Annotated in this window: 110 protein-coding genes (2 of these 110 cut by a window edge); 81 read left to right on the top strand and 29 right to left on the bottom strand. The window is 59.9% G+C overall.

Annotated elements, in window-relative coordinates; translation table 11 throughout:
- Window positions 1-85, top strand: the 3' portion of a protein-coding gene (locus ONZ54_RS03110; protein ID WP_017412598.1) for a hypothetical protein. 230 nt of this gene lie to the left of the window's left edge; the window shows 85 of its 315 coding nt (coding positions 231-315); its start codon lies off the left edge, out of view; its stop codon occupies window positions 83-85.
- A gap of 178 nt (window positions 86-263) precedes the next feature.
- Window positions 264-1559, top strand: coding sequence for a ferredoxin reductase family protein (locus ONZ54_RS03115; RefSeq protein WP_271787448.1), 1296 nt, complete (start codon window positions 264-266; stop codon window positions 1557-1559).
- Here the strand turns inward: ONZ54_RS03115 and ONZ54_RS03120 are convergent.
- Entirely contained in the window at window positions 1542-4691 is a 3150-nt protein-coding gene (locus ONZ54_RS03120; protein ID WP_271787449.1) for a S41 family peptidase, read from the bottom strand. The two genes, ONZ54_RS03115 and ONZ54_RS03120, sit on opposite strands and share 18 nt — an antisense overlap.
- 265 nt (window positions 4692-4956) lie before the next feature.
- On the opposite strand from ONZ54_RS03120, the gene ONZ54_RS03125 reads away from it, so the two are divergent.
- From ONZ54_RS03125 to ONZ54_RS03150, 6 genes are all read left to right on the top strand, one after another.
- Window positions 4957-5433, top strand: coding sequence for a L,D-transpeptidase family protein (locus tag ONZ54_RS03125; protein WP_034284004.1), 477 nt, complete (start codon window positions 4957-4959; stop codon window positions 5431-5433).
- A gap of 136 nt (window positions 5434-5569) precedes the next feature.
- Entirely contained in the window at window positions 5570-6289 is a 720-nt protein-coding gene (locus tag ONZ54_RS03130) for an AzlC family ABC transporter permease (RefSeq protein ID WP_271787450.1), read from the top strand.
- A gap of 2 nt (window positions 6290-6291) precedes the next feature.
- Window positions 6292-6633 (top strand): AzlD domain-containing protein, encoded by a 342-nt coding sequence (locus ONZ54_RS03135; RefSeq protein WP_271787451.1) that lies wholly within the window; start codon window positions 6292-6294, stop codon window positions 6631-6633.
- Window positions 6634-6749: 116 nt separating this feature from the next.
- Entirely contained in the window at window positions 6750-8276 is a 1527-nt protein-coding gene (locus tag ONZ54_RS03140) for a YjjI family glycine radical enzyme (RefSeq protein WP_271787452.1), read from the top strand.
- Complete coding sequence (locus ONZ54_RS03145; RefSeq protein WP_271787453.1) at window positions 8266-9171, top strand: YjjW family glycine radical enzyme activase; 906 nt, start codon at window positions 8266-8268, stop codon at window positions 9169-9171. Before ONZ54_RS03140 ends, ONZ54_RS03145 begins: the two co-directional genes overlap by 11 nt.
- A 199-nt stretch (window positions 9172-9370) precedes the next feature.
- Window positions 9371-9694, top strand: a complete 324-nt coding sequence (locus ONZ54_RS03150) for a DUF1820 family protein (RefSeq protein ID WP_005313662.1) — start codon at window positions 9371-9373, stop codon at window positions 9692-9694.
- A gap of 111 nt (window positions 9695-9805) precedes the next feature.
- Here the strand turns inward: ONZ54_RS03150 and ONZ54_RS03155 are convergent, their stop codons facing one another.
- The 3 genes from ONZ54_RS03155 to ONZ54_RS03165 all read right to left on the bottom strand — a co-directional run bounded on the left by ONZ54_RS03155 (window position 9806) and on the right by ONZ54_RS03165 (window position 12544).
- A complete protein-coding gene (locus ONZ54_RS03155) occupies window positions 9806-10729 on the bottom strand; it encodes a LysR family transcriptional regulator (RefSeq protein ID WP_271787454.1) in 924 nt (307 codons plus the stop codon).
- 153 nt (window positions 10730-10882) lie between these two features.
- Window positions 10883-12079, bottom strand: coding sequence for an amino acid aminotransferase (locus ONZ54_RS03160; RefSeq protein WP_059168745.1), 1197 nt, complete (start codon window positions 12077-12079; stop codon window positions 10883-10885).
- 189 nt (window positions 12080-12268) lie between these two features.
- The gene (locus tag ONZ54_RS03165; protein WP_021138847.1) at window positions 12269-12544 is read right to left on the bottom strand and encodes a metal/formaldehyde-sensitive transcriptional repressor; all 276 of its coding nucleotides are present in this window, start codon (window positions 12542-12544) and stop codon (window positions 12269-12271) included.
- A gap of 71 nt (window positions 12545-12615) precedes the next feature.
- On the opposite strand from ONZ54_RS03165, the gene dmeF reads away from it, so the two are divergent.
- On the top strand, window positions 12616-13590 hold the full coding sequence (dmeF, locus tag ONZ54_RS03170; protein WP_021138846.1) for a CDF family Co(II)/Ni(II) efflux transporter DmeF: 975 nt from the start codon (window positions 12616-12618) through the stop codon (window positions 13588-13590).
- Window positions 13591-13659: 69 nt separating this feature from the next.
- Here dmeF and ONZ54_RS03175 read toward each other — a convergent pair whose 3' ends face one another.
- Complete coding sequence (locus ONZ54_RS03175; RefSeq protein ID WP_059111759.1) at window positions 13660-14070, bottom strand: hypothetical protein; 411 nt, start codon at window positions 14068-14070, stop codon at window positions 13660-13662.
- 267 nt (window positions 14071-14337) lie between these two features.
- Here ONZ54_RS03175 and pulA point away from each other — a divergent pair, with 267 nt between their 5' ends.
- The gene (pulA, locus tag ONZ54_RS03180) at window positions 14338-18372 is read left to right on the top strand and encodes a pullulanase-type alpha-1,6-glucosidase (protein ID WP_271787455.1); all 4035 of its coding nucleotides are present in this window, start codon (window positions 14338-14340) and stop codon (window positions 18370-18372) included.
- Between the two features lie 207 nt (window positions 18373-18579).
- On the opposite strand, the gene ONZ54_RS03185 is transcribed toward pulA, so the two are convergent.
- Window positions 18580-21003, bottom strand: coding sequence for a zinc/cadmium/mercury/lead-transporting ATPase (locus ONZ54_RS03185; protein ID WP_271787456.1), 2424 nt, complete (start codon window positions 21001-21003; stop codon window positions 18580-18582).
- 238 nt (window positions 21004-21241) lie between these two features.
- Between ONZ54_RS03185 and tpx the strand changes: the two genes are divergently transcribed.
- A complete protein-coding gene (gene tpx / locus ONZ54_RS03190; RefSeq protein WP_005313625.1) occupies window positions 21242-21742 on the top strand; it encodes a thiol peroxidase in 501 nt (166 codons plus the stop codon).
- 69 nt (window positions 21743-21811) lie between these two features.
- Here tpx and ONZ54_RS03195 read toward each other — a convergent pair whose 3' ends face one another.
- Window positions 21812-22624: a type 2 periplasmic-binding domain-containing protein gene (locus ONZ54_RS03195; RefSeq protein ID WP_271787457.1), complete on the bottom strand. Its 813-nt coding sequence runs from the start codon at window positions 22622-22624 to the stop codon at window positions 21812-21814.
- A gap of 149 nt (window positions 22625-22773) precedes the next feature.
- Here ONZ54_RS03195 and ONZ54_RS03200 point away from each other — a divergent pair, with 149 nt between their 5' ends.
- Both ONZ54_RS03200 and ONZ54_RS03205 read left to right on the top strand, forming a co-directional pair.
- Complete coding sequence (locus ONZ54_RS03200) at window positions 22774-23994, top strand: DEAD/DEAH box helicase (RefSeq protein WP_271787458.1); 1221 nt, start codon at window positions 22774-22776, stop codon at window positions 23992-23994.
- A gap of 90 nt (window positions 23995-24084) precedes the next feature.
- On the top strand, window positions 24085-25569 hold the full coding sequence (locus ONZ54_RS03205; protein ID WP_271787459.1) for an alkaline phosphatase D family protein: 1485 nt from the start codon (window positions 24085-24087) through the stop codon (window positions 25567-25569).
- A gap of 75 nt (window positions 25570-25644) precedes the next feature.
- Here the strand turns inward: ONZ54_RS03205 and ONZ54_RS03210 are convergent, their stop codons facing one another.
- From ONZ54_RS03210 to ONZ54_RS03235, 6 genes are all read right to left on the bottom strand, one after another.
- Window positions 25645-26436 (bottom strand): hypothetical protein, encoded by a 792-nt coding sequence (locus ONZ54_RS03210; RefSeq protein WP_271787460.1) that lies wholly within the window; start codon window positions 26434-26436, stop codon window positions 25645-25647.
- Entirely contained in the window at window positions 26433-27749 is a 1317-nt protein-coding gene (locus ONZ54_RS03215) for a sphingomyelin phosphodiesterase (protein WP_271788241.1), read from the bottom strand. Before ONZ54_RS03215 ends, ONZ54_RS03210 begins: the two co-directional genes overlap by 4 nt.
- A 224-nt stretch (window positions 27750-27973) precedes the next feature.
- Complete coding sequence (locus ONZ54_RS03220) at window positions 27974-29533, bottom strand: methyl-accepting chemotaxis protein (RefSeq protein WP_271787461.1); 1560 nt, start codon at window positions 29531-29533, stop codon at window positions 27974-27976.
- A gap of 241 nt (window positions 29534-29774) precedes the next feature.
- The gene (locus tag ONZ54_RS03225; protein ID WP_271787462.1) at window positions 29775-30605 is read right to left on the bottom strand and encodes a CPBP family intramembrane glutamic endopeptidase; all 831 of its coding nucleotides are present in this window, start codon (window positions 30603-30605) and stop codon (window positions 29775-29777) included.
- Between the two features lie 176 nt (window positions 30606-30781).
- Window positions 30782-31081, bottom strand: a complete 300-nt coding sequence (locus ONZ54_RS03230; protein ID WP_005313598.1) for a hypothetical protein — start codon at window positions 31079-31081, stop codon at window positions 30782-30784.
- 50 nt (window positions 31082-31131) lie between these two features.
- Window positions 31132-31506 carry a YacL family protein gene (locus ONZ54_RS03235; protein ID WP_005313595.1) on the bottom strand — a complete coding sequence of 125 codons (375 nt, stop codon included), beginning with the start codon at window positions 31504-31506 and terminating at the stop codon, window positions 31132-31134.
- Window positions 31507-31714: 208 nt separating this feature from the next.
- On the opposite strand from ONZ54_RS03235, the gene ONZ54_RS03240 reads away from it, so the two are divergent.
- The 7 genes from ONZ54_RS03240 to ONZ54_RS03270 all read left to right on the top strand — a co-directional run bounded on the left by ONZ54_RS03240 (window position 31715) and on the right by ONZ54_RS03270 (window position 39129).
- Window positions 31715-32830 carry a sugar diacid recognition domain-containing protein gene (locus tag ONZ54_RS03240; RefSeq protein ID WP_265455240.1) on the top strand — a complete coding sequence of 372 codons (1116 nt, stop codon included), beginning with the start codon at window positions 31715-31717 and terminating at the stop codon, window positions 32828-32830.
- A 119-nt stretch (window positions 32831-32949) separates the two neighbouring features.
- Window positions 32950-34212: a GntP family permease gene (locus ONZ54_RS03245; RefSeq protein ID WP_058394921.1), complete on the top strand. Its 1263-nt coding sequence runs from the start codon at window positions 32950-32952 to the stop codon at window positions 34210-34212.
- A gap of 9 nt (window positions 34213-34221) precedes the next feature.
- The gene (locus ONZ54_RS03250; protein WP_005313582.1) at window positions 34222-35355 is read left to right on the top strand and encodes a glycerate kinase; all 1134 of its coding nucleotides are present in this window, start codon (window positions 34222-34224) and stop codon (window positions 35353-35355) included.
- 212 nt (window positions 35356-35567) lie between these two features.
- Window positions 35568-36131 (top strand): NnrU family protein, encoded by a 564-nt coding sequence (locus tag ONZ54_RS03255; RefSeq protein WP_271787463.1) that lies wholly within the window; start codon window positions 35568-35570, stop codon window positions 36129-36131.
- 67 nt (window positions 36132-36198) lie between these two features.
- Complete coding sequence (locus ONZ54_RS03260) at window positions 36199-36732, top strand: glutathione peroxidase (RefSeq protein WP_058394924.1); 534 nt, start codon at window positions 36199-36201, stop codon at window positions 36730-36732.
- Window positions 36733-36814: 82 nt separating this feature from the next.
- Window positions 36815-37750 (top strand): LysR family transcriptional regulator, encoded by a 936-nt coding sequence (locus ONZ54_RS03265; protein WP_271788242.1) that lies wholly within the window; start codon window positions 36815-36817, stop codon window positions 37748-37750.
- A gap of 182 nt (window positions 37751-37932) precedes the next feature.
- Window positions 37933-39129 (top strand): NupC/NupG family nucleoside CNT transporter, encoded by a 1197-nt coding sequence (locus ONZ54_RS03270; RefSeq protein WP_059111745.1) that lies wholly within the window; start codon window positions 37933-37935, stop codon window positions 39127-39129.
- Window positions 39130-39449: 320 nt separating this feature from the next.
- On the opposite strand, the gene ONZ54_RS03275 is transcribed toward ONZ54_RS03270, so the two are convergent.
- Both ONZ54_RS03275 and arfB read right to left on the bottom strand, forming a co-directional pair.
- Window positions 39450-39944 carry a methylated-DNA--[protein]-cysteine S-methyltransferase gene (locus ONZ54_RS03275; protein ID WP_059168758.1) on the bottom strand — a complete coding sequence of 165 codons (495 nt, stop codon included), beginning with the start codon at window positions 39942-39944 and terminating at the stop codon, window positions 39450-39452.
- 43 nt (window positions 39945-39987) lie between these two features.
- Window positions 39988-40404, bottom strand: a complete 417-nt coding sequence (gene arfB, locus ONZ54_RS03280) for an alternative ribosome rescue aminoacyl-tRNA hydrolase ArfB (RefSeq protein WP_005313563.1) — start codon at window positions 40402-40404, stop codon at window positions 39988-39990.
- Window positions 40405-40605: 201 nt separating this feature from the next.
- Here arfB and glnK point away from each other — a divergent pair, with 201 nt between their 5' ends.
- From glnK to ONZ54_RS03305, 5 genes are all read left to right on the top strand, one after another.
- Entirely contained in the window at window positions 40606-40944 is a 339-nt protein-coding gene (gene glnK / locus ONZ54_RS03285; protein WP_005313561.1) for a P-II family nitrogen regulator, read from the top strand.
- A 251-nt stretch (window positions 40945-41195) separates the two neighbouring features.
- On the top strand, window positions 41196-42203 hold the full coding sequence (locus tag ONZ54_RS03290) for a Fe(3+) ABC transporter substrate-binding protein (RefSeq protein WP_005313559.1): 1008 nt from the start codon (window positions 41196-41198) through the stop codon (window positions 42201-42203).
- Window positions 42204-42242: 39 nt separating this feature from the next.
- Window positions 42243-43868, top strand: coding sequence for an ABC transporter permease (locus tag ONZ54_RS03295; RefSeq protein ID WP_271787464.1), 1626 nt, complete (start codon window positions 42243-42245; stop codon window positions 43866-43868).
- Between the two features lie 73 nt (window positions 43869-43941).
- Entirely contained in the window at window positions 43942-44976 is a 1035-nt protein-coding gene (locus tag ONZ54_RS03300) for an ABC transporter ATP-binding protein (RefSeq protein WP_270686761.1), read from the top strand.
- Between the two features lie 88 nt (window positions 44977-45064).
- On the top strand, window positions 45065-45970 hold the full coding sequence (locus tag ONZ54_RS03305) for a Dyp-type peroxidase (RefSeq protein WP_265467211.1): 906 nt from the start codon (window positions 45065-45067) through the stop codon (window positions 45968-45970).
- Between the two features lie 82 nt (window positions 45971-46052).
- On the opposite strand, the gene argR is transcribed toward ONZ54_RS03305, so the two are convergent.
- Complete coding sequence (gene argR / locus ONZ54_RS03310) at window positions 46053-46523, bottom strand: transcriptional regulator ArgR (protein ID WP_005308670.1); 471 nt, start codon at window positions 46521-46523, stop codon at window positions 46053-46055.
- Window positions 46524-46724: 201 nt separating this feature from the next.
- On the opposite strand from argR, the gene ONZ54_RS03315 reads away from it, so the two are divergent.
- The 6 genes from ONZ54_RS03315 (at window position 46725) to ONZ54_RS03340 (ending at window position 51764) form a co-directional block, all read left to right on the top strand.
- The gene (locus ONZ54_RS03315) at window positions 46725-47465 is read left to right on the top strand and encodes an ATP-binding cassette domain-containing protein (RefSeq protein ID WP_271787465.1); all 741 of its coding nucleotides are present in this window, start codon (window positions 46725-46727) and stop codon (window positions 47463-47465) included.
- 25 nt (window positions 47466-47490) lie between these two features.
- The gene (locus ONZ54_RS03320; protein ID WP_005313547.1) at window positions 47491-48228 is read left to right on the top strand and encodes a transporter substrate-binding domain-containing protein; all 738 of its coding nucleotides are present in this window, start codon (window positions 47491-47493) and stop codon (window positions 48226-48228) included.
- A 3-nt stretch (window positions 48229-48231) separates the two neighbouring features.
- Window positions 48232-48882 (top strand): arginine ABC transporter permease ArtQ, encoded by a 651-nt coding sequence (artQ, locus tag ONZ54_RS03325; protein ID WP_017411605.1) that lies wholly within the window; start codon window positions 48232-48234, stop codon window positions 48880-48882.
- Window positions 48883-48884: 2 nt separating this feature from the next.
- On the top strand, window positions 48885-49547 hold the full coding sequence (gene artM / locus ONZ54_RS03330; RefSeq protein ID WP_005313537.1) for an arginine ABC transporter permease ArtM: 663 nt from the start codon (window positions 48885-48887) through the stop codon (window positions 49545-49547).
- 221 nt (window positions 49548-49768) lie between these two features.
- Window positions 49769-50704, top strand: a complete 936-nt coding sequence (gene mdh / locus ONZ54_RS03335) for a malate dehydrogenase (protein WP_017411604.1) — start codon at window positions 49769-49771, stop codon at window positions 50702-50704.
- Window positions 50705-51173: 469 nt separating this feature from the next.
- On the top strand, window positions 51174-51764 hold the full coding sequence (locus tag ONZ54_RS03340) for a tetratricopeptide repeat protein (protein WP_005313532.1): 591 nt from the start codon (window positions 51174-51176) through the stop codon (window positions 51762-51764).
- Window positions 51765-51860: 96 nt separating this feature from the next.
- Here the strand turns inward: ONZ54_RS03340 and hmpA are convergent, their stop codons facing one another.
- Window positions 51861-53054: an NO-inducible flavohemoprotein gene (gene hmpA, locus ONZ54_RS03345; RefSeq protein WP_271787466.1), complete on the bottom strand. Its 1194-nt coding sequence runs from the start codon at window positions 53052-53054 to the stop codon at window positions 51861-51863.
- Window positions 53055-53165: 111 nt separating this feature from the next.
- On the opposite strand from hmpA, the gene ONZ54_RS03350 reads away from it, so the two are divergent.
- A complete protein-coding gene (locus tag ONZ54_RS03350) occupies window positions 53166-53639 on the top strand; it encodes an Rrf2 family transcriptional regulator (protein WP_034523613.1) in 474 nt (157 codons plus the stop codon).
- 31 nt (window positions 53640-53670) lie between these two features.
- Here the strand turns inward: ONZ54_RS03350 and ONZ54_RS03355 are convergent, their stop codons facing one another.
- Both ONZ54_RS03355 and ONZ54_RS03360 read right to left on the bottom strand, forming a co-directional pair.
- Entirely contained in the window at window positions 53671-54951 is a 1281-nt protein-coding gene (locus tag ONZ54_RS03355; protein WP_017411603.1) for an HlyC/CorC family transporter, read from the bottom strand.
- 45 nt (window positions 54952-54996) lie between these two features.
- Entirely contained in the window at window positions 54997-55788 is a 792-nt protein-coding gene (locus ONZ54_RS03360; protein ID WP_011898346.1) for a cytochrome C assembly family protein, read from the bottom strand.
- A gap of 298 nt (window positions 55789-56086) precedes the next feature.
- Between ONZ54_RS03360 and ffh the strand changes: the two genes are divergently transcribed.
- The 5 genes from ffh (at window position 56087) to rplS (ending at window position 59604) form a co-directional block, all read left to right on the top strand.
- On the top strand, window positions 56087-57466 hold the full coding sequence (gene ffh, locus ONZ54_RS03365) for a signal recognition particle protein (protein WP_271787467.1): 1380 nt from the start codon (window positions 56087-56089) through the stop codon (window positions 57464-57466).
- Window positions 57467-57645: 179 nt separating this feature from the next.
- Window positions 57646-57894: a 30S ribosomal protein S16 gene (rpsP, locus tag ONZ54_RS03370; RefSeq protein ID WP_021141082.1), complete on the top strand. Its 249-nt coding sequence runs from the start codon at window positions 57646-57648 to the stop codon at window positions 57892-57894.
- 24 nt (window positions 57895-57918) lie between these two features.
- On the top strand, window positions 57919-58440 hold the full coding sequence (gene rimM / locus ONZ54_RS03375; protein ID WP_005313510.1) for a ribosome maturation factor RimM: 522 nt from the start codon (window positions 57919-57921) through the stop codon (window positions 58438-58440).
- A 34-nt stretch (window positions 58441-58474) separates the two neighbouring features.
- A complete protein-coding gene (gene trmD / locus ONZ54_RS03380) occupies window positions 58475-59224 on the top strand; it encodes a tRNA (guanosine(37)-N1)-methyltransferase TrmD (protein ID WP_271787468.1) in 750 nt (249 codons plus the stop codon).
- A 32-nt stretch (window positions 59225-59256) separates the two neighbouring features.
- Entirely contained in the window at window positions 59257-59604 is a 348-nt protein-coding gene (rplS, locus tag ONZ54_RS03385; protein ID WP_005313505.1) for a 50S ribosomal protein L19, read from the top strand.
- A gap of 128 nt (window positions 59605-59732) precedes the next feature.
- Here rplS and ONZ54_RS03390 read toward each other — a convergent pair whose 3' ends face one another.
- Window positions 59733-60056: an isoamylase early set domain-containing protein gene (locus ONZ54_RS03390; protein WP_005313501.1), complete on the bottom strand. Its 324-nt coding sequence runs from the start codon at window positions 60054-60056 to the stop codon at window positions 59733-59735.
- 83 nt (window positions 60057-60139) lie between these two features.
- On the bottom strand, window positions 60140-60814 hold the full coding sequence (gene mutH, locus ONZ54_RS03395) for a DNA mismatch repair endonuclease MutH (RefSeq protein WP_087756505.1): 675 nt from the start codon (window positions 60812-60814) through the stop codon (window positions 60140-60142).
- 733 nt (window positions 60815-61547) lie between these two features.
- On the opposite strand from mutH, the gene rppH reads away from it, so the two are divergent.
- From rppH to ONZ54_RS03435, 8 genes are all read left to right on the top strand, one after another.
- Entirely contained in the window at window positions 61548-62075 is a 528-nt protein-coding gene (gene rppH / locus ONZ54_RS03400) for an RNA pyrophosphohydrolase (protein WP_005313497.1), read from the top strand.
- 12 nt (window positions 62076-62087) lie between these two features.
- Window positions 62088-64367 carry a phosphoenolpyruvate--protein phosphotransferase gene (gene ptsP / locus ONZ54_RS03405; protein ID WP_059168768.1) on the top strand — a complete coding sequence of 760 codons (2280 nt, stop codon included), beginning with the start codon at window positions 62088-62090 and terminating at the stop codon, window positions 64365-64367.
- A gap of 67 nt (window positions 64368-64434) precedes the next feature.
- Window positions 64435-65262, top strand: coding sequence for a prolipoprotein diacylglyceryl transferase (lgt, locus tag ONZ54_RS03410; RefSeq protein ID WP_058394936.1), 828 nt, complete (start codon window positions 64435-64437; stop codon window positions 65260-65262).
- A complete protein-coding gene (gene thyA / locus ONZ54_RS03415) occupies window positions 65259-66053 on the top strand; it encodes a thymidylate synthase (RefSeq protein ID WP_131731666.1) in 795 nt (264 codons plus the stop codon). Before lgt ends, thyA begins: the two co-directional genes overlap by 4 nt.
- Before the next feature lie 224 nt (window positions 66054-66277).
- A complete protein-coding gene (nhaA, locus tag ONZ54_RS03420) occupies window positions 66278-67468 on the top strand; it encodes a Na+/H+ antiporter NhaA (protein ID WP_011898349.1) in 1191 nt (396 codons plus the stop codon).
- The gene (locus ONZ54_RS03425; protein WP_011898350.1) at window positions 67465-67869 is read left to right on the top strand and encodes a hypothetical protein; all 405 of its coding nucleotides are present in this window, start codon (window positions 67465-67467) and stop codon (window positions 67867-67869) included. Before nhaA ends, ONZ54_RS03425 begins: the two co-directional genes overlap by 4 nt.
- On the top strand, window positions 67856-68788 hold the full coding sequence (nhaR, locus tag ONZ54_RS03430; protein WP_058394939.1) for a transcriptional activator NhaR: 933 nt from the start codon (window positions 67856-67858) through the stop codon (window positions 68786-68788). Before ONZ54_RS03425 ends, nhaR begins: the two co-directional genes overlap by 14 nt.
- A gap of 49 nt (window positions 68789-68837) precedes the next feature.
- Window positions 68838-69140, top strand: a complete 303-nt coding sequence (locus ONZ54_RS03435; protein ID WP_005313481.1) for an ArsR/SmtB family transcription factor — start codon at window positions 68838-68840, stop codon at window positions 69138-69140.
- Window positions 69141-69189: 49 nt separating this feature from the next.
- Here ONZ54_RS03435 and rpsT read toward each other — a convergent pair whose 3' ends face one another.
- Window positions 69190-69453, bottom strand: coding sequence for a 30S ribosomal protein S20 (gene rpsT, locus ONZ54_RS03440; protein ID WP_005892298.1), 264 nt, complete (start codon window positions 69451-69453; stop codon window positions 69190-69192).
- Between the two features lie 191 nt (window positions 69454-69644).
- Here rpsT and murJ point away from each other — a divergent pair, with 191 nt between their 5' ends.
- From murJ to tppA, 12 genes are all read left to right on the top strand, one after another.
- Entirely contained in the window at window positions 69645-71213 is a 1569-nt protein-coding gene (gene murJ / locus ONZ54_RS03445) for a murein biosynthesis integral membrane protein MurJ (RefSeq protein ID WP_271787469.1), read from the top strand.
- 139 nt (window positions 71214-71352) lie between these two features.
- The gene (gene ribF / locus ONZ54_RS03450; RefSeq protein ID WP_059111817.1) at window positions 71353-72327 is read left to right on the top strand and encodes a bifunctional riboflavin kinase/FAD synthetase; all 975 of its coding nucleotides are present in this window, start codon (window positions 71353-71355) and stop codon (window positions 72325-72327) included.
- Window positions 72327-75188 carry an isoleucine--tRNA ligase gene (gene ileS, locus ONZ54_RS03455; protein WP_271787470.1) on the top strand — a complete coding sequence of 954 codons (2862 nt, stop codon included), beginning with the start codon at window positions 72327-72329 and terminating at the stop codon, window positions 75186-75188. Before ribF ends, ileS begins: the two co-directional genes overlap by 1 nt.
- Window positions 75188-75688 (top strand): signal peptidase II, encoded by a 501-nt coding sequence (gene lspA, locus ONZ54_RS03460; RefSeq protein WP_271787471.1) that lies wholly within the window; start codon window positions 75188-75190, stop codon window positions 75686-75688. The genes ileS and lspA overlap by 1 nt, the downstream gene beginning before the upstream one ends.
- Window positions 75685-76137: an FKBP-type peptidyl-prolyl cis-trans isomerase gene (fkpB, locus tag ONZ54_RS03465; RefSeq protein WP_096119709.1), complete on the top strand. Its 453-nt coding sequence runs from the start codon at window positions 75685-75687 to the stop codon at window positions 76135-76137. The genes lspA and fkpB overlap by 4 nt, the downstream gene beginning before the upstream one ends.
- A gap of 79 nt (window positions 76138-76216) precedes the next feature.
- Complete coding sequence (ispH, locus tag ONZ54_RS03470; RefSeq protein ID WP_059111730.1) at window positions 76217-77152, top strand: 4-hydroxy-3-methylbut-2-enyl diphosphate reductase; 936 nt, start codon at window positions 76217-76219, stop codon at window positions 77150-77152.
- Between the two features lie 259 nt (window positions 77153-77411).
- Window positions 77412-77915, top strand: a complete 504-nt coding sequence (tppE, locus tag ONZ54_RS03475) for a type IVa pilus pseudopilin TppE (protein ID WP_021138583.1) — start codon at window positions 77412-77414, stop codon at window positions 77913-77915.
- Window positions 77912-78325, top strand: a complete 414-nt coding sequence (gene pilV / locus ONZ54_RS03480) for a type IV pilus modification protein PilV (protein ID WP_271787472.1) — start codon at window positions 77912-77914, stop codon at window positions 78323-78325. The genes tppE and pilV overlap by 4 nt, the downstream gene beginning before the upstream one ends.
- Window positions 78322-79416 (top strand): PilW family protein, encoded by a 1095-nt coding sequence (locus ONZ54_RS03485; RefSeq protein ID WP_021138585.1) that lies wholly within the window; start codon window positions 78322-78324, stop codon window positions 79414-79416. Before pilV ends, ONZ54_RS03485 begins: the two co-directional genes overlap by 4 nt.
- Before the next feature lie 11 nt (window positions 79417-79427).
- Entirely contained in the window at window positions 79428-79904 is a 477-nt protein-coding gene (locus tag ONZ54_RS03490; protein WP_111588082.1) for a pilus assembly PilX family protein, read from the top strand.
- A gap of 11 nt (window positions 79905-79915) precedes the next feature.
- Window positions 79916-83269, top strand: a complete 3354-nt coding sequence (locus ONZ54_RS03495; protein WP_271787473.1) for a pilus assembly protein — start codon at window positions 79916-79918, stop codon at window positions 83267-83269.
- A gap of 8 nt (window positions 83270-83277) precedes the next feature.
- Window positions 83278-83679, top strand: coding sequence for a type IVa pilus pseudopilin TppA (tppA, locus tag ONZ54_RS03500; protein ID WP_271787474.1), 402 nt, complete (start codon window positions 83278-83280; stop codon window positions 83677-83679).
- Window positions 83680-83700: 21 nt separating this feature from the next.
- On the opposite strand, the gene ONZ54_RS03505 is transcribed toward tppA, so the two are convergent.
- Complete coding sequence (locus ONZ54_RS03505) at window positions 83701-84087, bottom strand: type IV pilin protein (protein ID WP_043135448.1); 387 nt, start codon at window positions 84085-84087, stop codon at window positions 83701-83703.
- A 93-nt stretch (window positions 84088-84180) separates the two neighbouring features.
- On the opposite strand from ONZ54_RS03505, the gene ONZ54_RS03510 reads away from it, so the two are divergent.
- From ONZ54_RS03510 to luxS, 8 genes are all read left to right on the top strand, one after another.
- A complete protein-coding gene (locus tag ONZ54_RS03510; protein ID WP_271787475.1) occupies window positions 84181-84717 on the top strand; it encodes a GspH/FimT family pseudopilin in 537 nt (178 codons plus the stop codon).
- A complete protein-coding gene (locus tag ONZ54_RS03515) occupies window positions 84708-85331 on the top strand; it encodes a PilW family protein (protein ID WP_271787476.1) in 624 nt (207 codons plus the stop codon). The genes ONZ54_RS03510 and ONZ54_RS03515 overlap by 10 nt, the downstream gene beginning before the upstream one ends.
- A 1-nt stretch (window position 85332) precedes the next feature.
- Complete coding sequence (locus ONZ54_RS03520) at window positions 85333-86430, top strand: PilX N-terminal domain-containing pilus assembly protein (protein ID WP_059111726.1); 1098 nt, start codon at window positions 85333-85335, stop codon at window positions 86428-86430.
- 12 nt (window positions 86431-86442) lie between these two features.
- On the top strand, window positions 86443-88542 hold the full coding sequence (locus tag ONZ54_RS03525; protein ID WP_271787477.1) for a type IV pilus modification PilV family protein: 2100 nt from the start codon (window positions 86443-86445) through the stop codon (window positions 88540-88542).
- A 73-nt stretch (window positions 88543-88615) separates the two neighbouring features.
- Window positions 88616-90238 carry an NAD+ synthase gene (locus ONZ54_RS03530; protein ID WP_271787478.1) on the top strand — a complete coding sequence of 541 codons (1623 nt, stop codon included), beginning with the start codon at window positions 88616-88618 and terminating at the stop codon, window positions 90236-90238.
- Window positions 90239-90247: 9 nt separating this feature from the next.
- On the top strand, window positions 90248-90586 hold the full coding sequence (gene glnB, locus ONZ54_RS03535; RefSeq protein ID WP_005313429.1) for a nitrogen regulatory protein P-II: 339 nt from the start codon (window positions 90248-90250) through the stop codon (window positions 90584-90586).
- Between the two features lie 61 nt (window positions 90587-90647).
- The gene (locus tag ONZ54_RS03540) at window positions 90648-91241 is read left to right on the top strand and encodes a transglycosylase SLT domain-containing protein (protein WP_005313426.1); all 594 of its coding nucleotides are present in this window, start codon (window positions 90648-90650) and stop codon (window positions 91239-91241) included.
- 18 nt (window positions 91242-91259) lie between these two features.
- Window positions 91260-91769 carry an S-ribosylhomocysteine lyase gene (gene luxS / locus ONZ54_RS03545; RefSeq protein ID WP_005313423.1) on the top strand — a complete coding sequence of 170 codons (510 nt, stop codon included), beginning with the start codon at window positions 91260-91262 and terminating at the stop codon, window positions 91767-91769.
- A gap of 62 nt (window positions 91770-91831) precedes the next feature.
- Here the strand turns inward: luxS and ONZ54_RS03550 are convergent, their stop codons facing one another.
- Window positions 91832-92854 (bottom strand): GGDEF domain-containing protein, encoded by a 1023-nt coding sequence (locus ONZ54_RS03550; protein ID WP_005313421.1) that lies wholly within the window; start codon window positions 92852-92854, stop codon window positions 91832-91834.
- 134 nt (window positions 92855-92988) lie between these two features.
- Between ONZ54_RS03550 and rnr the strand changes: the two genes are divergently transcribed.
- The 6 genes from rnr (at window position 92989) to ONZ54_RS03580 (ending at window position 99257) form a co-directional block, all read left to right on the top strand.
- Window positions 92989-95382: a ribonuclease R gene (gene rnr, locus ONZ54_RS03555; RefSeq protein WP_021138596.1), complete on the top strand. Its 2394-nt coding sequence runs from the start codon at window positions 92989-92991 to the stop codon at window positions 95380-95382.
- Window positions 95379-96128: a 23S rRNA (guanosine(2251)-2'-O)-methyltransferase RlmB gene (gene rlmB / locus ONZ54_RS03560; protein WP_005313416.1), complete on the top strand. Its 750-nt coding sequence runs from the start codon at window positions 95379-95381 to the stop codon at window positions 96126-96128. Before rnr ends, rlmB begins: the two co-directional genes overlap by 4 nt.
- A 9-nt stretch (window positions 96129-96137) precedes the next feature.
- On the top strand, window positions 96138-96704 hold the full coding sequence (locus tag ONZ54_RS03565; RefSeq protein WP_271787479.1) for a Crp/Fnr family transcriptional regulator: 567 nt from the start codon (window positions 96138-96140) through the stop codon (window positions 96702-96704).
- Between the two features lie 55 nt (window positions 96705-96759).
- A complete protein-coding gene (locus ONZ54_RS03570; protein ID WP_087756473.1) occupies window positions 96760-97209 on the top strand; it encodes a GNAT family N-acetyltransferase in 450 nt (149 codons plus the stop codon).
- A 217-nt stretch (window positions 97210-97426) separates the two neighbouring features.
- Window positions 97427-98287, top strand: coding sequence for a DMT family transporter (locus ONZ54_RS03575; RefSeq protein ID WP_017411977.1), 861 nt, complete (start codon window positions 97427-97429; stop codon window positions 98285-98287).
- A 133-nt stretch (window positions 98288-98420) separates the two neighbouring features.
- On the top strand, window positions 98421-99257 hold the full coding sequence (locus tag ONZ54_RS03580) for a DMT family transporter (RefSeq protein WP_087756472.1): 837 nt from the start codon (window positions 98421-98423) through the stop codon (window positions 99255-99257).
- Between the two features lie 45 nt (window positions 99258-99302).
- On the opposite strand, the gene ONZ54_RS03585 is transcribed toward ONZ54_RS03580, so the two are convergent.
- Window positions 99303-100151: an alanyl-tRNA editing protein gene (locus ONZ54_RS03585; RefSeq protein ID WP_087756471.1), complete on the bottom strand. Its 849-nt coding sequence runs from the start codon at window positions 100149-100151 to the stop codon at window positions 99303-99305.
- Window positions 100152-100258: 107 nt separating this feature from the next.
- A complete protein-coding gene (locus ONZ54_RS03590) occupies window positions 100259-101482 on the bottom strand; it encodes an Nramp family divalent metal transporter (RefSeq protein WP_271787480.1) in 1224 nt (407 codons plus the stop codon).
- A gap of 237 nt (window positions 101483-101719) precedes the next feature.
- Between ONZ54_RS03590 and rpsF the strand changes: the two genes are divergently transcribed.
- The 4 genes from rpsF (at window position 101720) to ONZ54_RS03610 (ending at window position 103722) form a co-directional block, all read left to right on the top strand.
- Window positions 101720-102109 (top strand): 30S ribosomal protein S6, encoded by a 390-nt coding sequence (rpsF, locus tag ONZ54_RS03595; protein WP_005313395.1) that lies wholly within the window; start codon window positions 101720-101722, stop codon window positions 102107-102109.
- A gap of 30 nt (window positions 102110-102139) precedes the next feature.
- Entirely contained in the window at window positions 102140-102370 is a 231-nt protein-coding gene (gene rpsR / locus ONZ54_RS03600) for a 30S ribosomal protein S18 (protein ID WP_005313392.1), read from the top strand.
- Between the two features lie 49 nt (window positions 102371-102419).
- Window positions 102420-102866: a 50S ribosomal protein L9 gene (gene rplI / locus ONZ54_RS03605; RefSeq protein ID WP_005313386.1), complete on the top strand. Its 447-nt coding sequence runs from the start codon at window positions 102420-102422 to the stop codon at window positions 102864-102866.
- Window positions 102867-102978: 112 nt separating this feature from the next.
- Window positions 102979-103722 carry a ferredoxin--NADP reductase gene (locus ONZ54_RS03610; protein WP_271787481.1) on the top strand — a complete coding sequence of 248 codons (744 nt, stop codon included), beginning with the start codon at window positions 102979-102981 and terminating at the stop codon, window positions 103720-103722.
- Window positions 103723-103773: 51 nt separating this feature from the next.
- Here the strand turns inward: ONZ54_RS03610 and ONZ54_RS03615 are convergent, their stop codons facing one another.
- A complete protein-coding gene (locus ONZ54_RS03615; RefSeq protein WP_271787482.1) occupies window positions 103774-104130 on the bottom strand; it encodes a hypothetical protein in 357 nt (118 codons plus the stop codon).
- 19 nt (window positions 104131-104149) lie between these two features.
- Window positions 104150-104443: a hypothetical protein gene (locus ONZ54_RS03620; RefSeq protein WP_174218916.1), complete on the bottom strand. Its 294-nt coding sequence runs from the start codon at window positions 104441-104443 to the stop codon at window positions 104150-104152.
- A 258-nt stretch (window positions 104444-104701) separates the two neighbouring features.
- On the opposite strand from ONZ54_RS03620, the gene ONZ54_RS03625 reads away from it, so the two are divergent.
- Window positions 104702-105700: a Preprotein translocase subunit SecY gene (locus tag ONZ54_RS03625; RefSeq protein WP_271787483.1), complete on the top strand. Its 999-nt coding sequence runs from the start codon at window positions 104702-104704 to the stop codon at window positions 105698-105700.
- 52 nt (window positions 105701-105752) lie between these two features.
- On the opposite strand, the gene ONZ54_RS03630 is transcribed toward ONZ54_RS03625, so the two are convergent.
- Window positions 105753-105920, bottom strand: coding sequence for a hypothetical protein (locus ONZ54_RS03630; protein ID WP_162265158.1), 168 nt, complete (start codon window positions 105918-105920; stop codon window positions 105753-105755).
- A 44-nt stretch (window positions 105921-105964) separates the two neighbouring features.
- Between ONZ54_RS03630 and ONZ54_RS03635 the strand changes: the two genes are divergently transcribed.
- From ONZ54_RS03635 to ONZ54_RS03655, 5 genes are all read left to right on the top strand, one after another.
- On the top strand, window positions 105965-106960 hold the full coding sequence (locus ONZ54_RS03635; protein ID WP_271787484.1) for an NADP-dependent oxidoreductase: 996 nt from the start codon (window positions 105965-105967) through the stop codon (window positions 106958-106960).
- A 68-nt stretch (window positions 106961-107028) separates the two neighbouring features.
- Window positions 107029-107466, top strand: a complete 438-nt coding sequence (locus tag ONZ54_RS03640) for a YqaA family protein (RefSeq protein ID WP_021138609.1) — start codon at window positions 107029-107031, stop codon at window positions 107464-107466.
- A 26-nt stretch (window positions 107467-107492) separates the two neighbouring features.
- Complete coding sequence (locus tag ONZ54_RS03645) at window positions 107493-110306, top strand: M16 family metallopeptidase (protein WP_271787485.1); 2814 nt, start codon at window positions 107493-107495, stop codon at window positions 110304-110306.
- A gap of 59 nt (window positions 110307-110365) precedes the next feature.
- Window positions 110366-111964, top strand: a complete 1599-nt coding sequence (gshA, locus tag ONZ54_RS03650; protein WP_271787486.1) for a glutamate--cysteine ligase — start codon at window positions 110366-110368, stop codon at window positions 111962-111964.
- A 281-nt stretch (window positions 111965-112245) separates the two neighbouring features.
- On the top strand, window positions 112246-112865 hold the 5' portion of the coding sequence (locus ONZ54_RS03655) for an aldose 1-epimerase family protein (protein WP_021138612.1). The gene runs 595 nt beyond the window's last position; 620 of the gene's 1215 nt are visible here — the first part of the coding sequence; its start codon is at window positions 112246-112248; its stop codon lies off the right edge, out of view.

Here is a 112865-nt window from a genome sequence, read left to right on the forward strand (position 1 = left end):
CTTCCTGCTGATCCACTCCTGGGCCAAATACAATCAGCTGCTTTACCGCCTGATGCGCAAGCGGGCACTGCGCAAAGCCGGTTAACCATGGGGCCGTCAGGCCCCATTTTTGTATCTTCCCTCTTGTCACACTCTGTCACCAAGTCGCCGGTGGCTGGCAAAGTCTTGTCATGGCACAGGCGTGTAATGGGATCAGGATACCGGCGTGGCCATTGGGCGAGCCGGGTGAGCAATGCATGACATGACGGGACAAGGAGCAACAAATGGTGACCAAGCGGGCGTTATGGCTGCTGCCGGTGCTGGCGGCACTGATCTGGTGGGCGGGATATGCAGGGGATGCCAACGGCGTCTGGCCCTGGCGCCATGAGATGCTGTTGCTGACCGGCCTGCTGGGGCTGGGCTACATGGCGCTGACCCTGTTGCTGGCGCTGCGTTTGCCGCGGCTGGAAGTCTGGTGTGGCGGGCTGGATCGCATGTTGCGGCTCCATCGTCACAGCGCCATGGCCGCGACCCTGGCCCTGACCAGTCACTGGCTGCTGGTGGAAGCACCCAAGTGGGCGGTGACGGCCGGCTGGTTGACCCGGCCTGCCCGCCGGGGTGCTGGCGGCGGGGCGGGAGCAGGGGCTGGCAATGGCCTCTCCCTGCATGCCCTTGGCAATACGCTGGGGGAGTGGAGCTTCTATCTGCTGATAGCCCTGGTGGTGGTGAGCCTGTTGTCGCTGGTGAGCTATGGCCGCTTTCGGGTGATCCACCGTCTGGCGCCGCTCATCTATCTGGCAGGGTGGGTACACGGTCTCTGCCTGTTGCCTCAGGTTGGCCTGCTGACACCGGTGGGGCTCGGGATCTCGCTGCTGGGCGGTGCAGGGGCTGTGGCTGCGGTTTACTCCCTGCTGGGCTTGACCGGTCAGCGGGATCGCCATCAGGGCCGCATAGTGGCGCTGCGCACCCTTGCGGACAGTACCCGTGAATTCACCTTGCAGCTGGCGACGCCGCTGTTGCACTACAGGCCAGGCCAGTTTGCCTTCTTCGAGTTTGATGCCAAGGAGGGGCCGCACCCCTTCACCCTGGTGCGGGTGTCGCCCGACAAGCGTCAGCTGGTGATTGCGGTGCGGGTGCTGGGGGATCATACCCGCCAGCTGGTCGAGGCGGCCCGGGTCGATGGCCCAGTGACAGTGACGGGACCTTATGGCGCCTTTGTCTGTCCCCCCCGGCAGGGGCAGTCGCTCTGGCTCGGCGCCGGGATCGGCATTACCCCTTTTGTCGCCTGGCTGGAGGGGCTGGTGGCCCGTGGTGAACGGGGGGAGGGGATCACCTTGATCCAGTGTGCGCCGGACTTGGCCGGCGCCGTCTATCACCAGCGATTGGCCGAGTTGTGTCAGCGTACTGGGGTTTGTTATCGGCTGCATCTGGACAAGGAAGCGGGGCGGCTGGACCTGGCCGGTCTTGCACAGGACAAGCCCGGTGACGTCTGGTTCTGCGGGCCGGAAGGAATGGCAGACGCCCTGACCCGGCTGTTGCCGGGCGGGCGCCTGCATCGGGAGCTATTTCGCTTTCGTTGACAGCTGGGTGAGGGCAGCCTCGACGGCTGCCTCCAGCTGGGGGTCTCGTCCGCTGATTATGTCGGCTGGTGTGAGCGCTACCTGCAGATCCGGGATCAGCTCCTGATTTTCGTAGAAGCTGCCATCCGGGTTGCGCAGCCCCAGGGTCGGGATGCCGTAGGCGAGTCCGGGGATCAGTCTGGAGTCATGGGCATAGACCATGGTGCCCGTGCCCGGGACTGGCTCACCTATGATGGTGCCGACCTTGAGGGTGCGGTAGTACTGGGGGAAGGCCGAGCCTTCCGAGTAGCTGCCTGCATTGGCCAGCACCACAGAGGGCTTGGTCCACTGGCGGGTGGCGGCGTCTGTCTCCCCCTTGCCGTGGCGTGGCCAGCTGCGCGCCATTCCCTTGTCACTGCCGCTGCCGGTCAGGAACTCCACCAGGGTATTGGCCAGATAGCCCCCCTTGTTGAAGCGCACGTCCACGATCAGCGCCTCGCGGTTGCGCTGGCGGCCGAGGGCATCGGCGACCATCTCCTCATACACGGCGCTGTTCATCTCCGGCAGATAGACATATCCCACCCGACCCTGACTCAACTGCGCCACCCGGGCGCGGCGCTTGGCGACCCAGCCATCCAGTTGCAACTTGTACTCCTGCTGCAAATCCATGGCGGTGACGTCGAGCTGCACCTGTGCCTTGCTCCCCTTGGGCTGCAGTGTGAGGGCCAGCCGCTGATCGGCCTGGTGGTTGAGCTGGGCATCCAGCGCGTTCAGGTCAGGAACTTCGGTGCCATTGATGGCCAGCAGACGGGCTCCCGGTGTCAGGTCTGTCTCCTGTTCCAGCGGGCCGCCGGCCAGCAGGGCGACCAGTTCAACCCCCGTCTTGCCATCTTGCCAGTAGCCGCCGAGGCTGGCGGTGTTGTCGGGCATTCGCGGGGATGACGCCGGACCCACTCCCCAGGTGTGGGAAACGTTCAGTTCACCGGCCAGCTCCGCCAGCAGATGACCGAAGTCCCTGCCATTGTTGATACCGGCCAGTTGGCGGCGATAGGCGGCCACATAGCCATCCCAATCCACGCCGTTCATGTCGGCACGATAAAACTCGTCGCGGGTGAGCCGGGTTATCTGGTCATAGGCGGCGGTCATGAGCGCCAGCGAGCTTCCGGTCTGCAGCAGGTCGAAAGGGTGTGACCTTGCCTCGCCTGAACCTGTGTCAATCAGGGTCACTTCTCCTTCCCGCACCAGGGTGGCCAGGCTGGCGTCCTGATTGAGGCTGACCTGCGCCGGGCCGGGCTGGCCGTCAAACAGCACCCGGGTCTCGCCCTTGCGCAGATCCTGGGCGTAGCCCTTGATCTCGCTCTCGCCGTTGGTGTCACTCTCTTCCACCAGTGAGATGAGGTGATCATCGACGATGCGGCTGGCGAGGATGAGGCCTGGGGGCTGCAGTTGCAGCGCCTCTCTGTGTGCCAACCGGCCGGATTCGAAGCCGTAACCCGCTTTGGGGGGCGTCTGCTCGGCGATGAAGTCGCTCTTGGCGGCGCGGCTGCTGTAGAGGCCGAGCAGGCTGCCGCCAAGCGGCTCCCCATCGGCACCCAGAACCCCGTATTTGGTGGATTGCCAGTAGAGGATGCCGCCATCCTGGCTCCAGGCAGGACTCATATCCCGATAGCCGTTGAGGCTGACATTGATCGGCTCGGCTTTGTGGTCCGCTATGTCGATGACGGCGATCTCCTGCTGGGCCGAGTCAGGCTGTATGGTCAGCGCCAGATGACGGGAATCGGGGGCGAAGGCGAGCTCTACTGTGTGGCGGGAGGGGTTGAACTCGGCGGCGACCAGCGGTCGCTGTTTGCCGCTGGCGAGATCCAGCAGGTGGACGGCCTGACCATCCACCACGAAGGCGAGCTGCTTGCCATCGGGAGAGAGGGCCGGCTTGCTGATGGCGGCATCCGGCATGGCCAGCAGCTTCTGTTCCGTGAGGGTGCCGGGATCGCTGAACAAGCCATCCGGCTGCGCTTTGTTCAGGCGATAGAGGGCGGCCGGGCCATCCTGCTCCGAGAGATAAATGAGCCCCTTCTCTTTGTCCACATACAGGGGGGATGACTGCTCGCTGGGATGACGGGTGAGCTGGCGCACTCGCTCGCGGCGGGTATCGATGGCATACAAGTCCCCCTGGCTCACCAGTATCACCTCGTCACCATCCTGGCGGGCGAGGGCCTCGTCGATGGGGCCTGGCATCCAGCTCCTCTCGGCGGGCGCGTTGGCAAAGAGCGGCTGTATGGCCAGCTTGCGCGGTGTCTTGCTGCCCGCATCGAGACGGTACAGTTCCCCTTGCCAGGACCAGACCAGATCCCCTTGGCGGGAGGCGGAGAGGCCGCGCACAGGGTGACCCTGATAGTGGGTGAGTTGACGATCCTGACCGCTGGCCAGGTCCCGCCGCCAGACGTTGAAATCGCCGCTGCGCTCGCTCAGGTAATAGAGTGCTTCACCCTTGTCATCCCAGACGGGATCGCTGGCGGCGACCCTGTCTTCGGTCAGCTGGTGATGGGCTTTGCCATCGAACAGCCAGAGGCGGGAGACGGCAAACGAGTGCTGATGTTTGCGAAACGGCTGATCCATGCCCGGCATCTGATAGGCCAGCTGCTTGCCATGGGGGCGAGCCAGGGTGGCGGGCAGAGGTTGTGCCGGCGTCAGGGCGCCGCCACCGACCGGGGTCCAGTAGAGGGCGCTGGCTTGGAATCCTTCCGCCACGAAGTGATCCGATTCGGGCGTGGTCAGTCGCTGGCTGCTCAGCAGCAACTGCTTGCCATCGGCGCTGAATGCCTGGGGCAGATCGGGGCGGGAGTCACGGGTCAGTCTCACCATCTCGCCCCCTGCGCTCGGTACCACGAACACATCTTCGTTGCCATATAAGTTGGCGGCGAAGGCGATCTGTTTGCCATCCGGTGACCAGAGCGGGCGCTGGCTCAGGTAGTCGCTGTCGGTGAGCGGCATGGCGAGTCCGCCATCCCCCGCGCTCAGGTAGACTCGGCCCTGCCAGGTGAACGCAAGTTGTTTGCCATCGGGGGAGAGCGCAGGCTCGCGCAGCCAGAGCGGTTCGGCCGCCCGCAAGGGGGAGCAGATCAGCAGGATCAGCAGGGAGAGTCGGCATCGCATGATGGAAGTTTCCAAGTAGGTGAAAAAGCGCCTTATCTTCCCCCCAATCGCCCGGGGGACACTATCCCGATATAGGGGGGATATCCCCTTGTTTTGGCTGTTAATTGTAACAATTTATAAAAGATGGCACGGGATATGTTTCTCTGGATATATTGAGTATTGATGGCGATCCAATATGATGGCGCTCGCCCGCCCCACGGGGTGGTGCCATTCAGATGATTTGGTAACAAGAAAAGCCCTAACCAGAGGCTTGTCGAGGGATGGAATGAGAGCCGTATTACTGTGTTTGCTGGGGCTGTGGCCCGCATTGAGTTTTGCCACCTTGTCTGCCGACATGATAGTGGTGAAGAAGTCTTCCTACAGCCTGACCCTGATGAAGGATGGCAAGGAGGTCAAACGCTACTGGATTGCCCTGGGGCCAGCCCCAAAGGGACACAAGCAGCGTGAAGGGGATCAGCGTACGCCGGAAGGGCGTTACATCCTCGACTACAAGAAAACCAATTCCAACTATTACAAAGCCATCCACATCAATTACCCGAATCTGGACGACATCAAGACGGCCAACGAAATGGGCGTGAATCCGGGTGGCATGATCATGATCCATGGTCAGCGCAACAGCATAGGCAACACACGTTTGCAGCCGTCCAACTGGACCAATGGCTGCATCGCCATGCTCAACCATGATCTGGACGAAGTGTGGAACGCCATCGAGCCCGGCACCCCCATCATCATCCAGCCCTGATTGCCTCTCTGCGCGCCCCCTTCATGGGGGCGCACTGCATTTCTGAACCCTTGCAGTATCCGTTTTAGTCCTTGGTCTGCGGCCTTGTGTCGTGCTAGTTTTTCCCGCTCGCCGTGGATGCAACAAGGATGACCCCATGCCGTCAGCAACGAGTGCCCTTCCCGCCGGTGCCGAGAGCGCCCGCGCGCTCTGGTGGCGCGCCACCCTCGATATTTTGCCGCTCTCCATCTCCGTCATCCCCTGGGGGATACTGTGCGGCGCCCTGGCATTGCAGGTGGGGCTGAGCCCGCTACAGGCCCAATGCATGTCCCTGCTGGTCTATGCCGGTGCTGCCCAGCTTTCGGCTACCACACTGTTCGGGGCGGGTACGCCCCTGCTGCCCATCATGGGATCCACCTTCGTCATCACCTCCCAGCATCTGCTCTATGGCTTTACCTTCCGTCGCGATGTCTTGCCGCTCTCCCTGCGCTGGCGTGCCAGCCTGGCGTTCTTCCTGACCGACGAGATGTTCGCGGTGGCGCTCAAGGACAGGGAGCGCAGCGGCAGCTTCAACCCTGCCTACGCGCTGATCGCGGGCTTCGTCTTCTATCTGTTCTGGAATCTGGCGACCCTGCTCGGCATCGCCGCCGGCCAGTATATAGACGGGCTGGACAAGATGGGGCTGGACTTTGCCATCGCCGCCACCTTCATCGCCATGACCATACCCGCCATGAAGAACCTGCCCATGGTGGCGGCGACCCTGGTGAGCGGCGGCACTGCGCTGCTCACCAAGCCGCTGCTGGCAGAGGTCCATATCATCATATCGGCACTGGCTGGCATGGTGGTGGGCTATGTGCTGCACCGGATGAGGAGATGACAATGAGCTGGCTGATGATAGGCCTGCTGGCCCTGATCACCTTTTTCAATCGCTTTGCCTTCTTCTCGCGGCTGACCCGCTATCAACCGGGCGCCGAGATGGGGGCCTTCCTCAGCTTCTCGGCCCAGTCGGTGTTGACCGCCATCTGGCTGCCCATCGTCTTCAGCTATGAGCCGGGCAAAGGACTGACGTGGGATCCGGACTACCTGGCCGCTACCCTGCTGGTGACGACGCTGACTCTGTTGCGGCTGCCGACCCTGCTGGTGGTTGTGGTGGGCATGGGGGGCTTCTTCCTGCTGCGCTGGCAGGGGGGCATGGCCGCGTTCTTGCCCTGGCTGGGGTAGGTCCGTGATCTGGCATGGTGGATGTCCTTAATGGATATCCGCCATGTTGTGAATGTCACTTCAAAAAACACCTCTCAAGTGTGAGGATTTAGGGACTATCCGCCAAGGAGCTCCCCATGTCTTTCACCGAAACCTGTCAGCGCATAGTGCGCGATCCCCTGCTCTCGCCCGCTCAGAAGAACCATGCCCTGGCGCTGGCCGCCGAAAATGCGCTGCCTTACCCAGAGTTGCCACCGGCGGTCGCCGAGGCGCTGACGCAGGGTTTTCTCTGTGACATGTTCGAGGGACATGCTCCCTACAAGCCGCGCTACGTGCTGCCGGATTATGCAAAGTTCCTGAGTCAGGGATCCGCATGGCTGGAGCTGGCGCCCCCCAAGGATTTTGACGAGGCGCTCGATGCCCTGCGCATCCTCTACCACCATGTGCCCTCCGTCACCGGCATGCCGGTCTGGCTGGGGCGCCTCGATCATCTGCTGCTGCCCTTTGTGGGCGAGCTGGATGACGAAACCCTCCATCGCAAGCTGAAAGGGTTCTGGATCTACCTGGATCGGGTCCTGCCGGACGCCTTCATGCACGTCAACATAGGCCCCGATGACAACCGTCTCTGCCGCCTGATCTTGCGCATCGACGGCGAGCTCAAGCAGGTGGCGCCGAACCTGACCCTGTTTCACGATCCGGCGCAGACCCCGGACAACCTGCTGATGCTGGCGGTGCAGAACATAGCCAGCTGCAGCAAGCCGCACATCGCCAACTATCCGCTCCATAGCAACACCTTCGACCAGCGCGGCTTTGGCATCGTCAGCTGCTACAACGCTCTGCCCCAGGCCGGTGGCGCCAATACTCTGGTGCGCCTCTCCCTCAAGCGGGTGGCCGAGCAGGCCCATGGCATAGACGACTTCATGGGCTGTCTGCTACCCCACTACTGCCGTCTCGCCTCCCAGCTGATCGGGGCACGCGCCGCTTTCCTCCATCAGGAGTCCGGCTTCTTCGACAGCTTTTTGGTGCAGGAGGGCTTGATCGACGAAGACCGCTTCGTGCCCATGTTCGGCATCTATGGCATGGCGGAGGCGGTCAATTTGCTGATGGACAAGGAGAATCTGCCCGAGCGCTACGGACATGACGAGGAGGCCAACCAGCTTGGCTATCGCATCTCGGCCCAGCTCTCCCGCCATGTGACCGAGACGCCACAGGTACACGCCTGGGGTGGTCGCGCCCTGCTCCACTCTCAGGGCGGGCTCAGCGTGGATCGCGGTGTGACTCCCGGGGTGCGCATCCCTTATGGTCAGGAGCCGGATCCCGCCAGCCATGTGCTGGCCCTGGCGCCGCACCACGGTTTCTATCACTCCGGGATCAGCGAGATCCTGACCCTGGATCCCACCATACGCCAGAACCCGCAGGCGCTGCTGCAGCTCTGCAAGGGGGCCCTCGCCATCGGCATGCGCGAGTTTACCGCCAACGTGGCGGACAGCGATCTGGTACGGGTGACCGGCTACATGATCCGCAAGAGCGACGTGGCCCGTTTCGCGACCGAAGGGTCGCGGCTGCAGACCACTTGTCTCGGTGCCGAGGCGAGTGAACTGACGGCCATTCGTCAGCGAGCGCCGAGAGTGGTTGGCCGTGAGGCGACCCTGTGTGACTACTGAATGCGGCAAGGAAAGGAGGGAGCCAACGGAGCGCACCGCAACGGTCAGCCGCTGGCTGCCCTTCTCCTGCGTGGACGGCCCGGGCAATCGGCTGGTGCTCTTCCTGCAGGGGTGCAACTTTCGCTGCCCCGGCTGTCATAACCCTCACACCATGGGGTTGTGCGATCACTGCGGTGACTGCGTGGCAACTTGTCCGAGCGGTGCCCTGACGCTCATCGAGGGCAGGGTGCGTTGGCAGGCGGCGCTCTGCACCGATTGCGATCGCTGCATCGACGGCTGCCCGCGCCATGCCAGCCCCAAGACCAGCCAGATGTCGGTTGCCGAGGTGCTGGCCCTGCTGCGCCGCTACGGCCCTCTGCTCACCGGCATTACCGTCTCCGGCGGCGAGGCCACGACTCAGCTGCCGTTCGTGATCGCCCTGTTCACGGCCATCAGGCAGGCACAGGATCTCTCGCACCTGACTTGTCTGCTCGACAGCAACGGATCCCTTGGCGAAATGGGCTGGCAGCGGCTGCTGCCGGTACTTGACGGCGCCATGATAGATCTCAAGGGGTGGCGCGACTCGGTGCACCACTCACTCACAGGTGTTGGCCTCGAGCGGGTGCTGGCCTCGCTGCAACTGCTGGCGAGGCATGGCAAGCTGGCCGAGCTGCGGCTGCTCCATGTGCCGGGACGCAGCGATTTTCTGGATGCCGACGGCAAGCTGGAGGCAGCGCTTGTCCTCTTCTTGCAGAGTCTGGGGCCAGTGCCCATCCGCCTCAACGGCTTTCGTCAGCATGGTGTGCGCGGAGTGGCGACGAGCTGGCCCGAGGCGGGCAGGGATGAGCTGACCCGTCTCGCCAGGGCGGTGAGCGACAGGGGACTTGGACCCGTTTCCCTGCCGGCCATTATCTGACCTTGTGTTTGCAGGCTAATTAACTGATTGCAAAGAAATTTGATGGGATGCTTTTGCCAGCATCCTGCTCTGATGTTGAGTCTGGAGGCGGCTTTTTTGCAGTCTGAGTCTGAAGATGACGTAACTGTGATTGCTGTCTATTTGAGCTCTGAGAGGGGGCGGCTAGAATGGGGTATTCGCCCACAATCAACAGACGAACATGAGTGAATCCAACGCCTTATACCGAGTGCAGTTCATTTGCCACAGCGAGCGTTATGAAGTCTATGTCAGAGAAGTGAGTCAGGGTCAGCTGTTCGGCTTTATCGAGATCGCTCACTTCGTGTGGGATAACCACACGGCATTGATCGTCGATCCCAGCCACGAGAAATTGAAGAGTGAATTTGCCGACGTCGACCGCACCATGATCCCCATGCACCATGTATTGCGGGTCGATCAGGTGCGCAAACAGGGTGCCGCCCGCATCACTGAGCTGGGCAACAACATCGCGCCCTTCCCCAACCCCATCTATACCAGGAAGCCCTGAGGCTTTCTCCTCTCTGCGAGCCTTGCCATGGGAGTTCCCCTGGTGGGGCCATCTCCTCTTCGGGTCGGTAATGGCGCCCACAGGATCTGCAATGCGTGCAGCCCGGGTGCGTTAACCCAGCTCCCTGGCCAGTGTCAGGATCCGCTGTCTGAACCAGCACAGCGCCGGCTCTTCGCCCGCCGGCCCATACCACACCAGGCTGTGGGTGACTGCGCCATAGTCGAACGGGACTGGACGGATCGCTAACCCCAAAGCCGCGCTCTGTAACGCCCAACCCTCGATGGCGGTCAGGATGAGATCGCTCTGGCGCAGCAGGGCTGACGCGCTGCCAAAATCCGGCAGCGTGGCACCAATCTGGCGGCGTACCTGCAGCTGGGCCAGGCTCTGCTCGAAGAAGGGGTTGGCCAGTTCCTGATCGCGAATGGCGATATGGCGCCAGCTCAGGTAGGCATCCAGATTCCAGGGCTTGTCCAGCGCCGGATGGTCCGCCCGCAGCAGACAGACCAGCCTGTCTTCCCGCAGGGTTTCCCATACCAGACCCGGCTGGCGGGGCAGGGGCTGGCTCTGGTCGTGGGGCAGGATAACAAAGTCGAGCTTGCCCGCGGCCAGTGCCGTCAGACCTTGCTCATCCTTGTTCCAGACGTTGGGTACCAGGCCCGGTACCTCCTGCATCAGCTGGCCCAGAATGGGCCCCATCGGCCAGACCATGCTGCTTTCCCGCAGCGCAAACCTCAGTTGTCCCTGCCAGATTTCGGGGTCAAAACCGCCCTGGCTGGTGAGATTGTTCAGCTCGCTCAGCAGTCGGTGCAGGGTAGGGCCGAGTCGCTCGGCAAAGGGGGTCAGCAACAGCTGGTTGCCCTGGCGGTAGAGCAGCTGATCGCCGAGCAGATCCCGTAACTGGTTGAGGGTCTTGCTGACGGTGGAGGGGGTGGTGCAGAGCCGCTCGGCCGTGCGGGTGACGCTCTGGCTGTCGAGCAGCAGATGCAGGGTGACCAGATGACGGCCTCCCAGCCTGGACAGTGCAATCAGATCCACTGTGCCTCCTGCAGCGAGACAAGCGCGGGCAGGGGAGGTCGATTGACCAGATGGCGGCCCCTCACCGTCAAACATGACAGTGCAATCAGATCCATGACAGCTCCACAACATAGGGACAAACAAAAAGCCCCGCTTGAGCGGGGCTTGCACGGGTTAGCCCTTGAGCACGGCGGCCATGGCGTCGGCCACATAGTCGACGTTGCGGCTGTTGAGGCCCGCCACGCACATGCGACCGGAGCGCACCAGATAGACGGCGAACTCTTCGCGCAGGCGGTCAACCTGCTCCGGCGTGAAGCCGGTGTAGCTGAACATGCCGCGCTGGCTGATGAAGTAGCCAAAATCACGGCCAGGCACCTTGGCGCTCAGCACCTCGAACAGCTTCTGGCGCATGGCCTTGATGCGGATGCGCATCTCGCTCACCTCATCAACCCAGAGGGCGTGCAGGCTGGCATCGTTCATCACGACCGCTGTGATCTGGCCGCCGTGGGTGGGGGGGCTGGAGTAGTTGCGACGCACTGTCGCCTTCATCTGGCCCAGCACCCGACCCGCTTCTTCGGCATCTTTGCAGATGACCGACAGGCCGCCGCAGCGTTCGCCGTAGAAGGAGAGGTTCTTGGAAAACGAGTTGCTGACGAAGAAGCTGACGCCGGCGGCCACCATGGCTCGGATGGCGTAGGCATCCTCTTCCAGACCATCGCCGAAGCCCTGATAGGCGATGTCCATAAAGGGAATTAGCCCCTTATCCACCACGAGCGCGATCACCTTGTCCCACTGGGCAGAGGAGAGATCCACGCCGGTCGGGTTGTGACAGCAGGGATGCAGCAGCACTATGCTCTTGGCCGGCAGGGCGCTCAGGCAGTCGATCATGGCATCAAACTGGACGCCGCCGGTGGCTGCGTCGTAGTAGGGGTAGTCGTGCACCTGGATGCCGGCCCCCTCGAACATGGCCTTGTGGTTGTCCCAGGTCGGATTGCTGACCCACACCTCTGAGGTCGGGAAGTAGCGCTTGAGCAGGTCGGCCCCGATCTTGAGCGCGCCGGAGCCGCCTATGGTCTGGATGGTGGCGATGCGGCCGGCCTTGACCGCTTCATGGTCGGCGCCAAACAGCAGGTGCTGCACCGCTGTGCGGTAGTTGGCGGCCCCTTCCATCGGTTGATAGGGGCGCGGAGCTGGTGCGGCGGCGCGTTGGGCTTCGGCCTGCTGCACCGAGGCCAGCAGCGGAATGCGGCCCTGCTCGTCGTAATAGAGGCCGATCCCCAGATTCACCTTTTGCTCACGGGTGTCTTTGTGGAAGGTCTCGACCAGGGTCAGTATGGGGTCGCCAGCGTAGGCATCGACGTGTTCAAACATGGGGGGTCCTTGCGAAGTGGAATCCAGGGTAAGGAATCAATGATCGGCGGTCATGATGGCGTAAAGCGGGCGAGGGCTCAAGTCTGAAACGGGCCTGCCGTGCACAGCTATGGCCCCCTTTGCTGTAAAGGGGTCGGGTCCGGACTTGCTCCCATGGTTGACGCCAGTGGCGAGCAGGCCGGGGAGCCTTTACTTCAGGTAGGATCTCAGCACCCGCACCACCTGATCCAGATCCTCCAGCCGCTCGGCCGGGGTGGCCTCTTCGGCGCCGAGATGCTCGCGCATATGACCCTCCAGCACCTCCAGCATCAAGCCGTTGACGGCACCGCGGATGGCGGCGATCTGCTGCAAAATGGCGGCGCAGTCACCCTCCTGCTCCAGTGCGGTTTCCAGCGCCCCAGTCTGACCCTTGATGCGGCGCACCCGCGCCAGCAGCTTCTTCTTGCCGTGAATGGTGTGTGACATGGAGGATCCTCTCGATCAATAAAACTATACTGGGGTATAGTATATTGCATCATCGCCCTCAGGAGAAATCCATGTCATCCCTCGTCTCATCCCACTGCCATCAACCCGTCGTGCACCAGGGTAATCCGCTGGCGGAACAGAAAACCCGCTGGGCCGTGCTGCTCACCGTCATCATGATGGTGGCGGAGATCAGCGGTGGCTGGTTCTACAACTCAATGGCGCTGCTGGCGGATGGCTGGCACATGAGCTCCCACGCGCTGGCGCTCGGCCTCTCCGTGCTGGCCTATCGTGCCGCCCGCCATTTTGCCCGCGACCACAGATTCAGCTTCGGCACCTGGAAGATAGAGGTGCTGGGGGGCTTCACCAGCGCCTTGCTGCTGGTGGGGGTGGCCGGGTTGATGCTGTTCGAGTCGGTGTTCCGGCTGCTGGATCCCAGTCCGATCCACTATCAGCAGGCGATCGCCATCGCGCTGGTGGGCCTCTTGGTGAACCTTGCCTGTGCCTGGCTGCTCAAGGATGATCAGGGTCATCATCACGGTCACAGCCATGGTCATCATGATCACAACCATGACAGTCACCAGGGTCACGACCACTCTCATCATGACCATGCTGATCATCACGGCCATCAGGATCTGAACCTGCGTGCCGCCTACATCCATGTGCTGGCGGATGCGGCCACCTCTGTACTGGCCATCCTGGCGCTGGTGGGTGGCATGCTGTGGGGAGCCGACTGGCTGGATCCCCTGATGGGCATAGCGGGGGCCGTGCTGGTGGCGGTGTGGGCCTGGGGGCTGCTGCGCGACTCGGGCCGGGTGCTGCTGGATGCCGAGATGGATACCCCGCTGGTGGCGGAGATCCGCGAGGTGATAGCAGACTTGCCGGACGCCGAGATCCGTGATCTGCACGTCTGGCGGGTGGGGCAGGAGCAGTATGCCTGCGTACTCTCTCTATTGATGGCGACGCCCATCCCGGCTGGCCAGATCCGTGAGCGGCTTGCCATCCACGAGGAGCTGGTCCACGTCACCATAGAGATTGCCCAGCCATAAGCAGACACGTCGAGTGGATGCTCAAGACAGGATGTGAAGGAGGGGCCAAGGCCCCTTCTGTGGTGCGTGTCAGTGATGCTGGCTGTGGTCATCGTCCGGCTTGTGCTGCCAGATGGCCCCCAGCAGCAGCTTGAGCAGCAGCCCTGGCGGGTTGTCCAGCAAGTGTCCCGACTCCAGCAACAGGTGACCATCCGCCCGAAAACCCAGGCTGGCATGCACTGTGCCATCTTCGCCGCGCACCTGGATGAGGCCGCTCAAGGTGCCGCGTTCTCCCGGCAGGCAGCGCAGCCGCAGCTCACGGGGTTCTCCCAGCAGGGTGAAGGCCCGACTCAGGGGTGGCGTGTCTTCAAAGTCGGGCCAGTTGAAGAAGTGATACTGCTCTGCGAGCCCGCCCGCCTGCTGGCAAAACTGGTCAAACAGCTGCGCAATCCCCTGATACTCCAGATCCAGCCGTTTGGCCTGCTCTTCAATCCTTTTCATCTGCTGCTCCTGCTCACGCTATCTGGCTGATTGAAAACTGGTTTTTTTCAAGGTGCCAGCGGGTTAGACCAGATATGGCGCCAAATGGTGGCCGGGTCTGTGAGCCGGATCCAACTTTCGTTATGAAAACGTTATCTTGTTGAAAATGGTTGGTTTTTTTGCCCTGCTGCTCACATTTGAAACGATTGCCGCTGATTAATATGGCATCGCTCGGCAATGACCGGGTACTCGGATATCGAGACTAACTACAGCGGGAATTATAAAAAAATGGATATGAAAAAGACCAAAGTGGCGCTGGTAACAGCCTCACTGCTCGCGCTTTTGTCCGGCTGCAATGACAACAGCTCTTCACCCTCCACCCCTGACCCCACGGATGGGCCTGTCGCCCGTCTGCCCGATGTGCAACCCCCTGCCGAGCAACTGGTTGCCGGCCCCGATCAGGCGGTGATCGCCCTGGTGGATACCCAGACTAGCGCCGCGCGCGGGATAGAAGGGCCCTTTGCCAACCACAGCCTGCACCTGTGGAACAACGACGCCTGTAACGCCACCGCCGAGAGCGGTCTGAACGCGGGCTGGGATGACAAGGCCAATACCCCGACGGCGGTCGACAGTTTCGGCCCCAGCTGGGTGGTTCCCCTGGCCAAGCTGGAAGGCTGTATCAACTTTATTGCCCGCAACGGCGATCTCGCCAACCTGACCGGCGCCGACATGAAGGTGGTTTTCAGCGATCACCCTGATCGCACCGTGGCCATAGTCGCGGGCAAGAGCGAAGTCTTCGACAGTCGTGCTGATGCCTTTACCGCCGCCTTTGGCGTGGCCGGGGCCAGCGCCCATCTGATCGATGGCAACACCCTGATCTGGCAAGGGGGCAAGGACAAGCCCCATGTGCGCCTCTATTACACGGAGTCGGGCACCATCAAGGCCAATGCCGAGGGTGTGTTCGACTTCCCCTATCTCAGCCTGACCGCGACCAGCCTGACCGCCGAGCAGCAGGCCAAGTACCCGCACCTCAAGGATGCAGCGGCCTTCGCCCTGCCATCCGGCAAAGATCTCAAGCCCCTGCTCAAGGGCGAGCTGGTGGCCATAGGCACGGATGCCGACGGCATTTTGCAGGGGGCGACCCTGGTGCAGAGCGCCGGCGCCCTCGATGCCCTCTACGCAGAGGAAGCCACCAAGCTGGCCTATGGCGCCATCGTTGAGGGGGGCAATGTCACCTTCCGGCTGTGGGCGCCAACCGCCAAGTCGGTCAAGCTGGCGTTGTTCGACGAGCAGCACAAGGCCCTCGGCGAGCGCACCATGACACAAGACGACGCCAGCGGCAGCTGGAGCGTGCAAGGGGGTCAGGAGCTGGTCGGAAAATTCTACCGCTATGATATCCAGGTCTATCACCCGCTCAGTCGCAAGCTGGAATCCTATCAGGTAACAGACCCCTACTCCCTGAGCCTGGCGATGAACTCCGAGTTCAGCCAGGTGGTGGATCTCGATGATCCGGCACTCAAGCCGGAAGGGTGGGACAGCCTGAAGGCGCCCCACAGCCAGCAGAACCCTGCCGACATCACCATCTATGAGGCCCATGTCCGGGATCTGACCGGCAACGATGAGTCCACCAAGCCGGAACACAGAGGCAAGTTCCTCGGCCTGACCGACAGCGACAGCGTACCGGTCAAGCATCTGCAATCCCTTGCCCAAAGCGGCGTCAGCCATCTGCACCTGTTGCCTGTGTTCGACATCGCCACCGTCAACGAGGATCCGGCCAAGGTAGCCAACCTCCAGGATGACTTCAGCAAGCTGTGTCAGGTCAATGCCGAGGTGAAGGATTCCAAGTTTGGTGGTTACTGCGGCGGTGGCCAGACCATAGAAGCCGTGCTGGCCGATCTGCAAGGGGCCGACAGCAAGGAGAGCCCGCAAGTGCAGGAGCTCTCCGGCTATCTGCGTGGCGTTGACTCCTTCAACTGGGGCTATGACCCTTATCACTACACGGCGCCGGAAGGCTCCTACGCCACCGATGCCGAAGGCAGTCAGCGGATCCTGGAGTTCCGCGAGATGGTCAAGGCCATCAAGCAGAACATCGGTATGAACGTGGTGATGGATGTGGTCTACAACCACACCAACGAAGCCGGCCTCGGTCCCAAGTCGGTGCTCGACAAGATAGTGCCCTGGTACTACCAGCGCCTCAATCCGGAGACCGGCTCGGTCGAGAACTCCACCTGCTGCTCCAACACGGCACCGGAACACGCCATGTTCGCCAAGCTGATGGATGACTCTCTGGTGACCTGGGCCCGTGACTACAAGATCGACGCCTTCCGCTTCGACCTGATGGGTCACCACCCGAAAGATCAGATGGTGCAGGCGCTGGCCGCCGTGAAGCAGGTCAACCCCGAGATGTACTTCTACGGCGAGGGCTGGAACTTCGGCGAGGTGCAGGATGACAAGCGCTTCGTGCAGGCGACCCAGAAGCACCTGGCCGGCACCGGCATCGGCTCCTTCTCCGATCGCTTGCGTGATGCGGTGCGCGGTGGCAGCCCGTTTGACGGTGGCGATACCATTCGCAAGACCCAGGGCTTTGGCAACGGCGCCCTGGTGGATGCCAACGAGATGGACGGCGTCGAGCTGGCCACCGCGCTGCACCAATCCGACCTGGTGCGCCTCGGCATGGCCGGCAACCTCAAGGAGTTCGTGCTGACCGACAAGGACGGCATGCCTAAGAAGGGCTCCGACATCGACTACAACGGTCAACCTGCGGGTTATGCCCAGGATCCGACCGAGATCCAGAACTATGTCGACAAGCACGACAACCAGACCCTGTTCGACAACCTGATCTACAAGGCGCCGGAAGGAGCCGATCTGGTGCGGATGCAGGGGGTATCGCTGGCCACCGCCATGCTGGGGCAGGGCATTCCCTTTACCCACGCAGGTGTCGAGCTGCTGCGTTCCAAGTCCATGGAGCGGGACAGCTATGACTCGGGTGACTGGTACAACAGGGTCGACTACACCCTTGCCGACAACAACTTCGACAAGGGGTTGCCGCGCAAGGACAAGGATGGGGACAACTACCCGTTGATCGAGCAGGTACTTGGCAAGCACGTCAAGCCGAGCGGGGCCGACATGGCGACCATGGTAGGCTTCTATCAGGAGTTGGCCGAGCTGCGTCAATCCTCCCGTCTGCTGCGCCTTGGCAGCGGCGCCGAGGTGATCAAGCGGGTTGATTTCCGCAATACCGGGCCTGACCAGGTGCCGGGGCTTATCGTGATGACGGTGGATGATGGCGTCAACGCCGGTGCGGATCTGGATCCCGCCATCGAGGGCCTGGTGGTGATGATCAACGCCACCAACCAGCCCCAGAGCATCGGCGACTTCCGTGATGGCAAGGATCAGCCCATCGATCTGAGCACGTTGCAGCTGAGCCCGGCCCACCATGCAGGTAGTAGCATAGCCCGCGATGCCGCCGTCAATGGCGGTACCCTGACTCTGGGGGCCTGGTCTGCCGCCGTGTTCGTCAAACCGCAGGCCGGAGCCCAGGGCGCGGGTCTGCCGGTGAGCAAGAAGATAGACCTGAGCACGGTTCCGCCCTTTGGTGACACCGATGTCTTCGTGCGTGGTTTCCTGAACGAGTGGGATCCGGTCAACAAAATGATCTTTGGTGGCAACTTTACCTACGAGTTCACCACCGAAGTGACGACCGATCAGCTTGGCACCACTCAGGTGAAGATTGCCGGTAGTGAGTGGGACGGCCCGATCAACTACGGCAAGTGCAGTGACACCGACCAGCTGGCGACAGGTCAGGTCAGCGTGCTCTGCGCCAATGGCGGGGATCTGCCGTTCAATGCTGACAAGGCGGGCAGCTACAAGTTTGTGTTCACGGCAATGAACAAGGACAAACCGACCCTGAGCGTTAGCTTCACCGAGCCTGTGCAGAGCTGCAAGGTGCTGGATACGGTGGCGGGCAATCCGCTCGGCTACAACCTGTTCGTCAAGGGTGAGCTGTCCGGCTGGGCTGCCCAGCCCCAGTATCAGCTGAGCTACAAGGGGATGGACGGCGACCTCGCCATCTATCAGGCCGCGTTCAACTACATGGGCACCAGCGAGTTCAAGGTCGCCAATGAAGACTGGAGCAAGGAGTACCTGCTCAACGGCGGTGGTGCTGTCACTGCCGAGACGGGCTACTCTCTCGGCTTCTCACAGGCTGGCAGTGCCAACAACAGCATCACATTGCCGCAAGGATTGTGGAGCGTGCTGGTGAAGGTTGACCCGGCTGGTACCAAGGCCGGTACCGCCGTCATTCAGGAGTGCAGTGCCAAGTAAGCACACCCATAGAGTCCGGGACTGGCTCGGCAGCCCCGGGTTGAATTCCACCTTGCCAAGGGTGGGATAACTCCGAGAGAGTAAGCAAAGCGCGACTGCCAACCGGCAGCCGCGCTTTTTCTTTGCAGGTGTGAGGTGGGGGGAAAGAGAAAAGCCGTCCCTGTCGGGGGACGGCTTGGCATATGGCGATCTCGTTTGCGGGCTGGATCAGCGCTTGCGCAGCAGACGCAGGGCGTTGGCCGTCACCAGAGCGGTGGCACCGGTATCCGCCAGCACGGCAATCCACAGGCCCGTGATGCCGAGCAGACTGGTGACCAGGAAGATGGCCTTGAGTCCCAACGCCAGCGCTATGTTCTGGTGGATGTTGGCCAGTGCCGCCCGCGACAGGCGGATCATGGCGGCGATGCCACCGAGCTGGTTGTGGGTCAGGGCGGCATCGGCCGTCTCCAGCGCCACGTCTGTGCCGCCACCCATGGCGATGCCAATGTTGGCTCGCTTCATGGCGGGGGCGTCGTTGATGCCATCCCCTATCATGGCGACCTTCTGGCTGGCGGCCAGCTTGGCGATCTCTTCCACCTTGTCTTCCGGCAGCAGGCTGGCGCGCCAGCCCATGCCGAGCTCGTTGGCAATCGCCTCGGCGGCGCGGGGGTTGTCACCGGTCAGCATAATGCTGCGCAGTCCCAGCCCCTTGAGCTCCGCCAGGGCCGCTGCCGCTTCGGGCCGGATCTGGTCCCGCAGGGCCAACAGGGCCGCCGGTGCTGCGCCCGGCTGGCCGAGCACGACCACCGTCTTGCCCTGCTGCTCAAGGGTGGCTATTTGTGCGTTGAGGGCATTGCTCAGCGAGTCAATCCGGCTCGGTGCCAGCAGTTGCCAGAGGGTGCCGTCGATGCGTCCCTCCACCCCCATGCCTGGCAGGGCGCGCAGATCCCGGGCCGCGGCCAGAGTCAGCCCCTGCTCACGGGCGGCGGCCACTACGGCGCGAGCCAGCGGGTGGTGGGAGCCTTGCTCTATGGCGGCGGCCAGTGCCAGCAGTTCGGCCTCCGGCTGGTCATTGAGGCTGACCAGCTCGGTCAGTTGCGGCTTGCCCAGGGTCAGGGTGCCTGTCTTGTCAAACGCGACTGTGTCTATATGGGCCAGCCGTTCCAGCGCGGCGCCACCCTTGATCAGGGCTCCCTGCCGGGTCGCCGCCGCCAGGGCGGAGGTCACAGCCGCCGGGGTGGAGATCACCAGGGCGCAGGGGCAGCCGATGAGCAGCAGCGCCAGTCCGCGATAGACCCACTCGTCCCAGCTCTGGCCGAAGGCCAGCGGTGGCACTATCACCACCAGCAGGGCAACCAGCATCATGGCAGGGGTATACCAGCGGCTGAAGCGGTCGATGAAGCGCTCTATGGGGGCGCGCTGGGTCTCGGCCTCCTCGATCAGGTGCAGTATGCGGTCGATGGCGTTGTTGCCAGGCTCGGACACCACCTCGAGGCGCAACACCCGATCCGCCGCCAGACTGCCGGCGGGCACCTTGTCGCCCTGGCGACGCTCCACCGGAATGGACTCGCCGGTCAGGGCACTCTCGTCAAACGCCCCAAGGGCGTCGAGCAAGCGGGCATCCGCCGGCAGGCGGGCACCCGGGGCGATTTCTATGATGTCGCCCGGGCGCAGCTGGTCGGCCGCCACCTCTTCCCGTATGTCACCGTCAACCCTGGTGCGGATCCGCAGTGCCTTGTCGGGCACCAGCGCCATCAGGGCGGTGACGCCGGCGCGAGCACGGCCGGCGGCGTAGGCCTCCAGATGTTCCCCCAGCATGAACAGCAGCAGCACCATGGCCGCCTCGGCGGTTTCACCGAGGAAGAGGGCGCCCAGCGCTGCCACCGTCATCAGGGTCTCGATGGCGAAGGGGGAGCCGCTCCTGGTCAGGGCCCAGGCCTTGCGGGAGATGGGCCACAGGCCCCAGAGTGTGGCCAGGGTAAACAGCGGCTGGCCGAACTCTTTCGGCAGCAGGGCCGCCACCAGCATCAGGCCGGCCAGCGACAGGGGCTGCCAATACTTGGCGAGCAGGGCCATCTGCGGGCTGCGGCGCCTGGCGTTGTCGTCCCCGGGCTGAGTTGCGCCTTTGAGCCGGAAACCCGCGGCCAGCACGGCGGCGGTGACGGGGTCGGGGGAGAGGCCGGGGGCGAGATCCACCACCAGCTTCTCGGTGGCAAACAGCACCCGGGCCTGCTGCACGCCCGCCACCCGGCTGACGGCGGTCTCTATCTTGCGGGCGCAGCTGGGGCAATCCATCCCCAGTACCTGCCAGCTGTGGCGGCGGCTGTCCTGCTCCGGCGCGACTAACGGCTCGGCGGTATCGGTTGTTTGCTCATGGTGATCATGCTCATGATGGTCATGGTCATGGTCATGGTCATGAGGCGGCTGCGGGCTGCAGCAGCCCTGGCTTTGACAACTTCCTCTGGGGGGCTCTTCATCCCCCGGCGATTCACTCACCCCCTGATCCTGATGATCATGGGGTGCCTTGCTGGCGCAGCAACTGACCTGTTCGACATTGTCACAGCAGTGGCTGTCGTGTTGATGTTCGACTTGGCTGGTGACGGCCTTGCCGGTGGCCGCTGTGTGTTGATGGCTGCAGCAGGATTTGCTCATGATGAGTCCCTCTTGGATGGATCCCGCCGGTGCGGAACCTTGGATAACTGAGCCGAGTGTAAACCTTGGTGTTAAGTCCAAGGTCAAGTCTCTTTATCTCCCTCTCTCGTTTGAGAGGGGCTGCCAGTTCGGTCCAGGAGCAAGTGCCGCTATATCCTTGTGATTGGCGGGTGTTTGTCCTCGCCCGGCGCGCCTATACTGGGGGGCCCTATCCTCCCTCGATAATCAAGGACATAACATGAGCAATTCCGTTACTCTGCAAGGCAACCCCGTTTCCGTAGCCGGTCACTTCCCCGTTGCCGGTGAGCAGGCCAAGCCTTTCTCCCTGGTTGCCAAGGATCTGTCTGACGTGACCCTGGCGAGCTTCGCCGGTCAGCGCAAGATCCTGAACATATTCCCGAGCGTCGATACCCCGACTTGTGCCACCTCGGTGCGCAAATTCAACGAACAGGCCAGCGCGCTGGAGAACACAGTCGTGCTCTGCATCTCCGCCGATCTGCCGTTCGCCCAGTCCCGCTTCTGCGGCGCCGAAGGTCTGGACAAGGTGGTGACCCTCTCTACCCTGCGTGGTGCTGCCTTCATGCAGGATTACGGTGTGGCCTTCTCCTCCGGTCCGCTGGTGGGCCTGACTGCCCGCGCCATCGTAGTGCTGGATGCAGACAACAAGGTGCTGCACAGCGAGATGGTAGCCGAAGTAGCCGATGAGCCGAACTACGCGGCCGCCCTGGCTGCCCTGTAAGCTTCTGAGCGCAAAAATCCCGCCACGGCATGCCCGTGGCGGGATTTTTTTATGGATGGAACCCGGTTATCAGGGGGTCTTTACAGGCTGGGGGGCGGGTAATGGCTCAGGGTGTGGCTGCCAGTGTTCGTAGGGTCTGTGGATCTTGCCGTATATCTCCTCCAGCTTGCCTGATGCCGCCAACCTTTCTATGGCTTGCGCCAAAAACGCATCCATCTCATTGCCGGCTGCGCCCTTCTGAATAATAAAAACATCTTCAAAGTCGCCAAAAAATTCTCGCTGGATATTGGTCAGCCCCAGCTGGCGCAGCATCAGGTCCGCTTCCTCCTGTGCCCAGATAAAGGCATCGATACGGCCACGGGAGAGCTTGCGAAGGGATTGCTCGATACTCATGGAACGTTGTACTTGAAAGGGGAGCTCACCGGGTACGGCCTCGATTAACAAATCCCGTTGCGTCGCTTCGATGCCATAGGCCATGTCGGTGGAGACAGGATTCGCTGTGTTGCTGTAGATGACATGGGCTACCTTGCCAAAGCTGCGGGTGCTGAAGCGATAGGGCAGCATGTCTGCATCGTGCAGATTGCGAATGGCGGGCAGGCTGAAATCGGCCTTGCCATTGATCACGCCCGCCATGGCGCGCGCAATGGGGTAGATGGTGATCTCGATAGTCATATCGGGGTAGAGCGCATCAATCCCATGGACCAGATCGACGAAGGGGCCTGTCTTGTCGGCGTTGATAAGGCCTGGCAATTCACCAAGGTGGGCCTTGATGACGCGGACCGGCTGGGCAGGGGGGCTGGAGGTGGTCGACGAGGTCTGGGAGAGACCTATGGTCGCGATACCGAGCAGGCCGAGCAGTAGCATGGGGATATGTCTGAGCATGGTCTGTCTGCCTTCAAGGTGAATAATACCATTGTAGACAGCCATGACCCGGGCACAGTGCTCTTCCTTTTGCCGCTTGCGGATAGGGTTTTACTTCTTCTGCCCCGCTAACTAGACTTCGCCTCCCACTTCTTTATCCGCGTACCCCCATGACCTTTAGCGAACTCGACCTCCATCCCGCCTTGCTGGCTGCCCTGCCTCCCACCCTGCACACGCCGACTCGCATCCAGCAGCTTGCAATACCCGTGGTATTGGCGGGGCAGGATCTGCTGGCGCTGGCCCAGACCGGCAGCGGCAAGACACTGGCGTTCGGGTTGCCGTTGCTGCAACGGATGGATCCCGCCTCCAGCCTGGTGCAGGGACTGGTCGTAGTGCCGACCCGCGAGCTGGCGATGCAGGTGAGCGCTGCGCTGCAAGGGATGGCTGACGCTCTGGGATTGCGGATCCTCACCCTGTGCGGTGGCGTGGCACAGGAGCGACAACAGGCAGAGCTGGCGCTGGGGCCACAACTGCTGGTGGCGACGCCGGGGCGACTGCGGGATCTGCTCACTCAGCAAGTGCTGGGGCTGGATGGCCTGCAACAGCTGGTGCTGGATGAGGCGGATCGCCTGCTGGAGATGGGTTTCTGGCCCGATATCCAGTGGCTGATGAATGAGATGCCCGCCGAGCGTCAGACCCTGCTCTTCTCCGCTACCCTGCCTGCCGAGCTGGATGCCCTTGCCCATAGCCTGCTGACAGAACCGACCCGCATCGAGGCCAATCCCCTCAACAGCCTGGTGAACGAGATCGAGGAGCGACTCTATCTGGTCAACAAGAGCAGCAAGGTGCCTGCGCTGATCAGCTTGCTCAAGGAGCAGGCCTGGCCGCAGGTGCTGGTGTTCATCAGCGCGCGGGACGATGCCGACGGCGTGGCCAGGAAGCTGGCCAGGGCGGGGCTTCCGGTTGCCGCCCTGCATGGCGAGAAGGAACAGGCGGTTAGAGAGCAGGCGCTCGACGATTTCAAGGCTGGCAAGGTGCGGGTGCTGGTGGCCACCGACCTGATGGCGCGGGGCATACATGTGGAGGCATTGCCTGTGGTGATCAATCTGGACCTGCCCGCCAGCGCCCCCGTTTATGTTCACCGTATCGGCCGCACCGCCCGCGCCGGGCGCGAGGGGCTGGCCATTTCGCTGGTGTGCCACGGCGAGAGCGATACCCTGGCCGCGATCCGCACTCTGACCGGCCGTGAGCTGCCGCTGGGGGAACTCCCCGGTTTCCCGGTGACCGACCTGCCCGCCAGCGGGGAGGGCAAGCGGCCACCTCGCGACAAGCAGGCGAACCGTCGCACCGCCAACAAGCGCAGCGTCAAGCAGTTCAAGGGCAAGGTCTAGTTCAAGGCTGAGTTGGGCTGCCCGATTGGGCAGTACCAAAGGACGCCGGTTTCACTATGCTCCATGGGTTCAACCATGGAGGGATAGAAGATGGCAAGCCTGTTAATGGGGCCCCTGCTGGGGCTCGAAGCTGAGACGCAATACAGCGTCTGTTTTCTGGCGGGGCCTAGCTGCAAGGGTGCCAGCATCAGGATCAACGGCGCCTTGCTGCCTGCCAGCAAGCAGGCGGATACCCCCAGAGGGGGTTTGTGGCGGGCCAGCTGGACGGCAAGCCCGGCCGCCGAGGGTGCTGCTGTGGAGTACCGGATCCTGCTGGATGGGGAACCCACCCGGGATCTGGCCGGGGACGACCACTGGCAGTTTCATCTGCCGGGGCTGGCGGAGCCGGTGCGCATCGGTTACGCCTCTTGCAACGGTTTTTCCGACTTCAAGCTGCTCACCTCCACGCCTCAGCCCTATGTGATGTGGGAGCGGCTTGCCGCCGAACACGCCGCGCATCCCTTCTCGCTGTTGCTGATGGGGGGGGATCAGGTCTATGCCGACTCTCTCTGGACCACGGTTCCCAGCCTCAAGGCCTGGAACGAGCTGGACAGGACGGAGAAGGTCAAACGCAAGGCGACCCGCACCATGGAGGAGCAGCTCGATCGCTTCTATTGCGATCTTTACTGCAAGCAGTGGAGCCGGCCCGAGGTGGCCCGCCTGCTGGCCCGGGTGCCAAGCGCCATGATGTGGGATGACCACGACATCTTCGATGGCTGGGGCAGCTATCCCGAGGATCTGCAGGGCTGTGATGTCTATCGGGCCATCTATGCTGCCGCGTCCCGTTATTTCCGGCTGTTCCAGCTGCGCAGCAGCGCCAATGCCTCCCTGCTGGACCCGGTCAATTTGAATCACCACTCCTGGCTGCTGACGTTTCGGGGTTACCGGATCCTGGCGCTGGACAACAGAGCAACCCGCACCCAGGCCCAGGTGATGAGCCGGTCCCAGTGGGAGCAGGTCAACGGTGCGCTGGCCGCCTGCGACGCGGGCCACCTGCTGGTCATGGCGGGGGTGCCCGTGGTTTATCGGGACTTCTCCTTCACAGAGGCGGCGCTGGATGCCACCCCCTGGGAAGAGGAGCTGACCGACGATCTCAAGGATCACTGGCGGGCCAAGGCCCATCAGGGGGAGCGGGCCCGTCTCATCATGCGGCTGCTGGACAACGCCCGACTGCGGCGCCAGCAGGATCAGGGCAGCAAGACACTGATCCTCTCCGGCGACGTGCACGTGGGCTGCCTGGGCGTCATCCAGGACAAGCGGGAAGGGGTCACCAATGTGCACCAGCTGGTCTCCTCCGGCATAGTCCATCCCTGTCCCACCCAGTTTCAGTGGATGGGGATCCTCGCCATGACCAACGACAATCCCGAATACCTCGACGAGAACCGCTTGATACGCGCCGAGCTCATCAAGCCGTTCGGCGCCCCCGTCTACCTGCGCACCCGCAACTTCGCCACCCTGCTGATGGGCAGCGACCACAAGCTGTGGGTCAACTGGCATTGCGAGAACGGGCTGGCCGCCAGCTATCCGCTGGCCTGATGGTCGGACAAACACAAAGGGCCCCGGCGGGCCCTTTTTTCTTTTCCACGTCATGCTCCCCGGGCCGTTTCATGCTCAGGGCTTGCCTTGTTCCTGGGCGAAGAAGTCGCGCCGAAACTGGCCGAGCACCTCCTCCCTGTGCTGCTGCCAGCGCTCGGGATCCATGTTCCCCTGACTGGCCGCCAGTTGCTGCTCCAGCTCGGCCAGCTGCTGCTGGTAGCGGCCGCGCTGATCCAGCTGCTGCTGGCGCGCACCGGCAAACGCCACGCTGGTCTCGGCCCGGTCGGCAGGCAGGAAGTGGCGGGCCAATGTCTCCAGCTCCTCATCCCCCCACAACTGGCGTGCTTGCAAGAGGCGGGCATCCGGGTTGAACAGATCCGCCGCCAGATCCGGGTGATCCGCCGCCCACTCATCCTGCAGCCGGGTCAGGGCGGCCAGCCGTTCGGCCAGCGCCAGCTGTTCGCTGTCGGCGGCCAACTGATCCAGGGCCTGGGCGTAGCGCCCCTGCAACCGTGTCAGGCTCTCCCCCTCACTCATCCACTGGGATTCCAGCGCGATCAGATTGACCAGCCGCTCGTTCAGCGGCTGGTCGGTGTCGCTGATCTCGCTGGCGAGCCGCTGGCTCAGCTCCTGTGGCATCTCCCGCCAGCTGGGGGGCTGTTGGGTGGGCTTGCCCCCGCTGACAGCCGGGGTGAGCCGGGGCATGAGGGCTGTCATAGGGGTGGCTGGCACCTGCTGGGCCTGACGTGCTCCGCGCAGGCTGGAATGTGCCTCGGCCGGCGTCTGCGGTGGCTCATTCTGCCAGCCGAGGTTGAGCAGCAAGAGCGAGAGGACTGCCAGGGCCAGGATCCCGTAGCGGCGCTTCATCGGCTGATCTCGCCCTTGACCGGGAAGTGATCGGATAGGTTGCTGGCGGGCCAGAGGCTGCCATCGCTGCTGCGGGGGATCCAGACGCTGTTGAGGTTATGACTGGCGGCACCGTATTCCCGGCTCACCACCAGATAGTCCAGATACTCGACGTTGGCGCCACCGGAGAGGGGGCCGCCTGCGTAGGGGTTGATCCTGGGATCGAAGGTGGCTTCGGTATAGCCGCCATAGCCGGGTTCATAGGCGTCAAGGTTGGCCAGCATGCTGGCGTAGTCGTCGGCGAACTTGCGCTTGTTGACGTTGAAGTCGCCGCCATAGATGACGGTGTCACTGGCCGGGATCTTGAGGCTGGCGGCCAGGGTACGAATTTGGCCGAACTGGATCTGGCGCAGCCGTCTCGCCTCGTCGGTGTCGAAGCTGGCGGTGTGGGTGGCGAACAGATGCCAGGCCTTGCCCCCCTTGATCACCTCGGCGTACATGACCCCTTTGTCGGCGAAACAGTCGGTGCCAGTGCACTGGGGATAGACCAGCTGGGCCTCCCGCACGATTGGGTAGCGGCTGACGATCACCACGCCACCGTCGTGGATATTGACCCCCGGCTTGTCGAGCACCTTGGTCTGATAGGGGTACTCTTTGGCCAGCGCCTGCAGGAAGCCCTCGCGGCGGCCATCGAACACCTCTTGCAGCAGCAGGGCGTCATAGCCCTTGAGGTAATCGGGCAGCAAGGTTAAGCGTTCGCCAATGCTGGAGGCGATCACCGGCAGCGCCCAGACGTTGTAGCTGGCCACCTTGAGCTTGCTCTCCGAAGGCTCCGGTTGTTCCCGTGGTTGTGGCGGGGTCAGCATGTAGTGCAGATCGTCGTAACGGCCGGTGAATTTGGCGGCAAAGGCCAGCTCCTGCGGCCCCTGGGTACGATGCAAGGCGCGGTCGCTCTTCCACCCAGAGCTGACGGTCGGGGTGTCGCCACCGTGCTGCAGGGTGGTGTTCCACCAGGAGCCCTCCATCAACTGGTTGAGGCGATAGGTGTCGCCGCTGGCCGTGGTGACACGGGTTTCGAACAGATAGCTTTTGCCCGCCTTCACCCCCTCGTAGCGATTGAAGCTGAGCACCATGGCGCTCTCCCAGGGGCCCAGCTCCGTTCTGTGCTGAGTCCACTGGCTGCCCGCCTGCAGCTGGCCGCTGCCGCTCTGGCTGATTGCCAGCTGCAGGGGTTCCGGGCCGTTGTTGGTGAGGTAGACATCGGTATCGGCCAGCGCCTGCAATGGAAACTGGCTGACCAGCAGCAGGGCGGCATAACTGAGGGGCTTGTGCATCATTAAGTCCTTTTGGTTGAGGCACGATGGAAAGTGACTGTTATGGCGGGCAGAGAGGTCATTTCATTTACATTTTTGTTACAAATAAATGAAAGGCCCCATATGGGGAGAGGGGGGGCATTGAGGGGAAGGCTGCGGGTCAGTGGCCGTTCAAGCGGAGGATCTAGATCAGGCTTGGCAATCAAGGGGGCGCGTACCGGTCGGCACGCACCCCAGGTGACGGGTCAGTGGCGGAACTGGTTGATCAGGCGGGAGAGGGCATGCAGCCGCTCCACCAACAGCGTGATGCCGTCCAGGGCCTGCCTGCTGTTGTCGGCTGTGTGGCTGGCCAGCTGGTGGATCTGGTGGATGCCGTGATCCAGGGTACTGGTGACATCCGCCTGCTGGCTGACGGCCTGGGCAATTTCGTCGCTGGTGTGGGTGACCTGGGTCAGCATGCGGCTGATCTGGTTGAGCACCTCGGCTGTGGTGCTCACGTGCTGCTGGCAACGCTCCGAGGTCTGGGCCCCCTGGGTCATGCCATCGGCCAGCTGGCGGGTGGTCTGCTGCAGCGCCTGGATCATCTCGTTGATTTCGCCGGTGGAGCTGCGGGTCTTCTGGGCCAGTGCCCGTATCTCGTCGGCCACCACTGCAAAACCACGCCCCTGCTCACCGGCCCGCGCCGCCTCTATGGCCGCATTGAGGGAGAGCAGATTGGTCTGATCGGCGATCTGGCTGATCACCGCCAGGATCCCGCTGATCTTCTGGCTGTCACCGGTCAGTTGCGCCAGCACCTGGTGGTTGGCATCAAGTTCTTCATGCAACTGATTGACCGATGATTGTGTGGTCGCCAGCGCTTGCAATCCCTCGGCCGATACCTGTTGTACCTCGCCCACCAGGGCGTTGGCTTGATGGGCGCTGTTGGCCACGTCACGGATCGACTGGCTCATTTGCGTGATGGCGGCGGCCAGCTGCTCGCTCTGGGCCCGCTGCTGTTGCAGGTGGGTGTCTATGGTCTGGATATTACCCCTGTCATCCTCGGCGGCCTGCAGTATCTGCTGGTTGATGTCGGCGCTGCGCCCCACCACCGCCTTGAGCTCGGCCCGCTTCATGCGCAGGGCCAGCTCGAGAGCCGCCAGTGTGTCCCGCCGTTTGGTGTAGAGCACCTGACAGAGCGGGGTGCCCATCTCCTCGCCTGCCGTGGTGGCCAGGCGGTTGAGCCGCTGTTGCAGCCGCCAGCCGTGGATCATCTGAGCCAGCAGGGTGGTTGTGCCAATAACCCCCCACAAGGGATGGCCAGTAACGAGGGCCGTCAGCAGGGCGAGCAGGGCCGTGCCGGAGAGGAGCAGGGTGAGCTGGCCCGGCTCCAGGGTGAGCCGGCTGAGCCAGGGCAGCGCCTTGCCCGCCCGGATGCGGGCGTAGAGCTGCTCAGCCCAGGCGATGTCCTGTTCACTCGGGCGGGTACGCACCGACTGGTACTCTATGATCTGCCGCTGGTCGTTGAGGATCGGTGTGACGTAGGCGTTGACCCAGTAGAAGCTGCCGCTCTTGGCGCGATTCTTTACCAGTCCCATCCAGCTCTTGCCCTGGCGCAGTCGCTGCCACATGTCGGCAAAAGCGGCCTTGGGCATGTCGGGATGACGTACCAGATTGTGGGGTACCCCTTCCATCTCGGCGGCGTTGTAACCGGCTACCTCGCAGAAGTGCTGGTTGGCATAGGTGATGTGGCTGGCGGGATCCGTGGTCGATATCAGGGATAGGTGGTCGGGGAAGCGTATCTCCCCCTCCCGTTGGCTTGTGGTCATGTGAGCATCCTGAGTGAGTCAAGTAACTGATAGTTTTGTTTTTATTTTTGTGATGGTTACCGGCTCATTCTATGGGGCGGAGATGACACTATCTTGGCTTGGGTCAATTAATCGACACTCTAGCCTGGTGAAATAGTGCAAATAGAAAGCCCGCAGGGTTCAGGTTGCTGTCATGGGAACAAGGGGCGCCGGGTAGCAGACAAGGGGGAAGGTAATGGCGCCCCGACCGGGGCGCCAGGGATCAGCGACTGGCCAATGGGTAGGTAAAAAGGGCCAGGTGGGCGAAGTTGAACAGGAAGTGGATGACGATGGCGACGCTCAGACGACCGCTGAAGTGGAACGCCAGGCCATAGCAGGCCCCCGCCAGGGCGGCAAACAGCATCAGCAGCGGGCCACCGGCGAGGTGAGCTGCGCCGAACAGCAGGCTGGCGACCAGGATGCCGAGCCAGAGTCGGCTGCGGGCGGCCACCCCTTGCTGGATGAAGCCGCGAAACAGCGCCTCTTCCGCCACGCAGGTGAACAGCAGGTTATTGAGGGCAAACAGCCACCACCAGTGGGGCAGACCCGCTTCGGGCTTGAGCGCACCCAGTTGCCAGGCGGTGATCAGCAGGGCCGCCAGCGGCAACAGCAAGAGGGCCAGCGCTCGCCAGCGGATCGCACCGCCCTGGCCGAGCAAGGCGGGCCAGGCCAGCAGCAGGCCGAAGAAGACCAGCGGCTTGTCCAGATTGAGGTACATGTTGAAGGGCACGCTGGCGGGGCCGGCCTGTACCTGGTCCAGTACCTTCAGATTGTTGAAGCCGGGGATGAGGTGCAGCATCAGCGCTATGGCCCACAGCAGCACCAGCGTCAGGGCGGCGCCACGCCAGGGCTGGGGCAGGCTGGGGGTGCGCCAGGCCAGCAGCAGGCCCGCCAGCGTGATCAGCAGGGCGGAAGGGCTGAGGCGACCGAGGTAAAGGGCGGCCAGCAGGGCGACCCCCAGCAGGATCAGGCCGGGCAGGCGTTGACGGATCAGACAGAGCAAGACGGCCAGCGCCAGTGCTCCCCAGATGAGCGAATCAGGTAGAGGTAACATTGAGTCTCCAAGGCCGATAAAAGTCCCGCACCTTAACAAGTCGTCACATCATGACACAAGCCTTAATAGGCTGGTCGGATCCCTGCAAGGGCGAGTCCGCTAAGGGGCGCAGCCATGAAAAAGCCGGAGCTGAGGCTCCGGCTTTTCTGAGACTGCATTGCCAGTACAGGTGCCTTTTAGCGACCAGACTCTGCGATGACACGGGCTATGATGTCGGCGCGCTTGGTGGCTTCCAGCTCGCCCAGGGCGATGAGGCCGGCCTTGAAGATGACGTTCTTCGGCAGGCTGACATCGTCCAGGGTGGTGATGGCTTCGACGTGCAGACCGTTCAGACGGCTGGCATCGCGGGGGCTCAGGTTGACCTGAGTGTTCATCACCTGCTTGCCTTTCTTCTTGGCAGGCACGGCTTGTTTGGTCTGGTCCTGCTCGTCTTCCGGCTGTTCTGGTTGTTCGCCGTCAAAATCGTAAATAGACATAGTCAATCCTGTTGGGTTGCAAGGGGCATGCTCGCCCTAAATGTGGGTATTCAGCCCATATCCTCATTGCGGATAAAGGCGCGCCAGGAGCCTAGCACCTGGGCAAAGTCTTCCAGCCCGCACATGGCCAGCTGCTCATCATCGTAGTAGGCGAGATCGTCGAGATCCTCATCCTGTTCGATATTGAGGACGTTGGCTTTCACCTCGGCTTCCTCATGGGTGAGCAGCAGTGAATAGTCACCGCCGTGCAGCTGGTACTCTGTGCGGGTGCGATTGGACAGCTGGTCGATGATGGAGAAGAGCTCATCGAGCTTCTCCTCATCCTTGCCAACTTCATCGATCAACCACTGACCGATGGCCTCATGACCCATGGAGAACCGGGCGCGATAGCCACCGAACGGGTCGCGGCGAAATTCATAGTCCATAGCGGAGTCCATATCGGAAGGATGAGGCCACCACAAAGCGGACTGGCATAGCGTCAGATCCATGATCCATGGTGGGTCACACATAGCGTAAAGTGGCCTATTCTAGCGATCCCTCCCGCGCTTGTCTTGATGATGTGGGATCTTTGCACGTCGGCCCGTGTGATTGTGGGCCACCAGGCGTCATGCCAGCTTGTTGTCCGGAGATGTTATGCAGCTAAACGATACCCTGGCCCGTCAGATAGTGAGCAGGGCGATGAAGATACTGTCGTTCTCGGTCAACGTGATGGATGAACACGGTTTGATCATTGCCTCCGGCAACCCCGAGCGCCTCCATCAGCGCCACGAGGGTGCCGTGCTGGCGCTGACCGAGAACCGGGTGGTGGAGATAAGCGAGGCGACCGCCCAGCAGCTCAAGGGGGTGCGCCCTGGCATCAACCTGCCCATCGCCTATCAGGGGGAATTGCTCGGGGTCATCGGTATCTCGGGCGATCCGGACATAGTGCGTGCTTACGCCGAGCTGGTGCGTATGACGGCCGAGCTCATTCTGGAGCAGGCGGCGCTCACCGAGCAGTTGCAGTGGGACAAGCGCCACAAGGAGGAGCTGGTACTGCAGCTCATTCGCGGCGAGGGGCGGGTCGATCAACTGCAACAGGCGGCCCGTTTCCTCGAGCTGGATCTGGCCCAGCCTCGGGTGGTGGCGGTACTGGCGCTGGAGGAGGCGGATCCCGCCCGCCTGCGGGAGCTGGTGCATCTGCTGGAAAATCCGGAGCGGGACAATCTGGTGGCCATCAACGGCCTCGACGAGATAGTGGTGCTCAAACCGGCCCAGCTGAGCGGCGGCGTCTGGCAATCGGAGCAGGAGCGCAGCCGCATCAAGCAGTTGCTGGCCCGCATTCCCCACTTCAAGGTACGGATCGGGGTGGGTGATTACTTCGGCGGCATAGATGGTCTGGCGCGCTCCTACCAGACAGCGCGGGATACTCTGCGCCGGGGCATGCGGCAGGCTCCGCGCAAGCAGGTCTACTTCTTCGAGGATTACCGGTTGCCGGTACTGCTCGGCAGTCTGGCGGACTCCTGGCAGGCGGATCAGCTGCGGGCGCCCCTGCTCAGGCTGGCGCAGGAGGACACAAAGGGAACGCTGCAAAAGACGCTGCGCCAATATTTCTTGCAGGATTGTGATCTGCATCCCTGTGCCGAGGCGCTCTTCATCCACCCTAATACACTGCGCTATCGGCTGACCCGGATCGAGCAGATAACCGGTTTGAATTTCAACAAGTTAGACGACAAGTTCCTGCTCTACCTAGGGCTCAATCTCGACAGCTAATTTGTTGTAATGAACAAAAAAGCTCTCTTTAAAGAGACCTTATTTGGCTTTTCAGCCAACGCATTCCGATCCCGGATCACCATAATGGCCACCACTCACTCCCATTCAAGGTGCCCGTCATGATCCCTGTATCCGCGCTCGGCGCTCTCGCCGCGCTCTCCATCGCCATCTTCCTCATTCTGAAGAAGGTGCCGCCCGCCTACGGCATGATAGTCGGCGCCCTGGCCGGTGGCCTGATCGGCGGGGCCGATCTGACCCAGACCGTCGCCCTGATGATAGGTGGCGCCCAGGGGATCACCACGGCCGTGATGCGGATCCTGGCGGCCGGTGTGCTGGCGGGCGTGCTGATCGAATCGGGCGCCGCCACCACCATCGCCGAGACCATAGTCAAGAAGCTCGGCGAGACCCGCGCCCTGCTGGCGCTGGCGCTGGCCACCCTGATCCTGACTGCGGTCGGCGTCTTTGTGGACGTGGCCGTCATCACGGTTGCCCCCATAGCGCTGGCCATAGCGCGCCGTGCCGACCTCTCCAAGGCGGCCATTCTGCTGGCCATGATAGGCGGCGGCAAGGCGGGCAACGTCATGTCCCCCAACCCGAACGCCATCGCTGCGTCCGATGCCTTCCATCTCCCCCTCACCTCCGTCATGGCGGCCGGCATCATACCTGGCCTGTTCGGGCTGGTGATGGCCTACTGGCTGGCCAAGCGTCTGAACAACAAGGGCAGCAAGGTCGCCGCCGACGAGGTGGTGAGCTTCAGTGGCAGCAAGCTGCCCGGCTTTGGCGCCGCCATCAGTGCGCCCCTGGTTGCCATACTGCTGCTGGCCCTGCGCCCACTGGCCGGTATAGTGGTGGATCCGCTCATCGCTCTGCCCCTCGGCGGCCTGGTCGGCGCCCTTATGATGGGTAAGTTCAGCAAGGTGAACCAGTTTGCGGTCTCGGGCCTGGCCCGTATGGCGCCGGTGGCCATCATGCTGCTGGGTACCGGTACTCTGGCGGGCATCATCGCCAACTCGGGTCTGAAGGATGTGCTGATCAGCGGCCTGACCGCCTCCGGTCTGCCCTCCTACCTGCTGGCCCCCATCTCGGGCGCTTTGATGTCGCTGGCGACCGCCTCGACCACGGCCGGGACTGTGGTGGCTTCCAACGTGTTCAGCTCCACCCTGATTGAGCTCGGCATCAGCAGTCTGGCAGGGGCCGCCATGATCCATGCCGGTGCTACCGTGTTTGACCACATGCCCCACGGCTCCTTCTTCCATGCCACCGGTGGCAGCGTCCACATGGGCGTGGGGGAGCGCCTCAAGCTTATCCCTTATGAAACAGCCGTCGGTCTGACCATAGCAGCCGTCTCTACCTTGATGTTTGGCGTGTTTGGTCTCGCCTGAGGAACTGATATGAAAATTGTTATCGCACCGGATTCATTCAAGGAGAGCCTGAGCGCCATGGCGGTGGCCGATGCCATCGAGGCGGGTTTCAAGCAGGTGTTGCCAGAGGCCACCTACATCAAGCTGCCCATGGCCGATGGCGGCGAGGGCACAGTACAATCCCTGGTGGATGCCACCGGGGGTCGCATACTGCCGTTTTATGTGACAGCGCCGCTCGGCAACCAAGTGCAGGGCTTCGTCGGCCTGCTGGGGGATGGCGAGCGCGCCGTCATCGAGATGGCGGCGGCCTCCGGCCTGCATCTTGTCCCCCCCGAGCTGCGCAATCCGCTGCACACCTCCAGCTTCGGTACCGGTGAGCTGATCCTGGCGGCCCTCGACATGGGGGTGAAGCACCTGATCCTCGGCATAGGCGGCAGTGCCACCAACGATGGCGGTGCCGGCATGATACAGGCGCTCGGCGGCAAGCTGCTCAAACGCGATGGCACCCCCATAGCGCCGGGCGGCGCCGGGCTGGCGGATCTGGCCACCATAGATCTGAGCGATCTGGATTCCCGTCTGAGCAGAATCACCATAGAGGTGGCCTGTGACGTGGACAATCCGCTGTGCGGCCCGACAGGTGCCTCCGCCGTGTTTGGCCCGCAAAAAGGGGCCAACGCCGACATGGTGGCCCAACTCGATGCCAACCTCTCCCGCTACGCTGACTGCATCGAGCAGGCCCTTGGCAAACAGGTGAGGGAAATCCCGGGGGCGGGCGCCGCCGGTGGCATGGGGGCGGCCTTGGTGGGCCTGCTCGGTGCCGAGCTCAAGCCCGGCATCGAGATCGTCATAGCGGCGTTGAAACTGGCCGAGGCTGTGGCCGATGCGGATCTCGTCATCACGGGGGAGGGGCGTATCGACAGCCAGACAATTTACGGCAAAACGCCAATCGGTGTCGCACGCTGTGCCAAGCAGTTTGGCAAGCCGGTGATAGGTATTTCAGGGTGTCTCACCGACGACTACGGTGTGGTGCATGAGCACGGGCTGGATGCGGTGTTCGCCGTGGTCAACCGCGCCATGTCCCTGCCGGAGGCATTGGCGACAGCCACCACCAACCTGCAGCTCACGGCCCGCAACGTGGCCGCGCTCTATATGCTGCGACGCTGATCCTCTTTTGGCCGGTGCCGGGCACCGGCTTTACCCTGCCCCGTGTCGCGGTGATGACCTGTCTTTGTTGCAGATCTGACCGCAATACCTTGCCGATCTCCCGATCGGCTTTTTTCATTATCTTGCTGTATCTCCATCGCTTTTCTACGGTTTCTATATTTTGGCTGACCACTTTGCGGCATAGTGATCCCCCATAGTACAAGGAGCCACCCATGATCTTGCTGACCCTGGGGGTACTGCTGTTTACCCTTATCCATCTCTATCCCTGCTTCGCTGCGGCCCATCGAACCCGCCTGCGCGACCGGTTGGGGGAGAACCGTTACAAGGGACTCTTCTCGCTGCTGGTGTTCGTCGCTTTCGGCTTGATTCTGGCTGGCTGGCGTTCGTCCAGCCCCATGCCACTCTATTTTCCGCCCGCCTGGGGCCCGGCTCTGGTGATAGGCGTGATGCCAGTCGCGCTCATTCTGTTCTTCTCGGGCCAGGGGCCCAACCACTTGCGGCGCTGGCTAGTTCATCCCCAGCTGCTTGGTACCCTGCTCTGGGCTGGCGCCCATCTTGCGGTCAACAGCGAGGCCCGCTCCCTGGTGTTGTTCGGCGGTATCGGTCTGTGGGCCCTGGTCAGCATCATCTGGATTTCGGTGCGGGACTGGCAGCGTCATCCCCGTCCTGCAGCGAACTGGGTTGGGACTGGTATCAGCGTGGGAGCTGGACTTGCGGTCACGGCTGTCTTGATCTTCTGGGGTCATGGCTGGCTGACCGGCATACCCTTGCGCTAAATGATGGGGATGAACCGGCTGCGCCACCTGTGCGTATGACGCTCATCTGTTCAAAAGGAGTTGCCCGATGAAATGGTTCACTTTGTTATTGCTGCTTGGTGTCGGGACGGCCTCTGCCGCCTGCCCTGATTATTTCAATGTGGAGCAACGGGAGCTCAACAGCACCCAGCGCCACAACCTCTGCCAGCTGACCGAAGGCAAGGTGGTGCTGGTGGTAAACACGGCGTCTTATTGCGGTTATCGCGGCCAGTTTGGGGATCTGGAGACGCTTTATCAGACCTACAAGGACAAGGGGCTGATAGTGCTGGGTTTTCCGTCCAACGACTTCTGGCAGGAGTCGGGGGATGAGGACAAAACTGCCGCTGTTTGCCGCCGTGACTACGGAGTGACCTTCCCCATGTTCAACCGGCTGGCGGTACGCGGTGACGATGCGAGCCCGCTCTACAAGGGGTTGGCCGCGGCCGCGGGCGAGGCGCCGGGCTGGAACTTTCACAAGTACCTGATAGGGCGCGATGGCAAGCTGATAGCAAGCTATGGTGCGAACCAGAATCCGGCCGACGATCCCCTGCAAAAAGAGGTCAAACGGGCGCTTGGGCTTTAGGTCTACCCCGCTGCGGGCTGCTCTGGAATAATGGAGGCCCGCTTTCCTGTCTGGTAACTCTGTGCTGCAACGTCTGCCCCAAATGGTGATCTTCGATGCCCTTGTCCGTGAACAGGGCATCTCGGCGGCCGCACGGCGGCTCGGCGTCTCCAAATCCCACATCAGCAAACAGCTGGCCCAGCTTGAGGCCGAACTCGGTGCCCAGCTGGTGCAGCGCACCACTCGCCGCTTCTCCCTGACCGAACTCGGCCTGGAGTATGCCCGTCACTGCCGCGCTTTGGTGGCGGTGGCGCTGGAGGCGGACTCCATGGTGGCGGAGCGCCGTGGCAAGGTGAGTGGCGTGCTTCATCTTGGGGTGGGCCAGTCGTTTGGCCGGCTGCACGTGATCCCGCGTCTCAAGGCCTTTCAGGATCGCTACCCCGAGCTGGAGCTGGAAGTCTCCCTGTTCGATCACAGAACCAACCTGGTAGATGAGGGGCTGGATCTCTGGATCACCACCTATGAAGATAAGCCCGAAGCGCTGGTGGGGCAGCGGCTGGCGGATATCCACTTCGTGCTGGTGGCCTCGCCTGACTATCTGCTGAGCCACGGCACACCCTTGCACCCAAAAGATCTGGCCCAGCACAACTGCATCACCTACCAGAGCCGGGAGCGGCGCTACCACGAGTGGTCGTTTCGCCAGGGCAAGGAGCGCCAGACGGTGCAGGTGGCCGGCAACTACCGGGTGGATCTGGCGGAGGCGGTGCGCGATGCCGCCCTGGCCGGGCTCGGCATCGCCTATGTCGTCAACTACTTGCTGGACAAGGAGTTGCAGTCCGGTCAGCTGATCCCCCTGCTGCCCCAGTGGCGGCCGAACCAGAAGATGGCGGTGCACGCCGTCTACGCCAGGCGCGAACATCTGGATCCCAAGATCCGTCTGTTCATCGATTTCCTCAAGGAGAGCTTCGGCCCCAATCCCTATTGGGAGCAGCGACTTGCCCCCTGGCTCGGCGGCAAATTGTCCGGTACAGAGGAATAATCGTTTCCATATAAGAACACTGGCTTTCGCATGATACCAAAATTGAACCAAATCAGCGGGTTGGCGCAACCGATATCGTGCAAACGTTTTTGCTAACAGGGCTGTAACCAGGCGGGCTTGCAGTAGTGGGGCGGGGGGAGCAGAATCCGCGCCCATCTTTTGCCTCACCTGATGGAGTCCCTATGATTGCCCTGCTCGGCATACTGAGTATCCTGGCCCTGGCCGTACTCTGCTCTGATAATCGTCGTCGTATCCCGTTGAGAACAGTGGGTCTCGCGCTCTGCCTGCAAGTCCTCTTTGCCGGTCTGGTGCTCTGGCTGCCTGCCGGTCAGCACGTGCTGAATGGGGTCAGCGAGAGCGTCAGCAGCGTGATCGGTTACGGCCAGGAGGGGATCGCCTTCCTGTTCGGGGATCTGGCCAAGTTCAAGCTGGGCTTCATCTTTGCGTTCAACGTGCTGCCGGTCATCATCTTCTTCTCTGCGGTGATCGCCATCCTCTATCACATAGGCCTGATGCCGCGGGTCATCGCCCTGCTGGGCGGCGGTCTGCAGAAGCTGCTGGGTACCGGCCGTGCCGAGAGCCTCTCCGCCACCGCCAACATCTTCGTCGGCATGGTGGAAGCGCCGCTGGTGGTCAAGCCCTACCTCTCCAAGATGTCCGACTCCCAGTTCTTCGCCGTGATGAGCTGCGGTCTCGCCTCCGTGGCTGGCGGCACCCTGGTGGGCTACGCCAGTATCGGGGTTGAGCTCAAGTACCTGATAGCGGCTGCCTTCATGTCGGCGCCTGCCGGGCTGGCCATGGCAAAGATCCTGGTGCCGCCTGCGGCCGAAGACGTTGACCACTGTCAGGATGTGGAGATCCCCCGTGCGACCAATGTGATCGAAGCGGCGGCCGATGGCGCCATGGCTGGCCTCAACATAGCGGTCGCGGTCGGCGCGACTCTGCTGGCCTTCGTCGGGGTGATCGCCATGCTCAACGGCCTGCTGGGCTGGGCCGGTGATCTGGTGGGACTGGAGCTGAGCTTCCAGATCATACTGGGCTGGCTGTTCGCCCCCGTCTCCTGGCTGATCGGCGTGCCCTGGGATCAGGCCCAGGCGGCTGGCGCCCTGATCGGGACCAAGATAGTCATCAACGAATTCGTCGCTTTCATCGCCCTAGTGCAGGATCAGACCCTGAACGAATCGAGCAAGGCCATCGTCACCTTCGCCCTGTGCGGTTTCGCCAACATCTCCTCCATGGCGATCCTCATCGGTGGCCTGGGCGCCATGGTGCCGGAGCGCAAATCCTTCATCGCCCGTTACGGCATGCGCGCCATACTGGCGGGTGTGCTGGCGAACCTGATGAGCGCCTCGCTGGCGGGGCTGTTCCTCGCCCTCTGATTGACCTTGAAGCTGGCACCTTCCGGTCAGAGCCCGCTTCGGCGGGCTTTTTTGTGGCTGTTTTTCAGACAAAAAAAGCGCCTCAGAGGAGGCGCGGGGAAAAAGACAGATTGGAAGCGTCACATGGGTGCCACTTGAATGAGGGATGAGCCATGCCATCCAAGTGTGAAGCCATGATGCCTGACCCTGTCTGAAGCCCTTCTGAGGCGATTCTTCATACTATGTTCATTTTTATAAACGCAAAACGGCTCCACTCGAACAAGCCGGATCTCTGTTGTGCCAATGGCTGAAGTGAGTGTTTTACAGGGATGGCGCCACTATCAAGGGGTCAACTCGAACGAACTGGCGTTCTGTTGTTCCAGCGCCAGCAACCAGCGCTTGATGGGGATGCCGCCGGCATAACCAGTCAGCTCGCCGCTGCGCCCTATCACCCTGTGACAGGGCACTATGATGCTGAGAGGATTGCGGCCATTGGCGGCCCCCACGGCTCGCACCGCCTTGTGGTTGCCGATGGACTGGGCTATTTCGAGATAGCTGACGGTCTTGCCATAGGGAATGTCGCACAGAGCGCGCCACACCGACTGCTGGAAGGGGGTTCCCTTGGCGGCGAGCGGCAGATCGAAGCGTTGCAGACGGCCGGCGAAATAGGCGGCGAACTGCTCGACGTAAGGGGCCAGAGCCAGATCATCCTGACGCCACTGCTGGGTTGGCATTATGGGGCGCTCGCCCTGCATGAACTCCACGTGGCGCAGGCCATCCCGATCGATGGCGATGAGCAGGGGGCCGTGGGCGCTGTCGCAAAAACTGTATCTCATCTTCTCTCATCCTTGGCGTGGGCAAGTCGTAAGGCTGGCAGTATCACTCCAGCACGGGTTTGCCGCGGGCCGACTTGATGTCGCCCTTGCGCTTCTTGGCGTCGATCCGCTTGCGCTGGGAGCTGCGGGTCGGCTTGGTGGCATGACGGGCCTTGGGGCGCCAGGCGGCTTTCTTGAGCAGCTCCACCAGACGGCTCATGGCCTCTTTTCGGTTCATGTCCTGGCTGCGATGGGTCTCGACGCGGATCTGGATAAAACCATCGTGTACCCGGCTGTCGCTCAACTTGTCGAGCCCCTCTTTGTAGAGCGGGGGTAGACTGGGAGAGCTGCGGTAATCAAAGCGCAACCAGACGGCGGAGTCAGTCTTGTTGACGTGCTGGCCGCCGGCCCCCTGGGCCCGCATGGCCTGAAACTGCAGCTCATGCCAGGGGAGGGTGACGCTGTTGGAGATGACTAGCATACTGCTGTGCTCTTGTTTGGTGCATAGGGAGAGGCTGGTTCAGCTTGGTGCCTCATTATGGGGCGAGATGGGCTCCCTTGGTGATGCCGGGGGGGATTCATCCAGGGCATAAATGCTATCTTTTTGAAATTAAACAATAAAAAGACTTGGCACAAGAATTGATACCCAATTCACCACATACCATGGATTGGGAGCAACCAGATGAAGCTGATTACTGCGATTATCAAACCCTTCAAGTTGGACGATGTGCGTGAAGCCGTCGCCAGCCTGGGAGTCGAAGGACTGACAGTGTCCGAGGTCAAGGGGTTTGGCCGCCAGAAAGGGCACACCGAATTATACCGGGGAGCCGAGTACCAGGTCGACTTCTTACCCAAAGTGAAGCTGGAAATTGCGACGGCCGATGACAACGTCGAAGGGGTCATAGAGGCGATCTGCAAGGCGGCGTACACCGGCAAGATCGGCGATGGCAAGATTTTTGTCTACGATTTGTTGCAGGCGGTGCGCATTCGTACCGGTGAAAGCGATGACGAGGCGCTCTGATCGCTCGGGTGCCCTGGCGGCTTGAGCATGGGTAACCCTGTTTCGGATTGCCAGACCGGACGGGTTGCCGATAGGTAGTCGTTGATTGACTCCATGGTGGGGCTGGATAGGATTCTATCCGGCCCTTTTGTTTGAACGGTGTTTAAATATGTGATCCCGCACTCGATGTTTTCTTGATCCGGTTGGCGAGGCCAATGCAAAATACAAACAGCAATGGTTATCACTCGATATAGCAACTCAAGGAATGGATGATGAAAATGAAGATGCTGGCACTGGCTTTTTCTACCCTGGCTGCTCAGGGTGCGTTGGCGGCAGGAGAGGTGAATGTCTACTCCAACCGTCAGGATGAACTGATCAAGCCCATCATCCAGCAGTTCGAGAAGGAATCGGGCATCAAGGTCAACGTGGTGTTCGCCAAAGAGGGGCTGAACGAGCGTCTGGAGCGGGAAGGCAAGCTCTCTCCGGCCGACCTGATGCTGACCGTGGACATCAGCCGTCTGACCGATCTGGTGGACAAGGGGCTGGTGCAGCCGGTGGACAGCAAGATACTGCAGGAGAATATCCCTTCCATCTATCGTGATCCGGAGAATCGCTGGTTTGCCCTGACCACCCGCGTGCGTGCCATCTATTCGAGCAAGGAACGCCTCGGCAAACTCGACACCATCCGCTACGAAGATCTGGTCAAGCCTGAATTCAAAGGGAAAATTTGTACCCGTAGCGGCAAGCATGAGTACAATGTGGCGCTGGTTTCCTCCATGATCGCCCATCACGGCATGGCGGATGCAAAAACCTGGCTGGAAGGGGTCAAGGCCAACCTGGCGCGCAAGCCGCAAGGCAACGACAGGGATCAGGTCAAGGCGATCAAGGATGGCATCTGCGATCTGTCCCTCGGCAACAGCTACTACCTGGGCGCCATGTTGAAAGATCCGGCTCAGAAGTCCTGGGCTGATGCGGTCTACATCAACTTCCCGAACCAGGCTGACCGTGGCGCCCACGTCAACGTGAGCGGCGTGGCCATGACCAAGCATGCCAAGAACAAGGAAGCCGCCCAGAAGCTGATGGAGTTCCTGGCTGGCGATACTGCCCAGCACATGTATGCGGACGTGAATGCCGAGTACCCGGTCAAGGTCGGGGTCGAGCCTTCCGCCATGGTCAAGTCCTGGGGCAGTTTCAAGTCTGATCCCATGCCGGTCAGCGAGTACGCCAAGCACCGCAAGGATGCCTTGCAGTTGCTGGATGAAGTAAAATTCGACTTGTAATCAGATGGGGCCAAGGGCCCCATCCACTTCTGTGGTCTCATGAAAAATTGTGGATGGATTGTCAGCAGCTGGGCCACCGCCCTGCTGCTGGGTTTGCCGGTACTCGCCCTGATCTTCTCAGCCTTCTCGGCAGACGGAGACCTGTTTCGCCACCTCGCCGATACTGTGCTGTTCGATTATCTGGCCAATACGCTGGGACTGGTGGCGGGCGTAGTGCTGCTCAGCCTGTTGTTCGGCGTACCTACCGCCTGGCTGGTAGCCATGTGTCAGGTACCGGGGCGCCGTGCCCTGCAGTGGGCGCTGATGCTGCCCATGGCCATGCCCTCCTACATCGTTGCCTACGTCTACACCGACCTTCTTGACTACTCGGGGCCGCTGCAGGCGGGGCTGCGCACCCTGTTTGAGTGGAGCAGACCGGCGGATTACTGGTTCCCGGCCATTCGATCCCTGGGGGGCGCCGCCTGGGTATTGGCGCTGGTGCTCTTTCCCTACGTCTATCTGCTGGCCCGCGCCTCGTTCTTGGAGCAGTCGGTCAGCCTCATTCACTCCAGCCGTCTGCTCGGTTGCAACCCTTGGCAGAGCTTTCGCCGCCTCAGTCTGCCGTTGGCACGCCCCGCCATCATGGTGGCGGTTTCCCTGGTGGCGATGGAGACCCTGGCCGACTTTGCCACTGTCCACTTCTTCGCCATCAACACCCTGACCACGGCGGTTTATGATACCTGGCTCGGCTACGGCAGTCTGGCCACCGCTGCCAAGCTCTCCTGCATGATGCTGCTGGCCGTGGTACTGCTCATCGCGCTGGAGCGCCGCTCCCGTCAGCGTCAGCAGGTGTTTCAGAAATCCATGGGTCATGAGCAGCCGCTGCGTTATCCACTCAAGGGAGTCAGCCGTTGGCTGGCCGGACTCTGGTGCTGGGGACTGGTGCTGGCGGGTTTCGGCCTGCCATTTGTCATCCTGCTCGATTACGGCGTGCGCTATTTCGAACTCTCCTGGACGCCGGAGTTTCTCCGCTTCGCCGGCAACAGTCTGCTCATCTCGGCGCTGACAGCCCTGTTGGCCATGGCCATCGCCCTGCTGCTCGGTTTCTTCCGCCGCCTTGATGGTGGCGTCAAGAGCCTGCTGCCCCTGCGTATCGCCGCCATGGGATACGCCATGCCGGGTACCGTGCTCGCCATCGGCGTGCTGGTGCCGCTGACAGCCCTCGATTTTGGTATCAATGATCTGGCCGAGTGGCTTGGGGGGCAGGGGCCTGGCTTGCTGCTGACCGGTACCCTCACTGCCATCGTATTCGGCTATCTGGTGCGCTTCGTGGCCATTGCCATCGGTTCGGTGGAGAGCAGCATGGGCAAGATCTCCCCCAGCCTTGATATGGCGGCCCGTTCCCTGGGACAGGGAGATGGCGGTATGCTGCGGCGGGTTCATCTGCCGCTGGTGCGACGGGGGCTGTTTGCCGGTGCCATGCTGGTATTCATCGAATCCATGAAGGAGCTGCCCGCCGCCCTGCTGCTGCGGCCGTTCAACTTCGATACCCTGGCGACCCACGTCTATCAATTTGTCTCGGACGAGATGCTGGAGCGCGGCGCTCTGGGGGCCATCGTTATCGTGCTGGTAGGGCTGTTGCCGCTCATCTGGGTCAACCGCAGCCTGGATAGCCAGGGGCACTGAGTCTGCAAATCACTCCCTGAATTGTTGTCCGGCGCAGGTCGGCCTGAATCAAAAGAATATGAGGAAGTCAGCCGTGTCTTGCTTGCAGGTTGAGAACGTCAGTTGCCGTTATAACGGTCGCAATGTGCTGGAACAGCTGTCTCTGTCGGTGGCCGACAACGAGATTGTCTGTCTGCTGGGGGCCAGTGGCTGCGGTAAAACCACGCTGCTCAAGGCCATTGCAGGCCTGTTGCCGCTGGCCGAAGGGGAGATCCGCCTCGGTGCTACCCTGCTGGATGGGCCGGGTGTCAGCGTGCCACCCGAGGCGCGCAACATTGGCATGATCTTCCAGGATTACGCCCTCTTCCCCCATCTGACGGTGGCCGACAATGTCGGTTTCGGGCTGACTCGCCTTGACCACTCCGCCCGTCAGCAGCAGGTGGAGGAGGCGCTGACGCTGGTCAAGCTGCAGGGGCTGGGAGATCGCTATCCCCATCAACTCTCTGGCGGGCAGCAGCAAAGGGTTGCCATCGCTCGCGCTCTGGTGTGCAAGCCGAAGTTGATGCTGCTGGATGAGCCCTTCTCGAACATAGATACCCAGGTGCGGATGAAGCTGATCCTCGAGATCCGCACCCTGCTCAAGCAGCAGGGGATCGGCGCCATCTTCGTCAGCCACAGCAAGGAGGAGGCGTTTGCCTTCGCCGACCGGCTGGCTCTGTTTCGGGCTGGTCATATCGAGCAGGTAGGACAGCCGGAGCAGCTTTATCGCCGCCCGCAGAACCGCTTCGTTGCCGAGTTTTTGGGCGGGGTGAACTATCTGGCCGCCGAGGTGGTGGACAGTCACTGTGTGCAGACGGCGCTCGGGGTTATCTGTGGCAGCGAGCCTCATGGTCGCAACCTGGGCGAGCTGCTGCAACTGATGCTCAGACCCCAGCAACTGTTGCTGGAGGCCGTCGTGGACGGCGAACTGACTGTGCTGGAGCAGCAGTTTCTCGGTCATCACTGTCGGGTGTTGTTCGAGTGTGGCGGTCAGCGACTGGAGGCGAGCATAGGTGAGCCACTCGGCGGGGATCGCGCTCGGGTCAAGGTCGCTCCCCATGGGTTGGTGTTGTTTGAACCAGTGCAGTGAACAACTTGATATCGTTATGAAATCAATGAATTGAATTCACTCTGGTTTATAATCGCGCCACGCTAATGCCTATACAGGGGAGAGACAAATGAAAGCCCAAGCCGGGATCTGCGCAGAGCCGAATCTGCACGCCCTCTATCTGATGTTCAATCGCACAGGAGAGGCGACCGCACTGGTTGCCCGTCTGGCCAGCTTGCCTGCCCTGTGGGAAGCGGTTGCCGCCGATTTCCCCGATGCCGGTTTCACTGGCCTGGTCGCCGTCGGCGCCGATGCCTGGGATGACCTCTACCCTGTGGCCCGTCCGCCCCAGTTTCGCGGCTTTATGACGCAATCAGCCAACGGTCAGCAGGCGCCAAATACGCCGTTCGACCTCTTCGTGCAATTGCGTGCCGATCGGGTCGATGTTTTGCATCACGCCGGTCAAAGGGTGATGGCGCTGCTGGCCGGATTGGTTGCGCTGGTGGAAGAGGTGCGTGGTTTCCGCAATCTGGATTGCCGGGACCTGACCGGCTTCGTCGACGGCACCGAGAACCCGCAAGATGAACACCGCGCCGAAGTGGCCTTGCTTGAGGGTGGCGAGTTTGCCGGTGGCTCCTATGTCCATGTGCAGCGCTGGGTACATGCCATGAGCGACTGGGAGAAGCTCGCCCTGAAGGAGCAGGAAGATATCATTGGCCGCACCAAGCGAGACAACATCGAATACGAGTCGGCCGACAAGCCGCTGACCTCCCATATCAAGCGGGTCAACCTCAAGACGTCTAAGGGCGAATCCATGGAGATACTGCGTCAGAGCATGCCCTGGGGAACCATGACGGAGCAGGGACTCTATTTCATCTCCTGCTGCCGCACGCCGTTGCACTTCAATGCCATGATGGCCAGCATGTACAAGGGGGAGGGCGGCCATTTTGATCACCTGCTGCGCTTCACCACGGCAGTGACTGGTGCGGCCTTCTTTGCCCCCTCGGAAGATTTTCTGGTGGCAAATGGTCAATAAGTCAGCATTCACCGGTGCGCAGAAAACAAAAATCCCGGCCTTGGCCGGGATTTTGCGTTCTGGCGGTGCGCATTGGCTGACATTAAGGGGTCTGTTCGAACAGCTCGAGGGCGGAGAGATAGAGCTCTTCGATATCGGTGTCGCTGGTCGGAGTGATGAAGATGGTGTCATCACCGGCGATGGTGCCGAGGATCCCTTCTGCCTTGCCGAGTGAGTCGAGCAGGCGGGCGATCAGCTGGGCTGCACCCGGGCTGGTGTGGATCACGACCAGAGCGCCGTTGTGGTCGACGTCGAGTACCAGGTTCTTGAGCGGGCTGGAAGTGGTGGGTACACCCAGTTCCACCGGCAGGCAGTAAACCATCTCCATCTTGGCATTGCGGGTGCGAACGGCGCCGAAGCGGCTCAACATGCGCGATACCTTGGACTGGTTGATGTTTTCGAAGCCCATCTCTTGCAGGGCAGTCACTATCTCTGCCTGGGAGCCAAATCGTTCTTCTTTCAGCAAGGCTTTAAAGGCCTTGGCCAGTTTTTCTTGCTTGTCGTTGTGTTTCATCTTGGACTCACGAATGAGGAGGTGTGGCTGCCTGTCACGCTCAGGCGGCAGATATGAACAGCGTGCCCATTTTGCATTCATGTGCCTATTTTTGCAAGGAAGCGGCGGTTGTTCTGCATATTGATTCAAAATTAGCTTGCATCCCCCCATGTTGGGGCTAAAATCGGGACGAAATTTTGAAAACTTATTCAATTGGGCTGTATGGGTATTGAACTAATCGGTATCGCAAAATCCTGGCACAAGGTGCCGGTGCTGCAAGATGTCAGCTTTCGGACTGAGCCCGGTGAAACCTTGGTGCTGCTGGGCCCGAGCGGTGCTGGCAAGAGCTCGCTGCTACGCATGATGAACTTGCTGGACACGCCGGATGCCGGCGTATTACGCATCGGTGAAAGTGAATTTTCTTTCCCGTCCGGCCTGTCTGCTGCCGAATTCAACCGTCAGGCGCAGGCACTGCGTCGCAAGGTGGGCATGGTGTTCCAGCAGTACAATCTCTGGCCACATCTGACCGTGATGGAGAACCTCATAGAGGCACCCGTCAAGTTGCTCGGCATGAGCAAGGCCGTGGCTATCGAGAAGGGCGCCTACCTGTTGACCCAGTTGCAACTGGCCGACAAGCGTGATGCCTGGCCTGCCCGCCTCTCGGGTGGCCAACAGCAACGGGTGGCCATTGCCCGTACCCTGATGATGGATCCGCAAGTGCTGCTGTTTGACGAGCCGACGGCTGCACTCGATCCCGAGATCACCAAAGAGGTGGCCGAGATCATCCGCAATCTGGGCCAGACAGGTATTACCCAGGTGGTGGTGACCCACGAGGTGGAGTTTGCCCGCAAGGTGGCCAGTCAGGTGATTTATCTGGAAAAGGGGCGGATCATCGAGTCCGGTACCGCCGCCATTTTCCAATCCCCGCAAACCAGCCGGTTTGCCGAATTCTTGATGCATTGATATTCAAATCGATAAGGAAGCTGTCATGAAAAAGAGTCTGTTGCTGGTTGCTGCCATGGGTTTGCTGAGTACCTCAGTGCTGGCCAAAGAGATCAAGTTCGCCACGGAGGCGACTTATGCACCGTTCGAATACCTGGACGACAAAAACGAGTTTCAGGGCTTTGACATCGACCTGGCCCGTGCCATCTGTACCCAGGTCAAGCTGGAGTGCAGCTTCCACAACCAGGCCTTCGACAGCCTGATCCCCAGCCTCAAGTTCCGTCGTTATGACGCTGCCATCGCCGCCATGGATGTGACCCCGGAGCGGGCAGCCCAGGTCGACTTCTCCGACATCTATTACGAGAACTCAGCCGTGTTCGTGGCCAAGAAAGGGACCTTCAAGGGGCCGGAAGACTTGGTCGACAAGACGGTCGGCGTGCAGAATGGTTCCTCCCATCAGTCCTATCTGGTGGATAACTGGATCAGCAAAGGCTTGCTGACAGTGCCCTATGCCAGCTACCAGAGTGCCTTCCTCGACATGATGAATGGCCGTACCGATGGTGTGTTTGCCGATACTGCCGTCGCTGCCGACTGGCTCAAGCAGCACAAGGAGTACGTCGTGATCGGTGCGCCTGTGACCGATGCCAAGTACTTCGGTACCGGCTTTGGCATCGCAGTGGCCAAGGGCAACCTGGAGCTGCTTACCCAGCTGAACAAGGGGCTGGCCGAGATCAAGGCCAACGGCACCTATCAGAAAATCTTCGACAAATACTTCGCGCAGTAAGCCATGTTGAGCCTGTTGTTGGATGCAGCCTGGATGACCCTCGGGCTGGCCTTGGCATCACTGGTCGGTGGCATGGTATTGGCGCTGGGATTGAGCGCCGCCGAGCTGAGTAAACAGCCTTGGTTGGTGTGGCCTGTGGCTACACTGACCACCTTGATCCGTGGCTTGCCCGAGCTGTTGGTGGTGCTGTTCATCTACTTCGGCTCGACCCAGGTGCTGTTTCTCATCACCGGCGAGTATGTGGAGTTCAGCCCGTTCGCCTGTGGCGTGCTCGCACTCTCTCTGCTGTTTGCCAGCTATGCCACCCAGACTCTGCGGGCGGCGCTCAATGCGGTGCCCGCCGGACAGCGGTTGGCGGCACTGGCGCTCGGTCTTGGCAAGGGGCACATCTTCTTTCGCATCGTGTTGCCCCAAGCCTGGCGTCATGCCCTGCCGGGCCTCGGCAATCAGTGGCTGGTGTTGCTCAAGGATACGGCGCTGGTCTCCCTCATAGGGGTGAACGAGATGATGCGTCAGGCCCAGATGGCCTCGGCCAGCACCTATGAACCCTTTACCTGGTATGCCGCCGCGGCCCTCATCTATCTTGCCATCAGCCTGGTGAGTGAATTCGGCCTTAAGCAGGCTGCCCGCTATACCCGCCGCTACGGAGGTTGACCATGCAGGACTATTTCATGACTCTGCTTGGTGGTCTGGCGATCACCTTGCAATTAACTGCTCTCAGTCTGCTGCTCGGCGTACTGATGGCGGCTGCCATGACATGGGTGCTGGAGCAGCGCATTCCGGTGGCGACCCAGCTGGTACAGCTGTGGGTACTGATCTTCACCGGCACGCCGCTGCTGATCCAGATCTTCCTCATCTACTACGGGCCGGGACAGTTTGAGTGGCTCAAATCCGGGCCGCTCTGGCCTCTGCTCAAGCAGCCCTGGTTCTGCGCCGTGCTGGCCCTTGGTTTCAACACCGCGGCCTATTCAACCCGCTTGTTCAAGGGGGCGCTCGATGCCATTCCGTCCGGTGAGGTGGAGGCGTGCCGCGCGCTCGGCTTTTCGGCTGGACAGACCCTGTGGATGAAGGTGCGCCATGCTGCGCGGCGACTGGTGCCCGCCTATTCCAACGAGGTGATCCTGGTGCTCAAGGGGAGTTCGCTCGCCAGCACCATCACCATCATGGATGTGATGGGCCTGGCCCAGCGCCTCAACGCCCAGACCTATGACACCCTGGCTGTGTTTACTGTGGCCGGTGCGCTTTACCTGACCATGAACGGATTGTTAACAATTGGGTTTCGCTGGTGTGAACGGCGAGCCTTGGCATTCCAGGCCTGAACTCGGTAGATCTACCTCTTTGTGGTAGGTATAAATGCGGGAAATCTGTGCTTCTCCTCTGATTTTTTGCATTTCCCCCCATTTTTATGCGCCGCCTGTTTAATGGCTCACAGAACCCGTGATTGCAACTGTTATCAGATTGTTTTTTATGGGGGGATCCATTAAGGTTGGGCCCACAACAAGAAACAACCTTAAACCTACGCTTAAACATGGAGTTGATCATGAAAGTTGCCGTTCTGGGTGCCGCCGGTGGCATCGGCCAAGCCCTCGCTCTGCTGTTGAAAAACCGCCTTCCTGCTGGTTCCGAACTGAGCCTGTATGACATAGCCCCGGTCACTCCGGGTGTGGCGGTCGATCTGAGCCATATCCCGACTGACGTGAAAGTAAAAGGTTTCTGCGGTGAAGATCCGAGCCCGGCTCTGGTCGGCGCCGATGTGGTGCTGATCTCCGCCGGTGTGGCGCGCAAGCCCGGCATGGATCGTTCCGATCTGTTCAATATCAACGCCGGTATCGTCAAGAATCTGGTCGAAAAATGTGCCGCCTCCTGCCCGAAAGCGCTGATCGGCATCATCACCAACCCGGTCAACACCACGGTCGCCATCGCGGCTGAAGTGCTGAAAAAAGCCGGTGTCTACGACAAGCGTCGCCTGTTTGGCGTCACCACCCTGGATGTGATCCGCGCCGAGACCTTCGTGGCCGACGCCAAGGGTCTGAATGTCGACAAGGTGCGTGTCAACGTGATCGGTGGCCACAGTGGCGTGACCATACTGCCGCTGCTGTCCCAGATCGAAGGGGCTTCCTTCTCTGCAGAAGAAGTGGCAGCCATGACCAAGCGTATCCAGAACGCCGGCACCGAAGTGGTGGAAGCCAAGGCCGGTGGCGGTTCTGCCACCCTTTCCATGGGTCAGGCTGCCTGCCGTTTTGGCCTGTCGCTCATCAAGGGTCTGCAGGGCGAAGCCAACGTCATCGAGTGTGCTTATGTGGAAGGGGATGGCAAGCATGCTACCTTCTTCGCACAGCCCATCTTGCTGGGCAAGAATGGCGTCGAAACCGTACTGGACTACGGCAAGCTGAGTGCCTTCGAGCAAGAGGCGATGGAGGGCATGCTGGCCACTCTGAAAGCCGATATCCAGCTGGGTGTCGAGTTCGTCAAGTAAGCCGCATGGCTGACAACAAGGGGAGCTTCGGCTCCCCTTTGTCATTGCTGCAGGGGGCTGACGGTGACGGGCTAAGGGGATGGGCCTGGCTGCCGATAACAGAGAGCAGCAGGAGAACCTTATGATGAAACCCCTTACCCTTTTTGGCCTTGCTTGTTTGCTGACGACCCAGGCACAGGGCGCGGAGCCACAGGTATCCGCCGCCGCACCTACGGCAAGCAGTGCAGTTTCCGTGGCAGAGTCAGCGATCGCATCCCCGCCTGCGGCTTCCGCTGCCGAGCCGGTGGCGGTATCTCAGCCTGCGGTTTCCGCCGCCGGACCGGTCGCGTCATATCAGCCTGAGGTGTCTGCAGCCGGGCCAGCAGCACCACTGCCAGTCGCTCCTTCAATGGCGCAGCCAGCTGCGACTGCCTCATCAGCTGCGTCTGCCACAGCGTCGGATGGCGGACTTTCTCCAACCAGTCAACCCATGACCAGCACGCCGACGAGCGGTGTAGATGACAGCGGCAACCTGCAGGCTGTGCCCCTCTATCGTCAGGACGAGCTGCTCAACTGGATTGAACAGGGGCGTCATTTACAGCAGGTAAAACAGGACAGATGCCAGCTCACCCAGGATATCGAGGTGCGGGCCGAGGTAATGAAGGTGCCTGCCTATCAGTTCCTGTGGGGAGACATGCTGGCTTGGGGAGTGTGCATCAAGCCCAATGCGGAGCTCGGGGTCAAATTCATGTGGGAGGCAGCCAATCAGGGGTTGGCACCTGCGCTGGAACAGCTTGGCCGTTATTACTGGAAGGGCACCCTGGTGCAAAAAGATCTGCTCAAGGCCGAAACCCTGATGCGTGAAGCAGCCAGTCTGGGGTTTCAACGGGCACAGGTCGAGTGGGTCGAGATGTTGCTGCAGGGGCTGGGCAGCCCGCTGGATTATGAAGAGGCGTATCACTGGCTGCACAGCACTGTCATTGGTGACAAGGCCTTGCATCAGAAGGCGACCAGCCTGCTGAATCGACTGGGCAACCGCATGCCTGCCAACGCCATTGCCCGTGCCAAGGCGATGCGTTAAATAAAAATGACCCACAGGTTTTCACCTGTGGGTCCGGATCCGGCCGCCGTGCCATGACAGGCCGGGTCCTCAATGCTTTATATGGTGCAACCCCGATTAAAGATCCTGGTGGGGGCCAAAAACTTCGTAGTGCAACTGTTCGGTCGGGATACCCGCCGCGCTGAGTTGTGTCTTGATACCCTGCATGAAGCCGAGCGGGCCGCAGAAGTAGTAGTGGGCCTGCGGTACCAGCAACCCGGATACCTGACTCAAGTCCATGGTGCCGCTGAAGTCATAGTCCTTCCCTTGCTGATCCTGATCACTTGGCTCCCGATACCAGACCCGGCTCTGCAGCTTCTGATGCTGTTGGCGTTTGCGCTGGATATCCTCCTTGAAGGCATGCAGCGAACCCCGTTCACAAGCGTGCAGCCAGCAGACATCGGCATCATGGCCCGTGCTCAGCATTTGGTTGAGCATGCTCAGCATGGGGGTGAGGCCCACGCCGGCGGAGAGCAGCACCACTGGGGTGCTGGCGCTGGCTTGCAGGAAGAAATCACCGGTTGGCGGCATCAGATCCACCTTGTCACCGACTTGCAGATGGTCATGCAGCAGGTTGGAAACCTGACCCTGCGGCTCGCGCTTGACGCTGATACGGTAATCGCGACCATTGGGTGCATCGGAGAGGGAGTACTGACGGATCTCCTGATATTCCAGTTCCGGGTGGTTGAGCTGGATGCTGAGGTACTGGCCCGGCTTGAAATGCAGCACGGGTTTGCCATCGATCGGCGCCAGCATGAAGGAAGTGATGAGCTCGCTCTCGACCCGCTTCTCTTTGATGATGAAGGGGCGGGGGCCTTGCCAGCCACCGATCTCGCTCGCCTTCTCCTGATAGATCTCGCTCTCCCGGCCGATGAAAATACTGGCTAGTACGCCATAAGCCTTGCCCCAGGCATCCAGCACTTCGTCGGTGACTGCACTTCCGCCCAATTCTTTGAGCGTGGCCAAGAGATGACTACCTACAATGTGATATTGTTCCGGCTGGATCATGAAGCCCGTGTGTTTGTGGGCGATACGTTCTACTGCACCTGCCAGGGCCCCCAGGTTGTCGATGTTCTTGGCATAAGCCGCCACTGCGTTGAACAGGGCCAGCGGTTGGCCGCCGCTGCGCTGGTGAGCCAGGTTGAAAATATCCTTCAGCTCGGGGTTGTGACTGAACATGCGCTGATAGAAGTGCTGGGTGAGTGCAGGGCCCGCCGATTCGAGCAAAGGTATGGTGCTTTTGATGACGGTGATGGTGGCTTGATCTAACATAAGGGGTCCTTTTTAATTAAACATTTAAAATGTCACTTAATAAGCTGCATCCTAGATGTTTATTTGATCTGGATCAATAATCAATTTTCCGCGTGATGCGACACAGGCCCTATGAGACTAACTAGCTATACCGATTTTGGATTGAGAGCCCTGCTCTATCTGGCGACCTTGCCACAGGGGGAATTGTCGAGCGTGGCCAAGGTTTCCGCCTTGTATGACGTCTCTCGCAACCACATGGTGAAGGTGGTGAATCAGCTGGTGAAGCTGGGTTATCTGCAGTCACAGCGGGGCAAGAATGGCGGGATCCGCATGGCTTGCGCGCCAGAGACAGTCAATATTGGCCAGGTGATCCGTGCGCTGGAGGGCAACCTGGACGGCATCGACTGCAACTCGCCCGTTTGCCATATCGTCTCTGTCTGTCTGCTGAAAAGTGCCCTGAAGGAGGCGATGAACGCCTTCCTGGCGGTGATGGACAGCTACACGCTGCAAGACCTGCTGGCCAATCGCGACGAGCTGCAGAAGGTGTTCGGTGAACTGATCCCGACCCTGGTGCTGGAACCAGAGCCCGACGACGAGAATGAGTGAGATAAAAAAGGCTGCCATCGGCAGCCTTTTTTCAATCTTCGAAACCCGATACGTTGCGGTATAAATCCGGCATGATCCGCGCCATCTTCACCATGTTGTTCTCTACTTCCATGATCTCGATGGGATAGCCAGCCAGCCGCAGGCTGATGTTGGGCTGGGGGATCTCCTCCAGATATTCCAGAATTGCGCCATTGAGGGTTCTCGGCCCGTCGATGGGTAGTTGCCAGTTCATCTCCTTGTTCAGCTCGCGGATGCTGGCTGAGCCTTCCACCAGGAAAGAACCGTCCGGCTGAGGATGGATCTCGTCGCTGGGGGTGGGAGTAATAGTGGTGGTGAAATCACCCACTATCTCTTCCAGGATGTCGTCCAGGGTGATCAGCCCCTGAATGTCACCGTACTCATCCACAATGAGGCCGATCCGCTCCTTGTTGCGCTGGAACTTGGCCAGTTGCACATTGAGCGGCGTCCCTTCCGGGATGAAGTAGATCTCGTCCACTTCCCGCAACAGGCTCGACTTGTTGAACTGATCCCTGGCCATCAGCCGCAGCGCATCGCGGGCGTGCAGAAAGCCCACCACGTCATCGATGTTGTCGCGATAGAGCAGTATTTTGGTGTGGGCACCGTGGGCCAGCTGGCGCAGTATGCTCTTCCAGTCATCATTGATGTCGATGGCGTAGATCTCGCTGCGTGGCACCATGATGTGCTCCACCGTCATCTTGTCCAGGTCCAGGATGCTGAGCAGCATCTCCTGGTGGCGCTGTGGGATGAGACTTCCTGCCTCGTTGACTATGGTGCGCAGCTCTTCGGTATTGAGAGCGTCATTCTTGTTGGGAGTGACTCGCAGCAGCTTGAGCAGGCCGCTGGTGATGCCGTTGATCAGCCAGACAAAGGGGTAGAGAGGCACCATCAATCCCTTGAGGATCCAGGAGGCTGGATAGGCCACTCGTTCAGGAAACATGGCCGCCAGGGTCTTGGGGGTGACTTCGCCAAACACCAGCACGACCAGGGTCAGGCCAAAGGTGGCAATGGCAACACCCAGATCGCCAAACAGCCGGATACAGACAATGGTGGCGATGGCCGAGGCGAAGATGTTGACCAGGTTGTTGCCGATCAGGATCAGGCCCAGTAGACGATCAGGTCGGGCGAGCAGCTGTTCGACACGGCGTGCGGCTTTGTGTTTGGTCTGTGCCAGATGACGCAGCTTGTAGCGGTTGATGGACATCAGGCCAGTTTCGGAGCTGGAGAAGAAGGCGGATAGAAGGATCAAGATAACGAGGACAATCAGTAATGTACTCGTTGAGATACTGTCCAAAAAGGGCTCCTGTTGGGGCTAGGTAATGAGTAAAAAAGATGGGTATCAGCTGAGCAGCACTTCTTTGACGAAGCGGCTGCCGAAATAGGCCAGTGTCAGGATGACACTGCCGACAAGACTCAGGGTAATGACCCTGCGACCACGCCAGCCACGAGTATGGTGACCCCATAACAGCAATACGTAGACGCACCAGGCAAGGATCGAGAGGATTGCCTTGTGGGATTTACCCTGCGCGAACATGTCCTCCAGAAAGAACAGACCGGAGGCGATGGAAAGTGTCAGCAGAAACAGGCCCGCTGAAATGAGCTGGAACAGCCGTTTCTCTACCGTCATCAAGGGAGGCATTGACGGTAGCTGGCTGATCTTGCGGGATTTCAACTGACGGTCCAGACAGGCGAGTTGCAGTGCAAACAGGCAGGCGATCATCAGCACCGAATAGGCCATCAGCGCGAGACCTATATGCAGCAGCAACTGGGGATGAGCTTCCAGATGGGTGATATAGCGACCCGGTATCAGGGCACTGGCGGCCAGCAGCAGGGCGGAAAAACTGTAGACCACGGGCAGCAGGATCCAGCCGTTGAAGCGACGGGTGACGCACGTCATGAAGCAACTGATGATGAGGCTGACCAGAGACGCGACGTTGAGCATGCTGAGATTCTGGCCGGAATGGGTCACCAGCACTTCGCTGGCCACAGACGCGCCATGGGCGACCAGAGCCAGTCCTATGCAGGCAAACAGGGGCGCTTGCCCGACTTGTTTGGCATTGAGCAGCAGGTGCAGCGAGGCGACGATGGCGAGCAGATAGAATGCCAAGGCCAGAATAGAGATCACGATCATAACCAGGTCGTTGTTGAACAAGCGATTGGAACAGGAGTGGCAGTATACCTTGCACAAGATATGCTCGCCAGTTGTGCTACCGCCGATCTGCCCATATATAGGCAGCAGGCTACCGCTTTGCGCGGTGAATAATTGTCCTCCAGCGCTACCTCACGCTGGCTGAGGTATTATAATGCCCCCATTTGTTAAGCTTGCCCGTTAGCTGGCTGATGACCGCCACGAGCGGTGAATAATCGTCCTCACAGGGCTGACTGGGGTATAATCCCCCCATTTGTTACGCCAAGAACCGGAATGCGTCATGTTTGAGAATTTGACTGAACGACTCTCGCGCACCTTGCGCAATGTCAGTGGCCGTGGCCGGCTGACCGAAGAGAACATCAAGGATACCTTGCGCGAAGTGCGCATGGCGCTGCTCGAGGCGGACGTCGCTCTGCCGGTAGTGCGTGACTTCGTTGCCCGCGTGAAAGAACGTGCCGTGGGCCAGGAAGTGGCCAAGTCCCTGAGCCCGGGCCAGGCCTTCATCAAGATAGTGCACGGCGAGCTGGTCTCTGTGATGGGGGAGGCCAATGAACAGCTCAACCTGGCTGCCCAGCCGCCTGCCATCATACTGATGGCGGGTCTGCAGGGTGCCGGTAAGACCACTACGGTTGGTAAACTGGCCAAGTTGCTCAAAGAGCGAAGCAAGAAGAAGGTGCTGGTCGTCAGTGCCGACGTCTATCGCCCTGCGGCGATCAAGCAGCTGGAAACCCTAGCAAGCGATGTCGGCGTCGACTTCTTCCCGAGTGATGCCAGCCAGAAACCGGTCGATATCGCCACCGCGGCCATCGATCAGGCGCGCAAGAAGTTCTATGATGTTGTGATCGTGGATACCGCCGGCCGTCTGCACGTCGACAGCGACATGATGGACGAGATCATCCATCTCCACGCCACCATCAAGCCGGTCGAGACCCTGTTCGTGGTGGATGCCATGACGGGTCAGGATGCCGCCAACACTGCCAAGGCGTTCAACGAGGCGCTGCCGCTCACCGGCGTGATCCTCACCAAGGCCGACGGTGATGCCCGTGGTGGTGCCGCCCTTTCCGTGCGCCATATCACCGGCAAGCCGGTCAAGTTCATCGGTATGGGTGAGAAGACAGACGCGCTTGAGCCATTCCATCCGGATCGCCTCGCTTCCCGCATCCTCGGCATGGGCGATGTGCTGTCGCTTATCGAGGAAGTGGAGCGCACGGTCGACAAGGAGAAGGCAGCCAAACTGGCCAACAAGGTCAAGAGTGGCAAGGGCTTCGATCTGGAAGACTTCCGTGAACAGCTGGCCCAGATGCGCAACATGGGTGGCATGATGGGCATGCTCGACAAGCTGCCGGGCATGTCCGGCCTGCCGGATAACGTGAAAGATCAGATGGATGACAAGCTCACAGTGCGGATGGAGGCCATCATCAGCTCCATGACGCCCAGAGAGCGTGCCCATCCTGATCTCATCAAGGGTTCCCGCAAGCGCCGCATCGCTGCGGGCTCCGGCATGCAGGTGCAGGATGTGAACAAGCTGCTCAAGCAGTTCACCGAAATGCAGCGCATGATGAAAAAGATGTCCGGCAAGGGCGGCATGCGCAAGATGATGGGGCAGATGAAGAACATGCTGCCGCCCGGATTTGGTGGCGGTGGTCGCGGTCCGTTCTGATTTTCCTGCTTGTCAGGCAGAAAGGCTCACCGAGGTGAGCCTTTTTCATGCCAACCCTTGCGCAAAAAATAGCTGGCTTGGTTGCAATTATTACGAATCCAAGTAGAATTACGCGGCTTATTTTAAGCTAGGGTCTGCGTATTTGCAGGCCTTGTTCATTAGATGTTTATGAGGACGATATGGTAACCATTCGTTTACAACGTGGTGGCGCGAAAAAGCGTCCGTTTTACCAGGTAGTAGTTTCTGACAGCCGTTGCGCCCGTGACGGTCGCTTCATCGAGCGCGTTGGTTTCTTCAACCCGGTCGCTTCTGGTTCTGCTGAAAAGCTGAATCTGGACCTGGCTCGTATCGAGCATTGGGTTGCTACTGGTGCCGCTGTTTCTGACCGCGTTGCCAAGCTGATCAAAGACGCTGCCAAAGCTGCTTAATCAGCCCAACGGTAAGGAGTTAAGGTGGAAAAACCTGTAGTTCTGGGCACTCTAGGTACCGTTTATGGCATCAAGGGCTGGCTTAAAGTGAACTCCTTCACCGATGTTGCCGAAGCGATTTTCGATTACAACCCCTGGATGATCAATCAGAACGGGGTGTGGCGTGAACTCAAGGTCTCGGCCTGGAAACGTCACAACAAGGGTCTGATTTGCAAGATCGATGGTATCGATCTGCGTGAAGATGCCCTGGCATTGACCAATGTCGAGATTGGCGTACCCGCTGATCTGTTGCCTGCGTTGCCTGAAGGTGAGTTTTACTGGCGTGACCTGATTGGTTGCTCGGTATCGACCACCAAGGGATACGACCTGGGCAAGGTGACCGAATTGATGGAAACCGGCTCCAACGATGTGTTGGTGGTTGAGGCCAATGTAAAAGATGCCTTTGGCGCGAAGGAGCGGTTGATTCCGTTCCTGGAAGAGCAGGTGATCAAGCATATTGATCTGACTGCTCGAACAATCGAAGTTGATTGGGATCCTGGTTTCTAGTTTCCCGCGGTAACACGAGTGCCGGAGGTTTCTTATGTGGATTGGGGTGATTAGCCTCTTCCCGGAAATGTTCCGAGCCATTACCGAGCACGGGGTAACGGGTCGGGCCGTCAAGAGTGGCCTGCTGCAGATTGAGTGCTGGAACCCCCGGGAGTTTACCCACGACAAACACCGTACGGTCGATGATCGTCCTTATGGTGGTGGGCCCGGCATGTTGATGATGGTTCAGCCGCTGCGTGACGCGATTCATGCAGCCAAGCAAGCGGCGGGAGACGGGGCGAAAGTCATCTATCTCTCTCCTCAGGGACGCAAGCTGACTCAAGCGGGCGTAACCGAGTTGGCGACGAATCAGAAACTGATTCTGGTAGCCGGTCGATACGAAGGTATCGATGAACGCGTGATACAAACCGAAGTCGACGAAGAGTGGTCTATCGGGGATTACGTGTTAAGTGGTGGCGAGTTGCCTGCCATGACCCTGATCGATGCGGTTTCGCGTCTGGTCCCTGGGGTTTTGGGTGATCAGGCCAGTGCCGAGCAAGACTCCTTCACGGATGGCTTGCTGGATCATCCCCACTACACTCGGCCGGAGTTGTTGGATGGATTGGCGGTGCCCGAGGCGCTGACAAGCGGCAATCACGAAGTGATTCGACGCTGGCGTCTCAAACAGTCGCTCGGACGAACCTGGCAAAGAAGGCCGGAACTTATTAACAACCTAGCTCTGACTGACGAGCAAGAATTACTTCTTGCCGAGTATGTCCGCGAAGTGCGTGACAGCGTTAAGTAGAGTTTTCAGTTTATCCTAGGTAAGGAAAGACAATGAGCAAGATTATTCAGCAGCTTGAACAAGAGCAACTGCGTACCGACATCCCGGCATTTGCCCAGGGCGACACCGTACGTGTTCAAGTTCGTGTTAAAGAAGGTGGCAAAGAGCGTCTGCAGGCTTTCGAAGGCATCGTTATTGCCAAGCGTAACCGCGGTCTGCACTCTGCTTTCACCGTTCGCAAGATCTCCAACGGCGAAGGTGTTGAGCGTGTATTCCAGACTCACTCTCCGCTGATCCACAGTGTAGAACTGAAGCGTCGTGGTGATGTTCGCCGCGCCAAACTGTACTACCTGCGCAACCTGTCCGGTAAAGCTGCTCGTATCAAAGAGAAGCTCAACTAATTCGATTCGAATTGGTGTCGATATGTCGGCAAATAGCTCGACAGGTAGTGAAAAGGCTCGCCAATGGCGAGCCTTTTTTGTGTCCGCTGTTCAGGATCCTGACCGTACGCCAGCGTTCTGACCACAGCTTACTGATTGACCCGTACCACAGAGTTGTCCCGTCCGAAGGGGCCTGGCACATAGTCGTCCGCCTCCCAGTCGTTGTCGTAGAGCGTCTCTCCATTCGGTTTCACCAGCTGATAGCAGTATTCGAAATGGCTGGGGCCATCGGTGGGCAGGTTGAGAGTGGTCCTGAACTCCCCGCTCTTCATCCGTTTGAGCTCTATGGGTTGCCACTGGCTGAACTCTCCCAGTAGCAATACCTGCTCAGCTTCACCTGCAGCCTCTTTTTCCACCGCGAAGGTCACCTTGACCTCGGGGCGGGACTTGAGAAATTGCTTGTTGATCGGCATGACGCCTCCTTGTCATTGATTGCGAAGAAATAGCTACTGGCTATTTTTATATCACTTTATGACAAGGATGTTTATAACGGAGATCAAAGGGGCAGGGCAAAGTGTCGTTGCAGCAGGCCATGAGTGAACCCTATCTTGAGGTAAAAGCCTCGTGGCAGTGTCAAAATTGGCTGACCATTGCGGCCGATGGCACGGGTCAGCGCCTTGTTGTTGGCTGCCTTGGGGCGTAACTGCATCACCTGACCATGGCGAGCACTTATCTGCTCGACCTCTCCCAGCACTATCATGTCCATCAACTCTTCCCAGTCCTGGCGCAGCAATTTATCTTCCTCTTCACTCGGGCTCCACATCAGCGGCATGCCGATCCGGCGCTCTCCTACGGGGATGTCACGGCTACCCTCCACCGGGATCCAGAGTACCCGCGAGAGCTTGTTACGCACATTCGACTCTTCCCAGCGCTGACCGCTGACGCCGATCAGTGGTGCTACGCAAACGAAGGTGGTTTCCAGCGGCTTGCCATAAGGATCGATGGGGATCGTCTTGAGCTCGATGCCGAGCTCGGGGAAGTCCTGCTCCGGCTTGCTGCCTGCGCTGGCCCCGAGTTGCCACTCGATAAGTTGACCGACCCAGCCCTTGTCCCGCCTCAAATCGCGAGGGACAGCAATGCCTGCATCGGTGGCCAGCTGTGCCAGCGAGAAGCCAGCTATGGCGTCGGCACGGGCCAGCAGTTCCTGTTCTGACTGGGGATTGGTGGGCATGAATGACTCCTGCAAAGGGGAATTATTTTAGCAAGTCTGATCCTTGATGAGGATCGCTGTTTTTATAACCGTTCCTGGCAGGGGGCTGCACAGGGGGGGGCGTTTTGTAGGTGAGGACTTATCATAATGATTTTTAAAGAGTTTGTCTTTATAGCGCAGATCTTCCCGGCACAGGATCCCGAGTTGAAATAGTTGTCCAAGGGTTTGCTCATGCTGTTGCACACAGTTATCCACAGAAATCTTGGATAACTGCCGTAAAGTGGTAATAGTCAGGGTGTTGTTACAAAAAAATGTGAAACTGCACCGATTTTTGCTGCGATGGCAGGGCAGATAATGTGCCGCTCCTGTGGATAAATCAACCGTGGTGGATCTTTGAACAGTTGAACTTGTTCACAATCGGGATCCCGGATCTCCGGCGGGGAAAGACATGGATCTTGATCCAGCCATGTTCATTTAACACTATGTATTTAAATACATATTTTGTTTTTATCACCATGCTGTATGCTGATGCTTAATTTAGAGTAGATAACCAAAACTACTGTATATACCCGCTTGCTAACAGGCTTATGCACAGTCTGGGTGGGCAACTTGCGGGGCTTGATCCTGGGGTTTGTTTATAAGTCGGCTTGAAATTGAAAGTTATTCATGCGTGGGGGATTGCAGTCCTTGTTTGCTGCCACGGAGTGAATGTGGAACAATCTCCTTATAGATTCAGCCTTTATAAGGTGATCACGTGATAGATGGCGACGGGTTTCGTCCCAATGTCGGAATCGTGATCTGTAACCGTGACGGGCAAGTATTGTGGGCTAAGCGCTATGGGCAGCACTCCTGGCAGTTTCCGCAGGGAGGAGTTGATGACGGTGAGACGCCAGAACAGGCCATGTATCGTGAGCTGTATGAGGAGATAGGCCTCAAGCCCGAGGATGTGACCATCATGGCCACCAGTCGCAACTGGCTGAAGTACCGCTTGCCAAAACGCCTTGTTCGTTGGGACAGTTCACCGGTCTGTATTGGCCAAAAACAAAAATGGTTCTTGCTACAGCTGGATCCGGGCAGGGAGTCCAGGATCCAGTTCGGCTGTCATGGTCACCCCGAGTTTGATGATTGGCGTTGGGTCAGTTTCTGGTACCCGGTACGCCAGGTTGTCTCCTTCAAACGGGAAGTCTATCGACGGGTGATGACGGAGTTTGCCCCGTTGGCGATGCCAGTGCCTGTGGTGCAAGTAAATCGGAAAGATGGGCGGCGCAACCGCTCTCGCTAAGGAGCACATTCGTTGCTGACGGATCTCAGACGCATCGTCGAAAGCATGGCCGAAGCCAACACTCTGGAGTTGGCTTTGCAGGCATTGGTCAGCCAGACCCGGCGGGCCATGACGGTGGACTGCTGTTCCGTCTATGTGTCTGAGCCGGACATGCGCCGCTACCGACTGGCTGCGACCGATGGTCTGGCCGAGTCGGCGGTGGGCAAGGCAACCCTGCCGTTCGAGCAGGGTATCGTCGGCCTGGTGGGCCAGCGCGAAGAGCTGATCAACCTGGCCGATGCCCCCTCACACCCCAGTTTCAAGTTCCTGCCGGATGTCGCGGAAGAGGCGTTCCGCTCCTTCCTTGGTGCTCCCATCATGCACCAGCGCCAGGTGGTGGGCATTCTGGTGGTGCAACAAAAAGAGAGCCGCCGTTTCGATGAGGGGGAGGAGTCCTTCATGGTGACGCTGGCTGCCCAGCTGGCCGCGCGCATCGCTCAGGCCCAGGCCAAGGGCTGGTTGCAGAAAACCGACTGGAGCAAGCCACTGCGTGGTATCGCCGGTGCCAGTGGCATCGCCATGGCCAAGGCCTGGGTGTGGCGGCCTCGCAAGGAACTCAGCGCCATCACACCGCGCAAGGATGAGGAGCACGCCAAGCAGCTGGAACGGTTGAACGTGGCAGTGGAAGTGGTGCGCCACGATCTGGAGAGTCTGGCCCTGCGTTTTCGCGAGAGCTACAGCCAGGACTCGGTCGCCATCTTCGACATCTATTTGCATCTGCTCAATGATCCCGGTTACATCAAGCCCATCCGCAACAAGGTCAGCAAAGAGCACTGGACGGCCGTGTCAGCGGTGAAGCTCATCAGTGACCGGCTAATCGAGCAGTTCAAGGGAATGAAAGACCCCTATCTGCAGGAGCGATCCACCGATGTGAAGGACATAGCCCAGCGGCTCATCAGCCGACTGGTGCAGAATGAACCCGAACACATCACGGTCGGCGAGCCTGTGGTGCTGGTTGCCGACGAGGTGACGGCAACCATCCTCGCCGAGGTGCCGCGAGAGTTCCTGACCGGTGTGGTATCGCTCAAGGGCGGTACCAACTCCCATGCCGCCATACTGGCCCGCGCCATGGGGGTGGCGGCCATCATGGGGGTGGATTTGCCGCTCGGCGACATAGGTGGTCGCATGCTGGTGGTCGATGGCTACAGCGGCGATCTCTTCATCGAGCCCAATCAGGTGATCCTGACCGAGTATCGGCAACTGCTCAATGAGGAGCGGGCGCTGGATACCCTGGTGCGCAGCGTCGACAACCAGCCATCGGAAACTGCCGACGGTACCCCGGTGTCATTGCTGCTCAATGCGGGGCTGAGTGCCGATACTGAGATCTCCCTCAATCATCTGGCGGATGGGGTCGGGCTTTATCGCACCGAGATCCCCTTCATGCTGCAAGACAGCTTCCCCTCCGAGTGGGAGCAGACGGCGCGCTATCGCGGCATTCTGGAAACCTATCGCAACCGCCCTGTCTGCATGCGGACTCTGGACGTGGGGGGGGACAAGCAACTGCCCTATTTCCCCATCGTCGAGGAAAATCCCTTCCTTGGCTGGCGGGGGATCCGGCTCACGCTGGATCACCCCGAACTGTTCCTGGTACAGCTCAAGGCCATGCTGCGGGCCAGCGAAGGGCTGGACAATCTGGCCATCATGTTGCCGATGATCAGCAGCGTCAGTGAAATCAAGGCCTCCCGCCGGCTGCTCGATCAAGCTTGGCGGGAAGTATCTGAAGAGGCGGCCAGCCGCGATGCGGTGATCCGCTACCCCAGCCTGGGGGTGATGATAGAGGTGCCCTCCGCTCTCTATATCCTGCCGGAGATGGCGCCGCTCATCGACTTCTGGTCGGTGGGCAGCAACGACCTGACCCAATATCTGCTGGCAGTGGATCGCAACAATGCCCGCGTTGCCAACATCTACGATGCCTTCCATCCTGCTGTGATCCGCGCCCTGCAACTGCTGGTCGATGCATCCCATCGTTACCAGAAACCTGTGTCTGTGTGCGGCGAGCTGGCGGGCGATCCTGTTGGCGTACTGCTGTTGCTGGCCATGGGGTATCGCCGCTTCAGTATGAACACCCACAACATCTCCAGAATCAAGTATGTGCTGCGTCAATCCACCCTGAGCGAGTTGACTGCGCTGATGGCTGATGGCCTGAAGCACGACAATCCCCATGTGCTGCGTGGCTTGTTCGCTCGTTATCTGGAAGAGCACGGTTTGGGCGGCTTGCTGCGGGCCGGTCACAAAACGAAACAGACTGATTGATAATCATGCCTTGTCCCTGCTGACGATTGATCGGAAAATGCGGCTTTTCTAATGACTGGGGCCGCATATGCAGCACGATGGATATTGGGTTTTCTCGCAGGTTGATCCTGTAGCATTCAGTTTGGGGCCACTATCGGTACGCTGGTATGGTCTCATGTATCTGTTTGGTTTCGCCTTCGCCATGTGGCTGGCGGGACGTCGCGCCGATGCACCGAACAGCGGCTGGACCCGCAACGAGGTCTCTGACCTGCTGTTTTACGGCTTCCTCGGGGTGATCCTCGGTGGCCGGGTTGGTTATGTACTGTTTTACAACTTCGACATGTTCCTGGCCGATCCCCTCTACCTGTTCAAGATCTGGACCGGTGGCATGTCGTTCCACGGTGGCCTGATCGGTGTCATCACCGCCATGATCTGGTTTGCCCACAAGACCAAGCGTCATTTCTTTACTGTGGCCGATTTTGTGGCGCCGCTCATTCCGTTTGGTCTGGGTGTGGGCCGTGTCGGCAACTTCCTGAATGGTGAGCTGTGGGGCCGGGTGACCGATGTGCCCTGGGCCATCATATTCCCTGAGGCTGGGCCCGAGCCACGCCATCCTTCCCAGCTCTATCAGTTCGCGCTGGAAGGAGTGGTGCTTTTCATTATCCTGAATCTCTTTTGGCGCAAGAACCCGCCCCGTGGCGCCATCTCCGGCCTGTTCCTGTTCTGTTATGGTCTGTTCCGCTTCCTGGTGGAGTTTGTACGCCAACCGGACAGCCAGCTTGGTCTCTATTTCCAGGAGATCAGCATGGGCCAAATCCTGTCTATGCCCATGATCGTCGCCGGAGCTCTGATGGTCTGGGCTGCTTACAAGCGTCCGCAGTTGTTCGGTAATGCCGGGAAGGAGGTCAAGCAATGAGGGTTTATCTCGACCTGATGCAGAAGATCCTGGATGAGGGCACCGTCAAGTCCGATAGGACTGGCACTGGTACCGTCTCCCTGTTCGGCCATCAGATGCGCTTCAATCTGGCGCAGGGTTTCCCGCTGGTCACCACCAAGAAATGTCACCTGCGTTCCATCATTCACGAGCTGCTCTGGTTCCTCAATGGCGACACCAATACCGCCTATCTGAAAGAGCACGGTGTCAGCATCTGGGATGAGTGGGCCGACGAAAATGGCGATCTGGGCCCGGTTTATGGCGCACAGTGGCGCTCCTGGCCGGCGGCCGATGGTGCTGTCATCGATCAGATCCAGCGGGCTGTAGATGACATCAAGCACAATCCGGATTCGCGCCGCATCATAGTCTCAGCCTGGAACGTGGGTGAACTGGACAAAATGGCGCTGGCTCCCTGCCACGCCTTCTTCCAGTTCTACGTGGCGGATGGCAAGCTCTCGTGTCAGCTCTACCAGCGTAGCTGTGATGTCTTCCTCGGCCTGCCGTTCAATATCGCCAGCTATGCTCTGCTAACTCACATGATGGCTCAGCAGTGTGACTTGGAAGTGGGCGACTTCGTCTGGACCGGGGGTGATGTGCACCTCTACTCCAACCATATGGAGCAGACTGCGCTGCAGCTCTCTCGTGAGCCGAGGCCCTTGCCTCAGCTGGCGATCAAGCGAAAGCCCGATTCCATCTTCGACTATCGGTTCGAGGATTTCGAAATCCTGGGGTATGACCCTCATCCAGGTATCAAGGCGCCCGTCGCCATCTGATCGAAAGGCGCCCCGGGGCGCCTTTTTCATATATCAATACAATTTGAAATTCATTTCATCGGTTGAGCCGTTGTCGTACAGAGGACGGCGAGAGCTGGCCAATCGCAGATGACCCTCTATTCTATTCTCGGTTTTCCCGTTGTATTTAGCAGTAAGAAACGATTTTCCATTAATTGTTATGGGATATAGACTCAAATCAAAGCAATGCCGAGGATAATTTAACCATGAGTGATGTATTCAAAAAATTTCTTAAGCTGGAGGCCGCCTCCGGAATCATTCTGATCATGGCGGCCGTGCTGGCGATGATACTGGCCAACTCGGGTCTGGCGAGTGGGTATCAGGCGTTCCTGGATACACCGGTACAGGTGCGAATCGCGGCTCTCGATATCAACAAGCCGCTGCTGCTCTGGATCAACGACGGTTTCATGGCCATCTTCTTCCTGTTGGTCGGGCTTGAGGTCAAGCGGGAGATGCTGGAAGGAGCACTATCTTCCCGCGTGCAGGCGACTTTCCCTGCCATCGCTGCAGTCGGGGGCATGCTGGCACCGGCACTCATTTACACCTTTTTCAACTACTCGGATGAAGCTGCACGTGCCGGTTGGGCTATTCCGGCTGCGACCGATATCGCGTTTGCTCTCGGCGTGATGGCATTGTTGGGCAAGCGGGTTCCGGTCAGTCTGAAGGTGTTCCTGCTGGCTCTGGCCATCATGGACGACCTTGGGGTCATCATCATCATAGCGCTCTTTTATACCCAGCAGCTGTCGCTGGAGGCACTGGCAGTTGGCATTCTTGCGACCCTGACTCTGCTGTGGATGAATCGTCGTGGCGAGGACAGGATTGGCCTCTACATGCTGGTTGGATTGGTGCTCTGGGTTGCGGTGCTCAAGTCTGGCGTTCATGCGACCCTGGCTGGCGTGGTTGTGGGCTTCATGATCCCGCTCAACGGCAAGCGTTATGCCTCACCGCTCAAGCATCTGGAGCATGCTTTGCATCCCTGGAGTGCTTATTTGATCCTGCCGCTGTTTGCCTTTGCCAACGCCGGGGTCTCCCTTGATGGAATCGGTTTGTCCTCCCTGCTGAGTCCGGTTCCAATGGGTATCATGCTCGGGTTGTTTGTGGGCAAACCGCTTGGGGTATTCACCATCAGCTGGCTGTCGGTCAAACTGGGCATTGCTCAATTGCCGAGCGGGGTCAACTTCAAGCAGATTTTTGCCGTCAGCATTTTGTGTGGTATCGGTTTTACCATGTCGATGTTCATTGCATCGCTGGCGTTCGAGCATGGCGGATTGGATTACGGCAGCTATTCACGTCTCGGGATCCTGGTGGGGTCCACGCTGGCGGCAGTCGTCGGTTATCTCGCCTTGCGGATGTCGCTTCCCAACCGGGAAGCGGATCAAAGCACGGAGGGGTTATGAGAAAATATGGGTGGTTAATGATACTGATGAGTCCGGCTGTTTGGGCCGGCAGTCTGGAGGATTGCAAGCAAGATGCAGTATCGGCGAGCTGCTCTGCCTATTTGAACGGTGTGGTCGACAGCGCGCTCATGTTGGGAGACAAGCAGGCCAAGGCCAAGTTTGGTGAGACCTTCGCCGAGCGGGCGCTGAGCAGCCGGGCTGGTGAGATGGTCAAGCAGTCCAACAAGCGTTATTGCGGTGAGCGGATGCCGGACAAGGCCCATCTCAAAAGCACATTGCAGGCGAACTTCACTGCAAACAAGGTTGACTCGATCAGCGACATGTATGACATTCTGGCGGCTGAACTCAGCTGCTACCGGAGTCCGCGTACTGCGGGAACCCCATCGGATGTCACACCTTAACTACAATCACCTCTACTATTTTTGGATGACTCAGAAGAAGGGCTCTGTCACCCAGGCGGCGGAAGCCCTTTTTTTGACACCACAGACAGTGACCGGTCAGATCAAGCTGCTGGAGCAACGTCTTGGCGGCAAGCTGCTGATGCGCAAGGGGCGATCTCTTGAAGCCACTGAGCTCGGTCAACTGGTATTTCGTTACGCCGACAAGATGTTCAGCCTCTCCTACGAGATGCTGGATATCGTCAACTACCGCAAGGAGAGTCAGATCCTGTTTGACGTCGGCATCGCCGATGCACTCTCCAAGCGCCTCGCCAGCCGGGTATTGCTTTCTGTCATTCCCAACGATGGCTCCATCCACCTGCGCTGCTTCGAATCAACCCATGAGCTCTTGCTGGAGCAGCTGAGCGAGCACAAGCTCGACATGATCCTCTCCGACTGTCCGGTTGATTCCAGCCAGCATGCTGGCCTGCTCTCCAAGCGACTCGGCGGTTGTGGCGTCAGCTTCTTCTGCAAGGCGCCTTTGCCTGAGAAAGCCTTTCCGGCCTGTCTGGAGGAGCGCAAGTTGCTGATCCCGGGTCGCCGCACCGCCATGGGTCGCCAGTTAACCCAGTGGTTCGAGCAGCAGGGGATCTCCCCCAGCATTCTCGGCGAGTTCGATGATGCGGCCCTGATGAAGGCGTTCGGCTTCTTCAATCAGGGTATCTTTATGGCGCCAACCATCTACCGGGAAGAGATTCTGGAAGGGGAAGAGGTGATGCTGATTGGGGAGACCCAGGATCTGATGGAAGAGTATTACGTCATCTTTGCCGAGCGCATGATCCAGCATCCGGCGGTAAAACGGGTGTGCGAGAGTGACTTCTCCTTCCTGTTTGCAGGTCAGGAGGACTTTGCCACGATTCAACCGGCAACCCTGTCATTTTAAATCGACGGCTCACAGAGTATGATTCTTGCCTCGAGCGAAAGGGGATGAGATGCAACTGGAAGAGATGGAGGCGAATGCGAGTCGTGCTGTGGCACTGCTCAAGGCGCTGGCCAACGAGCGAAGACTGTTTATTCTGTGCCAGCTGCTGGACAGGGAACTGTCTGTAGGGGAGCTTAACGAGGTACTCGGATTGAGCCAGTCAGCCCTGTCACAGCACTTGGCCGTGCTTCGGCGGGATGAGTTGGTGGAGACGCGAAAAGAGGCCCAGACGGTCTACTATTCGCTGCGCAGCCACGAGGTGCGCGAGATGATAGGCTTGCTGCACAGACTGTACTGCAGCGCAGATAAATAAAAAACCGGCACTAAGGCCGGTTTTTTTAGCGTTATTCAGCCGGAGCTGATTAAGCCATAGCTTTGATCTGGGCAGACAGGCGGCTCTTGTGACGAGCAGCTTTGTTCTTGTGGATCAGGCCTTTGGTAGCCATGCGATCCATGATCGGCTGAGCGGTAGCAAAAGCAGCAACGGCAGCAGCTTTGTCGCCAGAAGCGATGGCAGCAATTACTTTCTTCAGATAGGTACGGGTCATTGAACGACGGCTGGCGTTGTGTTGACGACGTTTCTCTGATTGAATCGCGCGCTTCTTAGCAGATTTGATATTAGCCAAGGTAAAACTCCTAAAACTGTCTTAGCGAGTGTATTGAAAAGGCCCGGAAATATGCCTTCTCAACCACATATTGTCAAATGATTTGTGCAAATAAACACCGCCCCCCGGTGGTGTGTCAGTTGGGAGGCGGTTAAACTGTCGGCCGATTCTAGCAGCATTCTTTTCATTCTGACAGTTCCAGAGGCCTCGTCTTGAGTAAGAAATTGATCAAATCCGGCATGATAGTGTCCGGAATGACGCTGGTGTCCCGTGTGATGGGCTTGGTTCGCGATGTAGTCATCGCCAATCTGCTTGGTGCCGGGGTAGCCGCAGACGTCTTCTTCTTTGCCAATCGCATTCCCAACTTTTTGCGTCGTTTGTTCGCCGAAGGTGCTTTCAACCAGGCTTTTGTTCCCGTGATGACGGAGTACAAGAAAAATGGCGACGAGCGTGAAGTGCGCGAATTGCTGGCCGCGGTAGCGGGTACTCTGGGGGGGATAGTGACCGTCGTGACCCTGCTGGGTGTGTTGGGTTCCGGCGTGTTGACGGCGCTGTTCGGCTGGGGCTGGTTCTGGGACTGGTTGCACGGCGGGCCCGCTGCCGAGAAATTCGAACTGGCCAGCCTGATGCTCAAAATCACCTTTCCCTACCTCTGGTTCATCACTTTTACCGCCATGGCAGGGGCCATCCTCAACACCTTTGGCCGTTTCGCGGTATCCTCGTTCACCCCTGTGTTTCTCAACCTCACCATGATAGGGGCGGCCTGGTGGATAGCCCCCCTGCTGGAGAGACCCGAGATTGCTCTCGCGATCGGTGTCTTTCTGGGTGGTTTGGTGCAGTTCCTGTTCCAGTATCCCTTTCTGCGCCAGATCAACATGCTGGTGTGGCCCAAGTGGGGTTGGCGCCACCCTGGGGTGGTCAAGATCCGCACCTTGATGATCCCGGCGCTGTTCGGGGTGTCGGTCAGTCAGATCAACCTGCTGATCAACACCATGCTCGCATCCTTCCTTGCCACCGGCGCCATCAGCTATCTCTATTACTCGGATCGCCTGCTGGAGTTCCCCCTCGGCCTGTTTGCGGTGGCCATCAGTACCGTTATCTTGCCTGCGTTGGCCAAGAAGCATGTGGATGCGGACCCGGCCGACTTCTCTCGCACCATGGACTGGGGGGTACGGATGGTGATGCTGCTCGGCCTGCCGGCCATGGTGGGGATAGCCGTGTTGCGCGAGCCCATACTGCGAGTGCTCTTCATGCGCGGCGAGTTCGGCATGCATGAGGTGAGCATGTCCAGTGCCAGTCTGCTGGCTTCCACCACGGGCCTGTTGTCGCTGATGTTGATCAAGGTGCTGGCACCGGGCTACTACGCTCGCCAGGACACCAGAACGCCAGTGCGGATCGGGGTGATGTCCATGATCGCCAACATGGTGTGCAACCTCATCTTCATCTTCCCCCTTGGCTATGTGGGGCTGGCGCTATCCACCGCCTGTTCAGGCTCGTTGAATGCGGCTCTGTTGTTCAAGGGCTTGTATCAACAAGGGGTTTACCGTCCGTCCCGCAATACCGGGCTGTTCTGCCTCAAGTTGCTGGTGGCGACCGTGCTGATGGGAGGCGTGCTTGCCTATCTGTCACCGGATCTCGCCCAGTGGGCTGCCTGGAGCATGGGCAAGGCCAGCTTGCAGCTGACCATGCTGCTCTGCCTGGGAGGGGGAATGTACGGGGTCATCCTGCTGGTACTGGGCATTCGGCCAAGACACCTGAGATCGGGTCAGCAGCAGGACTGACCCTGCTGCACCATACAGGATTGCCTCGGCGGGCAGGGGATCTGGGCAAGATGCCTGAAATCGGGCCATGAGGGCTGACCCTGCCAGCTGGCTGATATATAATCCGCCGATTTCCATGGCAGCAACGCACAAGGCACTGATGGAGCTTATCCGCGGTATTCACAATATCAAGCCCCGTCACCGGGGATGTGTATTGACCATAGGCAACTTTGATGGGGTCCATCAGGGTCATCATGCCGTGTTGGCGCGCTTGCAGGAAAAAGCCGTTCAACTGGAGTTGCCAGCCTGCGTCATGCTGTTCGAGCCCCAGCCACTGGAACTGTTTGCCGGATCGGCTGCGCCTGCTCGCCTCAGCCGGCTGCGGGAGAAATACGAAGCGCTCAAGAGCATGCAGATCGACCGCATGCTCTGCGTGCGCTTCAACCATCGCTTCGCCGAGCAGTCCCCCAACAGCTTCATCGAGCAGCTGCTGGTCGAAAAACTGGGGGTGCGTTATCTGGTGGTCGGTGACGATTTTCGCTTCGGCAAGGGGCGGGAAGGGGACTTCCACCTGCTGGAGGAGGCGGGCCATCGCTTCGGTTTCGAGGTGATCAGTACCCAGAGCTTCCAGCTCGAACGGCAGCGGGTCAGCAGCACACTCGTACGCGAGGCCCTGAAAGCGGGCCGGATGGCGGAGGTGGAGATGATGCTCGGCCGCCCTTATACCATCAGCGGTCGGGTGGCCCACGGTGACAAGCTGGGCCGCACCATAGGTTTCCCCACCGCCAATCTGGCACTCAAGCGCCAGGTCATCCCGGTCGGTGGCGTGTTTGCAGTGGAAGTGTTATGTTCCGGCAAGACCTTCCCCGGCGTAGCCAATGTGGGTGTACGGCCGACCGTGAATGGCACACAAGCCAGATTGGAAGTACATCTATTTGATTTTTCTGGTGATCTATATGGTCAGCAGGTCAAGGTGCTGCTTCGCCACAAGCTGCGCGAAGAGCAGAAGTTTGCCTCTTTCACCGCCTTGAAAGAGCAGATCGAACGAGATGCCTTGGCGGCCCGAGCCTGGTTCGGGCTGCCACTACTCAATTTACCCAGCACTCTTTTAGAAAAGAAGGGAACCCAGGACTGATGAGCGACTATAAACACACCCTGAATCTTCCGGAAACCGAGTTTCCGATGCGTGGCGATCTGGCCAAACGCGAACCCAACATGCTGAAACGTTGGTACGATCAGGATCTTTACGGCGCCATTCGCCGCGCCAAAGCGGGCAAGCCTTCTTTCATTCTGCATGATGGCCCCCCCTACGCGAACGGCAGCATTCACATCGGTCACTCGGTCAACAAGATCCTCAAAGACGTCATCATCAAGTCCAAGGGCCTCTCCGGCTTCGATTCTCCCTATGTGCCTGGCTGGGATTGTCACGGTCTGCCCATAGAGCTGAAAGTGGAAGGCATGGTTGGCAAGCCGGGTGAGAAAGTCTCCGCTGCCGAGTTCCGCGCCGAGTGTCGCAAATATGCCAAAACCCAGATCGAAGCGCAGAAGACCGACTTCATCCGTCTGGGTGTGCTGGGTGACTGGGAACACCCCTACCTGACCATGGACTTTGGCACCGAAGCCAACATCATCCGTTCCATGGCCAAGATCGTTGAAAATGGCCACCTGCACAAAGGCTCCAAGCCGGTGCACTGGTGTACCGATTGCGGTTCTGCGCTGGCAGAAGCGGAAGTGGAGTACTACGACAAGAACTCCCCCTCCATCGACGTGCGCTTCAAGGCCGTTGACGAGGCGACCGTGGCCGCCAAGTTTGATTGCCCTGAAGGCCACCTTGGCAAGGGCCCGATCTCTGCTGTGATCTGGACCACGACTCCCTGGACTCTGCCGGCCAACCGCGCCATCGCCATGCACGCCGATCTGGACTATGCCCTGGTGCAAGTCGAAGGTGAGCACCCCGAGCGCCTGATCCTGGCCGCCGAGCTGGTCAAGGATGTGATGGACAGGGCCGGTATCGAGAAGTTCCACAATCTGGGTTACACCAAGGGTGCCGCGCTCGAGCTGCTGCGCTTCAACCACCCCTTCTACAGCTTCGATGTGCCTGTGGTACTGGGTGATCACGTCACCCTCGATGCCGGTACCGGCGCCGTTCACACAGCCCCTGGCCACGGTCAGGAAGACTTTGTGGTCGGTCAGAAGTACGGTCTGGAAGTGGCCAATCCGGTTGGCAGCAACGGCGTTTACCTGCCGGATACCGAACTGTTTGCCGGCCAGCACGTGTTCAAGGCCAATGCGGCCGTGGTTGAGGTGTTGACCGAGCGCGGCGCCTTGCTGCACCACATGGTGTTCAACCACTCCTACCCGCACTGCTGGCGTCACAAGACCCCGATCATCTTCCGTGCCACCCCGCAGTGGTTCATCAGCATGGAGCAGAAGGGTCTGCGCAAGCGCGCGCTGGAAGAGATAGAGCGCATTGAGAAAGACGGGATCACCCAGCACGGACAGAGCGGCTGGGTACCTGCCTGGGGCAAGAACCGCATTCAGGCCATGGTCGAGAACCGTCCTGACTGGTGCATCTCTCGTCAGCGTACCTGGGGTGTGCCCATCTCCCTGTTCGTTCACAAGGAGACCCAGCAACTTCACCCGGAATCCGTGCGTCTGATGCACGAAGTCGCCAAGCGTGTCGAGCAGTCCGGCATCCAGGCCTGGTGGGATCTGGACAAGGCCGAGCTGCTGGGCAGCGACGCAGACATGTACGACAAGGTGCCTGACACCCTGGACGTCTGGTTTGACTCAGGCTCAACCCACTCCTCAGTGGTAGATGCTCGTCCCGAGTTCAACGGTCACTCCGCCGACCTCTATCTGGAAGGTTCTGACCAGCACCGTGGCTGGTTCATGTCGTCGCTCATGATCGGCGTGGCCATGAAAGACAAGGCTCCCTACAACCAGGTGCTGACTCACGGCTTCACCGTGGATGGTCAGGGTCGCAAGATGTCCAAGTCCATCGGCAACGTGGTCAGCCCGCAGGATGTGATGAACAAGCTGGGTGCCGACATACTGCGTCTGTGGGTCGCCAGTACCGATTACACCGGCGAGATGACGGTCTCCGACGAGATCCTCAAGCGCTCTGCCGATGCTTATCGCCGCATTCGCAACACAGCCCGCTTCCTGCTGGCCAACCTGAATGGTTTCAATCCGGCAACCGACATGGTGGCTGCCGCCGACATGGTGGTGGTAGATCGCTGGGCAGTGGGTCGTGCCAAGGCAGCGCAAGCCGAGATAGTGACGGCCTTTGAAGAGTACAACTTCCACGGCGTGACCCAGAAGCTGATGCAGTTCTGCTCCATCGAGATGGGTTCATTCTATCTGGACGTCATCAAGGACAGGCAGTACACCGCCAAGGCAGACAGCCTGGCTCGTCGTTCCTGCCAGACTGCGCTCTATCATATCGCCCAGGCCATGGTGCGCTGGATGGCGCCCATCATGAGCTTTACCGCTGATGAAATCTGGGCCCTGCTGCCCGGTGAGCGTAGCGAGTTCGTGTTCACCGAGGAGTGGTATGACGGCCTGTTCGGGCTGGATGCCGGCGAGCAGATGGACGATGCCTTCTGGGCCGAGATCCTCACAGTGCGCGGTGAAGTGAACAAGGCGCTGGAAGCGGCCCGGGGCGAGAAACGCATCGGCGGCTCCCTGCAGGCCGAACTGACCCTGTTCGCCAAGCCGGAGTTGGCTGAGCGCCTGAATGCCCTGGCCGATGAGCTGCGCTTCGTGCTGCTCACCTCCAAGGCCAAGGTCGTCACTGCTGACAGCGCACCGGAAGGTTCCGTTGCGACCGAGCGTGCTGACCTCTGGCTGAGCGTGGCCCAGTCCGCCGCCGCCAAGTGCGACCGCTGCTGGCATCATGTGGAAGACGTTGGCACCATTGCCGGTCACGAAGAGATCTGTGGCCGCTGCGTCACCAACGTCGAGGGTGACGGCGAAACACGTCAATTTGCCTGATGAAGATGACTCAACATAAAAGCGGCCTGCGTTGGCTGTGGCTGGCGGTGCTGGCATTCGTACTGGACCAGGCGAGCAAGCTCGCTGTGGTCAAGATGCTGCCATTTGGCTACCCGGGGGTGGAGATCACCCCCTTTTTCAATCTGGTCCACGTTTACAACAAGGGGGCGGCATTCAGCTTCCTGGCCGATCAAGGTGGCTGGCAGCGCTGGTTCTTCGCCGTGCTGGCGTTCGCCATCTGTGGTTTGCTGATCCACTGGTTGCGCAAGCAATCCGTCACCCAACGCTGGAGCGGTATCGCCTATTCGCTCATCATCGGCGGTGCCCTTGGCAACGTGTTTGATCGACTGGTACTGGGCCATGTGGTCGATTTCCTCGATTTCTACTGGCAGCGTTCCCATTGGCCGGCGTTCAACCTGGCCGACAGCTTCATCTTCATCGGTGCAGTCATGATAGTGCTGGAAGGCTTCCGCTCCGAAAAGAAGAAGGAGGCGCCATGAGCCAGCAGATAGCCGCTGACAGCAGTGTGCTGTTCCACTTTGCCATCAAGCTGGAAGATGGTTCAGTTGCTGACAGCACTGCGCTGCAAGGCAAACCGGCACGCCTGCGGATGGGAGATGGCAGCCTGACAGCCAGCTTCGAGCAGTGTCTGCTGGGGTTGCGTACAGGGGAGAGCAAGAGCTTCACATTGGCCCCTGAGCAGGCGTTTGGCCTCTCCAATCCCGACAACATCTATCATCTGGACAGAGCCAAGTTCGGCGCCGATGTGGAGCCCAAGATCGGTACCATCATTCTGTTCGACCAACCCAATGGCAGCGAACTGCCCGGTATCATACGGGCGGTGGAAGGCATGTCGGTGACGGTCGATTTCAACCACCCCCTGGCCGGCCATACCGTCACCTTCGAGGTGGAGATCCTGGGCGTTGATGACGAGGAAAAGGTGATCTGATGGATATTTTGCTCGCTAATCCTCGCGGTTTCTGTCGTGTTGATGTCGATCGCGCCATAGGCATGAGTGAGGTGTACTGATGGATATACTGCTGGCTAATCCTCGTGGCTTTTGTGCCGGTGTTGATCGCGCCATCAGCATTGTCGAGAGCGCGCTTGAGAAGTTCGGGGCACCCATCTATGTCCGCCATGAAGTGGTGCACAACCGTTATGTGGTGAACAAGCTGAAAGAGGCGGGGGCCGTGTTCGTCGAGGAGCTGGACGAGGTGCCGGACGACAGTATCGTCATCTTCTCCGCTCACGGCGTGGCCAAGACGGTGCGCGAAATGGCCAAGTCCCGTGCCCTCAAGGTGTTCGATGCCACCTGTCCGCTGGTGACCAAGGTACACATGGAAGTCCATCGTGCCAGCCGCAAGGGCTCCGAAGCCGTGCTCATTGGTCACGCGGGTCACCCCGAGGTGATCGGCACCATGGGCCAGTACGAAAACCGCGAAGGTGGCATGTATCTGGTGGAAACGCCTGACGATGTTGCCAGGCTCAAGGTGAAGAATCCGGATGATCTCTGCTTTGTCACCCAGACCACCCTGAGTGTCGATGAGACCTCGGATGTGATCGACGCCCTGCGCAAGCAGTTCCCCAAGATCCAGGGGCCACGCAAGGACGACATCTGCTACGCCACTCAGAACCGCCAGGATGCGGTGCGGGAGATGGCGGGGCTGGTAGACGTCATGCTGGTGGTCGGGTCACGCAACTCTTCCAACTCCAACCGCCTGCGCGAGCTGGCCGAGAAGGTGGGCAGCAAAGCCTATCTTATCGACGATGCTTCCATGATCGAAACCGGCTGGCTGGAGGGAGTCAAGGCGATCGGCGTCACTGCAGGGGCCTCCGCACCGGACGTGCTTGTGCAGAACGTCATCGCCCGCCTGCGCGAGCTGGGTGGCAATATGGTCGTCGAGCATCCAGGTCGTGAAGAGAACGTGGTGTTTGAAGTACCGCCCGAGCTGCGGATCCTTTGATCCGCATCCTGTTGGTCGGGATGAGATGATGAGTCCCCGAGCCACCTCCTGCGAGGTGGCTTTTTTATGCACGATTCTTATGAATCTTGTTTACCCGGGGGCCGCAGAACCCAGCGAAAATTGATGATGTATGTCCAAGATTTGAGTAGATTGAATTGCAAGCGAAGAGCCGCAGTCTAGACTGCTGATGATCTTCTCATCTGGCTTGATGGCACACGGATAAGCAGACAAGCCCCCAACAAAATCAGAGCGAAACAGGATGTTTTTGCGTTCAGGTTTTAGTCTTATCGAGCTGATGGTCACCATAGCGATCGTATCGATTCTGCTGACCCTGGGAATCCCTTCTCTAAGTACGGTATTGCGCAACATCACGCTGACCACCCAGGCCAACAATTTCGTGGCCGCCATCAACCTTGCCCGCTCCGAAGCCATTCGCCGCAATACGGCGGTGACCCTTTCCGCCTCAGCCAGCAACCTAACCCAGCATCATTGGGAGTCGGGCTGGCAGATCTGGGTCGACAGCAACGGCAATGGCACCCTGGATAACGGTGAGCTGCTGCGCCTCTTCCCCGACATGGGGTCAGGCACTTTGATCAGTAATACTTCGCTCTTGCGTTTCAGTGGTAACGGCTTTCTCGATGGCCGCCAGCAGGCGACGCAGGTGTTTTCCCTGCAACCACCTGACTGCGCCGCCGAGCCGGCACGGGACATCATGATCACTCCCGCCGGCCGTCCCTCCATCCAGGAGACCAGCTGCATATGAAGCGTCAACGAGGGCTGTCACTGCTCGAAATCCTGATCTCCGTGCTGGTACTGTCGGTTGGTATCCTCGGCATGGCGACCCTGCAACTGCAGGCGCTCAAGAGCAACCAGTCGGCGCTGACCCGTACCGAGGCGACCCAATACGCCTACATGATCACCGACATGATGCGAGCCAACCGCAGAGCGGCCCTGCTCGGCCAGTACAACGTGGGGCTGGGGGAGGCCGTCTCCGGCAGCTCGATGGCCATGTTGGATCTGCAGTACTGGAAACAGGCGCTGACCGGTCTGCCGAGCGGCGATGGTGCCATTGTGATCAGCGCGGGGCAGGCCACCATCACTATTCAGTGGGATGCAAGCCGGCTGGCGACCGAGCCTTCGTTGCGCAGCATGACACTGAGGACGGATCTATGAGCGGGCGGCAGTCACTGCGACGGCAGGGCGGGGTCGGTCTGGTGGAGGTCATGATAGCCCTGGTGCTGTCTCTGCTGACGGTGGGTATCATCATTCAGGTCTTTCTCGGCAACCATAAGACCTATCTGATAGGCGAGGCCATCGCCCGGGTGCAGGAAGACAGCCGGTTTGCCGTCAACTTGCTGCAAAAAGAGCTGCGAATGGTGGGCTATCAGGGGTGTTTGAGCAAGCAGGGGGTCAACATCACCAATACCCTCACCGGCGGGACTGCACTACCCTACAACTTCACTGTCTATCTGCGTGGCTATGACAATGTCACCGCCACTCTGCCCGCTGCCTTGTCAGCCCTGTTCACCGCGGCCGAGCCCAAGCCCAGATCGGGTAGTGACGTCTTGTTGATCCAGGGACCGACCGGGGCCGGGGTGCCGGTGACTCGCAATAACAGCGCTGCCCAGCTGTTCGTGCAGCAGATCTCCAGCAAGGCGAACTACTGCGGCACCGGCAAGCAGGGTTACAGCGACCTGTGCGAGGGGGACATCGTCATGGTATCCGATTGTCAGAAGGCCCGGATATTCCAGATCACCCAAACTCAGGTGGTGGGGGCGGGGACCGAGGTCAACATAGGTCACTCCAATGACAACAAGTTTGTTCCCGGGAATGCTGTCAGCTCCTGGGGGGGGGCCAGCAGCCCGGTTGAGGAACGCTTTGGTGCCGGTTCGATACTGAGCCGGATGGAGACCCGGATCTACTACATTGCCCGGGCTTCGGCCACCGCCCCCTACGCCCTCTATCGCAAGAGTGGTCTCGCCGCCGGCATGCCGCTGGTCGAAGGAGTGGCCGATATTCAGCTGACTTTCGGCGAGGATCAGAACCGGGATCGGGCGGCGGATCGTTACGTGAGCGCCGCCAGCAATCCGAACTGGGACAACGTGCTGGGGATTGGTGTCCAGCTCTTGATGCGCAGCGCTCAGGGCAATCTGGTCTCCGCGCCCCAGGCCTTGAGCTTCGCGGGCTCGACCTTCCAGGCGGGCGACAATCACTGGTACTGGGTAGCTGAGACCACGGTCGCCCTGCGCAACCGGCTGCCATGAGGATGGAACCCATGATGCCTAGACAACAGGGAATGGCACTGGCGATCAGCCTGATTTTTCTGGCCATGGTGAGCCTGCTGGCGATGGCCAGCATGCAGGGCGCACTGTTGCAGGAGAAGATGGCGGGCAACCAGAAGGAATCGCAGCAGGCGTTGCAGGCGGCGGAGGCCGGCTTGCGTGCCGCCGAACGCTATCTGGAAGCCGGTAATTCAGGTCCCTATGACAACAGCGCCGGTTTGTACGAGTTCGTCACCGTGGCGGTGGATCCCACGTCTGTGTCCACGGCCTGGCGTACCTATGCCAACAGCGGTCTCGCGGGGCGCGCGCCCGAGTACTTCATCGAGCGACTGCCCTACACCCAGGCTGGCAACGAGAGTCTGGCGGTCGACGAACCCATAGGCGAGCGTCGCCTCTATCGCATCACGGCAAGGGGATTCGGTCTCTCGGATGAGAGCCGGGTGCTGTTGCAATCGACCTACAGCCGCTAGGAGGGCAACCCGTGCGCACATCTGGCTACGGACTCTCGGTCCTGCTGCTCTGCTCGTCGGTGCAGGCCGCGCTCGATATTGCCCAGGTTCCCCTCTATCTCGGCACCCGGGCCGAGCCCAACATCATGTTCAGCCTCGATGACTCCGGCTCCATGCACTTCGAGCTGATGCCGGAGGGACTGATCGAGAACAGTGCCCGCTACGTCTATCCCCGCGTCGACAACGTGTATGGCAGCGAGGATTATGACAACCGGACCGTCACCTTCACCAGCAACAACAACCGCAACGCCTATACCCGCTCGAGCAACAACAACAAGCTCTACTACAACCCGCTGCAGAGCTACCGCCCCTGGGCCAAGGCGGATGGCACCCTGATGGCGAATGCCAGCATCAGCTGTGCGCCGCACAATCCCTTCAATACGGCAGCCGGTTGCCGTGACCTGACCAAGAACAACCGATCGAGATCGCTGCGTTACTACACCGGATTCTCCTCCAGCGACTACAACGATGACGAGACGTTCTGGCCCGCCGTCTACTTTGCCTACAAGGGCAGTGGCGATGTGAAGAAGGTGGGCAGCTACACCCGGGTCGAGATCAAGTCGGGCAGCACCTATGGCGGACGCCCCAACCGCAGCGACTGCAAGAGTGCACCCGTCTGCACCTATGACGAGGAGATCCAGAACTTCGCCAACTGGTATACCTACTACCGCTCCAGGATCCTGGCGGCCCGGGCCGGGGTTGGGCGGGCCTTTGCCAGTCAGGGGCAGGCCATCCGGGTCGGCTTTGCCACCATCAACGCCAGTGGCAGCGTGATCCGTGGTGTGGCCCCCTTCTCCGGCACCGATCGCAGTGCATTTTTCAGCGACCTCTACAGCCGCGACATTCCTGCGTCCGGCACACCGCTGCGCACCAGTCTGAAGGATGTGGGGGAGTACTTCTCCCGTACCGACAACAAAGGCCCCTGGGCCGCCAGTGCGGGCAGCACACTGCCGCACCTCACCTGCCGCCAGAGTTACAACATCCTGATGACGGACGGCTACTGGAACGGAGACACCCCTTCGGTGGGGGATCAGGACAAGGACGGTTACAGCAATACCCTGGCCGACGTAGCCTACCGGTATTGGAAGACGGATCTGCGTACCGATCTGGCCGACAAGGTACCAACTAGCACCGTGGATCCTGCCAACTGGCAGCATCTGGTCAATTTTACCGTCGGGCTGGGGGTGAATGGCTCACTCAATCCGGCCAGCGGCACCCCGAGCAGCTGGCCCAATCCCCATGATCCGGATGACAAGGAGTACAAAAACCCGACCTACATTCCGGAGTACAAGATCGATGATCTCTGGCATGCGGCGCTCAACAGCAAGGGCAGCTTCTTCAGTGCGGCCGACCCAGATACCTTTGCCGCAGCCCTGAGCAGTACCCTGGCCCAGATCGCGGCCCGCAACAGCTCCGCCAGTTCGGTGACCGCCAACGCGACTCGGCTGGACAGCAATACCCACATTTATCAGGCACGTTACAACAGCGGGGACTGGTCGGGACAACTGGTTTCCATTCCGCTCAACAGCGATGGCTCACTGGGCACTATGGCCTGGGATGCGGCGACCCTGATCCCGGCTCATTCGGCCCGCACTATTTTCACTCGGCAAAACGGGGTCGGCATCCCTTTTACCTGGGCCGATCTTGATAACACCAACCGTGCCCTGTTCAACATTTCCGGTGACAACCAGGGGGAGAGCCGGGTCGCCTATCTGCGCGGTGATCGTAGCCGTGAACAGAGCAATGGCGGCCTGTTTCGCAGTCGCAGCGATCTGCTGGGGGACATCATCAACTCGGATCCCGTCTATGTCGGCGTCCGGGATTACGGCTATGCCAGTGCTACCGGGCTGAACCAGACAGAGCGTGACAGCTACCAGACATTCCTCGGCTCGCCGGCGATCAGTCGCCGTACACCCATGCTCTATGTGGGGGCCAATGATGGCATGTTGCATGGGTTTCGCGTCGCCAACGGGGTCGAGAAGCTGGCATACATTCCCGCTAGCCTGCTGGGGGAACTGAGCCTGTTGACCAAGCCTGATTACAGCCATCGCTACTATGTGGATGGGACGCCCAAGGTCGGTGATGCCTACCTGGGCAGTAGCTGGCAGACGGTTCTGCTGGGGTCGACGGGGGCCGGTGGCAAGGCGGTATTTGCCATCGACGTGACGGCGCCGGACAATTTCAGCGCCGACAAGATGCTGTGGGAGTTCACCAACACCGAGATGGGGGTTGCACTGGCGGCGCCGACCCTGGTCAGGGTCAAGTCCGGCAGCAAGTGGGTGGCGCTGGTGGCCAATGGCTACAACAGTACCAGCCAGACGGCGCGTCTGTTTGTGCTGGATCTGGCAACCGGCGCCATGATCAGGGAGCTGGATACCCAGGTGGGGTCTGCCAGCGAGCCCAATGGTCTCTCCTCCCCCTTGCCGGTGGATGAGGATGGTGATCGGGTGGCTGACTATGTGTATGCCGGTGATCTGCAGGGCAACCTGTGGAAGTTCGATCTGACGGACAACAACAGCGCCCAGTGGGGCAGTGCTTTCAAGACCGGCAACAAGCCAAAGCCGCTGTTCCAGGCCTGCAATGACACCTGCTCGGCCAGTACGCGCCAACCCATCACCATGCGGCCATTGGCGATCCGCCATCCCAAGGGGGGTATCATGGTGCTGATAGGGACGGGGAGCTATTTCACCAACGATGACAAGCTGTTGCCTGCAACTCCGAGGCTGGAGGCCGTCTATGGCATCTGGGACACGGGGGCAGGGGTGAGCAGCAGCCAGTTGTTGCAACAGAGCATCACCCACGAGTATCCGGCCAATGGCACCTCCATCAAGTTCAACGTGCGGGTGGTGTCCAGCAAGGCGGTCAACTACACCAGCCAGAAGGGGTGGTACCTGATCTTGAAGTCACCCGGGCTGAGCAAGGGGGTAGGGGAGCGCGCCGTATCAGAGATGCTGTTTCGGAACAAGCGGCTGATCTTCAACACCCTGATCCCCTCGGCAGATGCGTGTGACTTCGGTGGCCGTTCCTGGTTGATGGAGCTGGATCCCGTGTCGGGGGCCCGCTTGACCTATTCGGTGTTTGACGTCAATGGTGACGGTGCCGTCAACGATGATGACTATGTGGGAATCAAGGATGATGCCGGCAATGACGTCAAGGTGCCGGTCAGTGGCAAGCAATTTGACGAACTCACCACGACCCCGAGCGTGGTGGAGGATGCGGACATGGAGCGTAAATACATCAGCGGGTCCAGTGGCAACATATCGGTCACGCTGGAAGAGGGGGCGGGCGATCTGGGTGGTCGTCAATCCTGGTTGCAACTGGACTAGAGGCTGGCATGGAACGTGGATTTTCCCTGATGGAGTTGATGATTGTGGTGGCCGTGATGGCCATCCTGACCGTGATCGCCTACCCCAGTTACAACAACTACATAGCCTCGGCCAAACGGGCCGAAGCCAAGGCGGCCCTGCTGGAGGCCGCGCAATATCTGGAGCGGCAGTTTACCGCGGAGGGCAACTATGATGGCGGGAATCTGGCCTCTGCCGGACTGGCGACCCTGCCAAAGGAGGGGGGCGGGGCTTATTACAACCTGGCGCTCAATGCCAGCGGGGGGCGTTATACACTGACGGCAATTCCAACCGGAGCCATGAATGGTGACCCCTGCGGCCTGCTGACCCTGGATCAGGGCGGGCAGCAGGGGGTATCTGGTGCCACCATGACGGCGGCGGAGTGCTGGTAGGACGTCGATACCGGTCGCCTGTTACCAGCAATCGGCAGGGGTCTTGGTGTCGGCCTTGTTGAGTGTCAGGGTATCGCAGGCGGTGCTGCCGGCCTTGTCCCCGACCTGAGCCCCTTTGGTGGTGGCGATCAGGGTATAGGTGGTTGCGGTCGCCCCTGAGATGGTGAAGGTGTAGTAATCGCTGGCAGGGTTGCCCACCTGGGAGGGGGTGGCGCTGTAGCTGGTGTTGGAGACCCGAAACTCCTCTTGCTTGAGCTGCATGCTGAGCAATCCCTTGAAGGCTTCTGCCCGGCGGGATTTGCGCAAACCATCGGTGAAGCTGGGGTAGGCGACAGAGGCAATGATGGCGACGATGGCGATCACGACCATCAACTCCAGCAGTGTGATACCTGATTGTTTGATTCTCATGGACGGCATGGTTCGTGAAACAGGTTGATACTATAGGATAGTACTCACAGTACGCTCTACTGGCATGAGCAAAAAGAAAGGAGTCTTGAGCTAATGGAATGCACAGAGGGCAGATCCGCCGGTTTTACCCTGATCGAACTGATGGTTGCCCTGGCCCTGGTCGCCCTGCTGTTGACCGTGGCCATCCCCAGTTATCAGTCATTGCGCCAGGACCAGATGGTCAAGGCGGCGACTCAGGCCGTCTATACGGACGTGATGCTGCTCAAGTCCGAAGCACTCAAGCGCAATCGCAACTTGCAGATGATCCTGTTCAACAGTGGTACCAACAACTGGTGCTATCGCATCAGTATCGACGGGACTTGCGGCAGTTGCGGCGATGCTTGCTCCAGTATCGAGGGTCGCAAGGGGGCTGATGCCAGCGAGTTCCCGGGGATTGTCCTGACTGCGACCTATACCGAATCATCGAACCAGGTGCGACCCATCACGTTTTCTCCCCGTCGCGGCACCCTGCCCAGCGGCAGCATCACGGTTACTTCATCCGTTGCCAGCATGAAGGTGGTGACCAACAACCTCGGACGGGTACGCACCTGTGCCGTCAGCAGCCTGGTCGGGGAGGTGGCATGCGATTGAGGGCCCATGGCTTCAACCTGGTCGAACTGATGGTCGCCATGGTGGCCGGGCTGCTGCTGGTCGCGGCCGTCACCTCGCTGTTTGCCACCATCCTCAAGGCCAATCATACCGCCGTGCAGACCAGTCGCCTGAATCAGGAGATCCAGCTGCTGACGGACATGATAGCGCGCGATATCCAGCGGGCGGGCTATGACGCGAGTGCCACCCAGTTTCTTGGAGCCCCCTCTGGCAGCCGCTCCAGTTTCTACTTTGATGCGGCAACGGATCTGATGAGTGAAACGGCGACGGGTTCCGGCCTCTACACCTGTATCAGGGTGCGCTATGACAATGATGAGAACGGTGTACTGAACACGGATGACGCCCGGATCTACAGCTACAGCAGTGCTGACAAGGGGATCAAGCAGGGGGCTGGCACGACGACATGTGGCAACGGAAGCCTTGTTTCTACCGATGACACCATAGAGATAACCGCCATGACCCTCAGATTGCTGCCGAGCAGCCAGGTCAGCGGGGCGCGGGCACTGCAGTTGGTGATGAACGGTCGCTTCAAGTCTGCGCCCGCACTGACCCTGAATCTGCAGCGGGACATCAAACTGCGTAATGATGGGTACTGATATGAGTCGCCAGTCGGGTTTTACCACCTTCACCATCACGTTGCTGCTGGTGCTGATCTTGTTGGGCATATCACTGCTGGTCGGCAAGATGCTGGTGGCCGATCGCCGCGTGACCCTCAATGAAGTGCTCTATCGTCAAGCCATGGCGATGGCAGAGCAGGGCATGGCGGATGGATTGGGGCGGTTGACGCTAGATCCGGGTTGGCGCACCAGTTTGGCGACGACCACGCTGACCACGGGCAGTTACACGCTCTCGTCTGTGGATGACACAGCCATTACCGTAGGGTCCGTGGTGGTGACCCCGATCCGGGTGCGCTCCCAGGCGACGCTGAGCAATGATCAGGCGCAGGCAGCAGTAGAGACCAAGGTAGTTCGCTTCAGCGTGTTGGCTGGGTCGCCTGCGGCCCCCTTGACCGTTGCCGGCGGCATGGCAGTGGGAGGCAATTTCACCATAGTGGCCAACCCTAATGGTGGTGGGTTGGGGGTACCCCTGTCGGTCTGGACCAGTGGCAACGTCGACCTCATTACGGGTACGGGGCAAACTTGTCATCAGGGGGATTACAGCGGTGGCTGTTCGGCCAATATCAGCCAGAAAGGTGACAAGCAGTCAGACATCAAGGACAACGATGCCGCCTTTCCGACCGATCTGGTCTGGTATCTGTTCAATGAAAAGGATGATGCTGCCGGGTGGACCAATCTGGAGGCCAGGGCCACCCAGCGGTTGACCGATTGCAGCTCCCTCGGCCCTGCCTCTACCGGGCTCATCATAGTGGATGGCGACTGCAAGCCTTCAGCCAACGTCGGCTCCGAGGCTGCCCCCGTGATCCTGATCGTGCGCAACGGCAATCTGGCGGTAAATGGCAACACCGTATTGTACGGTCTGGTCTTTGCCTACTCGTCCAACCCGGCCGCGGCTGGCACGGATGTGAAGCTGACCGGGGGGGCCATAGTACATGGTGCCATGGTATCCAATTATCAGTTGGGTAACTCTAATGGCACTTATGATGCGAAGTTTGATGCTAGCGTACTGAGTAATATTTCGAACGGAGCCTCTTTCCAGATAGTCAATCAGGTTCCCGGCAGCTGGCGGGACTGGTAGAGGAAAATGATCATGAATAGGCAAAAAGGATTTGGCCTGCTGGAGATACTGATCACCTTGGTGGTCTTGGGTGTTGGGATTGTCGGCCTGGTTAGCATGTCGAAATCGGCACTGAAGGTGTCTCAGGATGGTCGTCGTTACGAGACGGCGATGCGGTTGGCGGAGTCAAAACTCGATGAGTTCCGCAACTTCAATGGTGTGATGACGGCGACGGCTCCCCTCACGGCTTACAACCAGATAACCTCGGCCAGTGCCGCTGTTACTCTGTCGGGGGAGCCCTATTCTCTGGCCTGGACCGTGACCAATCAGTACCTGAATGGCTCAACTTGGCAAGGCGCTGCGCCAGCCGGTTATCGCCTCAGCTATCCGGGGCGAAAGGCGGTGACAGTCAATGTAGGTTGGTCGGATAGCGAAGGGCAATCCCATACGCTGCAGCTCACCGGTAATATCTCGCCGATAGAGTCCTTGAGCACAGATCAGCTGAACGGCGGCTTGAACACTGCTAGGCAAGGACCCAAGGTCAACTATACGCCAGGGGTTGCCCCGGATGTCATCTCGGTTGAGCTGGGCGATGGCAACAAGCAGGAGACCAGCAAGCCCTTGCCCACTGTCACGTCCAAAGATGGGCAGGTTGGTAAATTGGTGCAGTTCGAAACCGTAACATACAAGCCTGAGGTCGGAGGCAATACCCAGCAGGTGTTGCAGGACATGGCCTCGGTCTCCTGCTCATGCAGTTATGGCTCCAGCCTGACAGCCTATCTACCGGGTCAGGTCTACAGTTCGGCGAGCAATCAACTTTACTGGAAAGCCGGTGCCATGCAGAACAAGCCGACCGGGACGCTCGATAGCAGCGTCAATGGTCAACCGACGCTGTGTAGCAGCTGTTGCAAGGATCACTTCGATGGTAGCGGCTCCGGTTTTGACAACTTCTATGCTCCGCTCAATACCGCCAGGGTGCGTTACAACAGTGCTTTGAGCACAGTCACCAGTGGCAAATATGTGGACGCCTGTCGTTTTGTCCGGCTGGACGGTTTCTACCGTCCCTTGCCTGACTGGAATCTGGTCAAGGTAGTGGTGACAACGGCCGATTTTTTGGCCAAACCGGCCAATCAGGCCAGCTATCAGAAATATATCAAGTACGTGGTCAAGACTTACATAGATTGGCAGAAGTCGACCCTGAACTGGACGCAAGGCGCCTCCGCTACGCTCCCTACGATCACCGACTTTTCAGCCTGGCTGGCCTCAAATGCAGAGACGGGGGGGGATACCACGACAGGCATCACAGTCGGCACCGGCACGGCGCAGCTGATTGCACGGGGTATCTATGTTGACGTGCTCGACCCTGCCTATCTGGTTGGCATCGACACCAGCGTTACAGACTATCTGACCAAGGTGCCGTTTCAGGATATCAACCTGACCATGTTGGCAGAGTGGACCATGGGACCGCTGACCCTGCTGACCGGCAGCGCCATCGATTATGCGGTGGTCACCAATGAAGCGGTAAAAACCGTTGTCGATCTTAACAACTACTATTTTGGCAGTTACAGCCGTGGTTATATGACGGCAAAGAAGTCGACCAAAGACAGCAGCCAGATCCTTCGTGACGTGGTCGTCAGGGTTACTGCCTATCAGGGCAACTCCGGCATCACTGCCTCGTTGGTCTCGCCTCGGGACCAGTCATTGGCTCTCAGTGCCGACATGGAGGTCAAGATTGATGTCGAGCAGCAGGCCTCGCCGACCATGAAGGTCAGTGGGCGGATCCAGTGTCTTGAGCGGGGCAAGGGGAACAACAATCCACCGCCAGAGGCGTGTGGTAAGAATGCCTTCAACAACCTGAGCATCAGCACTCCCAACTCGGGGGCGACATGCCGTGTTGACAAGCCGCAGGCCAACAACCAGCCAGCAGCCTATCTGTGTGAGGCTCCAGAGAATTCGACGCTGGTCATCAATCTTTCCTACACCAATCAGGGCAGTACTACCTATATGCTGCAGCCGCCCTCTTTCAGCGTGCAGATGACGCCACAGCCCAGCAATCAGGTGTTGAGTGGGCCCTGTTCCCTGCTGGTGGACAATGGCGTCACCAACGCAGCCAACCTGACTTGCACCCCTTGAGCCTTGGGCGCTGGCACAGCCAGCGCCTTTTCTTTATCATTCCCCATCATTTTCGATTTTAAGATGTATCGCCATGGCAAAAGCCCTCTCTCTGATGCTTGCCCAGTTGAATCTGACGGTAGGCGCCATCGAAGATAACTGTGACAAGGTGCTTGCTGCGGCCGCCCAGGCCGAGCAACAAGGCGCCGACCTGCTGGTGTGCTCCGAGCTGGCCTTGACCGGCTATCCGCCGGAAGACCTGTTGCTGCGCAGCGACCTGATGATGCGTGTCGACGCTGCGCTGGCTTGTATCGCGACCTGGCAGGGCAGCTGCGCCATTCTGGTGGGGCATCCCTGGCGTGAAGGGGCGGCGCTCTATAACGCCGCTTCCCTCTATGAGCAGGGCAAGCTGGTCGCCCGCTACTTCAAGCAAGACCTGCCCAACTACGGCGTATTTGACGAGAAGCGCTATTTCACCGCGGGCACGCATACCTGCGTGGTGCCGTTCCGTGGTCATAAGCTGGGACTGCTCATCTGCGAAGATCTGTGGCAACCGGGTCCGGTGCTGGCCGCCAAGGCGGCAGGGGCCGAGCTGTTGCTCACCATCAACGCCTCGCCCTACGATCAGGAGAAACCCTGGATCCGTCGTGAACTGATGACTGAGCGTTGCAGCCAGACCGGTTTGCCGCTGGTCTACCTCAATCAGGTGTGCGGCCAGGACGAGCTGATCTTCGATGGTTGCTCCAAGGTGTTCAACAGCCAGGGTGAGCTGACCCACAAGCTGGCCCCGTTTGCCGAAGAGCTGGCCCTGGTGCATTTTGCCGATGGTCAACCGGTGAAAGAGCGTGAACCGGCCGCCCCGCTCGAGCCATTGGCCGAGACCTATCAGGCACTGGTGCTGGCGGTGCGCGACTACATCACCAAAAACGGCTTCCAGGGCGCTGTATTGGGTCTCTCCGGTGGTATCGACTCAGCCCTGACACTCGCCATCGCGGCCGATGCCATCGGCGCCGATAAGGTGCAGGCGGTGATGATGCCATTCCGTTACACCGCCCAGATGAGTGTGGAGGATGCCAAGGAGCAGGCCGAGCGGATGGGGGTCGAGTTTGACATCATCTCCATCGAGCCCATGTTTGAAGGGTTTATGACCCAGCTGGCGCCGCTGTTTGCCGGTACTGCCCGCGATACGACAGAAGAGAACCTGCAGGCACGCTGCCGTGGGGTGCTCTTGATGGCGCTCTCCAACAAGCGTCGTCGCATAGTGCTGACCACGGGCAACAAGAGCGAGATGGCCGTGGGCTATGCCACCCTGTATGGTGACATGGCGGGCGGTTTTGATGTGCTCAAAGACGTTCCCAAGACCCTGGTCTTCAAGCTGTGCGAATATCGCAATTCAGTCGATTATGTGATCCCGCAACGGGTCATCGACCGTCCTCCTTCGGCAGAATTGGCGCCGGATCAGGTGGATCAGGACAGCCTGCCCCCCTACGACATCCTGGATGCCATCCTCAAGCGCTATGTGGAAGAGGATGCCTCTGTCGCCGACATGGTGGCAGAAGGATTTGAAGAGGTGGTGGTGCGCAAGGTGATCCGGCTGGTGGATCTCAACGAGTACAAACGCCGTCAGGCTGCCGTCGGGCCCCGTATTACGGCCCGCAACTTTGGTAAGGATCGTCGTTACCCCATCACATCCGGGTTCGGCAAACAGAACTGGTAAGGAGTCACCATGAAGAAGATTGAAGCCATCATCAAACCGTTCAAGCTGGACGATGTGCGCGAGGCCCTGGCCGAGATCGGCATCAACGGCATGACTGTATCCGAAGTCAAAGGCTTCGGCCGTCAGAAGGGGCATACCGAGCTCTATCGCGGCGCCGAGTACATGGTGGATTTCCTGCCGAAGGTGAAGGTGGAGCTGGTGGTGCAGGACGAGGATCTGGATGCCTGCATCGAAGCCATCCAGAACACGGCCCGTACCGGCAAGATTGGTGACGGCAAGATCTTCGTTTGCGAGGTGGAGCGTGTCATTCGTATCCGTACTGGCGAAGAGAACGAAGACGCGATTTGATGTGATGGGTGTGCCTCGTATCGACCAAGAGAACGAAGAGACAAGCTTTCAGATATCATGGATGCGCCTCTTCGTGGCGGCGGGCCTGCTGATTGGCCTGACCGCCTGCAGTACCCGCCCGCCGGCCCAGCCGGAAAATCTATGCCAGATCTTTCGGGAAAAGCCCGACTGGCACAAGGCGGCGCTCAAGATGAACGAGAAGTGGGGCACACCTGTTCAGGTGGTGATGGCCATGATGTATCAGGAGTCCTCCTTCGTACACGATGCCCAGCCGCCAATGGGCTACTTCCTCTTCATTCCGACCGGGCGAGCCAGCTCCGCCTATGGTTATGCCCAGGTGAAAGATGAGACCTGGGACGATTACCAACGGGAAACCGGCAACAGCTGGAGCAGCCGCGACGACTTTGCCGACGCCATCGATTTCATGGGCTGGTACACTAACAAGGCCCAGCGACTGAATGGCACTTCCAAGTGGGATGCCTATGGCCAGTATCTCAACTATCACGAAGGGTGGGGTGGCTACCGGCGTGGCAGCTACCGCAGCAAGGGGTGGCTGATGAAGACCTCCCGCAAGGTAGAGGCGCGTGCCCAGCGCTACGGCGCCCAGTATCGACAATGCAAGGATCAGCTCTCCAGCGGGGGCTGGTTCTGGTAACCAAATCAGGAGTCAGAAATGCCGTTATTGGACAGTTTTACCGTTGACCACACACGTATGGAAGCGCCTGCAGTGCGCGTGGCCAAGACTATGCAGACCCCGAACAAGGACACCATAACCGTGTTCGATCTGCGTTTCTGTGTGCCAAACCAGGAGATCCTCTCCGAACGCGGCATTCACACCCTCGAGCACCTCTTTGCCGGTTTCATGCGTGATCACCTGAACGGCAATGGTGTGGAGATCATCGACATCTCCCCCATGGGGTGCCGTACCGGTTTCTACATGAGCCTGATTGGCGCACCGGACGAAGCCCGTGTGGGCGCCGCCTGGCAGGCTGCCATGAGCGATGTGTTGACCGTGCAGGAGCAGGCCAAGATCCCGGAGCTGAACGAATATCAGTGCGGCACCTTCAGCATGCATTCGCTGGAGGAAGCCCATGAGATCGCTCGTAACGTGCTGGCGCGTGGTATCGGCGTCAACCACAACGACGAGCTGGCACTGCCGGAAGAGAAGCTGAAAAGTCTCTAGGTTGTGCATGGCAAAAATGAAAAAGGCCGGTCATTGACCGGCCTTTTTGTTGTCTGGAGGATTCAGGACGGCAAGGGCATGACCCGGTTGCGGCCCAGCTCTTTTGCCTTGTAGAGCAGCTTGTCGGTGCGCTCGACCAGCGCATCGCCTGTTTCCTGACCATTGTACTCACCCACTCCGAACGAGGCTGTGATGTGGTCGATGCGGCGGCCGGACTTGCGATCCAGGATGGACATCTTCTCTATGGCACGGCGCAGACTCTCGGCCATCTGGCGGCTCAGGGCCAGGTTGCGCATGGGCACCAGCAGGGCGAACTCCTCACCACCGAGCCGATAGGCGGTGACGCCCTCCTTGCACGTTTCCCGCAGCCGCTTGCTGAAGGCACGCAGTACCTGATCCCCAAGAAGGTGACCATATTCATCGTTGAAATTCTTGAAGCGGTCGATGTCCGACAGAATGAGGGAGAAGGTCTGCTTGCTGCGGATCAGGCCGTCTATCTCCAGATCGAAGGCGCGGCGATTGAGCAGGGAGGTAAGGGCATCCTCGTTGGCCAGCTTGCGGGTTTCGTTCAGTGCCTCACGTAGCTCTTTGATCTCTTTCTCTGCATTGCTGAGCTGATTGCGAAAGTGCATGGTCGACATGCGCACATCTCGCGATTCGCGCACCAGATCCCGCAAGATGCCCATGGTGTCGTCAAGGCTGAGCCCTTCATCGTCGATGAGACTCAGTCGATCGAAGCTCTTGTCGAGCATCTCCTGAAACATGCCGGTGTCGGAAATGGCGTCTTGCATGGTGTGGCCGAGCTCGTTGGCCATGGCGGCCAGACTGAGTTTCATTGCCTCCATCTGCTGCTCATCCTGGGCGGCGAGGTGCTGATGATAGAGCCGCTCGCAGGTGGTGAGTGAGCAGGTGCCCTGCAGCTTGATCGCCTGATCGATGGCCTGATTGAGCTCTGGCATGCTGGCCGACACGTAGTTATACCAAAGGGTATAGTTATCCGGCGTCGTGGGAATTTGATACTTGATCATCAGTGGAACCGCCTGCTTAAGATAGGCGGCGGATTGCGCGAACGAGTCCTTGCTCATGAGTTCCGTGTCTCATCATGCCTGCAAACTTTGCATAGTATGACAGAGAGATTGGCCAAAAGGCAGTCGATGGATGCCATTAGCTCCCCCCTTCGATATAATGTCTGCGTTACTACCTACCCTAAGGCCTGCTTATGTCTCAAAAAGATCCTTTCCTCCAACGCGAGGCCGAAAAATACGAAAACCCCATCGCCAGTCGCGAGATGCTGCTGGAGCTCATCAAGGGTCATGAAAAACCCATGACCCGCGAGGAGTTGGCCAAGGCCCTCAAGCTGACCGACGAAGAGCCGTTGGAAGCCTTGCGCCGTCGTCTGCGCGCCATGGAGCGCGATGGGCAACTGGTATTCACTCGCAACCAATGTTACGCCCTGCCGGATCGTCTGAATCTGGTAAAAGGGTATGTACTCGGCCATAAAGATGGTTTCGGTTTTCTGCGCCCGGAAGGTGGTGGACCGGATCTTTATTTGAATAACCGCGAGATGCAGCGCCTGATGCATGGCGACTATGCGCTGGTGCAACCGACCGAGATCGATCGCAAGGGTCGTCAGGAAGCGCGACTGGTACGTCTGCTCAAGTCTCGTGAAGCGGATATCGTCGGCCGTTACTTCGTCGAAAATGGCGTGGGTTTCGTGGTGCCGGATGACAGCCGTATCGGCCAGGACATCATAATCCCGGAAGGGGAAAACAAGGGCGCTCGCCAGAGCCAGGTCGTGGTGGTGCGTATCAACCAGCGCGCCAACTCCCGCATCAACGCGGTCGGTACCGTGCTGGACGTGCTGGGCGAGAACATGGCGCCGGGCATGGAGATTGAAATCGCCCTGCGTACCCACGGTATCCCGCATACCTGGCCGGAAGAGGTGACCAAAGAGGTTGCCGGTCTCGGCGAGCAGGTGCCGGAAAAGGCTAAAGAGGGTCGTATCGATCTGCGCGCCCTGCCGCTGGTAACCATCGATGGGGAAGATGCCCGCGACTTCGATGACGCCGTCTTCTGTGAAGCTAAGCGTGGTGGCGGCTGGCGTCTGTGGGTTGCCATTGCGGATGTTTCTGCCTATGTGAAGCCCGGCACTGCACTGGATGCCGAAGCGTATCAGCGCGGCAACTCCGTCTATTTCCCGGAATTCGTGGTGCCCATGCTGCCGGAGGTGCTCTCCAACGGTCTGTGTTCCCTGAACCCGCAGGTCGACCGTCTGTGCATGGTGTGCGAGATGACCATCTCCGCCGCCGGTCGCATGTCCGGTTACAAGTTCTACGAAGCCGTGATGAACTCCCATGCCCGGATGACCTACAGCAAGGTCGCGGCCATTCTGGATGGGGATCCCAAGCTGCGTCAGCAATATGACCCGCTGGTGGGCCACATCGAAGAGCTCAACAACCTCTACAAGGCGCTCAAGCACGCCCGTCACCAGCGTGGCGCAGTGGAGTTCGAGAGCGAAGAGACCCGCTTCATCTTCAACGCCCAGCGCAAGATCGACCAGATAGTGCCGCTGGTGCGCAACGACGCCCACAAGATCATCGAAGAGTGCATGATCCAGGCGAACGTGGCTGCGGCCCGTTACATCGAGAAGAACGAAGCCTCAGCCCTGTTCCGGGTGCACGACCGTCCGGGTGAAGAGCGCCTGACCGGTTTCCGTGACTTCCTGGCCGAACTGGGTCTGGAGCTCAAGGGCGGCCTCGAGCCCGAGCCGAAAGATTTTGCCGAGCTGGCCGCCAAGTTTGAAGGGCGCCCGGATGCCGAGCTGCTCTCCACCATGCTGCTGCGCTCCATGCGTCAGGCTGTTTATCAGGCAGACAATATCGGCCACTTCGGTCTGGCATTGAAGTCATATGCCCACTTCACCTCGCCGATCCGTCGTTACCCCGACCTTATCCTGCACCGTGCCATCAAGTATCAGGCGGCCAAGGAGCAGCAGCCCAACCTGCGCCACAAGTGGACCCCGAGCGGTGGTTATCACTACCAGCTGGAAGAAGTGGACCCCATGGGCGAGCACTGCTCCATGACCGAGCGCCGTGCCGACGATGCGACCCGCGACGTGGCCGACTGGCTCAAGTGCGAGTACATGCTGGATCACGTGGGTGACGAGTTTGACGGCGTCATCGCCAGCGTCACTGGCTTTGGTTTCTTCGTCCGTCTGGCGGAAATCCACATCGACGGTCTGGTCCACGTCAGCACCCTGACCAACGACTACTACCAGTTTGATCCCCTGCACATGCAGCTGATCGGCGAGAACTTCCGCCGTCGCTACCGTCTGGGTGACAAGGTACGCGTCAAGGTGATGGGCGTGAACCTGGACGATCGCAAGATCGACTTCGTGATGGTGGAAGAGCCGCTCCAGGCCACCGGCAAGAACGCCAAAGAGATGGCGCGCAAGCAGGCCGAGATCAAGAGCGAGAAAGCCAAGAGTGCCCAGCGCCACGAGAAACGCAAAGAGGGCAAGAATATCGGCAAATCCGACAAGGGTGGCCGTGCCAAGCCCAGCAACAGACGACCGAGCAAAAAGGCTCACGATAAGGCCAAGAGCACTAAATGAGTACTGAACTGATCTACGGCATTCACGCTGTATCCGCGCTGCTTGAGCGCACCCCGGAGCGTTTCATCGAAGTGTGGGCCCTCAAGGGCCGGGATGACGACCGGCTGCACCCCCTGTTGGCCGAGATGGAATCTCTCGGCCTCAAGGTGCAGAGCGTGAACCGCAAGACCCTTGATGACAAAGCGGAAGGCAACAATCACCAGGGCATCATGGCCAAGGTGATAGAGGCGCCCAAGCTGGCCGAGCACGACTTGGCCAGCCTGCTGGACAACTTGGCCGAGCAAAAGGCTCAACCCTTCCTGCTGGTGCTGGACGGGGTGACAGATCCGCACAACCTCGGCGCCTGCCTGCGCAGTGCCGATGCGGCCGGAGTCCATGCGGTGATAGTGCCGCGTGACAAGGCCAGCGGCCTGACCTCGGTGGTGCGCAAGGTTGCCTGTGGCGCCGCCGAAGTGGTGCCGCTTATCCAGGTCACCAATCTGGCCCGCAGTCTGCGGGAGTTGAAGGATCGCGGTGTCTGGATCGTCGGTACTGCCGGTGAAGCCGATCACGATGTCTATCAGGCCAAGCTGACCGGCCCCATGGCGCTGGTCATGGGCGCCGAAGGCAAGGGCATGCGCCGCCTGACTCGCGAACACTGCGACGAGCTGGTCAGCATTCCGATGGCGGGGGCTGTATCCAGTCTTAACGTCTCGGTGGCGACCGGTGTCTGTCTGTTCGAAGCCGTGCGTCAGCGTCGCGCTTAAGGGACCGGGATGGACAGACCCCCGTTCAGTCGGGATCAGGTCACAAATGAGCAGGAGGCCGCGGGCCTCCTCTCTTTTGCCCGGCCTTGGACCCTGAGCCCTCGTACCTGCCTCTGGCATGCCGGTGACAAGCCCGATCTGCTGGTCAAGGTGGAGCAGGGGCTGCTGCGCGCCAAGGTGGTGCTGGCGGATGGCCGCGAGTACATCAAGGAGTTCTATTGGGAGGGGGACGAGTTTATCGACTTCCACCATCTGCTCAGTGGTGAGCCCGCCCGCTACAGTGTGGAGGCGCTGGAGCCATGCCGCCTGCAACTCTTCAACCTGAGGGATTTGCGTCAGCTCCCTTGCTGGTCCGCCTGGTATCACCACTTGCTGGCGGTGCAGTTGCGTATCAAGGAAGAGAAAGAGCTACTGCTGTTGACCGAGAGCCCCCAGGCCCGTTATCAACACTTCCTGCACTGTTTCCCCGCGCTGGATGCCAGGGTGCCAGATCACCAGATCGCCGCTTATCTGGGCATCACCCCCATCAGCCTGAGCCGCATTCGCAAGCGGCTGAAGGATCTTAACAAAGGTTAATGCCTGCGCCCGCGCGGCTGGCTATGCTGCCTTTCTCGATGAGCAAGGAGTTCCCATGAACTGGTCCCTCAAATCTTTTGAACAACTCGACGTCAATGAGCTTTATGAATTGCTCGTGCTGAGATCCCGCGTTTTCGTGGTGGAGCAGACTTGCGTCTTCCTCGATCTGGATGGCGTCGACAAGTGTCCCGACGTGCAGCACCTGCTCGGCTGGCAGGATGGCGTGCTGGTGGCGTACGCCAGACTGATGGCACCTGGTGTCGCCAAGGCGAGTCAGGTGGTGATCGGCCGGGTGGTGACATCGCCGGAGGCCAGAGGCGACGGTCTCGGTCATCGACTGATGCAGCAGGCGTTGGTGGAGTGCGAACAATTGTGGCCCGGGGTCAGCATCTATCTGGGCGCTCAGGCACATCTGCAGGGTTTCTATGGTCGCCATGGCTTCACCGCCGTGGGTGAACCCTATCTGGAAGATGACATTCCCCACATTGGCATGACCTCGTCTTAATACCTTTAAAGCATAACAATGAAATTATTATGTCTTGAGGTAGTAAAGAAAACGGGTGCTCGACGCCATATTACTGGGTACCCTTTGAGTGATTAATCGGCAACCGTTGATGGATAGGTTTAAAAATGGTTTTTTATCCCATTAATACAAAACAAGATTCAGCAATTAAGCCGTTGAGCCATTTTATCTGCGTTCGTCACTCGAGTGGCTGTCGCTGATGGAGTTGTTGCGCAAGCGGTTCGCTCTGGACCTGCAAACCTTCGCCATCATCACTCTGGTACTGGGCAATCTGGCCCAGGCCTTCTCCGATGTGCTGGTCAAGCTGATCGGCCCCGGTTTCAGCCCCTTCCAATACATGTTCCTGCGCCAGCTGCTGACCCTGCTGGTGTTGCTGCCCTTTATGTTGAGAGTGCCGAGAGCGGCCTGGGGGCTGGGTGCCTGGAAATGGCACCTGCTGCGTGGCCACCTTTGCCTGCTCGGTGGTGGCGGCATGATGCTGGCGCTGACCCAGCTGCCGCTGGCCACGGCCAACGCCATCTTCTATGTCTCACCCTTGCTGACATTGCCGCTGGCGGCCTGGTTGCTCAAGGAGAAGATCAACTCCCGGGTCTGGTTGCTGGGGGGCATGGGGCTGCTTGGCGTCGTGTTCGTGCTCAAGCCGGGAGATTTCCATCTGGCGGGGCTGGGCGCGCTGGTGACCGCCTTCACTCTGGCGCTGTTCAATGTCACCGGCCGCAAGCTGCCTGCGGGGATCTCTGTGGTGGCGACCCTGTTCTGGGCAAACTTGCTGGCGCTGCCATTGACGGCTGGGTTGGCGGTGAATCAATGGCAGCCGGTGGACTGGCATCTGCTGGCACTGATCGGCGGCAGCGGCGTGATGCAACTGCTCTATCATGCCAGCTGCATCTACGCCTATCGGCAGGTGGAGGCCAACCGTATTGCTGCAACCGAATACTCAGGCCTGATGTTCGTGGTACTGATGGGGATCTGGCTGTTTGGCGAGATCCCGGCCTGGAACCTCTGGGTCGGGGTGAGTTTCATCTTGCTGGCCATCCATTGGCAGCGGCGTTTGCGCTAGCCCAGTCAACTTGACTCCATATGATAAACCGGCGGATGGCCGGTTTGTCATATGGGCAGCTTATGAAGCCTGTCTCGGTTGCCGCACAGGAAATCGGTTAGGCTTGGCGGCTTGTGATTATCGGAACCCTGTCATGACGCCAACCATCTTTGCGGCCATCTTGCTGGCCGCGCTCCTGCACGCCCTCTGGAATGCGCTGGCCAAACGCCAGGCCGAGGGGCGTGTCAGCGTGCTTCTTGTCTCCCTCTGTTCCGGGTTGTTTGCCGCCCCTTTCTTGCCGCTGGTCGGGCTGCCTGTGCCTGCCGAATACCCCTGGCTGGCGCTCTCCATCCTGCTGCATTGTGGCTATTGTCTGTTTCTCGGTCGGGCTTATCGGCTGGGGGAATTCGGCCAGATCTACCCGCTGGCGCGTGGCAGTGCGCCCTTGGTGACGTTGCTGTTCGGGGCTTTGTTATTGGGGGAAGTGCCGGGAGTGCTGGCGGTGGCGGGCGCTCTGGTGCTGGTGAGCGGTGTGCTGCTGATGGCCTGGCGCGGCGGCATCAAACTGGCGTCTGGGGCCCTGAGCGCCGTGCTGATCACGGCGCTGTTTACCGCAGCCTATACCCTCTCGGACGGGGCTGGTGCCCGCTCGGCCGGTGAGCCGGTGCGTTACACCCTCTGGCTGTTTGCCCTGACTGCGCTGATGATGCCACTGCTGATGCGCTGGCAGAGTCGCACCGCCTGGCGTGCGCTTGATCTTGCGGCGTGGCGTACCGGTGCGCTCGGCGGCGCTTTGTCACTGCTTGCCTACGGCATCGTCATCTGGGCCATGACCCAGGCGCCCATCGGGCTGGTGGCGGCGCTGCGCGAGAGCAGCGTGCTGTTTGCCGTGCTGCTCTCCTGGTGCTGGCTGGGGGAGAAACTGGGGCGGGTACGACTGTGCGCCGCCTTGGTGATCCTCTGCGGTATCTTGTTGATCCGTCTTGCCTGATCCCTGGCTGCATCAGACCGGGCGCTGCCCGGCCTGATGTTTGACTCAAGGGGTGACCAGAGTCGTCAGGGTAAAGCCCTCTTCGCAGGGGGCGAGCTGCACCCGCACCTGGCCCAGTTCGGCCAGTGTGGCCACATGGGTGCCGCCGCAGGGAATGGTCACCTCTTTACCTTCAAGCATGCAGTGCCAGTAGCGCGAGTCTATGATGGCCTCGCCAGCCCGGCTGCGGCGGATCTCGCCATTGGCCGCCAGCCAGTCTGCCAGCTGCTGGTTTACGCTGGTCTCTATCTGCGCCAGTTCCACCAACAAAGCGTCATTATTGACCCCCTTCTTGCGCAGACTCTTGCCGATACGGTACTGCTCCCGGGAGCCCATGGGCTCGACTCGCGAGGTCTGAATGGCGAGGCGGTCAAAGTCGGGCTGATCGAGTGCATCGCGCTCGCTCACCTCTTTGCGCCAGTAGGGGGTCAGCATCCGATTGAGGGCCAGCGCCGCCAGATGGCAGCCGCTGTGACCCAGACTTAAGGAGTGGCGGGCAGCGGCATCCACCTTCAGTTCAACCCGGGAGCCCACGGCCAGAGTGTGATGGCCTGCCAGGGGGTGCACGACCACGAAGGCCCACCCTTCGGCGCCCCGCTTGACCGGTATATCCTTGTCCACGAACAGTTCGCCCTCTGGGCTGATGGCGCCCATCCGGCAGGGGCCTACACTGGCGTCACCGCCATCCCAGCAAACCGTGCCCACATCCCCCGGTTGATCGGGCCAGAGATGGCTTTGCGGATGAAAGGGGGTGAGGTCGGTGACCAGCAGGCTGGTGTCGCCACTCTGGCAGAAGACCACGCTGGCCGGTTCATGATGATGGCCCAGCACGAAGCTGGCTCGGGTATGTTCCATGGATGGCTCCCGCTAATCGCAGATGAAAAGAGAGCAGCATACGCCAAAGCGCAGGCCGGCTCATTAACCTGGGTTAATGAACCGGCCTGAGGAGCGGGTCGTGAGCGCTAGATCATGGCGACCAGCAGGTAGGCGTTGAGGCCGATCACCAGCGCGACGATAAGGCGACCGACAGCCTGAGTCATCGGATGGTTGCGATACTCTCCCATCAGCGCCCGATCGCCGGTCAGGATCAGCAGCGGAATGAGTGCCAGCGCTATACCAAAACTGAGCACCACCTGGCTCAGCACCAGGATCTCGGTGGTATTGAGCCCCATGGCGATCACCACGAAGGCGGGAGCCATTGTGATGGCACGGCGTAGCCAGAGCGGTATGGTGAAACGCACGAAACCCTGCATTACTACTTGTCCTGCCAGGGTCCCGACCACTGTGGAGGAGATACCCGAGGCCACCAGGGACAGGCCGAACAGGGTGGCGGCGGCCTGCCCGAGCAAGGGAGTGAGAGTCTGGTAGGCAGATTCGAGTTCGGCCACCTGCTGGTTGCCAGAACTGTGAAAGGCGGCTGCCGCCATCGCCATCATGGCCAGGTTGACGAAGCCGGCTATGGTCATGGCAATGGCTACGTCTACCCGTGTGGTGTGAAGCCGCTGAGGCACTGTGCCCTGATCCTGGGTGTGCTGGGTCAGAGCCGAGTGCAGATAGATGACATGGGGCATCACGGTTGCGCCCAATACGCCAGCGGCCAGATAGACGGCATCGCTGTTGGGCAGGCCGGGGAAGAGGGCACCCTCCAGCAGGCTCGGCAGGTGGGGGCGGGAGAACACCAGCTCGACGATATAGGCCGCCGCCACGAACAGCAGCAGGCCGCCAACCACGAACTCAAGTGGTTTCTGGCCGCGGCTCTGCAGCATGAGAATGCCCCAGGTGACTACGGCCGTGATGCCGGCGCCTTCCAGCAGGGTAACGCCGAGCAGCAGCTTGAAGCCGACCGCAGCGCCGATGAATTCGGCCAGATCGGTTGCCATGGCGATGATCTCCGCCTGTACCCAGTAGGCCCAGACTGCCGGATTGGGCAGCCTGTCGCGTATGTGTTCCGCCAGGTTCTTGCCGGTAACGATGCCGAGCTTGGCAGAGAGGGTCTGCACCAGCATGGCCATCAGATTGGCCCATACCACCACCCACAGCAGCTGATAACCGAAAGTCGAGCCTGCCTGGATATTGGTGGCGAAGTTGCCCGGGTCTATATAGCCGATGGCGGCGATAAAGGCGGGTCCGAGCAGGGTCAGTTTGAATTTGCGGGCCGGAATGGCCGTGGTCAGCGCGGGTTGCATGGAAACACCCTCCATAAGATTATGGAGATAGAATAGATCTAAATGATAATTGTTATCAATTGATGTTTTGTATCATACCCATAGATAAAAACATCTGCGGTGGCCAGTTGCAGTGAGGGATGTGATTTCGTACAATACGCCGCCCTAGAAAGCAGCGTCTAAACACACCATACGTTCCTTGCCTCCGAGGTCTGGCTGCACCTGGGCGGAGGCTGAATTAATCCGTAAGGAGCTAAAATGCGTCATTACGAAATCGTCTTCATGGTTCATCCGGACCAGAGCGAGCAAGTACCCGGTATGATCGAGCGTTACACCGGTGCTATCACCACCGCGGGTGGTACTATCCATCGCATGGAAGATTGGGGCCGTCGTCAACTGGCTTACCCGATCGACAAGCTGCACAAAGCTCACTACGTTCTGATGAACGTGGAAGCAGAGCAAGCCGTTATCGATGAACTGGAAACCAACTTCCGTTTCAACGATGCCGTTATCCGCAACATGATCATGCGCACCAAGCACGCCGTGACTGAAGTTTCTCCGATGGCCAAGGCCAAGGAAGAGCGCTTCGTCCGTCGTGACGACGAGCGCCGCGAAGATACTGTTGAAGCAGCGTCTTCCGAAGAGTAATTCTGGATCACTGAATAGAGGATAAAGGCCATGGCACGTTATTTCCGTCGTCGTAAGTTCTGCCGCTTCACTGCCGAGAACGTTACCGAGATCGACTACAAAGATATCGTTACTCTGAAAAACTACGTCACTGAATCTGGCAAGATCGTACCGAGCCGTATCACCGGTACCCGCGCCAAGTATCAGCGTCAGCTGGCACGCGCCATCAAGCGTGCTCGTTACCTGGCTCTGCTGCCGTACACCGATCTGCACAACAAGTAAGAATCGGCCCGGCACTTAAGCCTAACTCAACTTCCATAGAGGAAAGGTAATGCAAGTTATCCTGCTCGACAAAATCGCCAAACTGGGCGGTCTGGGTGATCAAGTCGCTGTTAAAGCTGGCTACGCCCGTAACTATCTGATCCCGCAAGGCAAAGCCGTTATGGCTACCAAGGCCAACATCGAGACTTTCGATGCTCGCCGTGCTGAACTGGAAGCCAAACTGGCTGCCGGTAAAGCTGCCGCTGAAGAGCGCGCTGCCAAGCTGGGTGAACTGGCTGCTGTTGTTATCGCCTCCAAAGCTGGCGACGAAGGCAAGCTGTTCGGTTCCATCGGTACCCGTGACGTGGCTGATGCCATCACTGCTGCTGGCGTTGCTGTTGCCAAGAGCGAGGTCCGCATGGGCAACGTTCTGCGTAACACCGGCGAGTACGAAGTTGTTGTTCAGCTGCACGCTGACGTCAAAGCAACCGTACAAGTTCAGGTTGTTGCCCTGTAATAGCGATTCGCTGTTGCAAAAAAACCCGCGCATTTGCGCGGGTTTTTTTCTTTTTGAATCAAGAGGGGATCAAAGGGTAGAGTGAAGCTCTGTTCCTCTTGAGGAGATCCCTATGGCAGCCTGGGTCGAAGGTCGGGTCATCGAGCGTATAGAATGGACCCCCACCCTGTTTTCCCTGCGCGTGGCGGCAGAGCTTGCCCCCTACAAGGCAGGACAATTTACCAAACTGGCCCTCGCGCAGGGCGAGCGCCGCATCCAGCGAGCCTATTCCTTCGTCAATCCCCCCTCAGCCCCCTATCACGAATTCTATCTGGTCGAGATCCCGGACGGTGAGCTGACGCCATCTCTTGGCTCTCTGCAAGAGGGCGACACCCTGCTGGTGCAGTCTCAGGCCACCGGCTTTCTGGTCCTTGACGAGGTGCCGTCCGGTCGTGATCTCTGGTTGCTCTCCACCGGCACTGCCATAGGCCCCTTCCTCTCCATGCTGGCGGATGGCGAGGCCTTCGACCGCTTCGAGAACCTGGTGCTGGTGCATGGGGTGAGAAGAGGAGAAGAGCTTAGCTACCAGGGGCTGATCGCCAGCTTTGCCGAGCAGCACGGGGCGCGCTTTCATTATGTCCCCTTCGTCAGTCGCGAAGGGTGGCCAGGGGCAATGGCTGGCAGGATCCCGGCGGCCATCGCCGACGGGCGACTGCAGGCGCGAGTCGGGATCGCATTTTCACCCGAGCAGAGCCAGGTGCTTATCTGTGGCAATCCGGCCATGGTGAAGGAGACCCAGCAGACCTTGCTGGAGCTCGGGCTGGCCAAGAACCTGCGGCGAGCCCCCGGCAACATCAGTGCGGAGAATTACTGGTAACGAAATGAGCACTGGGGCCAGAAGCCCCTGCTGTATTGAGGAAAGGGACGGTCAGTTTTTCTTGCCGTTGCTCTTGCCGTTGCTCTTGTCCTTGTGTTTGTCGTGACCTTGTCCCGGGTTGTTGCCGCTGTGAATGCTGCGGTTGTAGTGATCCCGGTACTTGCCATCCATCTTGTCGCAGTTGAGTTTGATGCGGCCATCGCCAATATCGATATCCAGGCAGTGGTTCTGCCACCAGTCGTACTCTTTGTCATCCCAGTCGAGATCGATCTTGATGTCATTGCCGGAGATGTTGATGCCGTCGGCTCCTTTGGAGGGGGGCGCAGAAAAAGCGGTGCCCTGCACTACGAGCAGGGAGAGCAGCAGTGCGCTGCGGTTAATCGTGGGGTAGCGCTTGAATGGATTCATGGCAAGAATACTCCCGTTGTTACTGGCTACTCTGCTGGTTGACTTGGATCTCGTTGGTGCTGGGGGGCTGGTTGCGGTTTTCCTGATCGTCCAGATTGAGCCTTGCCTTGTTGCAATCGGCAGGAAGAGCGCCCCCGGTTTCAAGATCAAGGCAATCGGTTTGCGACCAGTTGAACTGCTTGTCGTCCCAGTCCAGATTGAATGTCAGCTCCTCAACGGAGAAGGTTGAGCCGCTATTTTCCTGGCGTTGTTGCGCAGCGGGGGCACCGCTCACCAGTAGTAGGGACAGCAGCATAGTGGTCGTTTTGTTCATGATGGCCTCGAGTAGTGACGATAGCGGATCAGTGTAGTCCTGCCGGGCTGAACCTGGGCGGAACCGCATATAACCACATAACGGGATTCAGTCAGGGGAGCGATTGTAGCGCGTCCCTGCTGCCGATTTGTTCGATTTGGTCGCACTCTGGGCAGCTGGTTCTCTATCTGAAGGATTTCAAGAGTTTGCCCTTCTCTCTGCGAGTCCGGCGACTATAATCGGCAGCCAACTTTTCCTGCACGGCATCCCCTCTTCACCATGACTACACAGGCTTCTGCCGTACTGCGCTACCCCAAGGGGTGGTTCGCACTGACCACGGTGTACAGTTTTACCGGGTTGGCCATTCTGGCCTCCATTGTCTTCTCCCTGCTGCTGTTTCTCTCCATCGATGACAACCCGTTGATGAAGTGGCTGTTCGGCGGCCTGGCCATCATCTTCGAACTTGGCAAGTTTTATGTCTGGTACGAATATGGCGAGTGCAAGGCGCGGCGGGATCTCGGCGGTGCCTTCTGGTCGCTGTTGTTCTACAGCGTGCTGGCGGCCATCTCCATCGGCGGCAGCATAGGTGGCATCAACAGTGCCACCAACACTGTGCTGAGTCAGCAGGCGCGACACGAGCGGGAGCTGGCCCGTTTCGACGAGCAGATCGCCAGCATAGAGCGCCAGATCCAGCTCAACGAGGAGGCGGCGCGCAAGTACATAGAGATGGCGCGGATCTCCAGCGGCGTCAGTGGCTTGCAGCAGGCCAACACCAAGCTCAGGTTGCAGCAGGATGAGTTGCGCCAGGAGCGTGACGCCAAGCCGGTCAACGAGCAATCCTCCATGCTGGGGCTGATGAGCAGCCTGGCGGACGGGGTGGGCATGAGCCTCAGTCAGGTACAGTTTCTGCTGGTTTGCTTCCTCTCCGTGCTGCTGGATGTGTTCGGTGCCTTCTTCGTCAGCCTGATTGGCGAGGAGAACCGCTTTCGCCGCATGTGGCATTGGCAGCAGGTACGGGAGCAGGCCGCCGCGCGGCAGGCCGAATTGGCGGCCACAGTGCCCATGGTGGCGAGCAAGCCGGAACCCGAGCCGGCTGTGGTGGCCCAGGTGCGCTCCGTGCTGGAGAGCGGCGAGCTCAAGTGCAGCAAGCGCTCGGTGGCGCAGGCCCTTTCGCTGTCGCTGGAGGAGGTGGACAGGGTATTCCAGCATCTGCTGGCGGAGGGGGTGCTGGGGCAGGGCAGCAACCGCCACTACCATCTCAGCTCGCAAGCCGGTTGAAATCAGGGCCACCTCGGGGTGGCCCTTCTTTTGCGACGTGAGCGGCGCCTGGCTAGTGAGTCAGCACCATCATCAGGCTGAGGAAAGCGGCCAGTCCGCCACCTATGCCGATGATCCAGTAAAACCCCTTGGCCCCCTGTTTGAGCGGGATGCGGAAGTAGAGCAGCAAGGCCCACCACCCCAGAGCCAGCAACAGAGGAATAAGAAACATTCGAGCCATGGTGTCCTCGCTGTTATTCTGTTGACCCTTGATCAATCAACAGGATGGATTGTGCAATGACGCAGCTACAGATTACCGCATTCGGCGACCCCTCGGTACTCAAGCTCAACCCTTCCCTCGATAAGGTGCCTGCAGAAGGGGAGGTCCGGGTGCGCATCTGCTTTGCGGGCGTCAATCCCATCGATGCCAAGACCCGCGCCGGCCTTGGCTGGGCGGCGGCCGAGAACAAGGACAAGTTGCCCTGGACACCCGGCTATGATGTGGCGGGCGTGATAGAGAAAGTCGGCCCTGGCGTCACGTCACTGGTAGAGGGTGATCAAGTGTGCGGCATGGTGGGTTTTCCGCTGGCGGGGGGCGCCTATGCCGAATCCGTCGTGGCGAGTGAGGGGGAGCTGATCAAGCTCGATGGCGTGCCCCTGGGACAAGGGGCTGCCTTGCCGCTGGCGGGCCTCACCGCCTGGCAAGGGTTGTTTGAGCACGGTGGCCTCAAGCCGGGACAGCGAGTGCTGATCCTGGCCGGTGCGGGCGGCGTGGGCCATCTGGCGGTGCAGTTTGCTGCTGCCGATGGTGCCGAGGTGGTGGCAACGGCCAGCCGCGACAATCACAGTTTCCTCCATAGTCTGGGGGCCAGTCAGATGGTGGATTATCACGACCCTGACTGGGTTGCCCAGATCGTCGATCACACCGGTCAGGTTGATCTGGTGCTGGATCTGATGGGGGGCGAGAGCGGCAAGGCGGCGCTGGCCTGCGTCAAGCCCGGTGGCAAACTGGTGACTGTGCCCACCATAACAGCCCAGCAGATCAAGGAGGCTGCGGGATCTGGCGTTGAGGTGCTCGGCATGCTGGTGCACCCCGACAGCAAGCAATTGGCCAAGATACTGATCCTGCTGCGTCAGGGGCAGGTACAGGTGACCGTCTCTGCCGAGTTTGCACTGGCAGACGGCGGGCTGGCCCATCAGGCCATCGAGGAGGGCCACGTTCGTGGCAAGCTGCTGCTGCGCATGCCTGCGGCCGAGCACGACCTCATAGGAAGGTCATGATGGCGGCCGTGCCTGATGGCCGACTGGGCCACCCAGCGTCGCCAGTTTGCTGCCTATGGTGATCTCCCATGAATGACCTGATGGAGATGGGGCTGGGCTGGCTGTTTTTGAGCGCCTTCACCTCCGCCACCCTGCTGCCTGGCAGCTCGGAGGTATTGCTGGGGGCCATGGCCGCCAAGGGGCAGTGGAGCATGACCAGCCTGCTGCTGTGGGCGACCCTGGGCAATACCCTCGGCTCCATGACCACCTGGTGGCTTGGCTGGCTCGCCACCTTCAAGAAAAAACCGGAAGATTTTCAAGGCCGTGGGGAACAAAAAGCCCTCGGCTGGCTCAAACAACATGGTCACTGGTGTCTGCTGCTGGCCTGGACACCCGTGGTCGGCGATGGTCTCTGTCTGCTGGCCGGTTGGCTGCGCCTCTCCTTCTGGCGCTCTCTCATCCTGATCGGGCTCGGCAAATTGTTGCGTTATGCCCTGATTTTTCTGCTGGCCAGTCATATTTTCTAGCCCTTTTCTTCACTCACGAGGTAACCGTGAACAAACTCATTCCATTCAGCATTCTTCTGGGCTTCACCCTGCCGGCGCTCGCGGTACCTACCCTGGTGTCGGAGCAGGTCAAGGAAGAGGGCAAGCTCGGTATTCCTTATCAGATGTACAAGCTGGACAACGGTCTGACCGTGATCCTGGCGCCCGACAAGTCCGATCCCCTGGTACACCTGGATGTGACCTATCACGTGGGCTCGGCCCGTGAACAGGTGGGCAAATCCGGCTTCGCCCATTTCTTCGAGCACATGATGTTCCAGGGCTCGAAGCACGTCGGTGATCAGGAGCATATGCGGATCATCAACGAGGCCGGTGGCGATATGAACGGCACCACCAACAAGGACAGAACCAACTATTTCGAGACTGTGCCGGCCAATCAGCTGGAAAAGGTGCTCTGGCTTGAGGCGGATCGCATGGGCTTCCTGCTCGATGCGGTCAGCCAGAAGAAGTTCGAGATCCAGCGCGCCACCGTCAAGAACGAGCGGGCCCAGCGCATCGACAACCAACCCTACGGTCTGGTGAGTGAGAAAGTGGGGGAGGCGCTCTATCCGCGCACCCATCCCTACTCCTGGCAGCCCATTGGTTATGTGGAGGATCTGGACCGGGTCGGGGTAGATGACCTCAAGCAGTTCTTCCTGCGCTGGTACGGCCCCAACAATGCCACCCTGACCCTCGGCGGCGACTTCGATACCAAACAGGCGCTGGCCTGGATTGAGCAATACTTTGGCTCCATCCCCCGTGGCCCTGACGTGGCAGAACCGACCCCGGCCCCCGTGACTCTGCCAGAGACCCGCTACGTGACGCTGGAAGACAAGGTTCACCTGCCGCTGCTTTACATCAGCTATCCGACCGTGTCGCTCGGTGATCCACAGGAGCCGGCGCTGGACATGTTTGCCGACGTGCTCGGTGGCTCCGCCAGCTCCATGCTCTATCAGTCGCTGGTGAAAACCGGCAAGGCCATCGACGTGGGCGCGTCCCACTACTGCGAGGAGCTGGCCTGTACCCTGACCGTCTATGCCTATCCCAACCCTACGGTAGATGGCAGCCTCAAGACTCTCAAGGGGGAAGTGGACAAGGTGATCGGCGAGTTTGCCGGTCGCGGCCTCAAACCGGAGGACCTGGAAAAGGCCATCAGCAGCTACCGTGCCTCTGCCATCTGGGGGCTCGACAGCGTCTCCGGCAAGGTGAGCCAGCTCGCCATGGGCCAGGTGTTTGCCCAGGACCCCAACTATGTGTTCAAGAGCCTGGATGCCATCGGCAAGGTGACACCTGAGCAGGTCAAGGCGGCCTACGACAAGTTCATCCTGGGCAAGCCCGCTGTAGTGCTGAGCGTAGTGCCCAAGGGCAAGACGGATTGGCAGGTGGCCAAGCCGAACTTCACCCCTGCCAAGCGGGTGTTGCCGGATTACAGCCAGCATGACGAACCGCTGGCGCTGCGTCCGGTCAAGGACAACTTCGATCGCAGCGTGCAGCCCAAGGCGAGCGAGGCGGTCAGCGTCAAGGTACCTGCCATCTGGCACGGCAAGCTCGACAAGAACATCGAGATCATCGGTACCCAGAGTGACGAGATCCCGGCCGTCTCCATCATGATCGCCCTGCCGGGTGGCATGCGTGCCGAGGGCAAGGGAGAGCTTGGACTCGCCAGCCTCACCGCCAGCATGCTGGGTCAGGGCTCGGTGCGCCTGACCGAGGCCCAGCTCAGCGACGAGCTGCAAAAGCTCGGTTCCAGCGTCAGCGTCTCCAGTGCCCAGTACAGCAACCTGGTCACCATCAGCAGCCTGACCGACAAGCTGCCCCAGACCCTGGGTCTGGTACGCGAGGTATTCGAGCGCCCCGGCATGCGGGAAGCTGACTTCGAGCGGGTCAAGGCGCAGATGCTGCAAGGCATGAAGCAGAGCCAGCAGCAGCCCGAGTGGCTGGCAGGCCAGGCCTTCCGTGAGCTGGTCTATGGCAAGGGGAACCGCCTCGGTCAACCGGGCGACGGTGTGCTGGCCGATGTCGAGAAGCTGACTTTGGCGGATGTGAAGCGCTTCTATCAGAACTACTACAACCCGACCAACGCCAAGGTGGTGGTGGTGGGTGACGTAGCCCAGCAGCAGGTGGAGGAGCAACTTGGTTTTCTGACCCAGTGGAAGGGGGTAGCGCCCACCCTTGGCAGCCTCAAGCCCGAGGGCGAGCAGGCCAAGCCGGGTATCTATCTGGTGGACAAGCCCGGGGCTCCCCAGTCGGTGATCCGCATTGGCCGTCGCGCCATGCCGTTTGATACCACGGGGGATTACTTCACCGCAGGGCTGATGAACTTCAACCTGGGGGGCAACTTCAACAGCCGTATCAACCTCAATCTGCGGGAAGACAAGGGCTATACCTATGGCGCCAGCTCGGGCTTCTCCGCCAATCGCGAGGTGGGTACCTTTGCCACCGGTGCCAATGTACGGGCCGATGCGACCGTGGATGCCATCCGTCAGTTCCTCAAAGAGATGGACAACTATCGCAACAGCGGCCCGACGCCGGTGGAGCTGGCCTATATGCGCAGTGCCGTCTCCCAGCAGGATGCCCTCTCCTACGAAACCCTCGGCCAGAAGGCCGGTTTCCTGCTGCAGATGATCATGTATGACCTGAAGCCGGACTATGTGCAGGCCCAGAACCAGCTGATCAAAACGGTGTCACCCGAGGTGCTCAAAGCCAGTGCCGCCCGTTGGCTCGATCCGGCTGACATGGTGATTGTGGTGGTGGGTGACAAGCAAAAGCTTGAAAAACCCCTGAAGGAGCTTCATCTTCCCATCTATCCGTTGCAGCTGCCCTGAGGGCGCTTCATAAAAATAGTGTCGCTCCCCTGAGGGGCGGCCACACATGAGCCGTGAATATGACTACGACTAGCTTGTCACTCACCGAGTTGTTGACCGCCCTGGGTTCGCCTGATCGGCTGACGGCCCTCAAGGGGATCCGGCGCGGGATCGAACGTGAATGTCTGCGCATTACCCCGCAAGGGACTCTCTCCCAGACGGATCACCCGAGAAGTCTGGGCTCTGCGCTGACCCACGCCAACATCACTACCGACTACTCCGAGAGCCTGCTGGAGTTCATCACACCGGCGACCGACTCCATCGACAGCCTGATGGAGCAGTTGGGCGACATTCATCGTCACGCCATCCACCATCTCGGTGATGAGCGGATCTGGCCGCTTTCCATGCCCTGCTTCGTCGGCGACGAGGAGAGCATACGGCTGGCCCAGTACGGCAGCTCCAACATAGGGCGGATGAAGACCCTCTACCGGCAGGGGCTGAAGAACCGTTACGGCAGCCTGATGCAGGTGATTGCCGGGGTGCACTTCAACTTCTCCATGCCGGACAGCTTCTGGTGCGAGTGGCAGGATCTGGTGGGCGAGGGCTGCTGCAGCCAGCGCTTCATCTCCGACAAGTACATGGGGCTTATTCGCAACGTCTACCGCTTCGGCTGGCTGGTGCCCTATCTGTTTGGCGCCTCGCCGGCCATCTGTGACTCTTTCCTCAAGGGGCGCAAGAGCAGCCTGCCGTTCCAGAAAACCGGCAAGGGCACCCTCTATCTGCCTTACGCCACAGCGCTGCGGTTATCCGACCTTGGTTACACCAACAGCGCTCAGGCAGGCTTGAAGATAAGCCACGACAGCCTGCCCGACTATGTGAGCAGCCTGCGTCGTGCCATCAACACCCATGATCCCGACTTCGCCAAGATTGGGGTCAAGGTAAACGGCGAGTATCGTCAGCTTAACGACAATGTGTTGCAGCTGGAGAACGAGCTGTACGCCCCGATCCGGCCCAAGCGCACGCCGCGCAGCGGCGAGAAGCCCTCAGATGCGCTCGAGCAGCGTGGCATCGAATATATCGAGCTGCGCACCGTGGACGTGAATCCCTTCACGCCATTCGGTATCGATGCGGATCAGATCCGCTTCTTCGACCTCTTCCTGGTCTGGTGTCTGCTGCGCCCGTCTCCCGTGCTGGGGGACGAGGAGATTGCCCGCAATCGCCGCAACCAGAACAAGGTAGTGCTGGAAGGGCGTCGCCCCGGCCTGGAACTGGAAGACGAGCAGGGCAACGCCATCGGCCTCAAGGAGTACGGACTCCAGCTGTTTGACGAGCTGGCCCAGGTGGCCGATCTGCTGGATCGCTGCTGTGGCCGCAACCGCTACCGCGAGACGCTTGCGATGCACAGGGAGAAGCTGCTCAACCCCGAGTTGACCTACTCGGCCCGTTTGCTCAAGCAGTTGCTGGAGAGCGGTCAGGACAACGGCTGCTTCGGCGACGAGCTGGCGAGCCGCTACCGGGAAGAGATGCTGGCCGGTGAGCTGCAGTACTGGGATCAAGCCTATTTCGCCGCCGAGGCGCGGGAATCCCTCGCCAAGCAGCGGGAGCGTGAACGCAGCGACAGCCTGTCGTTCGACGACTTCCTGGCCGACTACTTCGGTATCCGTCAGACCACGACCTGATCCCTCTGCTTCTCTGTTTGCAAGCCGCTCCCGGGAGCGGCTTTTTATTGCGCGGTTTGTCATTCCTGCCAGCACGCCAACGCGTCCAAAAAGTACCCGAAAATAAGTGTGAGTCAGCCGTCACTTCAGCAGGGCCTGTGGTGCTTTTATTGTCAATCGGCTCACATTTCACCCTTTTGCAGCTTGAGTCTTGCGGGATGGGGGCCTAACGTCTCGCTAACTGAAACGATTCAGCTTCCGCGAAAACCATTCACAAGAACAAGAGACACGAGGATAAATCCATGTTGAAGAAACTCTCCATTGCCGTTCTGCTCGCCCTGGGCGCGAGCTCTGGCCAGGCCGCCGAATTCCTGTTGACCGACTCCCAGCAGGGGCTGGATGTGGGAGACTGGAAGATAAGCAGCGACAAGCTGGGTATCAAGAGTCCGGTCCCTTTCTCCATCGAGAAGAAGCGGCTGCACGGCGGACGGCAGGAGGGGGTGGATCTGCTGATCGTCGACAACGGCGTAATGAAAATTACCCTGGTGCCGACCCGAGGCATGGGGATCAAGGAGGTCAAGGGCGCCGATCTGCGCCTCGGCTGGGATTCTCCCGTCAAGGAAGTGGTCAACCCGGCCTTCATCGATCTGGAGAGCCGCGCCGGTCTCGGTTGGCTCGATGGCTTCAATGAGATGCTGGTGCGCTGCGGTTACGAGTGGACAGGCCACCCCGGGGTGGACGATGACGGCCGACTCAAGAGCCTGCATGGTCGGGTGCAGAACATACCGGCATCCGTGGTCAGCGTGACCATAGATGAGGAGCCGCCCTATGCCATTCATGTGCTGGGTCGGGTGGATGAGCGCACCTTCAAGATGAGCGAGCTGGTTACCTGGACCCAGCTGAGTGTAGTGCCCGGTCAGGC

The organism is Aeromonas salmonicida, from assembly GCF_028355655.1.
Taxonomy (GTDB): domain Bacteria; phylum Pseudomonadota; class Gammaproteobacteria; order Enterobacterales; family Aeromonadaceae; genus Aeromonas; species Aeromonas salmonicida.

Bases quoted from the DNA above. Each gene is read 5' to 3' on its own strand.
- ONZ54_RS03150 (WP_005313662.1), top strand. From the start codon at position 9,371: ATGAGTGAATCCAACGCCTTATACCGAGTGCAGTTCATTTGCCACAGC.
- ONZ54_RS03540 (WP_005313426.1), top strand. From the start codon at position 90,648: ATGCGCCTCTTCGTGGCGGCGGGCCTGCTGATTGGCCTGACCGCCTGC.
- ONZ54_RS03120 (WP_271787449.1), bottom strand. From the start codon at position 4,691: ATGCGATGCCGACTCTCCCTGCTGATCCTGCTGATCTGCTCCCCCTTG.
- ONZ54_RS03175 (WP_059111759.1), bottom strand. From the start codon at position 14,070: ATGAAAAGGATTGAAGAGCAGGCCAAACGGCTGGATCTGGAGTATCAG.
- ONZ54_RS03585 (WP_087756471.1), bottom strand. From the start codon at position 100,151: ATGGAACATACCCGAGCCAGCTTCGTGCTGGGCCATCATCATGAACCG.
- ONZ54_RS03295 (WP_271787464.1), top strand. From the start codon at position 42,243: ATGAAAAATTGTGGATGGATTGTCAGCAGCTGGGCCACCGCCCTGCTG.
- trmD (WP_271787468.1), top strand. From the start codon at position 58,475: ATGTGGATTGGGGTGATTAGCCTCTTCCCGGAAATGTTCCGAGCCATT.
- ONZ54_RS03125 (WP_034284004.1), top strand. From the start codon at position 4,957: ATGAGAGCCGTATTACTGTGTTTGCTGGGGCTGTGGCCCGCATTGAGT.
- ONZ54_RS03340 (WP_005313532.1), top strand. From the start codon at position 51,174: ATGACCAGCACGCCGACGAGCGGTGTAGATGACAGCGGCAACCTGCAG.
- ffh (WP_271787467.1), top strand. From the start codon at position 56,087: ATGTTTGAGAATTTGACTGAACGACTCTCGCGCACCTTGCGCAATGTC.
- rnr (WP_021138596.1), top strand. From the start codon at position 92,989: ATGTCTCAAAAAGATCCTTTCCTCCAACGCGAGGCCGAAAAATACGAA.
- ONZ54_RS03240 (WP_265455240.1), top strand. From the start codon at position 31,715: ATGCAGCTAAACGATACCCTGGCCCGTCAGATAGTGAGCAGGGCGATG.
- ONZ54_RS03275 (WP_059168758.1), bottom strand. From the start codon at position 39,944: ATGAGATACAGTTTTTGCGACAGCGCCCACGGCCCCCTGCTCATCGCC.
- luxS (WP_005313423.1), top strand. From the start codon at position 91,260: ATGCCGTTATTGGACAGTTTTACCGTTGACCACACACGTATGGAAGCG.
- ONZ54_RS03350 (WP_034523613.1), top strand. From the start codon at position 53,166: ATGAGACTAACTAGCTATACCGATTTTGGATTGAGAGCCCTGCTCTAT.
- ONZ54_RS03625 (WP_271787483.1), top strand. From the start codon at position 104,702: ATGACTACACAGGCTTCTGCCGTACTGCGCTACCCCAAGGGGTGGTTC.
- ONZ54_RS03225 (WP_271787462.1), bottom strand. From the start codon at position 30,605: ATGTTACCTCTACCTGATTCGCTCATCTGGGGAGCACTGGCGCTGGCC.
- ONZ54_RS03505 (WP_043135448.1), bottom strand. From the start codon at position 84,087: ATGAGAATCAAACAATCAGGTATCACACTGCTGGAGTTGATGGTCGTG.
- ONZ54_RS03615 (WP_271787482.1), bottom strand. From the start codon at position 104,130: ATGAATCCATTCAAGCGCTACCCCACGATTAACCGCAGCGCACTGCTG.
- ONZ54_RS03635 (WP_271787484.1), top strand. From the start codon at position 105,965: ATGGATTGTGCAATGACGCAGCTACAGATTACCGCATTCGGCGACCCC.
- argR (WP_005308670.1), bottom strand. From the start codon at position 46,523: ATGAAACACAACGACAAGCAAGAAAAACTGGCCAAGGCCTTTAAAGCC.
- ONZ54_RS03570 (WP_087756473.1), top strand. From the start codon at position 96,760: ATGAACTGGTCCCTCAAATCTTTTGAACAACTCGACGTCAATGAGCTT.
- rpsP (WP_021141082.1), top strand. From the start codon at position 57,646: ATGGTAACCATTCGTTTACAACGTGGTGGCGCGAAAAAGCGTCCGTTT.
- ONZ54_RS03245 (WP_058394921.1), top strand. From the start codon at position 32,950: ATGATCCCTGTATCCGCGCTCGGCGCTCTCGCCGCGCTCTCCATCGCC.
- fkpB (WP_096119709.1), top strand. From the start codon at position 75,685: ATGAGCCAGCAGATAGCCGCTGACAGCAGTGTGCTGTTCCACTTTGCC.
- ONZ54_RS03610 (WP_271787481.1), top strand. From the start codon at position 102,979: ATGGCAGCCTGGGTCGAAGGTCGGGTCATCGAGCGTATAGAATGGACC.
- ONZ54_RS03640 (WP_021138609.1), top strand. From the start codon at position 107,029: ATGAATGACCTGATGGAGATGGGGCTGGGCTGGCTGTTTTTGAGCGCC.
- rplI (WP_005313386.1), top strand. From the start codon at position 102,420: ATGCAAGTTATCCTGCTCGACAAAATCGCCAAACTGGGCGGTCTGGGT.
- ONZ54_RS03195 (WP_271787457.1), bottom strand. From the start codon at position 22,624: ATGCTCAGACATATCCCCATGCTACTGCTCGGCCTGCTCGGTATCGCG.
- mdh (WP_017411604.1), top strand. From the start codon at position 49,769: ATGAAAGTTGCCGTTCTGGGTGCCGCCGGTGGCATCGGCCAAGCCCTC.
- nhaA (WP_011898349.1), top strand. From the start codon at position 66,278: ATGAGTGATGTATTCAAAAAATTTCTTAAGCTGGAGGCCGCCTCCGGA.
- nhaR (WP_058394939.1), top strand. From the start codon at position 67,856: ATGTCACACCTTAACTACAATCACCTCTACTATTTTTGGATGACTCAG.
- ONZ54_RS03205 (WP_271787459.1), top strand. From the start codon at position 24,085: ATGGCAAGCCTGTTAATGGGGCCCCTGCTGGGGCTCGAAGCTGAGACG.
- ONZ54_RS03135 (WP_271787451.1), top strand. From the start codon at position 6,292: ATGAGCTGGCTGATGATAGGCCTGCTGGCCCTGATCACCTTTTTCAAT.
- ONZ54_RS03320 (WP_005313547.1), top strand. From the start codon at position 47,491: ATGAAAAAGAGTCTGTTGCTGGTTGCTGCCATGGGTTTGCTGAGTACC.
- ONZ54_RS03390 (WP_005313501.1), bottom strand. From the start codon at position 60,056: ATGCCGATCAACAAGCAATTTCTCAAGTCCCGCCCCGAGGTCAAGGTG.
- ONZ54_RS03115 (WP_271787448.1), top strand. From the start codon at position 264: ATGGTGACCAAGCGGGCGTTATGGCTGCTGCCGGTGCTGGCGGCACTG.
- artM (WP_005313537.1), top strand. From the start codon at position 48,885: ATGCAGGACTATTTCATGACTCTGCTTGGTGGTCTGGCGATCACCTTG.
- ileS (WP_271787470.1), top strand. From the start codon at position 72,327: ATGAGCGACTATAAACACACCCTGAATCTTCCGGAAACCGAGTTTCCG.
- ONZ54_RS03580 (WP_087756472.1), top strand. From the start codon at position 98,421: ATGACGCCAACCATCTTTGCGGCCATCTTGCTGGCCGCGCTCCTGCAC.
- tppE (WP_021138583.1), top strand. From the start codon at position 77,412: ATGTTTTTGCGTTCAGGTTTTAGTCTTATCGAGCTGATGGTCACCATA.
- ONZ54_RS03140 (WP_271787452.1), top strand. From the start codon at position 6,750: ATGTCTTTCACCGAAACCTGTCAGCGCATAGTGCGCGATCCCCTGCTC.
- ONZ54_RS03290 (WP_005313559.1), top strand. From the start codon at position 41,196: ATGAAAATGAAGATGCTGGCACTGGCTTTTTCTACCCTGGCTGCTCAG.
- ONZ54_RS03200 (WP_271787458.1), top strand. From the start codon at position 22,774: ATGACCTTTAGCGAACTCGACCTCCATCCCGCCTTGCTGGCTGCCCTG.
- ONZ54_RS03215 (WP_271788241.1), bottom strand. From the start codon at position 27,749: ATGCACAAGCCCCTCAGTTATGCCGCCCTGCTGCTGGTCAGCCAGTTT.
- artQ (WP_017411605.1), top strand. From the start codon at position 48,232: ATGTTGAGCCTGTTGTTGGATGCAGCCTGGATGACCCTCGGGCTGGCC.
- ONZ54_RS03510 (WP_271787475.1), top strand. From the start codon at position 84,181: ATGGAATGCACAGAGGGCAGATCCGCCGGTTTTACCCTGATCGAACTG.
- gshA (WP_271787486.1), top strand. From the start codon at position 110,366: ATGACTACGACTAGCTTGTCACTCACCGAGTTGTTGACCGCCCTGGGT.
- ispH (WP_059111730.1), top strand. From the start codon at position 76,217: ATGGATATACTGCTGGCTAATCCTCGTGGCTTTTGTGCCGGTGTTGAT.
- ONZ54_RS03525 (WP_271787477.1), top strand. From the start codon at position 86,443: ATGAATAGGCAAAAAGGATTTGGCCTGCTGGAGATACTGATCACCTTG.
- ONZ54_RS03630 (WP_162265158.1), bottom strand. From the start codon at position 105,920: ATGGCTCGAATGTTTCTTATTCCTCTGTTGCTGGCTCTGGGGTGGTGG.
- hmpA (WP_271787466.1), bottom strand. From the start codon at position 53,054: ATGTTAGATCAAGCCACCATCACCGTCATCAAAAGCACCATACCTTTG.
- ONZ54_RS03520 (WP_059111726.1), top strand. From the start codon at position 85,333: ATGAGTCGCCAGTCGGGTTTTACCACCTTCACCATCACGTTGCTGCTG.
- ONZ54_RS03490 (WP_111588082.1), top strand. From the start codon at position 79,428: ATGATGCCTAGACAACAGGGAATGGCACTGGCGATCAGCCTGATTTTT.
- ONZ54_RS03485 (WP_021138585.1), top strand. From the start codon at position 78,322: ATGAGCGGGCGGCAGTCACTGCGACGGCAGGGCGGGGTCGGTCTGGTG.
- glnB (WP_005313429.1), top strand. From the start codon at position 90,248: ATGAAGAAGATTGAAGCCATCATCAAACCGTTCAAGCTGGACGATGTG.
- rpsR (WP_005313392.1), top strand. From the start codon at position 102,140: ATGGCACGTTATTTCCGTCGTCGTAAGTTCTGCCGCTTCACTGCCGAG.
- ONZ54_RS03590 (WP_271787480.1), bottom strand. From the start codon at position 101,482: ATGCAACCCGCGCTGACCACGGCCATTCCGGCCCGCAAATTCAAACTG.
- tppA (WP_271787474.1), top strand. From the start codon at position 83,278: ATGGAACGTGGATTTTCCCTGATGGAGTTGATGATTGTGGTGGCCGTG.
- ONZ54_RS03575 (WP_017411977.1), top strand. From the start codon at position 97,427: ATGGAGTTGTTGCGCAAGCGGTTCGCTCTGGACCTGCAAACCTTCGCC.
- ONZ54_RS03230 (WP_005313598.1), bottom strand. From the start codon at position 31,081: ATGTCTATTTACGATTTTGACGGCGAACAACCAGAACAGCCGGAAGAC.
- ONZ54_RS03515 (WP_271787476.1), top strand. From the start codon at position 84,708: ATGCGATTGAGGGCCCATGGCTTCAACCTGGTCGAACTGATGGTCGCC.
- ONZ54_RS03165 (WP_021138847.1), bottom strand. From the start codon at position 12,544: ATGTCACACACCATTCACGGCAAGAAGAAGCTGCTGGCGCGGGTGCGC.
- ONZ54_RS03260 (WP_058394924.1), top strand. From the start codon at position 36,199: ATGAAATGGTTCACTTTGTTATTGCTGCTTGGTGTCGGGACGGCCTCT.
- ONZ54_RS03220 (WP_271787461.1), bottom strand. From the start codon at position 29,533: ATGACCACAAGCCAACGGGAGGGGGAGATACGCTTCCCCGACCACCTA.
- mutH (WP_087756505.1), bottom strand. From the start codon at position 60,814: ATGCCCACCAATCCCCAGTCAGAACAGGAACTGCTGGCCCGTGCCGAC.
- thyA (WP_131731666.1), top strand. From the start codon at position 65,259: ATGAGGGTTTATCTCGACCTGATGCAGAAGATCCTGGATGAGGGCACC.
- ONZ54_RS03435 (WP_005313481.1), top strand. From the start codon at position 68,838: ATGCAACTGGAAGAGATGGAGGCGAATGCGAGTCGTGCTGTGGCACTG.
- tpx (WP_005313625.1), top strand. From the start codon at position 21,242: ATGAGCAATTCCGTTACTCTGCAAGGCAACCCCGTTTCCGTAGCCGGT.
- ONZ54_RS03360 (WP_011898346.1), bottom strand. From the start codon at position 55,788: ATGATCGTGATCTCTATTCTGGCCTTGGCATTCTATCTGCTCGCCATC.
- ONZ54_RS03210 (WP_271787460.1), bottom strand. From the start codon at position 26,436: ATGAAGCGCCGCTACGGGATCCTGGCCCTGGCAGTCCTCTCGCTCTTG.
- ONZ54_RS03315 (WP_271787465.1), top strand. From the start codon at position 46,725: ATGGGTATTGAACTAATCGGTATCGCAAAATCCTGGCACAAGGTGCCG.
- ONZ54_RS03250 (WP_005313582.1), top strand. From the start codon at position 34,222: ATGAAAATTGTTATCGCACCGGATTCATTCAAGGAGAGCCTGAGCGCC.
- rplS (WP_005313505.1), top strand. From the start codon at position 59,257: ATGAGCAAGATTATTCAGCAGCTTGAACAAGAGCAACTGCGTACCGAC.
- ONZ54_RS03270 (WP_059111745.1), top strand. From the start codon at position 37,933: ATGATTGCCCTGCTCGGCATACTGAGTATCCTGGCCCTGGCCGTACTC.
- ONZ54_RS03255 (WP_271787463.1), top strand. From the start codon at position 35,568: ATGATCTTGCTGACCCTGGGGGTACTGCTGTTTACCCTTATCCATCTC.
- ONZ54_RS03305 (WP_265467211.1), top strand. From the start codon at position 45,065: ATGAAAGCCCAAGCCGGGATCTGCGCAGAGCCGAATCTGCACGCCCTC.
- ONZ54_RS03265 (WP_271788242.1), top strand. From the start codon at position 36,815: ATGGTGATCTTCGATGCCCTTGTCCGTGAACAGGGCATCTCGGCGGCC.
- glnK (WP_005313561.1), top strand. From the start codon at position 40,606: ATGAAGCTGATTACTGCGATTATCAAACCCTTCAAGTTGGACGATGTG.
- dmeF (WP_021138846.1), top strand. From the start codon at position 12,616: ATGTCATCCCTCGTCTCATCCCACTGCCATCAACCCGTCGTGCACCAG.
- ONZ54_RS03550 (WP_005313421.1), bottom strand. From the start codon at position 92,854: ATGAGCAAGGACTCGTTCGCGCAATCCGCCGCCTATCTTAAGCAGGCG.
- pulA (WP_271787455.1), top strand. From the start codon at position 14,338: ATGGATATGAAAAAGACCAAAGTGGCGCTGGTAACAGCCTCACTGCTC.
- ONZ54_RS03620 (WP_174218916.1), bottom strand. From the start codon at position 104,443: ATGAACAAAACGACCACTATGCTGCTGTCCCTACTACTGGTGAGCGGT.
- ONZ54_RS03425 (WP_011898350.1), top strand. From the start codon at position 67,465: ATGAGAAAATATGGGTGGTTAATGATACTGATGAGTCCGGCTGTTTGG.
- ONZ54_RS03235 (WP_005313595.1), bottom strand. From the start codon at position 31,506: ATGGACTATGAATTTCGCCGCGACCCGTTCGGTGGCTATCGCGCCCGG.
- ONZ54_RS03565 (WP_271787479.1), top strand. From the start codon at position 96,138: ATGGACAGACCCCCGTTCAGTCGGGATCAGGTCACAAATGAGCAGGAG.
- ONZ54_RS03530 (WP_271787478.1), top strand. From the start codon at position 88,616: ATGGCAAAAGCCCTCTCTCTGATGCTTGCCCAGTTGAATCTGACGGTA.
- arfB (WP_005313563.1), bottom strand. From the start codon at position 40,404: ATGCTAGTCATCTCCAACAGCGTCACCCTCCCCTGGCATGAGCTGCAG.
- ONZ54_RS03130 (WP_271787450.1), top strand. From the start codon at position 5,570: ATGCCGTCAGCAACGAGTGCCCTTCCCGCCGGTGCCGAGAGCGCCCGC.
- ONZ54_RS03160 (WP_059168745.1), bottom strand. From the start codon at position 12,079: ATGTTTGAACACGTCGATGCCTACGCTGGCGACCCCATACTGACCCTG.
- rlmB (WP_005313416.1), top strand. From the start codon at position 95,379: ATGAGTACTGAACTGATCTACGGCATTCACGCTGTATCCGCGCTGCTT.
- ribF (WP_059111817.1), top strand. From the start codon at position 71,353: ATGGAGCTTATCCGCGGTATTCACAATATCAAGCCCCGTCACCGGGGA.
- lgt (WP_058394936.1), top strand. From the start codon at position 64,435: ATGCAGCACGATGGATATTGGGTTTTCTCGCAGGTTGATCCTGTAGCA.
- pilV (WP_271787472.1), top strand. From the start codon at position 77,912: ATGAAGCGTCAACGAGGGCTGTCACTGCTCGAAATCCTGATCTCCGTG.
- ONZ54_RS03185 (WP_271787456.1), bottom strand. From the start codon at position 21,003: ATGAGCAAATCCTGCTGCAGCCATCAACACACAGCGGCCACCGGCAAG.
- rpsF (WP_005313395.1), top strand. From the start codon at position 101,720: ATGCGTCATTACGAAATCGTCTTCATGGTTCATCCGGACCAGAGCGAG.
- lspA (WP_271787471.1), top strand. From the start codon at position 75,188: ATGAAGATGACTCAACATAAAAGCGGCCTGCGTTGGCTGTGGCTGGCG.